This is a genomic window from Nocardioides sp. Kera G14 (assembly GCF_020715565.1).
In the GTDB taxonomy this organism is placed as follows: Bacteria; Actinomycetota; Actinomycetes; order Propionibacteriales; family Nocardioidaceae; genus Nocardioides.
In genome coordinates this window covers 3,344,663-3,458,867 of the sequence record NZ_CP085839.1, presented here as the reverse complement: position 1 = coordinate 3,458,867, position 114,205 = coordinate 3,344,663, and the positions used below count along the sequence as shown (strand labels likewise).

At 70.2% G+C, this 114,205-nt stretch carries 108 protein-coding genes and 1 tRNA gene (2 of these 109 cut by a window edge); 47 read left to right on the top strand and 62 right to left on the bottom strand.

Annotated features, from left to right (window positions below; translation table 11 throughout):
* Nucleotides 1–1,214 carry the 3' portion of a fatty acid desaturase gene (locus LH076_RS16865; protein WP_415753137.1) on the top strand. Its footprint begins 214 nt before the window's first position, so the window shows 1,214 of its 1,428 coding nt (coding positions 215–1,428); the start codon falls outside the window, past its left edge; its stop codon occupies nt 1,212–1,214.
* A gap of 54 nt (nt 1,215–1,268) precedes the next feature.
* Here the strand turns inward: LH076_RS16865 and LH076_RS16855 are convergent, their stop codons facing one another.
* The 5 genes from LH076_RS16855 to LH076_RS16835 are packed head-to-tail and all read right to left on the bottom strand — an operon-like array spanning nt 1,269 to nt 3,404.
* Entirely contained in the window at nt 1,269–2,108 is an 840-nt protein-coding gene (locus LH076_RS16855) for an EamA family transporter (RefSeq protein ID WP_227781915.1), read from the bottom strand.
* Between the two features lie 30 nt (nt 2,109–2,138).
* A complete protein-coding gene (locus LH076_RS16850; protein WP_227781914.1) occupies nt 2,139–2,321 on the bottom strand; it encodes a hypothetical protein in 183 nt (60 codons plus the stop codon).
* Nucleotides 2,318–2,809, bottom strand: a complete 492-nt coding sequence (locus LH076_RS16845; RefSeq protein ID WP_227781913.1) for a hypothetical protein — start codon at nt 2,807–2,809, stop codon at nt 2,318–2,320. Before LH076_RS16845 ends, LH076_RS16850 begins: the two co-directional genes overlap by 4 nt.
* Nucleotides 2,806–3,096 carry a WXG100 family type VII secretion target gene (locus LH076_RS16840; protein ID WP_227781912.1) on the bottom strand — a complete coding sequence of 97 codons (291 nt, stop codon included), beginning with the start codon at nt 3,094–3,096 and terminating at the stop codon, nt 2,806–2,808. Before LH076_RS16840 ends, LH076_RS16845 begins: the two co-directional genes overlap by 4 nt.
* Nucleotides 3,093–3,404 (bottom strand): WXG100 family type VII secretion target, encoded by a 312-nt coding sequence (locus LH076_RS16835; RefSeq protein ID WP_227781911.1) that lies wholly within the window; start codon nt 3,402–3,404, stop codon nt 3,093–3,095. The genes LH076_RS16840 and LH076_RS16835 overlap by 4 nt, the downstream gene beginning before the upstream one ends.
* A gap of 127 nt (nt 3,405–3,531) precedes the next feature.
* On the opposite strand from LH076_RS16835, the gene LH076_RS16830 reads away from it, so the two are divergent.
* Together LH076_RS16830 and LH076_RS16825 are read left to right on the top strand one after the other, a co-directional pair.
* Entirely contained in the window at nt 3,532–5,262 is a 1,731-nt protein-coding gene (locus tag LH076_RS16830) for an FtsK/SpoIIIE domain-containing protein (RefSeq protein WP_227781910.1), read from the top strand.
* A gap of 89 nt (nt 5,263–5,351) precedes the next feature.
* Nucleotides 5,352–5,537 carry a hypothetical protein gene (locus tag LH076_RS16825; RefSeq protein WP_227781909.1) on the top strand — a complete coding sequence of 62 codons (186 nt, stop codon included), beginning with the start codon at nt 5,352–5,354 and terminating at the stop codon, nt 5,535–5,537.
* Nucleotides 5,538–5,543: 6 nt separating this feature from the next.
* On the opposite strand, the gene LH076_RS16820 is transcribed toward LH076_RS16825, so the two are convergent.
* Nucleotides 5,544–7,112, bottom strand: a complete 1,569-nt coding sequence (locus LH076_RS16820) for a helicase HerA-like domain-containing protein (RefSeq protein ID WP_227781908.1) — start codon at nt 7,110–7,112, stop codon at nt 5,544–5,546.
* A 47-nt stretch (nt 7,113–7,159) separates the two neighbouring features.
* On the opposite strand from LH076_RS16820, the gene LH076_RS16815 reads away from it, so the two are divergent.
* Together LH076_RS16815 and LH076_RS16810 are read left to right on the top strand one after the other, a co-directional pair.
* Nucleotides 7,160–7,450: a type II toxin-antitoxin system VapB family antitoxin gene (locus LH076_RS16815; RefSeq protein WP_227781907.1), complete on the top strand. Its 291-nt coding sequence runs from the start codon at nt 7,160–7,162 to the stop codon at nt 7,448–7,450.
* Nucleotides 7,451–7,481: 31 nt separating this feature from the next.
* A complete protein-coding gene (locus LH076_RS16810) occupies nt 7,482–7,979 on the top strand; it encodes a LytR C-terminal domain-containing protein (RefSeq protein ID WP_227781906.1) in 498 nt (165 codons plus the stop codon).
* 18 nt (nt 7,980–7,997) lie between these two features.
* Here the strand turns inward: LH076_RS16810 and LH076_RS16805 are convergent, their stop codons facing one another.
* A complete protein-coding gene (locus tag LH076_RS16805) occupies nt 7,998–9,491 on the bottom strand; it encodes a potassium/proton antiporter (RefSeq protein WP_227781905.1) in 1,494 nt (497 codons plus the stop codon).
* Nucleotides 9,492–9,552: 61 nt separating this feature from the next.
* On the opposite strand from LH076_RS16805, the gene LH076_RS16800 reads away from it, so the two are divergent.
* The 3 genes from LH076_RS16800 (at nt 9,553) to LH076_RS16790 (ending at nt 12,199) form a co-directional block, all read left to right on the top strand.
* Nucleotides 9,553–10,725, top strand: coding sequence for an aminotransferase class I/II-fold pyridoxal phosphate-dependent enzyme (locus tag LH076_RS16800; protein ID WP_227781904.1), 1,173 nt, complete (start codon nt 9,553–9,555; stop codon nt 10,723–10,725).
* A gap of 65 nt (nt 10,726–10,790) precedes the next feature.
* Nucleotides 10,791–11,081 carry a hypothetical protein gene (locus LH076_RS16795; protein WP_227781903.1) on the top strand — a complete coding sequence of 97 codons (291 nt, stop codon included), beginning with the start codon at nt 10,791–10,793 and terminating at the stop codon, nt 11,079–11,081.
* Entirely contained in the window at nt 11,078–12,199 is a 1,122-nt protein-coding gene (locus LH076_RS16790) for a hypothetical protein (RefSeq protein WP_227781902.1), read from the top strand. The genes LH076_RS16795 and LH076_RS16790 overlap by 4 nt, the downstream gene beginning before the upstream one ends.
* Here the strand turns inward: LH076_RS16790 and LH076_RS16785 are convergent.
* From LH076_RS16785 to LH076_RS16750, 8 genes are all read right to left on the bottom strand, one after another.
* Nucleotides 12,180–12,479, bottom strand: a complete 300-nt coding sequence (locus tag LH076_RS16785) for an MTH1187 family thiamine-binding protein (protein WP_227781901.1) — start codon at nt 12,477–12,479, stop codon at nt 12,180–12,182. The genes LH076_RS16790 and LH076_RS16785 overlap by 20 nt on opposite strands.
* Nucleotides 12,480–12,490: 11 nt before the next feature.
* Nucleotides 12,491–13,879, bottom strand: a complete 1,389-nt coding sequence (locus tag LH076_RS16780; protein WP_227781900.1) for a vWA domain-containing protein — start codon at nt 13,877–13,879, stop codon at nt 12,491–12,493.
* Between the two features lie 3 nt (nt 13,880–13,882).
* Complete coding sequence (locus LH076_RS16775) at nt 13,883–14,773, bottom strand: AAA family ATPase (RefSeq protein WP_227781899.1); 891 nt, start codon at nt 14,771–14,773, stop codon at nt 13,883–13,885.
* A gap of 12 nt (nt 14,774–14,785) precedes the next feature.
* Nucleotides 14,786–16,189 carry a sensor histidine kinase gene (locus LH076_RS16770; protein WP_227781898.1) on the bottom strand — a complete coding sequence of 468 codons (1,404 nt, stop codon included), beginning with the start codon at nt 16,187–16,189 and terminating at the stop codon, nt 14,786–14,788.
* Complete coding sequence (locus tag LH076_RS16765; RefSeq protein ID WP_227781897.1) at nt 16,186–16,890, bottom strand: response regulator transcription factor; 705 nt, start codon at nt 16,888–16,890, stop codon at nt 16,186–16,188. Before LH076_RS16765 ends, LH076_RS16770 begins: the two co-directional genes overlap by 4 nt.
* A gap of 63 nt (nt 16,891–16,953) precedes the next feature.
* Complete coding sequence (zwf, locus tag LH076_RS16760) at nt 16,954–18,441, bottom strand: glucose-6-phosphate dehydrogenase (RefSeq protein WP_227781896.1); 1,488 nt, start codon at nt 18,439–18,441, stop codon at nt 16,954–16,956.
* A 72-nt stretch (nt 18,442–18,513) separates the two neighbouring features.
* On the bottom strand, nt 18,514–20,475 hold the full coding sequence (locus LH076_RS16755; protein WP_227781895.1) for an anthranilate synthase family protein: 1,962 nt from the start codon (nt 20,473–20,475) through the stop codon (nt 18,514–18,516).
* A 9-nt stretch (nt 20,476–20,484) separates the two neighbouring features.
* Nucleotides 20,485–22,599: an MMPL family transporter gene (locus LH076_RS16750; RefSeq protein WP_227781894.1), complete on the bottom strand. Its 2,115-nt coding sequence runs from the start codon at nt 22,597–22,599 to the stop codon at nt 20,485–20,487.
* 117 nt (nt 22,600–22,716) lie between these two features.
* Between LH076_RS16750 and LH076_RS16745 the strand changes: the two genes are divergently transcribed.
* Nucleotides 22,717–23,610 carry a DMT family transporter gene (locus LH076_RS16745; protein ID WP_227781893.1) on the top strand — a complete coding sequence of 298 codons (894 nt, stop codon included), beginning with the start codon at nt 22,717–22,719 and terminating at the stop codon, nt 23,608–23,610.
* Between the two features lie 32 nt (nt 23,611–23,642).
* Here the strand turns inward: LH076_RS16745 and LH076_RS16740 are convergent, their stop codons facing one another.
* Nucleotides 23,643–24,647 carry a LacI family DNA-binding transcriptional regulator gene (locus LH076_RS16740; RefSeq protein ID WP_227781892.1) on the bottom strand — a complete coding sequence of 335 codons (1,005 nt, stop codon included), beginning with the start codon at nt 24,645–24,647 and terminating at the stop codon, nt 23,643–23,645.
* A 53-nt stretch (nt 24,648–24,700) separates the two neighbouring features.
* A complete protein-coding gene (locus LH076_RS16735) occupies nt 24,701–26,899 on the bottom strand; it encodes a HelD family protein (RefSeq protein WP_227781891.1) in 2,199 nt (732 codons plus the stop codon).
* Nucleotides 26,900–27,514: 615 nt separating this feature from the next.
* On the opposite strand from LH076_RS16735, the gene LH076_RS16730 reads away from it, so the two are divergent.
* A complete protein-coding gene (locus LH076_RS16730; RefSeq protein ID WP_227781890.1) occupies nt 27,515–28,798 on the top strand; it encodes an HNH endonuclease in 1,284 nt (427 codons plus the stop codon).
* 16 nt (nt 28,799–28,814) lie between these two features.
* Here the strand turns inward: LH076_RS16730 and LH076_RS16725 are convergent, their stop codons facing one another.
* From LH076_RS16725 to LH076_RS16710, 4 genes are read right to left on the bottom strand one after another with little or no spacing between them, the layout of a single operon-like run.
* Nucleotides 28,815–29,978 carry a YihY/virulence factor BrkB family protein gene (locus LH076_RS16725; protein ID WP_227781889.1) on the bottom strand — a complete coding sequence of 388 codons (1,164 nt, stop codon included), beginning with the start codon at nt 29,976–29,978 and terminating at the stop codon, nt 28,815–28,817.
* A gap of 50 nt (nt 29,979–30,028) precedes the next feature.
* A complete protein-coding gene (dmpG, locus tag LH076_RS16720; protein ID WP_227781888.1) occupies nt 30,029–31,063 on the bottom strand; it encodes a 4-hydroxy-2-oxovalerate aldolase in 1,035 nt (344 codons plus the stop codon).
* Nucleotides 31,063–32,037, bottom strand: a complete 975-nt coding sequence (locus tag LH076_RS16715; protein WP_227781887.1) for an acetaldehyde dehydrogenase (acetylating) — start codon at nt 32,035–32,037, stop codon at nt 31,063–31,065. The genes dmpG and LH076_RS16715 overlap by 1 nt, the downstream gene beginning before the upstream one ends.
* Nucleotides 32,038–32,055: 18 nt before the next feature.
* Nucleotides 32,056–32,874: a 2-keto-4-pentenoate hydratase gene (locus LH076_RS16710; RefSeq protein WP_227781886.1), complete on the bottom strand. Its 819-nt coding sequence runs from the start codon at nt 32,872–32,874 to the stop codon at nt 32,056–32,058.
* A gap of 70 nt (nt 32,875–32,944) precedes the next feature.
* Here LH076_RS16710 and LH076_RS16705 point away from each other — a divergent pair, with 70 nt between their 5' ends.
* On the top strand, nt 32,945–33,709 hold the full coding sequence (locus tag LH076_RS16705) for an IclR family transcriptional regulator (protein WP_227781885.1): 765 nt from the start codon (nt 32,945–32,947) through the stop codon (nt 33,707–33,709).
* 109 nt (nt 33,710–33,818) lie between these two features.
* Here the strand turns inward: LH076_RS16705 and LH076_RS16700 are convergent, their stop codons facing one another.
* From LH076_RS16700 to LH076_RS16680, 5 genes are read right to left on the bottom strand one after another with little or no spacing between them, the layout of a single operon-like run.
* Nucleotides 33,819–35,081 (bottom strand): ABC transporter substrate-binding protein, encoded by a 1,263-nt coding sequence (locus tag LH076_RS16700; protein ID WP_227781884.1) that lies wholly within the window; start codon nt 35,079–35,081, stop codon nt 33,819–33,821.
* A 22-nt stretch (nt 35,082–35,103) separates the two neighbouring features.
* Nucleotides 35,104–36,183, bottom strand: coding sequence for a branched-chain amino acid ABC transporter permease (locus tag LH076_RS16695; RefSeq protein WP_227781883.1), 1,080 nt, complete (start codon nt 36,181–36,183; stop codon nt 35,104–35,106).
* Nucleotides 36,176–37,063, bottom strand: coding sequence for a branched-chain amino acid ABC transporter permease (locus LH076_RS16690; protein ID WP_227781882.1), 888 nt, complete (start codon nt 37,061–37,063; stop codon nt 36,176–36,178). Before LH076_RS16690 ends, LH076_RS16695 begins: the two co-directional genes overlap by 8 nt.
* Nucleotide 37,064: 1 nt before the next feature.
* Entirely contained in the window at nt 37,065–37,835 is a 771-nt protein-coding gene (locus LH076_RS16685; protein WP_227781881.1) for an ABC transporter ATP-binding protein, read from the bottom strand.
* Nucleotides 37,832–38,632 carry an ABC transporter ATP-binding protein gene (locus LH076_RS16680; protein ID WP_227781880.1) on the bottom strand — a complete coding sequence of 267 codons (801 nt, stop codon included), beginning with the start codon at nt 38,630–38,632 and terminating at the stop codon, nt 37,832–37,834. Before LH076_RS16680 ends, LH076_RS16685 begins: the two co-directional genes overlap by 4 nt.
* Before the next feature lie 174 nt (nt 38,633–38,806).
* Between LH076_RS16680 and LH076_RS16675 the strand changes: the two genes are divergently transcribed.
* From LH076_RS16675 to LH076_RS16655, 5 genes are all read left to right on the top strand, one after another.
* Nucleotides 38,807–39,490, top strand: coding sequence for an IclR family transcriptional regulator (locus LH076_RS16675; protein WP_227781879.1), 684 nt, complete (start codon nt 38,807–38,809; stop codon nt 39,488–39,490).
* Between the two features lie 118 nt (nt 39,491–39,608).
* Nucleotides 39,609–40,472 carry an alpha/beta fold hydrolase gene (locus LH076_RS16670; protein ID WP_227781878.1) on the top strand — a complete coding sequence of 288 codons (864 nt, stop codon included), beginning with the start codon at nt 39,609–39,611 and terminating at the stop codon, nt 40,470–40,472.
* A gap of 11 nt (nt 40,473–40,483) precedes the next feature.
* Nucleotides 40,484–42,184 (top strand): bifunctional 3-(3-hydroxy-phenyl)propionate/3-hydroxycinnamic acid hydroxylase, encoded by a 1,701-nt coding sequence (locus LH076_RS16665; RefSeq protein WP_227781877.1) that lies wholly within the window; start codon nt 40,484–40,486, stop codon nt 42,182–42,184.
* On the top strand, nt 42,181–43,122 hold the full coding sequence (locus LH076_RS16660) for a 3-carboxyethylcatechol 2,3-dioxygenase (RefSeq protein WP_227781876.1): 942 nt from the start codon (nt 42,181–42,183) through the stop codon (nt 43,120–43,122). Before LH076_RS16665 ends, LH076_RS16660 begins: the two co-directional genes overlap by 4 nt.
* Before the next feature lie 89 nt (nt 43,123–43,211).
* Nucleotides 43,212–46,607, top strand: a complete 3,396-nt coding sequence (locus tag LH076_RS16655) for a pyruvate carboxylase (RefSeq protein WP_227781875.1) — start codon at nt 43,212–43,214, stop codon at nt 46,605–46,607.
* On the opposite strand, the gene LH076_RS16650 is transcribed toward LH076_RS16655, so the two are convergent.
* From LH076_RS16650 to LH076_RS16620, 7 genes are all read right to left on the bottom strand, one after another.
* The gene (locus LH076_RS16650) at nt 46,608–46,931 is read right to left on the bottom strand and encodes a non-heme iron oxygenase ferredoxin subunit (protein ID WP_227781874.1); all 324 of its coding nucleotides are present in this window, start codon (nt 46,929–46,931) and stop codon (nt 46,608–46,610) included.
* 70 nt (nt 46,932–47,001) lie between these two features.
* Complete coding sequence (locus LH076_RS16645; protein ID WP_227781873.1) at nt 47,002–48,180, bottom strand: DUF3322 and DUF2220 domain-containing protein; 1,179 nt, start codon at nt 48,178–48,180, stop codon at nt 47,002–47,004.
* Between the two features lie 2 nt (nt 48,181–48,182).
* Nucleotides 48,183–51,635 (bottom strand): ATP-binding protein, encoded by a 3,453-nt coding sequence (locus tag LH076_RS16640; protein ID WP_227781872.1) that lies wholly within the window; start codon nt 51,633–51,635, stop codon nt 48,183–48,185.
* Nucleotides 51,632–52,405, bottom strand: coding sequence for a DUF4194 domain-containing protein (locus LH076_RS16635; RefSeq protein WP_227781871.1), 774 nt, complete (start codon nt 52,403–52,405; stop codon nt 51,632–51,634). Before LH076_RS16635 ends, LH076_RS16640 begins: the two co-directional genes overlap by 4 nt.
* Nucleotides 52,402–53,931, bottom strand: a complete 1,530-nt coding sequence (locus LH076_RS16630) for a DUF3375 domain-containing protein (RefSeq protein ID WP_227781870.1) — start codon at nt 53,929–53,931, stop codon at nt 52,402–52,404. Before LH076_RS16630 ends, LH076_RS16635 begins: the two co-directional genes overlap by 4 nt.
* 49 nt (nt 53,932–53,980) lie before the next feature.
* A complete protein-coding gene (locus LH076_RS16625; protein ID WP_227781869.1) occupies nt 53,981–54,373 on the bottom strand; it encodes a type II toxin-antitoxin system VapC family toxin in 393 nt (130 codons plus the stop codon).
* Nucleotides 54,370–54,597, bottom strand: a complete 228-nt coding sequence (locus tag LH076_RS16620; RefSeq protein ID WP_227781868.1) for a FitA-like ribbon-helix-helix domain-containing protein — start codon at nt 54,595–54,597, stop codon at nt 54,370–54,372. The genes LH076_RS16625 and LH076_RS16620 overlap by 4 nt, the downstream gene beginning before the upstream one ends.
* 130 nt (nt 54,598–54,727) lie before the next feature.
* On the opposite strand from LH076_RS16620, the gene LH076_RS16615 reads away from it, so the two are divergent.
* On the top strand, nt 54,728–56,080 hold the full coding sequence (locus tag LH076_RS16615) for an FAD-dependent oxidoreductase (RefSeq protein ID WP_227781867.1): 1,353 nt from the start codon (nt 54,728–54,730) through the stop codon (nt 56,078–56,080).
* On the opposite strand, the gene LH076_RS16610 is transcribed toward LH076_RS16615, so the two are convergent.
* Complete coding sequence (locus tag LH076_RS16610; protein WP_227781866.1) at nt 56,069–57,082, bottom strand: ABC transporter permease; 1,014 nt, start codon at nt 57,080–57,082, stop codon at nt 56,069–56,071. The genes LH076_RS16615 and LH076_RS16610 overlap by 12 nt on opposite strands.
* A gap of 27 nt (nt 57,083–57,109) precedes the next feature.
* Here LH076_RS16610 and LH076_RS16605 point away from each other — a divergent pair, with 27 nt between their 5' ends.
* Nucleotides 57,110–57,655 (top strand): TetR/AcrR family transcriptional regulator, encoded by a 546-nt coding sequence (locus LH076_RS16605; RefSeq protein WP_227781865.1) that lies wholly within the window; start codon nt 57,110–57,112, stop codon nt 57,653–57,655.
* 9 nt (nt 57,656–57,664) lie between these two features.
* Here LH076_RS16605 and LH076_RS16600 read toward each other — a convergent pair whose 3' ends face one another.
* From LH076_RS16600 to metX, 7 genes are all read right to left on the bottom strand, one after another.
* Nucleotides 57,665–58,306 carry a LysE family translocator gene (locus LH076_RS16600; protein WP_227781864.1) on the bottom strand — a complete coding sequence of 214 codons (642 nt, stop codon included), beginning with the start codon at nt 58,304–58,306 and terminating at the stop codon, nt 57,665–57,667.
* A gap of 20 nt (nt 58,307–58,326) precedes the next feature.
* Nucleotides 58,327–59,535: an NAD(P)-binding domain-containing protein gene (locus LH076_RS16595; RefSeq protein WP_227781863.1), complete on the bottom strand. Its 1,209-nt coding sequence runs from the start codon at nt 59,533–59,535 to the stop codon at nt 58,327–58,329.
* Entirely contained in the window at nt 59,532–60,092 is a 561-nt protein-coding gene (locus tag LH076_RS16590) for an OsmC family protein (RefSeq protein ID WP_227781862.1), read from the bottom strand. Before LH076_RS16590 ends, LH076_RS16595 begins: the two co-directional genes overlap by 4 nt.
* Before the next feature lie 45 nt (nt 60,093–60,137).
* The gene (locus LH076_RS16585; protein ID WP_227781861.1) at nt 60,138–60,659 is read right to left on the bottom strand and encodes an OsmC family protein; all 522 of its coding nucleotides are present in this window, start codon (nt 60,657–60,659) and stop codon (nt 60,138–60,140) included.
* A 74-nt stretch (nt 60,660–60,733) separates the two neighbouring features.
* Nucleotides 60,734–61,228, bottom strand: a complete 495-nt coding sequence (locus tag LH076_RS16580) for a CoA-binding protein (protein ID WP_227781860.1) — start codon at nt 61,226–61,228, stop codon at nt 60,734–60,736.
* Nucleotides 61,228–62,397, bottom strand: coding sequence for an O-acetylhomoserine aminocarboxypropyltransferase/cysteine synthase family protein (locus tag LH076_RS16575; RefSeq protein WP_227781859.1), 1,170 nt, complete (start codon nt 62,395–62,397; stop codon nt 61,228–61,230). Before LH076_RS16575 ends, LH076_RS16580 begins: the two co-directional genes overlap by 1 nt.
* A 137-nt stretch (nt 62,398–62,534) precedes the next feature.
* Nucleotides 62,535–63,569, bottom strand: a complete 1,035-nt coding sequence (gene metX / locus LH076_RS16570; RefSeq protein ID WP_227781858.1) for a homoserine O-acetyltransferase MetX — start codon at nt 63,567–63,569, stop codon at nt 62,535–62,537.
* A gap of 96 nt (nt 63,570–63,665) precedes the next feature.
* On the opposite strand from metX, the gene LH076_RS16565 reads away from it, so the two are divergent.
* The 8 genes from LH076_RS16565 to LH076_RS16530 all read left to right on the top strand — a co-directional run bounded on the left by LH076_RS16565 (nt 63,666) and on the right by LH076_RS16530 (nt 71,804).
* Nucleotides 63,666–64,295 carry a YitT family protein gene (locus LH076_RS16565; protein WP_227781857.1) on the top strand — a complete coding sequence of 210 codons (630 nt, stop codon included), beginning with the start codon at nt 63,666–63,668 and terminating at the stop codon, nt 64,293–64,295.
* A 64-nt stretch (nt 64,296–64,359) separates the two neighbouring features.
* Nucleotides 64,360–65,199 carry an STAS domain-containing protein gene (locus LH076_RS16560; RefSeq protein WP_227781856.1) on the top strand — a complete coding sequence of 280 codons (840 nt, stop codon included), beginning with the start codon at nt 64,360–64,362 and terminating at the stop codon, nt 65,197–65,199.
* Complete coding sequence (locus LH076_RS16555; RefSeq protein WP_227781855.1) at nt 65,199–65,603, top strand: STAS domain-containing protein; 405 nt, start codon at nt 65,199–65,201, stop codon at nt 65,601–65,603. Before LH076_RS16560 ends, LH076_RS16555 begins: the two co-directional genes overlap by 1 nt.
* Nucleotides 65,584–66,000: an anti-sigma regulatory factor gene (locus tag LH076_RS16550; protein WP_227781854.1), complete on the top strand. Its 417-nt coding sequence runs from the start codon at nt 65,584–65,586 to the stop codon at nt 65,998–66,000. The genes LH076_RS16555 and LH076_RS16550 overlap by 20 nt, the downstream gene beginning before the upstream one ends.
* The gene (locus tag LH076_RS16545; protein WP_227781853.1) at nt 65,997–67,031 is read left to right on the top strand and encodes an ATP-binding protein; all 1,035 of its coding nucleotides are present in this window, start codon (nt 65,997–65,999) and stop codon (nt 67,029–67,031) included. Before LH076_RS16550 ends, LH076_RS16545 begins: the two co-directional genes overlap by 4 nt.
* A complete protein-coding gene (locus tag LH076_RS16540; RefSeq protein WP_227781852.1) occupies nt 67,028–68,380 on the top strand; it encodes a sensor histidine kinase in 1,353 nt (450 codons plus the stop codon). The genes LH076_RS16545 and LH076_RS16540 overlap by 4 nt, the downstream gene beginning before the upstream one ends.
* Nucleotides 68,373–69,932, top strand: a complete 1,560-nt coding sequence (locus tag LH076_RS16535) for a fused response regulator/phosphatase (protein WP_227781851.1) — start codon at nt 68,373–68,375, stop codon at nt 69,930–69,932. The genes LH076_RS16540 and LH076_RS16535 overlap by 8 nt, the downstream gene beginning before the upstream one ends.
* Nucleotides 69,933–69,938: 6 nt before the next feature.
* A complete protein-coding gene (locus LH076_RS16530; protein WP_227781850.1) occupies nt 69,939–71,804 on the top strand; it encodes a Na+/H+ antiporter in 1,866 nt (621 codons plus the stop codon).
* Nucleotides 71,805–71,808: 4 nt separating this feature from the next.
* Here LH076_RS16530 and LH076_RS16525 read toward each other — a convergent pair whose 3' ends face one another.
* From LH076_RS16525 to LH076_RS16505, 5 genes are all read right to left on the bottom strand, one after another.
* The gene (locus LH076_RS16525; RefSeq protein ID WP_227781849.1) at nt 71,809–72,801 is read right to left on the bottom strand and encodes an aldo/keto reductase; all 993 of its coding nucleotides are present in this window, start codon (nt 72,799–72,801) and stop codon (nt 71,809–71,811) included.
* Between the two features lie 21 nt (nt 72,802–72,822).
* Complete coding sequence (locus LH076_RS16520) at nt 72,823–74,502, bottom strand: putative bifunctional diguanylate cyclase/phosphodiesterase (RefSeq protein WP_227781848.1); 1,680 nt, start codon at nt 74,500–74,502, stop codon at nt 72,823–72,825.
* A gap of 138 nt (nt 74,503–74,640) precedes the next feature.
* Nucleotides 74,641–75,327 (bottom strand): maleylpyruvate isomerase family mycothiol-dependent enzyme, encoded by a 687-nt coding sequence (locus LH076_RS16515; protein ID WP_227783659.1) that lies wholly within the window; start codon nt 75,325–75,327, stop codon nt 74,641–74,643.
* A 126-nt stretch (nt 75,328–75,453) separates the two neighbouring features.
* The gene (locus tag LH076_RS16510) at nt 75,454–75,615 is read right to left on the bottom strand and encodes a hypothetical protein (RefSeq protein WP_227781847.1); all 162 of its coding nucleotides are present in this window, start codon (nt 75,613–75,615) and stop codon (nt 75,454–75,456) included.
* A gap of 22 nt (nt 75,616–75,637) precedes the next feature.
* Nucleotides 75,638–76,210 (bottom strand): TetR/AcrR family transcriptional regulator, encoded by a 573-nt coding sequence (locus tag LH076_RS16505; protein ID WP_227781846.1) that lies wholly within the window; start codon nt 76,208–76,210, stop codon nt 75,638–75,640.
* A 91-nt stretch (nt 76,211–76,301) separates the two neighbouring features.
* Between LH076_RS16505 and LH076_RS16500 the strand changes: the two genes are divergently transcribed.
* A complete protein-coding gene (locus tag LH076_RS16500) occupies nt 76,302–77,183 on the top strand; it encodes an SDR family oxidoreductase (protein WP_227781845.1) in 882 nt (293 codons plus the stop codon).
* Nucleotides 77,184–77,235: 52 nt separating this feature from the next.
* Complete coding sequence (locus LH076_RS16495) at nt 77,236–77,742, top strand: DUF6328 family protein (RefSeq protein ID WP_227781844.1); 507 nt, start codon at nt 77,236–77,238, stop codon at nt 77,740–77,742.
* Between the two features lie 3 nt (nt 77,743–77,745).
* Here LH076_RS16495 and LH076_RS16490 read toward each other — a convergent pair whose 3' ends face one another.
* Entirely contained in the window at nt 77,746–78,210 is a 465-nt protein-coding gene (locus LH076_RS16490) for a MarR family winged helix-turn-helix transcriptional regulator (RefSeq protein WP_227781843.1), read from the bottom strand.
* A 59-nt stretch (nt 78,211–78,269) separates the two neighbouring features.
* On the opposite strand from LH076_RS16490, the gene LH076_RS16485 reads away from it, so the two are divergent.
* Nucleotides 78,270–78,644: a VOC family protein gene (locus LH076_RS16485; RefSeq protein ID WP_227781842.1), complete on the top strand. Its 375-nt coding sequence runs from the start codon at nt 78,270–78,272 to the stop codon at nt 78,642–78,644.
* 141 nt (nt 78,645–78,785) lie between these two features.
* Here LH076_RS16485 and LH076_RS16480 read toward each other — a convergent pair.
* Nucleotides 78,786–78,868 (bottom strand) — tRNA-Leu (locus LH076_RS16480).
* 180 nt (nt 78,869–79,048) lie between these two features.
* Here LH076_RS16480 and LH076_RS16475 point away from each other — a divergent pair.
* The 7 genes from LH076_RS16475 to pknB are packed head-to-tail and all read left to right on the top strand — an operon-like array spanning nt 79,049 to nt 87,796.
* Nucleotides 79,049–79,756: an FhaA domain-containing protein gene (locus LH076_RS16475; protein ID WP_227781841.1), complete on the top strand. Its 708-nt coding sequence runs from the start codon at nt 79,049–79,051 to the stop codon at nt 79,754–79,756.
* Nucleotides 79,753–80,220 carry an FHA domain-containing protein gene (locus LH076_RS16470; RefSeq protein ID WP_227781840.1) on the top strand — a complete coding sequence of 156 codons (468 nt, stop codon included), beginning with the start codon at nt 79,753–79,755 and terminating at the stop codon, nt 80,218–80,220. The genes LH076_RS16475 and LH076_RS16470 overlap by 4 nt, the downstream gene beginning before the upstream one ends.
* Nucleotides 80,217–81,491, top strand: a complete 1,275-nt coding sequence (locus LH076_RS16465; protein WP_227781839.1) for a PP2C family protein-serine/threonine phosphatase — start codon at nt 80,217–80,219, stop codon at nt 81,489–81,491. Before LH076_RS16470 ends, LH076_RS16465 begins: the two co-directional genes overlap by 4 nt.
* Nucleotides 81,491–82,915 carry an FtsW/RodA/SpoVE family cell cycle protein gene (locus LH076_RS16460; protein WP_227781838.1) on the top strand — a complete coding sequence of 475 codons (1,425 nt, stop codon included), beginning with the start codon at nt 81,491–81,493 and terminating at the stop codon, nt 82,913–82,915. The genes LH076_RS16465 and LH076_RS16460 overlap by 1 nt, the downstream gene beginning before the upstream one ends.
* Nucleotides 82,912–84,405, top strand: a complete 1,494-nt coding sequence (locus LH076_RS16455; protein WP_227781837.1) for a peptidoglycan D,D-transpeptidase FtsI family protein — start codon at nt 82,912–82,914, stop codon at nt 84,403–84,405. The genes LH076_RS16460 and LH076_RS16455 overlap by 4 nt, the downstream gene beginning before the upstream one ends.
* Nucleotides 84,402–85,973, top strand: a complete 1,572-nt coding sequence (locus LH076_RS16450; protein ID WP_227781836.1) for a serine/threonine-protein kinase — start codon at nt 84,402–84,404, stop codon at nt 85,971–85,973. The genes LH076_RS16455 and LH076_RS16450 overlap by 4 nt, the downstream gene beginning before the upstream one ends.
* Entirely contained in the window at nt 85,970–87,796 is a 1,827-nt protein-coding gene (pknB, locus tag LH076_RS16445) for a Stk1 family PASTA domain-containing Ser/Thr kinase (RefSeq protein ID WP_227781835.1), read from the top strand. Before LH076_RS16450 ends, pknB begins: the two co-directional genes overlap by 4 nt.
* Nucleotides 87,797–87,864: 68 nt before the next feature.
* Here pknB and LH076_RS16440 read toward each other — a convergent pair whose 3' ends face one another.
* Nucleotides 87,865–88,278, bottom strand: a complete 414-nt coding sequence (locus LH076_RS16440) for a cell division protein CrgA (protein WP_227781834.1) — start codon at nt 88,276–88,278, stop codon at nt 87,865–87,867.
* Between the two features lie 19 nt (nt 88,279–88,297).
* Here LH076_RS16440 and LH076_RS16435 point away from each other — a divergent pair, with 19 nt between their 5' ends.
* A complete protein-coding gene (locus tag LH076_RS16435) occupies nt 88,298–89,071 on the top strand; it encodes a DUF881 domain-containing protein (protein WP_227781833.1) in 774 nt (257 codons plus the stop codon).
* Between the two features lie 4 nt (nt 89,072–89,075).
* On the opposite strand, the gene LH076_RS16430 is transcribed toward LH076_RS16435, so the two are convergent.
* Genes LH076_RS16430 through LH076_RS16420 form a run of 3 tightly spaced genes read right to left on the bottom strand, consistent with a single transcriptional unit; the run spans nt 89,076 to nt 92,841 of the window.
* A complete protein-coding gene (locus LH076_RS16430; RefSeq protein WP_227781832.1) occupies nt 89,076–89,789 on the bottom strand; it encodes a TylF/MycF/NovP-related O-methyltransferase in 714 nt (237 codons plus the stop codon).
* Nucleotides 89,789–91,756 (bottom strand): glycosyltransferase, encoded by a 1,968-nt coding sequence (locus tag LH076_RS16425; RefSeq protein WP_227781831.1) that lies wholly within the window; start codon nt 91,754–91,756, stop codon nt 89,789–89,791. The genes LH076_RS16430 and LH076_RS16425 overlap by 1 nt, the downstream gene beginning before the upstream one ends.
* Nucleotides 91,757–91,782: 26 nt before the next feature.
* Complete coding sequence (locus LH076_RS16420) at nt 91,783–92,841, bottom strand: class I SAM-dependent methyltransferase (RefSeq protein ID WP_227781830.1); 1,059 nt, start codon at nt 92,839–92,841, stop codon at nt 91,783–91,785.
* Nucleotides 92,842–92,881: 40 nt separating this feature from the next.
* Here LH076_RS16420 and LH076_RS16415 point away from each other — a divergent pair, with 40 nt between their 5' ends.
* Nucleotides 92,882–93,775 (top strand): hypothetical protein, encoded by an 894-nt coding sequence (locus LH076_RS16415; protein WP_227781829.1) that lies wholly within the window; start codon nt 92,882–92,884, stop codon nt 93,773–93,775.
* Between the two features lie 34 nt (nt 93,776–93,809).
* On the opposite strand, the gene LH076_RS16410 is transcribed toward LH076_RS16415, so the two are convergent.
* Together LH076_RS16410 and LH076_RS16405 are read right to left on the bottom strand one after the other, a co-directional pair.
* Nucleotides 93,810–94,580 carry a class I SAM-dependent methyltransferase gene (locus LH076_RS16410; RefSeq protein ID WP_227781828.1) on the bottom strand — a complete coding sequence of 257 codons (771 nt, stop codon included), beginning with the start codon at nt 94,578–94,580 and terminating at the stop codon, nt 93,810–93,812.
* The gene (locus tag LH076_RS16405; protein ID WP_227781827.1) at nt 94,573–95,535 is read right to left on the bottom strand and encodes a hypothetical protein; all 963 of its coding nucleotides are present in this window, start codon (nt 95,533–95,535) and stop codon (nt 94,573–94,575) included. The genes LH076_RS16410 and LH076_RS16405 overlap by 8 nt, the downstream gene beginning before the upstream one ends.
* A gap of 86 nt (nt 95,536–95,621) precedes the next feature.
* On the opposite strand from LH076_RS16405, the gene LH076_RS16400 reads away from it, so the two are divergent.
* Nucleotides 95,622–96,563, top strand: coding sequence for a class I SAM-dependent methyltransferase (locus LH076_RS16400; RefSeq protein WP_227781826.1), 942 nt, complete (start codon nt 95,622–95,624; stop codon nt 96,561–96,563).
* Here LH076_RS16400 and LH076_RS16395 read toward each other — a convergent pair.
* The gene (locus LH076_RS16395) at nt 96,512–97,750 is read right to left on the bottom strand and encodes a glycosyltransferase (RefSeq protein WP_227781825.1); all 1,239 of its coding nucleotides are present in this window, start codon (nt 97,748–97,750) and stop codon (nt 96,512–96,514) included. The two genes, LH076_RS16400 and LH076_RS16395, sit on opposite strands and share 52 nt — an antisense overlap.
* Before the next feature lie 10 nt (nt 97,751–97,760).
* Complete coding sequence (locus LH076_RS16390) at nt 97,761–99,068, bottom strand: hypothetical protein (protein WP_227781824.1); 1,308 nt, start codon at nt 99,066–99,068, stop codon at nt 97,761–97,763.
* Between the two features lie 76 nt (nt 99,069–99,144).
* On the opposite strand from LH076_RS16390, the gene LH076_RS16385 reads away from it, so the two are divergent.
* Nucleotides 99,145–99,909 carry a methyltransferase domain-containing protein gene (locus LH076_RS16385; protein ID WP_227781823.1) on the top strand — a complete coding sequence of 255 codons (765 nt, stop codon included), beginning with the start codon at nt 99,145–99,147 and terminating at the stop codon, nt 99,907–99,909.
* Nucleotides 99,910–99,915: 6 nt separating this feature from the next.
* On the opposite strand, the gene LH076_RS16380 is transcribed toward LH076_RS16385, so the two are convergent.
* A complete protein-coding gene (locus tag LH076_RS16380; protein ID WP_227781822.1) occupies nt 99,916–100,986 on the bottom strand; it encodes a hypothetical protein in 1,071 nt (356 codons plus the stop codon).
* 116 nt (nt 100,987–101,102) lie between these two features.
* On the opposite strand from LH076_RS16380, the gene LH076_RS16375 reads away from it, so the two are divergent.
* Genes LH076_RS16375 through LH076_RS16360 form a run of 4 tightly spaced genes read left to right on the top strand, consistent with a single transcriptional unit; the run spans nt 101,103 to nt 105,786 of the window.
* A complete protein-coding gene (locus LH076_RS16375; RefSeq protein ID WP_227781821.1) occupies nt 101,103–102,122 on the top strand; it encodes a glycosyltransferase family A protein in 1,020 nt (339 codons plus the stop codon).
* Entirely contained in the window at nt 102,119–103,162 is a 1,044-nt protein-coding gene (locus LH076_RS16370; RefSeq protein WP_227781820.1) for a hypothetical protein, read from the top strand. The genes LH076_RS16375 and LH076_RS16370 overlap by 4 nt, the downstream gene beginning before the upstream one ends.
* A 6-nt stretch (nt 103,163–103,168) precedes the next feature.
* Nucleotides 103,169–104,368, top strand: coding sequence for a glycosyltransferase family 61 protein (locus LH076_RS16365; protein WP_227781819.1), 1,200 nt, complete (start codon nt 103,169–103,171; stop codon nt 104,366–104,368).
* A complete protein-coding gene (locus tag LH076_RS16360; RefSeq protein ID WP_227781818.1) occupies nt 104,365–105,786 on the top strand; it encodes an O-antigen ligase family protein in 1,422 nt (473 codons plus the stop codon). The genes LH076_RS16365 and LH076_RS16360 overlap by 4 nt, the downstream gene beginning before the upstream one ends.
* Here LH076_RS16360 and LH076_RS16355 read toward each other — a convergent pair.
* The 4 genes from LH076_RS16355 to LH076_RS16340 form a co-directional block, all read right to left on the bottom strand.
* Nucleotides 105,734–106,297 carry a hypothetical protein gene (locus LH076_RS16355; protein WP_227781817.1) on the bottom strand — a complete coding sequence of 188 codons (564 nt, stop codon included), beginning with the start codon at nt 106,295–106,297 and terminating at the stop codon, nt 105,734–105,736. The two genes, LH076_RS16360 and LH076_RS16355, sit on opposite strands and share 53 nt — an antisense overlap.
* Before the next feature lie 80 nt (nt 106,298–106,377).
* Entirely contained in the window at nt 106,378–107,013 is a 636-nt protein-coding gene (locus LH076_RS16350; protein WP_227781816.1) for a hypothetical protein, read from the bottom strand.
* Nucleotides 107,014–107,064: 51 nt separating this feature from the next.
* Complete coding sequence (locus LH076_RS16345) at nt 107,065–107,757, bottom strand: class E sortase (RefSeq protein WP_227781815.1); 693 nt, start codon at nt 107,755–107,757, stop codon at nt 107,065–107,067.
* A gap of 52 nt (nt 107,758–107,809) precedes the next feature.
* Complete coding sequence (locus LH076_RS16340; RefSeq protein ID WP_227781814.1) at nt 107,810–109,630, bottom strand: DUF4012 domain-containing protein; 1,821 nt, start codon at nt 109,628–109,630, stop codon at nt 107,810–107,812.
* Between the two features lie 73 nt (nt 109,631–109,703).
* Here LH076_RS16340 and LH076_RS16335 point away from each other — a divergent pair, with 73 nt between their 5' ends.
* Nucleotides 109,704–111,074: a polysaccharide biosynthesis tyrosine autokinase gene (locus tag LH076_RS16335; RefSeq protein ID WP_227781813.1), complete on the top strand. Its 1,371-nt coding sequence runs from the start codon at nt 109,704–109,706 to the stop codon at nt 111,072–111,074.
* A gap of 16 nt (nt 111,075–111,090) precedes the next feature.
* Here LH076_RS16335 and LH076_RS16330 read toward each other — a convergent pair whose 3' ends face one another.
* Nucleotides 111,091–111,864, bottom strand: coding sequence for a methyltransferase domain-containing protein (locus tag LH076_RS16330; RefSeq protein ID WP_227781812.1), 774 nt, complete (start codon nt 111,862–111,864; stop codon nt 111,091–111,093).
* A gap of 107 nt (nt 111,865–111,971) precedes the next feature.
* Here LH076_RS16330 and LH076_RS16325 point away from each other — a divergent pair, with 107 nt between their 5' ends.
* Complete coding sequence (locus tag LH076_RS16325) at nt 111,972–112,955, top strand: NAD-dependent epimerase/dehydratase family protein (RefSeq protein WP_227781811.1); 984 nt, start codon at nt 111,972–111,974, stop codon at nt 112,953–112,955.
* A 15-nt stretch (nt 112,956–112,970) separates the two neighbouring features.
* Nucleotides 112,971–114,205, top strand: the 5' portion of a protein-coding gene (locus LH076_RS16320; RefSeq protein WP_227781810.1) for a glycosyltransferase family 4 protein. It continues 49 nt past the right edge of the window; only the first 1,235 of its 1,284 coding nucleotides appear in the window; its start codon is at nt 112,971–112,973; its stop codon lies beyond the right edge, outside the window.

Genomic DNA, 114,205 nt, shown 5'->3' with positions numbered 1-114,205 from the left:
GCGACGGCTCCAACCCGCCCGACGACGTGATCGAGGCGCTCGAGAAGGACCGCTACTACCGCTACATCACCTTCGCGTTCCTCCCGATCCAGTACGCCGGCTTCCTGACGGCCATGTGGCTGATCGCCCGCGGCGACCTGTCAGTGGCCGACCGGATCGGGCTGGCGATCACGATCGGAACGGTCGGCGGAATCGGCATCAACACCGCCCACGAGCTCGGTCACAAGCGGGAGTCACACGAGCGGTGGCTGTCGAAGATCGCGCTGGCGCAGTCCTTCTACGGCCACTTCTACCTCGAGCACAACCGCGGCCACCACGTCCGGGTCGCGACGCCGGAGGACCCGGCCTCGTCGCGGTTGGGCGAGAACTTCTACACGTTCTGGCCGCGGACGGTCTCGGGATCACTGCGGTCGGCATGGAACCTCGAGAAGCGGCGCTACGCCCGGCGTGACCAGCACCCGTTCCGGATCGGCAACGACGTGATCAACGCCTGGTTGATGTCCCTGGTCCTCTGGGGCGCCGTCGTCGTCTGGCTCGGTGTCGGCGTCCTCCCCTATCTCCTCATCCAGGGCATCTTCGGCTTCTCCCTGCTGGAGGTCGTGAACTTCATGGAGCACTACGGGATGCTGCGGCAACGCGTCGGGGTGGGCGAGCGGCAGCGCTACGAGCGCGTCGACCCCTCGCACTCCTGGAACTCCAACAACATCGCGACCAACGTGCTGCTCTACCACCTCCAACGGCACAGCGACCACCACGCCAACCCCACCCGTCGCTACCAGTCACTGCGGGACTACGCCGAGTCGCCGGTCCTGCCGACCGGCTATGCCGGCATGATCGTGCTCGCACTCATCCCTCCGCTCTTCCGGCGGGCGATGGACCAGCGGGTGGTCGACCACTTCGACGGTGACATCCGGCTCGCGAACCTGCAGCCGGGGAAGCTCGAGAAGCTGCTGCGCCGGTATCCGACGCCCCTTGGCTCCGAGGCTGGCTCCGCTCGCACCTCAACCAGCGGCACGGCCGTCACGGTCACCGACGAGGTCATGGCGGCCCGCTGCCCGGGCTGCGGCTACGTCTACGAGGTGGCGGAGGGCAACGAGCTCGAGGGCTTCGCGGCTGGCACGGCGTGGCGCGACATCCCCGACGACTGGTGCTGCCCCGACTGTGGTGTGCGCGAGAAGGTCGACTTCGTGCCGCTCACCGAATCACTGCGATGAGCCGCGTCGTGGGGTGAATGGTTCCGGCGCCGATGGGTGCCGGAACCATTCACCTCAGACGGCCAGGAGGGCGATGCCGGCAACGACGACAGCAGCCGAGACCGCACGCCCCCAGCCGAGGCGCTCGCCGAAGAAGAGCGCCCCGATGAGGGCGCCGAAGACGATCGAGGTCTCGCGCAGTGCGGCGATGGGGGCGAGATGGTGGCCCTTGCTCTGCGCCCAGATCACGGTGCCGTAGGCGACCATCGAGACGACTCCCCCGAGGATGCCTGCCCACCACTGCTGGCGGATCTGCGTGATCGCCGCGCGTCGACGCGTGGCCAGCAGCCACCCCATCAGCCACGGGCCCTGGGCGAGGAAGGACCACGCCATGTAGGTCAGCGGCTCGGTCCGCTGGACCCCTTCGCCGTCGATGACGGTGTAGGTCGCGATCAGCAGTCCGGTGCCGACGGCCGCGGCGATCGCCGGCACGTGGTGGCGCGTGGGGACCCCGCCCAGCATGACCAGGAGGAGCAGGCCGGCCGAGACGACGATGACGCCGAGGACCTGCAGGGCGGGCAGGTGCTGGTGCAGGAGCGTGAGCGAGATGAGGGCGACCACCCACGGCGAGGTGCCGCGGGCGAGCGGATAGACCTGGCTGAACTCGCCCAGCCGGAAGCTCGTGAGGAGGGTCAGCATGTAGCAGGTGTGCGTGATTCCGCTCGCGATGATGAACGGCCACGCGTCGCTGTCCGGCAGGCCGGTGAGGCAGATCGCGATCGCCGGGATGACGACGAACGTCGACTCGACGAGTGCCATGTTGACCAGCCGGTCGCGGGAACCGTGGGCGATCGCGTTCCACGTCGCATGCAGGACCGCCGAGCCGAGCACCAGAAGGAGGATCGCCGGGCTCACGCCGGCGATCCTCCCCCAGGCCGTGGGGCGTCAGCGAATCAGGATCACGGCCACCACGACGGCCGCAGCAGCGAGGCCGCCGACGAGAGGTCGGGCGAAGGGCGGCAGCGGCCCGTCCGGGTCTCCGGTGAGCAACGCCGCGACCATGCGGCGCCGCTCCCACGCAGCCACGGTGAGCTGCTCCCGCGGTGAGAGCGACGTCTGCTCCGTCACTGCCACCAGCCCCGTGTCGCCATCGCCATGAGAGGCAGAATGCCCAGCAGGGCAAGGGATTCGGCCATTTCGGCACCGACGGCGAGCGTCGGTCTGGTGAAGGGTGGCCGGTGCTGCAGCAGGGTGAGCACCGCTGCAGTGAGCGACACGGCCAGCGCCCACGCGTCGTCACCCGTCCGTGCGAGAGCACCCGCGAGGAGCAGGCCGGCGACGACGTACGCCGTGAGGGAGCGCTCTCGCGCAGTGCGGATGTCAGCGCGACGACCGCCGTGGAGCGACTGCGCAGCCACGGCGGGGACGAGCCGCGACCCGAGCGCCAGCGCAGCGGCGACGACGGCGACTCCGACCGCGTCGAGGCGGCCGATGGCCAGCAGCAGCGGCAGGGCCGGGAGCGCTGCCCTGGTGACGATCCGCTGCCAGCCGGGCACCCACGCCGACTCGGCCGCAACCACCGCGGCGACCGCAGTCGGGCGGTCCAGCACGCTCACTGGAACGCCCGGGCGCCGGCCTGATCCGCTGCCTGGTACGCGGCCTGAGCAGCGGAGAGTCGGCTTCCCAGCTCGGCGAGTACGCCGTGCATCTCCTCCTCGGCCGCACGCCACTGCGCCTGGGCCGTGTGCCAGGCCACCTGTGCCTGGCCGTACCAGTCGGTGTGCAGCGGCGTGAGGTCATGGTCGAGCTGCGACAGCCGAGCCTCGGTGGCTGCGACGGCGCGACCGAGCGTCGCGACCGCCTCCTCGAGCGCCGCGTGGTTGACCAAGATCCGGTCACTCACTGTGCACCTCCCGACGTACCGAACGAGCCGGCCTGGCCGGCGTCCGTGGCGGCGTTGAGTGCCTCGATCGCGCGGAGCTGGTCGTGGAACCACTGCAGGCTCGCCAGGAGCCGGCGCTGTTGGGTGGCCCAGCCGTCGAAGGCGCACTGGAAGGCGTTCGCGCCCGCTCCCGACCAGGTGCCGGAGCCCATCGTGAGCTCCTGCCCGAGCCGGACGAGCTGGGCGTCGAGGTCGGCCTTGGCAGCCAGAGTGAGCGTCGCCGCCCGGTCGAGGGCACCGGTGACCTGCCCGGTGATGGTCGCTGACATGAGGGTCTCCTGTTCCGCGTCGTCCGCCGACGATGATGCGGCAGTGATCGGGTCGGTGCTGTCGGTTATCCACAGCGCCGGCTCCGTGGGCGTCACGGGCCGCGGTCTCGTGCCTAGGGTCTCGGCCATGCCGCTCCTGCCCAGCCCGCCGCCGCTGCCCGAGCGCGCGCACGGCTGGCTCGCGCAGACACTGCCGGTCGTCGCGAGTCTCGCCTCCGTGGGAGTGCTCACCGCGGCGAGTGGTCATCTGCTCGTCGCCCTCGTGATGATCGGCGCGACCCTGCTCGGCAGCGGCCTGCAACTCGACCATCAGCTCTCGTCGCGGCGCCGTCTCGTGGCCACCCGCCGCACGTCGTACGCCGACCTGCTGGCCGGACTCGCGCCCTCACCCGACTGGGAACCGCCGTCCGAGGCGGATGCCGACCCCGTCTGCCGGGTCCTGGCGGTGAGACACGCGGCGCGCCTTCGAGCACTGTCGTCCCGGACCGTCGTCCCGCGGGACCCGACACCGCACTGGGGATCCGGGACCCTGCGGGCAGAGCTCGCCGAGGGGATGTGGCTGGATCTGCGTGAGGCCGCCCTGGGCGGCGTCGGGCCGCACGGAGTGATCGTGGGCGCGACCGGGTCAGGGAAGTCCGAGCTCCTGCGGGCGCTCGTCCTCTCCCTCGCCCTGCAGCTGTCACCTGACGACGTGACGTTCCTGTTGGTGGACTTCAAGGGCGGCACCGGGCTGGGCGACCTCGCCGCCCTGCCGCACTGCGCGGGGCTCGTCACCAATCTGGCCGATTCGCCGGGCCTCGTGCCGCGGATGGTGCGGGCGCTCGACGCCGAGCTCGACCGCCGCCAGCGACTGGTCCGGGGCGGCGACGCGACAGTGCCGCTGGTGCTGGTCATCGACGAGTTCAGCGAGCTCCTCACGGCCCACCCGAGCGTGCTGGAGGTGCTCGTGCGCGTCGGGCGACTCGGCCGCTCGCTGGGCGTCCATCTGGTGCTCGCCTCGCAACGACTCGATGAGACCCGCCTACGTGAGCTCGATGCGCACCTCTCGTGGCGGCTCGCGCTGCGCACCTTCACGGACGCAGAATCCCGTGCAGTGCTGGGGATTGCCGACGCGGCGACCCTGCCGCGCGAGCCCGGCTGGGCGCTGCTCCGCGCGGGGCCGGAGACTCCGGTGCGGTTACGTGTGGCTGCTGCCGACGACGGCTTCTGTGCCCAGGCGATCGGCCAGGTCGTCGGTTCGGCCGAGCCGGTGGCGCCGATCTGGCTCCCGCCGCTCGAGGAGTCACCCCACCTGACGGACCTGCTGGCTCAGGAGGCTCCCGATTCGACGGCAGGAGAGCCAGGATCCGTGGTGGTGGGGGTGACCGATGACCCCGTCGCGCGGCGGGTCGTCACCCTCCCCTCCCGAGGCGGGCATGTGGCGGTGGTCGGCTGTCCGGGCAGTGGGAAGAGCAGCCTGCTGGCGACGATCGCGACCGGTCTCGAGGCCGCGGGGACCGGGCCGATCCTCGAGCTCGACCCCCGGGCGCCGCAGCTTCCCGCCTTGCTCGTGTCCGGCACGGTACTGCTTGTCGACGACTGGAGCGTCCTGCGACAGGAACACCCGCTGGTCGAGGACGCGCTCGTGCGCGCAGCCCTGTCGGTGTCGGGACTGAGGATCCTGCTGGCGGCACACCGGTGGGCCGACGTACGGCCGGCACTGCGGGACCTGCTGGAGACCCGCATCGAGCTGCGTCTGGCCGATCCGTTGGACTCCGTCTTCGACCGTCGGACGGCCGCGGAGGTGCCGAAGCGGCCCGGGTGGGGGCTCGTCGACGGTGAACTCTTCGTCGCGGCGAGGGTTTCAACATCGTCGTAACCTGCGATCAACCTTCCGGCGACGTTCGCATCCGACGATGACTCTTCAGCACCATCCGTCACAGTCACCGAATGTCAGAGGAGAGTGCCATGGGGAACGCACCGGCCACTCGGGGAAACGACATCGACGTCGAGCTCGAGCAGGAACAGCAGCGCACCGATCCCAGGATCCGCCACGCCAGCGCGGTGGCCCGGCTGATGGGTCAGCGCGAGGATCTCAACGGGGTCCACGCCCTCGCCGACATCGTCGCCGAGGGCCTGCGCTGGACCGCCTGAGGACAGTCAGCGCTTCTTGAAGATCTGCTGGACCGCAGTGCGGGCAGCCTGTCGCGCGACCTGACGGAAGGTCGTCGAGGTGACGATCTCCTCGACGATCGACTTCTCCTTCTTCGCGCGGCCCTTCGGCTTGGCCGCCGGGGCCTTGGCCTTCTTGGCGGCGACCTTGGCGTCAGCCTCCGCCTTGGCGGCCTCCGCAGAGGCCGTCATCTTCGCGCCCAGCTGGTCGGCGGCGGAGTCGACAGTCGCCACCGTGCCGTACTTGGCCTGCAGCGGTGAGGCCGCCACGGCGGCAGCGATCGACGCCGGATCGCTGGCCGCCATCAGGGATTCGGGTGCCCGAAGACGCGTCCAGGCCACGGGCGTCGGCGCACCGCGCTCGTTCATGACGGTGACGATCGCCTCGCCGATGCCCAGCGTGGTGATGACGGAGCCGAGGTCGGCGTACGACGACGTGGGGTAGGTGTTGACGGTGGACTTCAGCGCCTTGGCGTCGTTGGGCGTGTTGACCCGCAGCTGGTGCTGGACACGGGACCCGAGCTGCGCCAACACGTCCTCGTGGATGTCGGTCGGCGACTGGGAGATGAAGAAGACGCCGACACCCTTGGAGCGGATGAGCCGCACGGTCTGCGTGATCGTCGTGAGGAAGTCCTTGGACGCCTCGTTGAAGAGCAGGTGCGCCTCGTCGAAGAAAAAGACCAGCTTGGGTTTGTCGGGGTCCCCGACCTCGGGCAGCTTCCGGAAGAGGTCGGTGAGCAGCCACATCAGGAACGTCGAGAAGATCTGCGGCCGATCGGTGAGGTTCGGCAGCTCGAGCAGCGAGATCTGGCCCTTGCCGTCGGCCGTGGTGCTGAGCAGGTCGGAGGAGTCGAAGGTCGGCTCTCCGAAGAACTGGTCGGCGCCCTGGTCGGCGAAGGCGATCAGCTCGCGCAGGATCACGCCCACGGTCGCGGACGAGAGTCCGCCGAGCCCGGAGAGATCGGACTTCCCCTCGTCGGAGGTGAGGTACTGGAGGACGGCACGCAGGTCGGCGAGGTCCACAAGCTTGAGCGAGGCGTTCTTGGCGTAGTGGAAGACCAGTCCCAGCGAGGACTCCTGGGTGTCGTTGAGGCCCAGCACGCGGGAGAGCAGCGTCGCGCCGAAGGTCTCCACCGACACCCGGATCGGGACGCCGGAGCCCACACCACCCAGCGCGAAGTAGCCGACCGGGAAGCTCGTGGCCTCCCACGTCTGGCCGACCGTGGCGGCGCGGGCACTGACCTTGTCACTGGGCGCACCCGGGGTCGCGAGGCCCGACAGGTCCCCCTTGATGTCGGCGGCGAAGACCGGCACGCCTGCCTCGGAGAGCTGCTCCATCATGAGCTGGATCGTCTTGGTCTTGCCGGTGCCGGTCGCCCCCGCGACGAGGCCGTGCCGGTTGAGCATGCCGATCGGGATCTTCACGTGCACGTCGGTCAACGTCGACGCGTCGACCATGAGGCCCCCGAGCTCGAGCGCCGCACCCTCGAAGACGTAGCCGGGCTGGACGGCCTGGTAGATCGGGTTGTCCGGCAGAGACACGGGAGCATCGGTCATGGCCGCACTCTAAGGCGGACCAAGGGCCCGTTGTTAGAGTCACTGACGTGATCTTCAAGCGCGTCGGCGAGGGGCGTCCCTACCCCGATCACGGCCTCTCCACCAAGGAGTGGGCCGGCATTCCGCCGCGCCAGGTCCGCCTCGATGAGCTCGTCACCACCAAGGACACGCTTCACCTCTACGCGCTCCTGGACGACGACTCGACCTTCTTCGGCGACCTCTTCGCGCACGTCGTGGAGTGGGAGGGGGAGCTCTACCTCGAGGACGGTCTCCACCGCGCTCTGCGTGCGGCTCTGCAGCAGCGTCACGTCCTGCACGCCCGCGTGCATCACCTCTGACGTCCGCCCGGCTTCGATACGGTACGTCGGCATGAACCCCTTCCTGCGGACCGCACTGACCATCGGGGGACTCCTCGTCGTGCTCCTGCTGGCGGCGGCGTGGGGGTGGGGACAGGTGATGAAGCCGCTGCCGAGTGTCGTCACGGAGACGGCGGTCTGCACCGAGACGCCGGTCAAGGCGGGCGACTCCGTCACGCCCGACGAGGTGACCGTCAGCGTGCTCAACGCGGGGCGTCGCGCTGGGCTCGCGAGCCGCACCATGCAGCAGTTCACCGACCAGGGCTTCAACAAGGGCCAGTCCGCCAACGCGCCGGCCAAGTCGGGCGTCTCCAACGTCCAGATCTGGACCGACGACCCGGCCAGCCCGGCCGTCAAGCTCGTCGCCTCCCGGTTGCCCGACGCCAAGGTGGTCGAGAAGTCGGTGTCGCAGGTCGGGGTCGTCGTGGTCGTCGGCGACAGGTTCAAGGAGCCGGAGACCGGGGAGTCCTCGGTCAAGGCGTCCAAGGACACGACGATCTGCTCGCCGTAGCACCTCCGCCTCGCAGGGTCAGGAGGCGTTCCAACGCGCCAGCCGGCCGTGCCGGCTGACCTGACGGAGTCGGCGCTCGGTCGCCTCGCGGTCGGCGCGCGGCGTCACGACGAGTACGTCGTCGCCCCGGCGCAACACGGTGCGCCGCTCCGGCACGATCGCCTGACCGTCACGGACGATGAGCGAGACCGAGGCGCCGTGGGGCAGGCGGAGCTCGCTGACCTCGACACCGTGCATGCGTGAGCCCGGCGTGATCGCGATCTGCAGCAGGTCGGCCGCGAGCCGCTCCAGCGGCGCGGCCTCGAGGTCGAGCGCCCGCGGGTCGGTGGGGCGGGCGATGCCGAGCCAGCGTGCAAGCAGGGGCAGCGTCGGTGCGGTCAGCAGCGTGTAGACGACGACCATCACGAAGACGATGTCGAAGAGTCGCTCCGAGCCGGGCACGCCCTCGGCCAGCGGGATCGTCATCAGCACGACCGGCACCGCTCCGCGCAGCCCGGCCCAGGACAGGAAGGCCCGATCGCGCCAGCCCATCCGCTCGAACGCGGTCGAGGCGAGCACCGACAGTGGTCGGGCAACAAAGGTCAGCACGAGACCTGCGACGAGCGCCAGGCCCACGGTGTCCCACGTGATCCGGCCGGGTGAGAGCAGCAGCCCGAGCATCACGAAGAGGCCGATCTGTGCCAGCCAGGCGAGTCCCTCGGCGAAGGACCTCGTGGCTCCGCGGTGAGGCAGTTCGACGTTGCCGAGGACCAGGGCGGCGACGTACACGGCGGCGAAGCCACTGCCGTGCACGGCGGCGCCCAGGCCGTAGGCGAGGAAGGTCAGGGCGAGGACGGCCAACGGGTAGAGACCGGACGAGGGAAGGGCTGCCCGACGCATCACCCAGCCGCCGCCGAAGCCGATCACGAGCCCGATCACGGTGCCGGCGGCGAGCTCGTAGAGAACGATCCCGCCGACCATCCAGAGCGGATGCTCGTGGACCGCGCCGGTCGAGATGAGGGTGACGAGCACGACGGTCGGGGCGTCGTTGAGTCCGGACTCCGACTCGAGCGCACCGGTCAGCCGGCGTGGCAGGGGCACGACCCGGAGCACCGAGAAGACCGCAGCCGCGTCCGTCGGCGCCGTCACCGCACCGAGCAGCACGGCGAGCTGCCAGTCGAGGTCGAGGACGTAGTGGCCCGCCAGCGCCACGACGGCGACGGTGATCGCGACGCCGAGGATCGCCAGCGTCGCACCGAGCCGCATCGAGGACCGGACCTCATGCCAAGCGGTCGTCAGGCCACCTTCGGCGAGGATCAGCGCCAGCGCCGCGAAGCCGAGTGCGTGTGACACCGAGGCATCCTCGAACTGGATCCCGAAGCCCGACTCGCCCATGACGACACCCATGAGCAGATAGACGAGGAGCGTCGGCAGGCCCGTGCGGGAGGAGACGCGCACGGCGAGGATCGCGACCAGCGTGACGGCGGCGCCGATCAGCACGAACGTGTCGAGCTGGTCGGCGTCGAAGCTCATGCGGTCACCTCGTGTCTGGGGTGGCGGGGTTCAACCTTACCGACCGGCTTAGGGTCGGAGCATGGATCTGGGTGCCCGATGGACGGCCGCGCAACGGGCGAACGTGCCGCCCTTCCACGTGATGGACATGATCGACGCGGCCACCCGCCGTGCAGCGACGGGCGCCCCGGTCTATGCGCTGCACTCCGGCCAGCCGGCGACGGGCGCGCCCGAGGCCGTACGCGCCGAGGCGACGCGACTCCTGGCCTCCGGCGACCCCCTGGGCTACACGCCCGCGGTCGGGATCCCCGAGCTGCGTGCCGCGATCGCCTCCCACTATGGGGATTGGTATGACGTCGACGTCTCCCCCGACGACGTGGTCGTCACGACCGGTGCCTCGGGCGGCTTCCTGCTGGCCTTCCTCGCCGCCTTCGAGCCCGGCGACGTCGTCGCGATGGCACGGCCCAACTACGCCTGCTACCGCAATGTCCTTGCTGCACTGGGATGTCGGGTCGTCGAGCTCGAGACCGGGCCGGAGACGCGGTTCCAACCGACCGTCTCCCAACTCGCGGCCGTGCCCGGGCTCAAGGGCCTGCTGCTGGCCTCCGCGGCCAACCCGACCGGCACGATGCTGCTCCCCGACGAGCTCGTCGAGCTGACCGCGTGGTGCGAGGAGCAGGGCGTGCAGGTGATCAGCGATGAGATCTACCACGGCCTCGAGTACGGCGACACGCGACTGTCCCGCACCACGTGGGCGACCTCGCGACGTCCCGTGGTCTTCGGCTCCTTCTCCAAGTACTTCTCCATGACCGGCTGGCGCCTGGGGTGGATGCTCGCCCCCTCGCATCTGCGCAGAGCGGTCGAGGTGCTGACCGGCAACTTCACGATCTGCCCGCCGGCCCTCGGGCAGCGCGCGGTCGTGGAGGCCTTCTCCGAGGACGCCAAGGCGGAGCTCGACGGACACGTCGCGCGCTATGCCGCCAACCGTCGCGTGATGCTCGATCGCCTGACAGACATGGGGATCACGCGTCTTGCGCCGGCCGACGGAGCGTTCTACGTCTGGGCCGATGTGGGTCATCTGACGTCCGACACCATGGGCTGGGCGCATCAACTGCTGGCCGACACCGGGGTCGCCGTGGCACCCGGCGTGGACTTCGACACCGTGGACGGACATCGCTTCGTGCGGATGTCCTTCGCCGGGTCGGCCGAGGAGATCGCCGGCGGTCTCGACGCCCTGTCGGCGTACATCTCCTAGTCGGTTCTCCACAGGCGCGGAGAAGCCCCTGTCGCCGGACGGCGCTCTCGGGGACCCTGTCGGGCATGGATCACCACGTCTCCCACCTGCGCCGGCTTGCCGACGAGTGCCGGCAGGACGCCGAGCACCTGCAGCACCGCACCGCGCTGCTCAGCTGGCGCGGGCTGAGCGGCGCCGCCTTCCGCGAGGCTTCGGCCGAGCTCGTCCGCGAGCTCCACGCCATGGCGATCGCCCTCGACGTCGCGGCCGACGCCGTCCTCGTCCACAAGGTCGCCACCGCCGAGGTCAGCCTGGTCGCCGCGGTGGGCTCCTCGGTCGTCGACATCGCGGTGGGCGCGATCAGGAGCGCAGCATGACCGACGTCGGCCCCACTCCGACGCTGGAGATGGCGCACGCCGAGGCCATGAGCCTCGCGGGCGAGCTCGACGCCGTTGCCCTTCGGGCGGCGGGGCGGGCTGCTCGGGTCGGGTTGATCGTCGCCGAGGTCGCACCCACCCTGGCGGCCTCGCCGGCCACGGGTGCCGCCGCCGAAGCGGCGCTGGGTGTCGTCGGCGGCCTGGGCGTCACGAGCGGCCTCCATGCCGAGGCGGCGGCCCACGGCGTGCGCACGACGGTGCGCCTGATCAGCGGCGCCGACGTGGCGGCGGCCCGGTTGCACCCGCTGGTCGAGGCGGAGTTCGGGGTCGCAGGGACCGCGCTGGCGCTCACCCCGGCGGGAGCCGCAGCGCGCCTCCTGCTCACGGCTTACAGCGTCCGTCAACCCGGCTCCGCCGCGGTGCTCGCTCCGCCGACGCTGGCCACCACTGCTCCTCACAGTCTGGTCGACCTCCTCCGCACGCTCGACCAGGTCAACGAGGCGGGGCCGGTGATCGCGGTCCAGACGCTGACCGCACCTGACGGCCGCCGCAGGCACATCGTCTACCTCCGCGGGACCGACACGCTGTCGCCTCTGGACACCGCCAGCCAGCGGAACCTGCGCACCGACGCGTCGGTCCGGCTCGGCCGACCGACGAGCTACCAGGCCTCGATCGAGCGGGCCATGCGGGCGAGCGGCATCGCGGCCACGGAGCCGGTGCTGATCGTGGGCCACAGCCTCGGCGGCATGGAGGCCGCCGAGATCGCCCAGAGCCGGCGTTACCACGTGACCAACATCGTGACGGCAGGGTCGCCCGTGCAGGACCAGTCACTGCCGGCGTACACGCGCCTCATCTCGCTCGAGAACCACGGCGACGTGGTTCCGACGCTGGACGGTGACCCCGGCCGGGACCGACCGGGGAAGGTGACCGTGCGGTTCGACGACGGTCACGCCGCACCGTGGGCGGCGCACGGGCTCGACCACTACGTCCACGGTGCGCAGGCTGCCGAGGCCTCCCCGCAACCGGCCGTGAAGTCGGCCCTCGCCGACCTCGCCCCGTTCTACGGCGAGGCGGAGCTGGAGAGCCGGACCTGGACGCTCAGTCGAGCAGGCGAGTGACCCGCTCGACCTTCTCGGAGAGCTGGCCGGTGTAGCCGGGCCGGATGTCGGCCTTGAGCACCAGGCCGACGCGCGGGGAGACTGCCAGGACCGCGTCGGTCGCACGCCTCACCACGTCGAACACCTCGTCCCACTCGCCCTCGATCGTCGTGAACATCGAGGTGAGCTCCCATGGGAGCCCGGACTCCTTGACCACCCGTACGGCGGCCGCGACCGCTTCGGCGACGGAGCCGTCCTCGTCCGCGGCGGAGGTGGGCGAGACGGAGAAGGCGACGAGCATGGTGGTTCCTGTCAGGCGAGGTGGTGGACGAACTCGGTGAGCTGCTCGAGGTTGCGGCACTCGACCATCGGCACGATCCGGCCGTAGGGAGTCGCGGCGGAGTCCCCGACGTCCCACTGCATCTCGACCTCGGGGTTGAGCCACCAGCTGTGCCGGGCACGGTCGGCCAGCTCCCGCAGGGCGTCGAGGTGGAGGTCGGCGTAGTTGCTGCGGGCGTCGCCGAGGATGAGCAGCGCGCTCTTCGGGCCGACGGCGTCGGGGTACTTCTCGGCGAAGCGCTTGAAGGCCCGGCCGTAGTTGGTCCGCCCGACCGTCGCGGCGTAGTTGGCCTGCTTGGTGAGCTCCTCCATCGTGTCGACGAGGTCGGCGCCGGGCTGCATCGCGTCGGTCACCTCGACGATGTCGTCGACGAACATGAACGCCCGCACCTTGCTGAACTGCTCACGCAGCGCGATCACGAGCAGCAGCGTGAACGTGGCGAAGTGACTGACCGAGCCGGAGACGTCGCAGAGGACGACGAGCTCGTTGCGGTGCGGGCGCTTGGGCCGGTGACGCGTGTCGAGCGGCACGCCGCCGTACGACATCGACTCACGCATCGTGCGGCGGATGTCGAGCGGGCCGCGACGGCGGGCGTGCTTCTGCTTGGCCATCCGGGTCGCGAGCTTCCGAGCGAGCGGGTAGAGCTGGCGGCGCAGCTCCTCGACGTCGGCCTTGCGGGCGTGCAGGAAGTTGAGCTTCTCGATCGTCGGGCGGACGGTCACCTTGGCGATCTGGTCGGGGCCCTTCTCCTCGGCGATCCGCCGGCGGGCGTCGGCCTCGACCATCTGCTGGTACTCCCGGACGCGCCGACCTGCCGCCTCCCGCGCCTGCCCCTCGGGCCAGCCCTGCTGTTGCAGCGCCTCAGTGAGACGCCGCTCGATCTCCCCCGGGTCGAGCCGGCGAAGCGCGGTGTACGACGACCAGCTGGACATCCCGGGTCCGCGACCGGGCATCGAGCCGAACCGTCCGACGGCCTGCGTGGCGAGCTGGCGGTTCTGCTGGCGGTTCTCGGAGGCGAGGGAGTCGACGAGCTCCTGGCGGAACTGCTCCAGCGCCTCCTGGAGCTCCTCGGGCGCCAACGCCTCGGGAGGAACGCCGGATTCGGTGGTGAGCGACTGCCCGTTCGGCGGGGAGGAACCGACCATTCGGGGGAAGTAGAGCTCGAAGAGCTCCTCGAAGGTGGGCCGCTGGCTGGCGCGCTTGACCAGGGTGGCGGCGTACACGTCATGGACCTGGGAGCGCTCGCCCCAGCCGACGAGGCCGAGCGCCTGCACCGCGTCGAGGTCCTCGGAGAGGCTCACCGGCATCCCGGCGCCGCGGAGGGCCTCGAGGAAGGCGAGGTGCCTATCCAGAAGTGACATCGGTCAGTTCCACTGGGTGAGCTTGCGGTCGGGCTTGCCGAGCTTGAGCTCGCGGGCCGCGCGGGCGACGTCGGAGGAGTGCTTGAGCACCACGCCGAGGGTCTCGTCGATGACCTTGTCGTCGAGATTGGCGATGTGCAGCGCGATCAGCGTGCGCGCCCAGTCGATCGACTCTGCGATGCTCGGGGACTTCTTCAGCTCGAGGTCGCGGAGGCGCGCGACGACCTGCACCAGCTGGGTCGCGACCTTGTCCGGCAGGCCGGGAACGCGGGCGGTGATGATCGCCTTCTCCCGGTCGGCGTCGGGATAGTCGATGTGGAGGTAGAGGCATCGCCGCTTCACGGCCTCCGAGAGCTCGCGGGACGCGTTGGAGGTGAGGAGCACAAAGGGACGACGTACGGCGGCGATGGTGCCCAGCTCGGGGATGGTGACCTGGAAGTCGGAGAGGACTTCGAGGAGAAGCCCTTCGACCTCCACGTCGGTCTTGTCGACCTCGTCGATCAGCAGGACGGTGGGCTCCTCGCGCCGGATGGCGGTGAGGAGCGGGCGGGTGAGGAGGAACTCGTCGCTGAAGATGTTGTCGTGCGTCTCGTCCCATCCCTCGCCGTCGGCGGAGGCCTGGATGCGGAGGAGCTGCTTCTTGTAGTTCCACTCGTAGAGCGCGCGGGCCTCGTCGAGCCCCTCGTAGCACTGCAGTCGGACGAGCTCCGCACCCGTGGCCGTCGCGACGGCCTTGGCCAGCTCGGTCTTGCCGACACCGGCAGGGCCCTCGACGAGCACCGGCTTCTCCAGCGCACCGGCCAGATAGGCGATCAGGGCGATGGCGTCGCTCGCCAGGTAGCCCGTCGCGCGGAGGCGATCAGCTGCGTCGGTCGGGGAGGCGAACCACGTCATCCCCCCATCCTGTCAGGCTGGCGCACCTGCCGGAACCGGTGAGGGAGCACCGGGAATGCGCAGCGTCACCCGCGCGCCGCCCTCCGGGTTGCGACCGGCGGAGACCGTGCCGCTGTGCCGGTCGGCCGTCTGCTTGACGATCGAGAGGCCGAGGCCGGAGCCCGGCATCGCTCGGGACTCGGCGCTGCGGTAGAAGCGGTCGAAGACGTGCGGAAGGTCCTCGTCGGCGATGCCCGGGCCTTCGTCGTCGACCGTGACCGTGCCTCCGGAGAGGGTGACGTGGACGGTGCTGTCGGGCGGCGAGAACTTGGCCGCGTTGTCGAGCAGGTTGGTGATCGCGCGCTCCAGGCCGGCAGCCTCGCCGACGACCCACCACGGCTCGGCACGGACGTCGAAGAGGACGCTCGGCGCGCGCAGCCGGACCCGTGAGACGGCATGGTCGAGGAGCACATGCAGCTCGACCGGTCCGACCGCGGACTGCTGCTCCTCCTCACGGGCCAGCGCGACGAGGTCACCGATGAGGTTGGTGAGCTCCTCCATCTGCGCCCGTACGTCGCCCAGCAGCTCCTCTCGCTGCTGTGGGTCGAGCGCGAGGTCGGCCTGGGTGAGCAGGTCGATGTTGGTCCGCATGGAGGTGAGCGGTGTGCGCAGCTCGTGGCCGGCGTCGGCGATGAGCTGGCGCTGCCGGTCGCGGGAGGCGGCGAGCGCCACCAGGAGGCCGTTGAAGGCTGCGGCCAGTCGGGCGATCTCGTCGACGCCCTCGACCTCGAGAGGGGTGAGGTCCTCGGTCCGGGCGATCTCCTCGACGTCGGTCGTGAGCCTCCTGACGGGTCGCAGGCCGCCGCTCGCCACGGCCCATCCGGCCAGTCCGGCACCGACGATGCCGGCGATGCCGAGGAGGAGCATCAAGATGCCGAGCTTGTGCAGCACCCGCTCCTGGGGCGCCAGGGACTGCGCGATGACGAGTGCGGCACCCCGCTCGAGGGGGACGGCCACGACGCGGTACGCCGTGCCGTCGGCGGAGATGGTGCGCAGCGAGCGCTGCGACTGGCCCTGCGCGACGGCCCGCTCGGGCGCGCCGAGCTCGGGGTAGGCGCTGCTGTTGTCCATGTCGGGTCGTGAGAAGGTCCGGCCGTCGTTGCTCATGACACCGACCCGCACGTCGCCGGCGCCGATCACCCAGTTGGGGATCAGGAGCCGGCCAGCGGGGTCCACGTAACTCTGCGACGCGATCTGAGCCCGTTGCATCAGCGATTCGTCGGCGGCCGACCGGACCTGATCGCGGACCGCGAAGTAGCAGACCGCCGCGAAGACAGTCACGACCAAGGCGACCGCCATGGTCGTCAACAGAGTGACCCGGGAGGCCAGGGAACGACGATGGAGGCGCTCGGAGATGGCCGTCCCGAAGCCGCTCATGACTCCTTCAGGACGTAGCCCACGCCGCGAACGGTGTGGATCAGGCGCGTCTCGCCCTCGGCCTCGGTCTTGCGCCGGAGGTAGCCGACGTAGACCTCGAGGGAGTTCGCGGTGGTCGGGAAGTCATAGCCCCAGACCTCCTCGAGGATGAAGCTGCGGTCGAGGACGCGGCGCGGCCGGCGCAGGAACATCTCGAGCAGGGTGAACTCGGTCCGGGTCAGCTCGATCGCACGGCCCGCCCGGCGTACCTCGCGGGTCGTGGTGTTCATCGAGAGGTCCGCGAAGGCCAAGACCTCCTCCTCCTCGCCCTCCTCGACCGGCACGGCGCGACGGAGCAGGGCACGCAGGCGGGCGAGCAGCTCCGGCAGGGCGAACGGCTTCGTGAGGTAGTCGTCGGCGCCGGCGTCGAGGCCGTCGACCCGGTCGCCGACGGCGTCGAGGGCGGTGAGCACGATGATGGGTACGTCGTTGCCGGCTGCCCGGAGCGCCTTCGTCGCCTCGACTCCGTTGAGCCTCGGCATCATCACGTCCATCACGACGACGTCGGGCTTGGCGGCTCCGATGACGGCCAGGGCCTCCGCTCCGTCCTCGGCCAGCGCGACGTCGTACCCGTTGAACTCGAGGGAGCGACGGAGGGACTCACGCACGGCCTTGTCATCGTCGACGACGAGGGCGCGGGGCTTCGGGGCGGCTGAACTCACACTGAAAGACTGCCATGCACGACTGAATCGCGGCTGAAAGAGCGCTGGACGAACCCGAAGGGATCAGCGGGTGACCTTCGTGGTGCCCTTCTCACGCCATGCGCGCTCAAAGGGGAGCCGCCAGGTGTGGGGGGCGATGAGCTGGTGGATGGCGTTGGGCCCCCACGAGCCGGGGGCGTAGAGCCGCACGGGAGGGGGGTTGTCGAGCAGCGGCTGAGAGATCTCCCAGAGCGTCTCGATGCCGTCAGCCGTGGTGAAGAGGGTGTGGTCGCCACGCATGGCGTCGAAGATGAGCCGCTCATACGCCTCGAGCACGCCACTCGCCGAGGTGGTGTCCTCGGTGGCGAACTGCATCGAGAGCTTCTCGAGCTTCATGCCGGTGCCGGGTCGCTTGCCGTAGAACGACAGCGACAGCTTCGATTGGTCGGCCAGGTCGAAGGTGAGGTGGTCCGGGCCCGCCGTACCGGCGTTGGACCCGGCCGGAAACATGGTGAGCGGGGGCTCCTTGAACGCGATCGAGATGATGCGCGCACCCTCGGCCATCTTCTTGCCGGTGCGGAGGAAGAACGGCACGCCGCTCCAGCGCCAGTTGTCGATGATGACCTTGAGCGCGATGAAGGTCTCGGTGTCGGAGTCGTCCGCGACCTCCTCCTTGCCGCGGTAGCCGGTGTACTGGCCGCGCACGACGTTGTTCGTCGGGTCGAGCGGCTGGATCGAGCGGAAGACCTTGTTCTTCTCGTCCGAGATCGGGCCCGGAGCCAGCGACGTCGGCGGCTCCATCGCGACGAACGCGAGGATCTGCATCAGGTGCGTGACGACCATGTCGCGGTAGGCACCGGTCGACTCGTAGAACGCCGTGCGCCCCTCGAGACCGAGCGTCTCGGGCACGTCGATCTGAATGTGGTCGATGAAGTTGCGGTTCCAGATCGGCTCGAAGAGACCATTGGCGAAGCGGAAGGCGAGGATGTTCTGCGCCGCCTCCTTGCCGAGGAAGTGGTCGATGCGGAAGATCTGCTCCTCGTCGAAGACCTCGTGCACGGCCGCGTTGAGCGCCTTCGCACTCTTGAGGTCAGTGCCGAACGGCTTCTCCATGATGATGCGGGCCTTGGTGACGAGGCCTGCCTCCTGGAGCTCCTTGATCACGACCAGCGCCGCCTTGGGTGGCACGGAGAAGTAGTGCAGGAGGCGTACGCCGTCGATCTTGACACCCGAGGACGCCGCGAGCGCCTTGCGCTTCTGCTCGACGACCGTCTTGAGCGCCTTGGCACCCTGCGTCGTCGGGATGTAGGAGAGCATCGACTCGAAGGGCGCCCAGCGGGCGTCGGTGATCTCCCCCTTGCCGAACTCCTCGCACGCCTGACGGGCCAGCTTGAGGAACGCGTCGTTGTCCAGGTCGTCGAGCGAGGTGCCGATGATCTGGGCGCTGGTCAGGAGTCCCGCCTCGTGCAGGCGGAGGAGGCCGGGCAGCAGCTTGCGGCGGGCGAGATCACCCGTCGCGCCGAAGAGCACGATGACGTGGGGAGCCACAGATTCGTCAGGCGTCGTGACCATGCACACCACGCTACTGGATGGGTCTTGGATCGTTCCAGAGGACTGGGCGGTCGACTTGGTGGTCCGCGCCGTTCAGTCGAGGAGGAGGGTGCTGACGAGGTCGTGGAGGAGGTCGAAGCCGCGCTCGGTCAGGATCGACTCGGCGTGGAACTGGATGCCCTGGAAGTGCCGGCCGTGGATCGCGTGGATGTCGCCGGTCTCCGGGTCGGCGTCCACGGTGACGCCCTCGGGGAGCGTCGCGCCCTCGGGGCCGACGGTGACGCGGCCGACGAAAGTGTTGTAGAAGCCGACACGCTCGGTGCGGGTGCGGCCGTGATCGGTGAACGGCACGGCGGACTGGGTGCCCTGGAAGACGATGTCCTTGACGCCGAGCGAGAGCCCGAGGGTGTGGCAGAGGGCCTGGTGGCCGAGGCAGACGCTGAGGAACGGTCGCTCCTGCTCCATCAGGTAGGCCACGGCGGCACGGAGCTGGCCCATCTTCGGGTCGGCGTCGTCGCGCGGGTCGCCGGGGCCGGGCCCGACGATGACGAGGTCGGCTCCGTCGAACCGCTCCGGCGCGTAGTCCTCGTGGCGCACCACGGCCGACGTCATGCCGAAGACGCCGAGGATGTGGCGGATCATCTTCACGAAGTCGTCCTCGCCGTCAAGGATCACGACGTGCTTTCCGGCCAGGCGCGGGTCGGGGTCCTCGCCGGCCTGGTCGGTGAGCCAGAACTGGCTCAGGCGACGGTTCCGGCGGTTGAGCTCGAGCAGGACGTCCTCGTCGGCGACCACTTCCGCGACGCCCAGCTGGCTCGCGGGCGCCGCCGGGGCGACGAGACCGAAGGCGCCGAGGATGCCGGCGGCCTTGGCGTGCGTCTCTGCCACCTCGTACGCCGGATCGCTGTCCCTGACGAGGGTGGCGCCCGCACTGACCTTGAGGTGGCCGTCGATCGAGACGTCGGCGGTACGCAGGGTGATCGGGCTGTCCAGCACGGGCGCGCCGGACGTGTCGCGGCCGAAGATCGCCAGCGCGGCGGCGTAGTAGCCGCGACCCTCCGGCTCGTACTCCTTGATCAGGCGACAGGCGTTCTCGACGGGCGAACCGGTGACGGTGGCGGCGTACATCGTGTCGCGGAGGACCTCGCGCGGGTCCTTGCTGCTGCGACCGGCCAGCAGGTACTCGGTGTGGATCAGGCGCGACATCGGCTTGAGGAAGGGGCCGAGCACCTGGCCGCCCTCGTTGCAGATCTCGCACATCATCTTGAGCTCCTCGTCCACGACCATGTAGAGCTCGTAGATCTCCTTCTCGTCCTTGAGGAACTCGAGGAGCTGGGGCTTGAGCGCGGCCGCGGCCTCTTCCGCGGTCGTCGCGTCACCTCCGGAGGGGAGCCGGAAGGTGCCCGAGATCGGGTTCATCCGTACGTCGCCGCCGTACATGCTCACGTGCCGCTCGGGCGTGGCGCCGATGAGGTAGCGGTCACCGGTGAAGAAGCAGAACGTCCAGTAGGCGCCGCGCTCGCGCTCGAGCAGGCGGCGGAAGACGGTCAGCGCCTTGGCGGCGTCCCAGTCCGCGATCACGGCGCGGAAGTGGCGGCCGATGACAAGGTTGGCGCCCTCACCCTGGCCGATCTCGTCGTCGATGATCTGCTCGACGATCTTCTCGTAGGACGCGTCGTCGATGGTGAAGCCGCCGCGGTCGGCGAACTCGAAGTCGGTGTCGGGCAGGGCCTCGAGCACGTCGGCGACGGAGAGCTCGAACTCGGTCTCGATGTCGACGACGACCAACGGCGTGCCGTCGTCGTGGGCCTCGAAGCCGCGCTCGGTCACCTGCCGGAACGGCACCGCGACCAACCGGTCCGCGACGTGACCGTCGGCCGGTACTCCGGTCTCGAGCGGGATGTCCATGATCGACTCGACCACGGACCGGGTCCCGCCGAGGGCGCCGACGGTCTCCCGCTCCCCCGCCCGCGTCGAGCGCCGGATGAGGGCCCACGCCTCGTGCGCCTGGATCGCCTCGATGGCTTCCTGGGCGGAGACGGCGCTCTGGTTCATGGGAGAACCCTAACGAGGCGTCGCCACCGAGTTTCTGTCGAGGCGGGAGGGCCACCAGATCCGCGAGCCGAGGTCGAGGTTGAGCGCCGTGACCAACACCGAGCGCACCACCATCGTGTCGAGCATGACGCCCAGTGCGACTGCGATGCCCAGCTCCGCGAGGAAGACCAGCGGGATGCTGCCCAGGACGGCGAACGTCGCGGCGAGGACGAGCCCGGCCGAGGTGATCACCCCGCCGGTCGAGGAGAGCGCGACGAGAGCCGCCTCACGGGTGCCCCGTGCCGGGGTCTCCTCACGCACCCGCGTCATGAGGAAGATGTTGTAGTCGATCCCGAGCGCCACGAGGAAGACGAAGACGAAGAGCGGGAAGGAGTTGTCCGAGCCGGGGAACCCGAGCGCCTTGAAGATCAGCGCGGACAGTCCCAGGGCCGTGCCGTACGAGAGCACGACAGTGAGGATCAAGAGCAACGGCGCGAACAGGGCGCGCAGCAGCACTATCAGGATGACCATGACGACCAGCAGGACCACGGGGATGATCACGGCGTTGTCGTGACTGGAGGCCTCCGCCGTGTCGAGGTAGAGCGCCGCCGATCCACCGACCAGCGCCTCCGCACCAGTGACGTGGTGCACCGCGGTCCGGACCGCGCGGACCTGGTCCGCCGCCTTGTCCCCCGCGGGGTCGATGCCTTGGGCGATCTCGAGGTACTTCACACCACCCTGGGCTGGAACCTGGTCGTTCACCGCGCCGATGCCGGGAACGGTCCTGATCGCGTCGACCACCGCGGCCGAGCCCGAGTCGTCGGCGACGACCTGGATCGGCGTCGAGGTGTCGGCGAGACCGTGGTCGACCAGCGCCCGTGTGCCGAGCACGGAGTCGAAGTCCTTCGTGTACTGCTCCTCGCTGGGGATGTTGCCGGTCGACAGGGCGAAGAGGCCGAGGCAGCAGGCGGCAAGGACCAGGCTCGTGCCGATCCAGACCGCGCGCGGGCGCGGCCTGATCCTCATCCCCACCCGGGCCCACAGCCCGCGGGCCGTCGTCTCCTCGGAGCCGAAGGTCGGGCGCGCCGGCCAGAAGACCCAGCGACCACAGATCACCAGCAGCGCCGGCAGCAGCGTGAGCATGACGACGAGGGTCGTCGCCACGCCGACGGCAGCGACCGGACCGAGACCAGCGGTCGAGTTCATCTCGGCGAAGAGCAGGCAGAGCATGCCGATAGCCACGGTCGCGGCACTGGCCACGATGGCGGGAGCCGCCCGGTGCAGGGCGAAGGCCATCGCCTCGTGACGGTCCTCGTGCCGTCGCAGCTCCTCGCGATAGCGGGCAACGAGGAGGAGCGCATAGTCGGTGCCGGCCCCGATGACGAGGACCGACAGGATCGCCTGCGACTGGCCGTTGACCGTGAGGTCGGCGTACTTGGCCAGCAGGTAGACGATGGCCTCCGCGGTGAAGAGGGCGAAGACCGCGGACAGGATCGGCAGCACCCAGAGGACCGGGCTGCGATAGGTGAAGAGCAGGATCACGATCACCACACCGAGCGTCGCGAACAGCAGCGCGCCGTCGATCCCCGCGAACGCGTCGGCGGCGTCCGCGGCCTGCCCACCGGCGCCAGCGAGGTAGGTGTGGCCGCCGTCGGGGAGGGTCGCGATCCGGTTGAGCTTGTCGGTGATCGGCGGCAGTGCGTTCCAGCCGTCGCTGCCCACGTTGAAGGTGACGATCGACTGGGCCACCTCGCCGTCGGCCGACACCAGGCCGAGCTTCTGGCCCGTGGCAAGGTCCGGCGCGGTGATGACAGCGGGGCCACTCGACGGCACCACGACACCCGTGAGCTTCGCGATCTCCGTCGCCTGCTCGGCCATCGCGGCGAAGTCCGCCGGAGTCAGGCCGCCCTTGCGCTCGTAGACCACGATCGTCGGGATGTCGTCGACGTCCTGGAACGGCGCCAGCTTGGCGAGCGCCTTGGTCGACTCGGCGGAGGACGGCAGCCAGCTCGACGCCTCGTTGTTCTGGACGTCGGCCAGCTTCCCGGCGAGACCGGAGGCGCCGACGATGACGAGGATCCACAACACCAGGACGACCCACTTCGAGATCCGCCCGGTGAGCCTCCCGGCGATGGCGATGTGCATGGGCCTACCTCACCACGGCCGCTGAGGCTGCGCATCGGGGTTCGCCTCGGGGTGATCCCCGAGTGCCAAAATTTTTACCAGCGCTGTGTCGGCCGGCCGCCACTAGAGTCACCGCCCGTGCGGATCGGACTCCTGCAGGTCGCCCTCGCCGGGGTCCTGTGGGGCACCGGCGGGCTGGTCGTGCAGCTCATCCGACGTGACGACCCCATCTCGCCTTTGGTGCTGTCGTCGGAGCGGATGCTGATCGGCACGGTGGCGATGCTGGTCGTGCTGGCGCTGGGTCGAACGCTCGGCGATCTCCGTGAGCTGTGGCGTCGGCATCCCGTCGCGGTCTGGGTCGTCGGTGGCTCGACCGGCGCCTATCAGGCGCTCTACTTCGTCGCCGTCACGCAGGTCGGCGTCGCCGTCTCCACGATGGTGTCGCTCGGCATCGCGCCTGTCCTGCTCGCCTCCCTCGAGTCCGTACGCCGACGGGCGCTCCCGTCGCGCCCGATGCTCGTCACGCTCGTCGTCGCCCTGGCTGGCCTCGCGCTCGTGTGTCTGACCGGTAGCGACTCAGCTGGGCCGCACCCCGTGCTGGGTGTCGTGCTGTCGATCGTGTCGGGGACGACGTACGCCATCACAACGGCGGTCGGGCAGAGGATCGCCGGCGGCGTCAGACCGACCGTGCTGGCGACCGGATCGACGCTCGCCGGGGCGGTCGTGCTCGCGCCCCTGCTCCTCGTCGGACTCGGCGACAGTCCGGTCTGGCCCACGTCGGCGGGTGTGGCCGCGTGGCTGCTCTATCTCGGTGTCGCGACGATGGGGCTGGCCTATCTGGCGCTCTACGCCGGCCTGCGCACCGTGCCGGCGGCCATCGCCACGCTCGCGAGCCTGCTCGAGCCTGTCACCGCCGCGTTCCTCGCCGCGCTCGTGCTCGACGAGCGCCTCACCGCCCTCGGCATCGTCGGCTGTGTCCTCGTCCTCGCCGCCGTCGCCGGTCTGGCCGTCGAGGAGCCTCCGGGGTTGTGAACGCCCAGCCACGCCAGAGCGTGGCGAGACACTCACAACCCTGCCGTGGAGGCGCGGAGGTGCAGGCCGCCGTCGATCAGGGTGAGGTCGGGAAGAGGGGCGCCGGCCTCGAGGTGGTCGATGAGAGCACTCGCGCAGGCGGCGCCGAGCTCGCGGGGGTTGAGATCGATCGCGGTGACCGCGGTCGACAGGTGCGAGAGCAGCTCGGCTTCGATCAGGCAGGCGACCTGGACGTCGCTGCCGAGGGCGACGCCCCGCTCCCGCAGGGAGGACACCACGGCGAGCGCAGCGTGCTCGGTCGGCACGATCACGAGATCGGCGTCGGGGCGGACCGTCATGAGCTGGGACATGAGCTCGCGCTCGTCCTCCTCGAAGCCGGTGAGGAAGGCGATCGGCACGTGGACAGGCTCGATGTCGTGGGAGAGACACCAGTCGACGTACGCACTCCGGACGATCGCGCCCCAACCGGAGTTGGCGTCGGGCACGACGAGCAGCGGGCGCCGCACGCCCGTCGTGAAGCAGTGGTCCAGGAGCCGGTGGAGCACCGCCACGTGGTCGATCCGGATCACCGGCGCGCTGGCCATGCCCTCGGGGAACTGCTCGGCGGCGACGATCGGGACGCCGGAGTCGAGCAGCTCGCGGGCACGGATGTCATCGGCGATCGGGTCGGCGATGAGGATGCCGTCGACCTGCGGCTGGCTGGGGCGCGGCTTGTCGGGATGGGCCGAGAGGAACATCAGGTCGTAGTCGCGCTCCTTCGCCACGAGCATCACGCCGCCGACGAAGTCCCTCACGTACTGCGTGGCGAACGAGTCCGCCCCGGCGAGCTGATGCAGCCCGATGGAGTAGGTGCGTCCGGTGCGCAGCCCGCGCGCCAGCGCGTTGGGGCGATAGCCCAGCTGCGCCGCCGCCTCCCGTACGCCGGCACGCGTCTGCTCCGCCATCCGTCCGCGTCCCGAGAGCGCCTCGGAGGCCGTCGAGCGGGAGACTCCCGCCGCCTTCGCGACGTCCGCAAGGGTCACCCGTCGCGTCGTCATGCGCGTCACCGTACGCCGAGAGCGTTTCGCTCAGGTCACAATCACGCGTTGGATCAGCTGATGGTCGTCAGCAGCTGCGTCGCACGGGTGAGGACGACGTAGAGCGTCGCGCGACCGGTGGCGGACTCGTCCTCGATCTCCTGTGGGCGTACGACGACGATGGCATCGAACTCGAGGCCCTTGGTGTCGAGGCCGGTCAGCACGACCACCCGGTCGTCACCCGACGGCGTCGCCGAGGCATCCGCAGCCGACGCACGGGCACTCGGCGCATCCGGAGCCAGCTCGGGCCAGGAGGCCAGCCAGTTGTTGACCTCCGAGCGACGCGCGACCGGCACGACGATGCCGACCGTGCCTGCGACCTCGCCGGCAAGCCGCACGACCTCGGCCCGCGTGGCGGCCTCGAGATCGGCCACCTCCTCGAGCACACGGGGAGCGACACCGGTCGAGCGAACGGCGGTCGGGAGATCGGCGTCGAGGCCCACGCGCTGGGCGTAGGCGGCGGCGAACTCGTAGATCTCCGAGCTGTTGCGGTAGTTCGTGTCGAGGTGGAAGGAGTGGATCTCCTTGCCCTCCAGCGCCTCGGCCCGTGCGGCCTCGGCCTCGGCGGGAACCGGCCACGAGGACTGCGCCGGGTCGCCGACGATCGTCCACGACGCCGTCCGGCCCCGGCGGCCGACCATGCGCCACTGCATCGGCGTGAGGTCCTGCGCCTCGTCGATCAGGACGTGGGCGTAGGGATCGTCCTCGATCCGGTTGGTCGGTGCCTTCCACGCACGCGTCGTCGAGAAGTCCCGGTCGGACGCGGTGAGGAGCTCCTGCACGTTGATGCCCAGCTCGGGGTCGATGTCGCGCTCGTCCTCCGGCCGCTCGGGCACGTCGCCGAGCGAGTAACGCAGCTCGTCGAGCAGCGGGACGTCCTGCACGCTGAGCGACGCGCCGTCGCCCCACGACTTGAGCAGCAGCCGCTGGTCCTCGGCCGACAGCACGCCGTCGGAGACCCGGGTGAGGAAGTCGGGCTCGCGCAGCCAGCCGAGCACGGTCACCGCGTCGAGCGGCGGCCACCAGGCGTTGGCGAAGTCCAGGAAGCGGTCGTCGCCGACCAGGTCGTCCTCGAACGCCTCGCGCCCGCGCTCACGGCCACGCTCGGAGCGGACCTGCCGCCAGAGCGCGTCGAGGAGAGTCTGTGCGACGCGCGGTAGCTGCCGGTTGCGGCGGCCCTGACCCATCAGCTGACGGCGCAGCTCGCTGAGCCGGCGCGCGTCGAGGGTGAGTACGTCGTCGCGGTAGAAGATCCGGAACTCGCGCGGCGCACCCGGCACGGCCTGACGGGCGGTTCGTCGCAGGACCTCCGCCATCCGGGCCGCACCCTTCACCGCGGCCACGGACGGGTCGTCGTGGCGGGACGCCTTGATCCCGTCGACGACCTCGCCGAGGCTGCGGAGCGCCACGGCGGTCTCGCCGAGGGAGGGAAGCACGCGGGCGATGTAGTTCATGAAGACGCCGGACGGGCCGACGATCAGGACGCCGCCGGACTCGTAGCGACGGCGGTCGGTGTAGAGCAGGTAGGCGGCGCGGTGCAGCGCGACGACGGTCTTGCCGACGCCGGGACCGCCGGAGATCGAGACGACGCCCTTGCCAGGTGCGCGGATCGCCTTGTCCTGCTCGGCCTGGATGGTCGCGACGATGGAGTGCATGGTGCGGTCGCGGGCGCGGGAGAGCTGGGCGATCAGGGCGCCCTCACCCATGATCGGGAGCTCCTCCTCGCGCCCGACGTAGGCCTCGGCATCGAGGAGCTCGTCCTCGACGCCGATGACGTCGCGCCCCTTCGAGCGGAGCACCCGTCGGCGTACGACGCCGTGGGGCTCGGCCGCGGTGGCCTGGTAGAAGACGGCGGCGGCGGGGGCACGCCAGTCGATCAGCAGGGAGTCGCGGTTGTCGTCACGCAGGCCGATCCGGCCGATGTAGCGCGGCTGGTCGTCGAGCTCCTTGTCGAGGTCGAGACGGCCGAAGACGAGCCCTTCGTGAGCGGCATCGAGCTGGGCGATCCGCTTGGCCGCCTGGAAGAGCATCGCGTCGCGCTCGACGAGGCCACCCTCGTGGCCGAGGCCGCCGCGGGCGTGGCCCTCCTTGGCGATCTCCTGGGCGTTGCGAGCCGAGGTCTCGAGCTGCACGTAGACCCGGTCGACGAAGGCCTGCTCGGTCGCCACCTCGCGTGCCGCAACGTCGGTGTTGGTGTTGTCCTGGTCGTTCAAGACGGCTCTCTCGTCCCCACATCCTCACGCCGGAAGGGTCACCGACGAGCGATCAACTCTACCTCCCGGGAGGGGTCGATGTGGTGAGGCGTCGGTCACCGGTCGAGACGGTAGGTCAAGATCGTGACACGGCTACCTTTGCCCTTCGCCATGACGGTCACGGTCTCAGGAGCGTCGTGCGGCATGACCACCCGGCGAAGTTCGACTGTGCGCCTTCGGTGCCGTTCTCGAAGTCACTGCCGAGCGGGCCTTCTGTTGTCGCCACGGCGATGCTCGTGGTGTGGCGGTCGCCGACCAGCCCACGAGCATGGGAACGTCGCTGGCCGGCAGCGTGGTCGTGAAGGAGTTGTCGCTCCCGTCGGATTCGGACTCTGCCCGCTCCACGAGCGCCCACTCCTGGCGTCGAAGTCGACGCTCCCCTCGCGTCCAGCGCCCTGCGCGGCCCCGGCCATGGTGGTCATGCTGCCTCAGACGCGCTGGGCTCCGCAGATGGCTGCCCGGAGATGCGCCCAGCAGCTTCTTTCACGACTGGGGCGATCGGGTACTTGCGCCTTCTTGGTCTTGCTGATAGGATCGGCGAAATCACTAGCAACCACGCCGACCTCGGGAGAAGCGATGGCAGACACCCCCACCACGGACGACATCCGCGGCTTCGTGATGTCCATCGCCGGCCCGATCGACGGCGACCTGGACAGCATCTGCGCCGAGCTCGGTGAGCTTGAAACGTTGAAGCACCAGATCGAAGCCCGACAGGCCCGCCTCGCCCTCCAGGTCGACCGCCTCCTGCGTGAGCGGGCCGCCGTGCAGGGTGTCCCGGCCTCACGGCAGGGCAAAGGTGTCGCTGAGCTGGTGGCTCGGTCCCGTCGGATCTCCCCGGCCCGCGGCCGCACTGTCGTCGCCCTGGCGAAGCAACTCCGGTCCCTGCCACAGACCTTTCAGTCGTTCTGTGCCGGGGATTTCTCCGAGCACCAAGCCCTCGTGGTCGCCCACGAGGCTGCGATCCTCGAAGGCCACGACGTCTCGGCGTTCGACCAACGGTTCGCCGCCACACCGGGGTTGAAGGAGCTGGGCACCCGGAAGATCGCCCACCGCGCCCAGACCATCGCGCTCGCCCTCGACGAGGAGGCCGTCGTGCGTCGACGGGACAAGGCTGTCGAGAACCGACACATCACCGCCATCCCCACCGACCGGGGCGACGGGATGGGGTGGCTCAAAGCACTCATGCCCATCGAGCAGCTCGCGGCTGTCAAGGACAGTCTTGGTGCTGCTGCGGACACCGCGATCGCGCTCGGGGTCGACGCCACCCGGAGCCAGGTCATGGTCGACACCCTCGTCGCCCGCCTCACCGGCGCCGGCAGCGGAGCGGAGACGGTCGCCCTCGAGCAGCCGGCCCACCCCGTCACGATCAACCTCCTCATGACCGCCGAAGCCCTCCTCGACAACGACCACACCCAGCCCGCCCTGCTCGCCGGACACGAGCCGATCCCCACCGCGCTGGCGAAGCGACTGATCCAGACCGCGGTCCTCGATGTGCAGAAGGTCGAGCTCCGTCGCCTCTTCACCGCCCCCGAGACCGGTGAGCTCGTCGGGATGGAGTCCAAGACGCGTCTCTTCCCCCAAGCCCTGGCCCAGTTCATCCGACTCCGCGACCAGCTCTGCCGCACACCCGGCTGCGGCGCAAGGATCGGCCACATCGACCACATCACCGACTGGGCCTCAGGCGGTCAGACCTCAGCAGCCAATGCCCAGGGCTACTGCCGCCAATGCAACTGGGCCAAACAGGTCATCGGCAACCAGCACAGTGACCCACCGCCCCTGCGAACACAGCCAGAGCCCGACGTACGACCACGCCACCACCTCGTCGTGGCCTACGACACCGACCTCACCCTCGCCGCCTGAACCCGCCTGACGCGCCTCAGAACTCGTCGTCGTCGACCTGCGGCTGCTCGTGCGGCCCGACCGGAGGCGGCGAGCTCGGTGGCCGGAGCCGCGGGAGTGCGCGGGTGCCCTCGGGACCGACGATGAACGGGTCGGCGCGCTCGGCCCGACGGCGACGACCGGGCTTCCGCGCCCAACTTGGGTCCATCACGATCTCGTGGGTGTCGCCGTCGCGGCCGTCGAAGCTCACCGCGACGGTCTGGAATCCCTTGTGCCGGTTCATCAGGGCGTACGACGCGTAGGCCCGTCGGTCGGCATCGGTGAGGTCCACCGCGTCGGTGAAGGGCGTCAGCAGCGCGCGCGGCCACAGGTGCCGGACGATCACGACGTTGACCTCGATCGACAGCACGCCCATGACGGCCGCGATGTAGATGAAGCCGATCAGCCCGAGAACCGTCGCGAACGTCTGGTTCATGCCCGAGGCGCTCTTGATGACGTTGTTGACGTAGAAGGCGCCGCCCCACTGCAGCATCTGCCAGAGCACAGCCATGGTGAAGGCACCGGGCGCGGCGCTGCGGAGCGGGTGGTCGCGGGCGGTGCCGAGGCGGAAGAGGATCGTCAGCATCGTGCCGACCAGCAGCGTCGTGGCGATGACGATCAGCCAGCGCAGTCCGCTGTCGATCTGGTCACCGAAGACCTGGGTGTTGGCGCCGATCGTCGAGAACACCGAGATCGCCACGACGGCGAGGCCCGCGGTCGCCAGGAAGATCAGGCTCCGCAGTCGGAGGAGGAAGGGGTTCGGTCGGCTGTTACGGGGCACCGACCACGCCGTGTTGAGCGTGTTCTGGATGGCCTGACCCAGGCCCATCGCGCCGTAGACCGCGGCGAGCGAACCCGCGACCACACCGCCCGTGGAGCCCTGGATCGACTCGGGCCGGCCGAGCTGGTCGCCGATGATCGGGAACTGCGAGAGCGCCGAATTGAGCAGCTCCTTCTGCAGCTCAGGGTTGCCCTGCAGGAAGAAGCCGAGGATCGAGGTGCCGAGCAGCATCAGCGGGAAGATCGCGATGAAGGCGTAGTAGGTGACGACCGCCGCGAGGTAGTTGCCCTGGTCGTCGAAGAACTTGTAGATCACGCCGAGCGGAAAGCCCACGGGCGGGAACCGCCTCTGCCCCCGATCGAGTGACCCCACGACGCCCACGGGCGCAACCCTAATGGGGTTGCGCCCGTGGACCGCGTTACGCGGAGTGTTCAGGCCGGCTGGGGCTCGGAGGCCTCGCGCTCGGCGATGATGTTGAGGGCGATGTCGATGATCATGTCCTCCTGGCCACCGACGAGGCGGCGACGGCCACACTCCATGAGGATGTCGCGTACGTCGACGCCGTACTGCTCCGAGGCACGCTCGGCGTGACGCAGGAAGCTCGAGTAGACACCGCCGTAGCCGAGCGTGAGGGTTTCGCGGTCGACCCGGACGGGACGGTCCTGGAGCGGGCGGACGATGTCGTCGGCGGCGTCCTGCAGCTTGAAGAGGTCGCAGCCGTGCTTGAAGTCGCTGAGGTTGGCGACGGCGATGAACGGCTCGATCGGGCAGTTGCCCGCACCGGCACCGTGACCCGCGAGCGAGGCGTCGACACGGTAGACGCCGTTCTCGACGGCGACGACGGAGTTGGCCACCGAGAGCGAGAGGTTCTCGTGGGCGTGGATGCCGATCTCGGTCTGCGGGTCGAGGACCTCGCGGTAGGCCCGCACGCGGGCGGCGACGTCGTTCATCGTGAGGCGGCCGCCGGAGTCGGTGACGTAGACACAGTGGGCGCCGTAGGACTCCATCAGCTTCGCCTGCTGCGCGAGCTTCTCGGGCTCGTTCATGTGGCTGAGCATCAGGAAGCCGGAGACGTCCATGCCGAGCTCCCGCGCGGCCTGGATGTGCTGCGCCGACACGTCGGCCTCGGTGCAGTGCGTCGCGATGCGGACGCTGCGGACGCCGAGGTCGTAGGCATGCTTGAGCTCGTGGATGGTGCCGACACCGGGAAGGAGGAGCGTGGTGAGGCGTGCGGTCTTGATGACGCTCGCCGCCGCCTCGATCCACTCCCAGTCGGTGTTGGAGCCGGGGCCGTAGTTGACCGAGCCGCCGGCGAGGCCGTCACCGTGCGCGACCTCGATCGCGTCGACACCGGCGTCGTCGAGGGCGGCGACGATGCGCTTCACGTCCCCGGGCGTGATGCGGTGACGGACGGCGTGCATGCCGTCGCGGAGGGTGACGTCCTGGACGAAGATCGGGGTGGACATCAGAGGCCTGCCTTCTCGGTTGCGTTCTTTGCTGCGATGCGCTCGGCGACCTGCAGGCCGGCCGAGGTCATGATGTCGAGGTTGCCGGCGTACGCCGGGAGGTAGTGCGCGGCGCCCTCGACCTCGAGGAAGACCGACACCTGGTGGGTGGGGCGCCCGGACGACGCAGAGCCGTCGGCCAGAAGAGTTTCAACCGGCTGGTCCTCCGGGATCGGGAAGATCTGGACCTGCTGCTTGAGCCGGTAGCCGGGGACGTACGCCGACACGTCGGCGACCATCTTGTCGACGCTCGCACGGATCTGGGCCTGCGTGTCCTCGTCAGGCGCGGTGACCAGCGCGAAGACGGTGTCGCGCATGATCAGCGGCGGCTCGGCCGGGTTGAGGATGATGATCGCCTTGCCGCGCTTGGCGCCGCCGACCTCGACGATGGCCGAGCTCGTGGTCTCGGTGAACTCGTCGATGTTGGCGCGGGTGCCGGGGCCGGCGGACTTCGAGGCGATGGAGGCGACGATCTCGGCGTACTCGACCGGGACGACACGGCTGATCGCGGCGACGATCGGGATGGTGGCCTGGCCGCCGCACGTGACCATGTTGACGTTCTGCGCATCCAGGTGGTCGTCGATGTTGACCGCCGGGATGACGTACGGGCCGATGGCCGCAGGCGTCAGGTCGATCATGATCTTGCCGAGCGGCTGGAGCTTGGCGGCGTTGGCCTTGTGTGCGCCGGCGCTGGTGGCGTCGAAGACGATCTCGATCTCGTCGAAGTTCGGGAGGTTGATCAGGCCGTCGACGCCCTCGTGGGTCGTCGCGAAGCCGAAGCGGGCGGCGCGGGCGAGGCCGTCGGACTCGGGGTCGATGCCGACCATGGCTCCCATCTCGAGGTTCTGGCTGGTGCGCATCACCTTGATCATCAGGTCGGTGCCGATGTTGCCCGACCCGATGATGGCGACCTTGGTCTTTCCACTGTCAGTCATGGGGTTTCCTTACCTGCGTTATTCGCTGAAGACGGCCGAGACGGTGCCCAGGCCGGAGATGGTGACGTCCACGCGGGCGCCGGGGGTGATGGGGGCCATCGGACCGAGGGCGCCGGAGAGGAGCACCTGCCCTGCCCGGAGCGGCTCGCCGAAGTCGCGGGCGTAGCGGGCGAGCCAGGCGACCGCGTTGACCGGGTCGCCGAGGCAGGCAGCGCCGCTGCCGGTCGAGACCTGGACTCCGTCGATCTCCATGGACATGGAGACGTCGACGGGGGTGAACTCCTCGAGCGTCTTCCGCTCGGTGCCGAGGACGTAGACGCCGGATGAGGCGTTGTCGGCGACGGTGTCGCCGAAGCTGATGTCCCAGTCGGCGACGCGGCTGCCGCAGACCTCGATGGCGGCCACGCCGTAGTCGATCGCGCCCTTCACCTGGTCGTAGTCCAGCTCGCCGTCGGCGAGGTCGGCCCTCAGCACGAACGCGACCTCGGCCTCGGCCTTGGGCTGGAGCACCTTGGCGAACGGGATGGTGTCGCCGTCGGTGAAGGCCATGTCGTCGGTGAGCCAGCCGAAGTCGGGGGTGTCGACGCCGATCTGCTTCTGCACCGCCTCGGAGGTGAGGCCGATCTTGCGACCGACCACCACCCGGCCGGTGGCGACCGCGAGCTCGAGGTTGAGGTTCTGGACGGCGTACGCCGCCTGGATGTCGTCACGGCCGATCAGGTCGCGCACGGGGCCGGTGGCCACGCCGGTCTCGGCAGCGGTGCGGAGTCGCTCAGCGGCCGTGGCGATGACGTCGGCGCTGACGCCGGTCGCAGTGGTCGCGGTGTCGTTGGTCATGGCACCACTGTGCGCCTCGCTCTGTGGCGTGGGCCACGCGAGCGTTCCACTGAGCGGTACGCTGTTTCTCGTGACCCTGGACTCGACCGGCGCCCTGGACACGGTGCTCGGCAAGGCGGTCGCCCTCCTGCGCGCCTTCACCGCCGATGACCGGGTGCTGCCGCTCGCCGAGCTCGTCCGGCGCACCGGCCTGCCCAAGGGCACCGTCCACCGCGTCGCCGGTGACCTCGTCGAACACCGACTGCTCGACCGGACCGACCGCGGTTACCGGCTCTCGGGCGGTCTCTTCGAGCTCGGCCTGCGGGCCTCCTCCGAGCGGACGCTGCTCGAGCTGGCGATGCCCTTCCTCCAGGACCTCTACGAGCGCACCCACGAGACCGTCCATCTCGGCATCCGGGAGGGCACCGAGGTCGTCTACGTCGCCAAGATCGGCGGCCACCGTCAGGCGAAGACGCCCTCACGGACCGGTGGTCGGATGCCCATGCACTGCACGGCGATCGGCAAGGTGCTGCTCGCCCACGCCGACCCCGAGCTGCAGGCCGACGTGCTCGCCGGCCCCCTGGAGAGGCGTACGCCGCGCACGATCGTCGCGCCGGGCGTGCTCCGTCGGCAGCTCACCCGGATCGTCGAGACCGGCGTCTCCTACGAGCGCGAGGAATCCACCCCCGGACTGCTCTGCGTCGCCGCCCCGGTCTTCGAGACCGACGGGCGGACTCCTCTGGCGGCGATCTCGGTCACGGGGCCGGTCGGGCGGTTCCGGCCCGAAGCGCATGAGACGGCCGTGCGGGCAGCGGCGACGGCGCTTGCCTCCACCCTGGGCCGTCGACGGCGCTGACTACGCCCCGACCGTCATGGGCGCCAAGCAGCAGCGGACGCCGCCGGGCCGGAAATGACGGTGGCCACGGCACGCGCGTCGCGTGCCGTGGCCACCAGCCGTGGAGGGATCAGGGCTTGTAACCCTGCTGGAGGTCGGAGGCGAAGAAGTCCTTGACCTGCTCAAGGCCGCCGTCCTCCTTGGAGGGCTTGAGGATCAGGCTCTGCGTGGAGGCCGGCTTGCTCGGGTCGGTGAGGTCGAGCGTGGGGGTGACCTCCGTGTCGACGCCGCTGAGCTTGCGCAGGTGCTCGGTGACCGATTGGCGGGTCAGGTCGCCGTCGGCGCAGGCGGCCTTGATCGCCTCGCCAAGGACCTGACCGTTGGCGTAGCCGATGAGGGCGTGCTGGGTCGGGGAGCTGCCCTCGGCGACACCCGCAAAGGCCGAGTCGACCGTCTTCTGCACGTCGGTGTCACCCACGAACGGGCGCAGTGAGGTGACGACGAGGAGGTTCTTCATGACCTCGTCGGCGGCCGGGCTGGAGAGGAGCGACGGGTCGTACGACGGCGCGTTGACCAGCACCGGCAGCTCGCCGAGGCCGAGGCTCGGCGCCTGGGTTGCCACCATCGCGGTCTGCTTGGGGCCGGTGGAGACGAGGATCGCCTTGACGTGGGCTGCCTTGAGGGCAGCCATCTCGGCGCTGATGTCGGTGGCCGTCGAGGCGACCTTCTTCCCGACGTACTTCAGGCCGAGCTGGCTCGCGGCGTACTCTGCGCCGGCGGCGGCGTTCTCGCCGAAGTCGCCGGCCATGTAGATCTGGCCGATCGTGTCGCCGGACGTGAGCTTGCCCTGGCCGACGAGGTACTGCAGGCCGTTGATCTCGTCGAGGTCGTAGGGCGTGCCCGCGACGGCGACCTCGGGCGTGCCGAGATAACCGCGGCTCCAGCCGTTGGCCATCACCGGCATGTGGTCGGCCTCGATCTGCGGCAGCAGCGACGAGATGACGGGCGAGCCGAGCAGCTGGACGATGCCCAGAACGTTGCTCTTCATCGAGGCGTACTCGGTGTTGGCCAGCTGGGTGTCCATCTTCTGGTCCTGGGCGACGAGCTTGATCTGGCGCCCACAGATCCCGCCTGACTTGTTGACCTGGTCGGCCCAGATCTGGTTGCCGGCGTACACCGTCTTGGCCAGTGGGCCGTAGACGACGCTGAAGTCGCTCAGCACGCCGAGGGTGATCGTGTCCTTCGTGACGCCGAAGTCCGTCTTGACCGAGTCAGCGCCGGAGCCGGACGCGGAGCCCGAGTCCGAGTCCGACGCGCGGGTGCCACACGCCGAGAGCGACGCGAGGCCGACGACCGCCATCGAGGCTGCGGCGATTCGGAGGGTGTGCTTCATTGCTACCTCTTCTTGTTGGGGATTAGACCGCGACGCGGGAACGTGCACGGAAGAAGCTGGCCACGCCGTCCGGGCGGCCGATGATGACCGCCACGACGACGACGCCATAGACGATCTGGGCGACGACGCCCGGGGTGTAGCCGTTCGAGCCGGGCGAGGCGAGGAACGGCAGTTGGTCACTGAACTTGTTGAGCAGCAACGGCAGTGAGGTGACGAACGCGGCGCCGAAGACCGCGCCGCCCACCGAGCCCAGGCCACCGATGACCACCATCGCGAGGTAGGACATCGAGACGACGAGGTCGAAGTTGCCCGAGCCGATGAAGTTCGACGCGAGGGCGAACAGGACCCCACCGAGGCCGGCGAAGGCCGAGGACAGGATGAACGCGGTGGCCTTGGCGTGCTGGACGCTGATGCCCATCGCGGCCGCTGCGGCCTCGTTGTCGCGCACCAGTTTGAGCGCGCGGCCGGGGCGCGAGCGCAGGATGCGGGCGGCGGCCACGATGGTGAGGACGAGGAGCAGCAGCGAGACGTACCACAGCCGCTCGGTGCCGCCGAAGGGCACGCCGAGCACGGTAAGGGAGTGGCGGGGGTTCGACCCGCTGAGCTCGAAGCCGCCGACCGTGAGCGGCTCGACCGAGCGGCCGTTGACGCCGCCGGTGAACTTCGTGGCGTCCTGCATGACCCACTGGGCGAGGAACACCAGGCCGATCGTGCACACGCCGAGGTAGAAGCCGCGCAGTCGCGCGGCGACCGGCGAGAATGCGAGGCCCGCGAGGCCCGCGACAATCACGGCGAGTACGGCGGCGAGCAGCGGCGACAGGCCGACGCCGGTGTAGCCCTTGCCGCCTGTGGGGCCCGAAAGGAAGGCGTAGGCGTAGGCGCCGACCGCCATGAACGCGGCGTGGGCCAATGAGAGCTGACCGGCCGACCCGCTCAGCACGGTGAGGCCGATCGCGGCGACGGCCGCCGCCATCGAGAAGATCCCGATGATCGTCCAGGACTGGTCGAAGTAGAGCGGGATCGCGGCCATGACGACGATCACGACAACGGCCGCGACCGGCTTCGCGAAGCGGAACGCAGTGAGGCTCGTGCGCTCAGACACGGGCGACCTCCTTGGAGCCGAAGAGACCGTAGGGCTTCACGAGGAGCACGACGACCATGAGGATGTAGGGCGTCACCGAGCCGATGTCGGAGCCGAGGAACGCGTAGTGGCTCTCGTAGCCGGTGACGAGCCCCTGGACGAGGCCGACGATGAGGCCGCCGAGAACGGCACCCTCGGAGGAGTCGAGGCCGCCGATGACGACCGCCGGGATGGCGCTGAACGCCGCGAGGTGGGAGGTGTAGTCGAGCCCTGGGTTGGGCGAGGCGGCGAGAAAGACACCGGCCACGACGGCGAGTGCCCCACCGATCACCCAAGCGGCCGAGGCGACCCGGCGCTCGCTGATGCCGAGCAGCTCCGCGGTCACAGGGTCGGCCGAGGCGGCCCGCATGGCCGCGCCCCAAGGGGTCGCCCGGAAGGCCCAGAAGAAGATGCCGACGAGGACGAGCGTGACGATGATCGCCCAGCCGCGGGCCTCGGGAATCCCCACGCCGCCGAGGTGCCAGACGCGGTCGCCCCACGGGTCGCGCGTGGTCAGGAAGTCAGAGCCGATCCGCCGGGTGAGCTCGCTGATGAGGATCACCTGCACGCCCATCGTGAGGATCGTCATCGTCAGATGGCTGCTTCCCCGGGCGGCCAGAGTGAGCAGCCAGATCACGACGGCGGCGACAGCGCCGACAACGAGACCGACGACGACGGCGAGCAAGAAACCGACGTGCGGCGCACCCTTCGCGGCGACGTAGATACCCAGCAGCATCACGGTGCCCTGGGCGAGGTTGAAGACCTTCGTGCCCTGGAAGATCGTGACGATTCCCAGCGCGATGAGGGCGTAGACCGCGCCGAGCGAGACGCCGAGCAGGAGCTGTTGTGCGAAGAGCTGCATTTCAGGCCTCCTTTCCGAGGTAGGCCGCGATGACCGCGGGGTCGTTCTGGATCTCCGCGGGGGTGCCGTCGGCGATGAGCCGACCGAAGTCGAGGACGCTGATGTGGTGCGCGACGCCCATGACGAGAGGCATGTCGTGCTCGACGATGAGGATCGAAGCGTCGAGCCCCGTGTTGATCGCCTTGACCAGCTCTGCCATCTCGGCCTTCTCGTGGGTCGGAAGGCCGGCGGCCGGCTCGTCGAGCAGGAGCAGGTCGGGCTCGGTCGCGAGCGCCCGGGCCAGCTCCACCTTCTTCCGCTGGCCGTACGACAGGGTGCCGGCCGGCCGCGCGAGCAAGGGCCCGATGCCGACGAACTCGGCGATCTCGACGACCCGGGCGCGATGCAGCCGCTCCTCGCGGCGCGCCTTCGGCAGGCCGAGCGCCGAAGAGAAGTAACCCGTGGTCGTGAGCCGGTAGCGCGCAACCATAAGGTTCTCGAGCACGGTGTCCGATGCCGTGAGCGCGATGTTCTGGAAGGTCCGGCCGATGCCGAGGCGGGCGATGGCATTGGGCCGCTGCGTCGACAGCACGTGGTCGCCGTACCTCACCGAGCCGGAGGTCGCGCGGTAGAGCCCGGAGATGACGTTGAAAGTCGACGACTTGCCGGCGCCGTTGGGGCCGATCACTGCATGGACCGTGCCGGCCTCGACCGTGAACGAGACGTCGCTGAGGGCCTTGACCCCGCCGAACCGGAGGGTGACGCGGTCGACCACGAGGGGAAGCGCGCTCACGCGGACCATCTCGCGAGCGCTGGACGCTGTGCGGCGGCGACGCTGCCGGGAACCGGCTCGGCGGTCTCGTGCAAGTCGGCGCCGAGGTAGAGCTTGCGTACGTCGTCGCTCTCGGCGAGCTCGGCGGCCGGCCCCTCAAGCACGACCCGGCCGCTCTCGAGGACGTAGGCGTGCTCGACGGCGCCGAGCGCGACGGCCGCGTTCTGCTCGACGAGGAGCACCGCGGTGCCGGTCGCGTGGATCTCCTTCACGGACTCGGCGATCTGCGTGACGATGAGCGGTGCGAGGCCGAGCGTCGGCTCGTCGAGGATCAGCAGGCGGGGCTTGCTCATCAGACCGCGGCAGATGGCAAGCATCTGCTGCTCGCCGCCGGAGAGGAGCCCGGCCGGCTGGGTGCGGCGCTCGCCGAGGACCGGAAAGCGCTCGTAGGACTCGGCCACGAGGCGGCGGCGCTCGGGCCGGTCACGCAGCACGAGTCCGGCCGCCTCAAGGTTCTCCTCGACGGTGAGGCCGCCGAAGACCCGGCGTCCTTCGGGCACATGAGCGATGCCCTCACGGACGATCGCTGAGGCACGGCGGCTGTCGATCCGCGCGGCGTCCCAGGTGATCCGGCCCGACGCGATCCGGCCGCCGGCAGCGCGCAGGATGCCTGAGGCGGCCCGCAGCAGCGTCGATTTGCCGGCGCCGTTGCCTCCGATGATCGTCGCGGCTCGGCCGTCGCCGACGGCCAGCGAAATCCCGTCGGCGGCGATCACCCCGGCCCCGTAGGTGATTCGCACGTCGTTGAACTCGAGCATTCCCCGCTCTCCCCTTGGTCGGACCACATCACCGATCGTGTAGATAATGCACATTGTGATGCAGATAACGACGATCGTGATGGCGGTCACAGCAATTGTCAAGACTTCGCGTCCGACCCCTGACCCCTGGCCTTCGTCCCGGAGTCGGGTTGACGACCCCTACGCTGCGTCGTCATGAGCGAGACACGATCCGTCCCCGGCACGCAGACCCTGGCGCGGGGACTGAGTTCGCTCGAGCTGGTCGCGCAGGCGCCCGACGGCGTCGCCATCCAGGACATCGCTGACCAGCTCGGCGTGCACCGCTCGATCGCCTCGCGGCTGCTTGCGACCCTCGCCGACTTCAAGCTCGTGGTCCGCGGCGCCGACGGGCGCTACCGCGTCGGCAGCGGCCTTGCCGCGCTCGCCTCAGGGATCCACACCACGTTGCGGGTTGCGGCCGAGCCCATCCTGCGCGAGCTCGCCGAGAGGCTCGGCGCCACCGTCACGCTGCTCGTAGCCGAGGGCGACGAGGCGGTCGGCCTCTCGGTCGTCTCGCCGGCCCGCTCGCAGTACCACCTCGCCTTCCAGACCGGTGGCCGCCACCCGCTCGGCGTCGCCGCCGGGGGCGTGGCCCTCCTCGCCGGCATGCCGCCGCGGCCCGGGGAGAGCGCCCGGGTCGCCGAAGCCCGCGAACAGGGCTACGCCCAGACCTTCGGCGAGGTGGAGCCCGGGGCGTACGGCGTCGCAGTTGCCCTTCCGCAGATCGCCGGTGTCCCTGCGGCCTGTCTCAACCTGATCACCCACCGCGCGGAGATCGCGGCCGAGGCCCCGGCGGCGCTCATCGACGCCGCCAAGCGGCTCGCCGCCAGCCTCGGCTGAACCGTCCCTCGCCCGCCTTGACACCACCGCCTCCGGGTGGTGATATGGCCTGCGTCACATCGTGTAACTATCGACTGAGAACGTGCAAATAACGCTCTCGTGCGTCAAAGGAGCCTCCATGACCCCCACGAAGGATGCAGCCGCGCGGGACCTCACGTTGCGCTCGAACAAGCAGATCCGCTACTACGAGGTCGGCGATCCCACGGCCACGCCCGTCGTGCTGCTCCACGGCTCGGGTCCCGGCGCCACCGGCTGGTCGAACTTCTCCGGCAACCTCGCGGCGATCGCGGAGGCCGGCTTCCACGTCCTGGCGCCCGACATGCCCGGCTGGGGTGACTCCGCCGCCGTGAAAACCACCGAGATGGACCACGACGTCGACCTTGTGGACTTCCTCGACGCCGTGGGCCTCGAGAAGGTGGCCCTCGTCGGCAACTCGATGGGCGCCCACACCGCCGTCCGGTTCGCCACCCTCCACCCCGAGCGAATCACACACCTCGTCACCATGGGCGCAAGCCTCGGCAAGGGCTTCCCCTCCAGCCTCTTCGGCCCGCAGGACGGCCCGAGCGAGGGGCTGAAGGTGCTGGTGCGGGCCTACAAGGATCCGAGCCCGGAGAACATGAAGGCGCTCGTCGAGATCATGACCTTCGACAAGGCCCGCTTCGCCACGCCCGAGCTGACGGCGGCGCGCTCGGAGGCGGCCTCGGCCCGCCCCGACCACCTCCAGAACTACGTCGAGGGCCTTCCCGACGGTGCCCCGATCCCGTTCAAGGTCGATCGCTCACTGATCCCGAACATCGCCGTGCCGACCCTGCTGATCCACGGCCGCGACGACCGCGTGCTCCACTTCGAGACCTCGCTGTGGCTCAACGCGCACATCAAGAACTCGCGGCTCGTGCTGCTCAACCAGTGCGGCCACTGGGCGATGATCGAGCACGCCGACGAGTTCAACCGGCTCGTGATCGACTTCCTCGCGAACAACTGAGGACTGCCGCGATGACAACGAACCTCGATACCGACGTCCTCCTCATCGGGGCTGGCCCGGTCGGCCTCACACTCGCCAACCTCGTCGCCGTCCGCGGCCACCGCGTGACGGTCCTCGAAGCGCGCTCTGAGCTGATCGCCTATCCGCGTGCCGTCGGCCTGGACGACGAGTCGATCCGAACCCTGGTCGCCGCGGACCTCTGGGATGCGGTCGAGCAGTTCACCGTGCCGCACCACGTCGCCCGGTTGGTCAACGGACAGGGCCAGGTCCTGGCGACGAACGACCCCCAGACGACCGAGTTCGGCTATCCGCGCAAGCACGGCTTCAACCAGCCGGTCGTCGACGCCGAGCTCGCACGAGGCCTGGACCGCTTCGCCCAGGCCGAGCTGCGCTTCAACCACCGCGTCATCGACCTCGTCGACCACGAGACGCACGTAGCGGTCACGGCAGAGGTGCTCGAGGCCGACGGGACGGTGAGTGGGACGACGACCGTCACCGCGCGGTACGTCGTCGGCTGCGAGGGCGGCTCGTCGCCGACCCGCAAGCGCCTGGGGATCGAGTTCGAGGGAAAGTCTCCCTCCACCCGCTGGGTCGTCGTCGACATCGAGAACGACCCGATCGGCGCGCCCAACGTCTACCTCGGCGCCGACCCGAAGCGCCCCTACGTATCGATCGGTCTCCCCCAGGGCGTGCGCCGCTTCGAGTTCATGCTCCACGACGACGAGGACACCGCACTCGTCGACGACCGCGACTTCATGAACGGGCTGCTGGCGAAGTTCGTGCCCGACCCGGCCAACCTCACGATCATCAACCAGCGCACCTTCACCCACCACGGCCGGATCGCCACGACCTTCCGCCAGGGCAACGTGTTCCTTGCCGGCGACGCCGCCCACCTGATGCCGGTCTGGCTCGGTCAGGGCTGGAACTCCGGCATGCGCGACGCGACGAACCTGGCCTGGAAGCTCACCTCCGTCCTGTCGGGGAAGGCCGATGACGCACTGCTCGACACCTACACCGTCGAGCGGCACAAGCATGCGGCCGACATGATCGACGTCAACATGGCCGCCGGCACCGTCATGAAGATGAAGCCCTTCGGCGGGTGGGTCCGCGACCGGGCTGCGTCCGCCCTCAACCTCGTGCCGACGTGGAAGTCCTACTTCACCGAGCTCCGGTTCAAGCCGATGCCGCGGTACGCCGCCGGCGTGGTCGTCGACCAGGTCACCCTCACACCCGGAAAGGCCGAGGCGACCTTCAAAAGCGGCAAGGGCTCCTCGCTGCTGCCCTACGTCGACTCCCCCGGCTCTGCCTCCCCCGTGGGCTTGCAGTTCATCCAGCCGAGGGTCAACACCTCCGAGGTGACGGACAAGCTGCTCGACCTTGTCACCGGCGACTGGTGGGCCCTCGCAACGTGGGGCACCAACCCGACGACGTACCTCACGGCCGACGACCTCGAGTTCTGCGCCAAGCACGACGTCCGGCTCTTCTCCTTCATCCCGGAGACCCAGCGGCAGTGGGCCGAGAAGCAGTACGCCGACAGCCCGGCGCCCGTCACCGTCGTCGGCGACACCTCAGGCGCGCTCAAGCGCTGGTTCGACGCCCGCGCCTGCGGTGCCGTCATCCTCCGTCCCGACCACTTCGTCGGCGCCGCCTGCTTCAACCAGCAGGTCTCCCAGGCGCTGGCCGCAATCAAGAAGGCAGGTTCCCTCGCATGACCCTGGCACTCGTGACGATGTCGCACTCCCCGCTGCTGGAGTACAACGACCCGGCGGCTGACGTGAAGGCGGAGGTCGACGGGGCGTTCGCGACCGCCCGCGCCTTCGTCGAGGAGTTCGACCCGACGCTGGTCGTCTCCTTCGCACCCGACCACTACAACGGCTTCTTCTACGACATCATGCCGCCGTTCTGCATCGGATACGAGGCGCTCGGCGTCGGCGACTACGGCACCGCCGAGGGGCCACTCGACGTCCCGACCGCCGTCTCCGAGCAGCTCGCGCAGTGGGTCGCCGACCGCGATCTCGACGTCGCGATCTCACGGAAGATGGAAGTCGACCACGGCGCGATCCAGCCCCTCGAGATCCTCTTCGACGGTATCGACACCGTGCCGACCATCCCCGTCTTCGTCAACAGCGTCGCCACGCCGTTCGTGAAGATGTCGCGGGTCCGCCGCCTCGGTGAGGCGATCGGCTCCTTCCTCGCCACCCTCACCGACGAGCGCGTGCTCCTGATCGGCTCCGGCGGCCTCTCCCACGACCCGCCCGTGCCCCAGTGGGCCACCGCGACCGAGGAACAGCGCGCCCTGCTGCTCAACGGCCGGCACCCCACCGCCGCCGCGCGCGACGCGCGACAGCAGCGGGTGATCGACACCGGCCGGGCCTTTGCCGCCGGCACCGCCACGATCCAGGACCTCAATCCTGAGTGGGACAAGGCTTTCATGGACGTGCTCGCTTCGGGCGACCTCTCCCCCATCGACGCGATGGTCCCTGCCGAGATGGCAGCGGCCGCCGGCAACTCGGCGCATGAGGTTCGCACGTGGGTCGCCGCCTTCGCCGCGCTCAGTTCCTCCGGCCCGTACTCCGTCGAGTCGACGTACTACCGGCCGATCCGCGAATACATCGCGGGCTTCGGCGTGATGACGGCCGTCACCGCCTGAGCGCTGGGCCGTCGGCGTACGTTCTGAAAGTTCCGGCCACCGGAACCCGAGGCTGGTTGAGTCGCACCTCGTGAGGGAACTATTCCTCCATGTTCTCCAAAGTGCTCGTGGCCAACCGTGGCGAGATCGCCGTCCGTGCCTTCCGCGCCGCCTTCGAGCTTGGGGCACGCACCGTCGCGGTCTTCCCCTATGAGGATCGCGGCTCCGAGCACCGGCTGAAGGCCGACGAGGCCTACGAGATCGGGGAGCTGGGCCACCCGGTCCGGGCCTATCTCGATCCGGAGGCGATCGTCGAGGTCGCGGTCTCCTCGGGGGCTGATGCGGTCTATCCGGGCTACGGGTTCCTGTCCGAGAACCCCGCGCTGGCCGAGGCGTGTGCCGCCGCCGGCGTGACGTTCGTCGGGCCGTCGGTCGAGGTCCTCGAGCTGACGGGCAACAAGGCGCGCGCGATCGCCGCGGCCAAGGCCGCCGGCGTCCCGACGCTCAAGTCGGTGGACCCGTCCGACGACGTCGACGTGCTCCTGGCCGAGGTGGAGACGGCAGCGATCCCCTACCCGCTCTTCGTCAAGGCCGTCGCCGGTGGCGGTGGGCGCGGCATGCGACGGGTCGACTCCGCTGGCGAGGAGGGGGCCGAGCTCCGCGCGGCGATCGAGACCTGCATGCGCGAGGCCGAAGCGGCGTTCGGCGACGGGACGGTCTTCATCGAGCAGGCGGTGATCGAGCCGCGCCACATCGAGGTGCAGATCCTCGCCGACCAGGTCGGGAACGTCATCCACCTGTATGAACGTGACTGCTCGGTGCAGCGCCGTCACCAGAAGGTCGTCGAGATCGCGCCCGCCCCGCACCTCCCGACGGAGCTGCGGGACCGGATGTGCGCCGACGCGGTGCGGTTCGCGCAGTCGATCGGCTACTCGTGTGCCGGCACCGTCGAGTTCCTGCTCGACCCTGCGGGGAACTACGTCTTCATCGAGATGAACCCCCGCATCCAGGTCGAGCACACGGTCACCGAGGAGGTCACCGACGTCGACCTCGTCCAGGCGCAGCTGCGGATCGCCTCGGGAGAGACGCTGGCCGACCTCGGGCTCTCCCAGGACGCGATCGTGCTGCGAGGTGCCGCGCTGCAGTGCCGGATCACGACCGAGGACCCGGCCAACAACTTCCGGCCCGACACGGGCGTCATCACCACCTACCGCTCCCCGGGCGGCGCGGGGGTGCGCGTCGACGGCGGCACCACCTACACCGGCGCGGAGGTCTCGGCGCACTTCGACTCGATGCTGTCGAAGCTCACCTGCCGTGGTCGGACCTTCGAGGACGCTGTACGTCGTGCCCGACGGGCCGTCGCCGAGTTCCGCATCCGTGGCGTGGCCACGAACATCGCGTTCCTCCAGGCCCTGCTCGCCGATCCCGACTTCGCCTCGGGTCGCGTCACGACGTCGTTCATCGAGACCCACCCGCAGCTCCTCACGGCACGCTCCAGCGGCGACCGTGGGACGAAGCTGCTCACCTGGCTCGCCGACGTCACCGTCAACAAGCCCTACGGCGAGGCGCCGGTCACCCTCGACCCGCGGGAGAAGCTTCCTGCGCTCGACCTTGATCTCGCGCCGCCCTCGGGGACGCGGCAGCAACTGCTCGAGCTCGGTCCTGAGGGCTTTGCCGCCGCGCTGCGGGCGCAGAGCAACGTCGCCGTCACCGACACGACCTTCCGTGACGCGCACCAGTCCCTGCTCGCCACCCGCGTCCGCACCCGCGACCTCGTCGGCGTCGCCGGACACGTGGCACGACTCACCCCGGAGCTGTGGTCGCTCGAGGCCTGGGGCGGGGCGACGTACGACGTCGCGCTGCGCTTCCTCGGTGAGGACCCGTGGGACCGGCTGGCCCAGCTGCGCGAGGTGGTGCCGAACATCAACCTGCAGATGCTGCTGCGCGGGCGGAACACCGTGGGCTACACGCCCTATCCGGTCGCTGTCACCGACGCCTTCGTCGAGGAGGCTGCCGCGACCGGGATCGACGTCTTCCGGATCTTCGACGCCCTCAACGACGTCTCCCAGATGCGACCCGCGATCGACGCCGTGCGCGCCACCGGCACCGCCGTCGCAGAGGTCGCGCTCTGCTACACCGGCGACCTCTCCTCGCCGAGCGAGTTGCTCTACACGCTCGACTACTACCTGCGGCTCGCCGCCGAGATCGTCGAGGCCGGCGCGCACGTCCTGGCGATCAAGGACATGGCCGGGCTGCTGCGCGCTCCGGCCGCGCGTCGGCTCGTCACGGCGCTCCGGTCGGAGTTCGACCTGCCGGTGCACCTGCACACGCACGACACCCCGGGTGGTCAACTGGCGACGCTGACCGCGGCGATCGAGGCAGGTGTGGACGCGGTCGATGCCGCCTGCGCCGCAGTCGCGGGCACGACGTCGCAGCCCGCGCTCTCAGCTCTCGTTGCCGCCACCGACTTCTCGGAGCGTCCGACGGGGCTGTCGCTCGCGGGGGTGAACGCTCTCGAGCCCTACTGGGAGGCGACTCGTCGCGTCTATGCGCCGTTCGAGTCCGGTCTGCCCGCACCGACCGGCCGCGTCTACCGCCACGAGATCCCCGGAGGCCAACTCTCCAACCTGCGCCAGCAGGCGATCGCGCTCGGCCTCGGCGAGAAGTTCGAGCAGATCGAGGACATGTACGCCGCCGCCAACGACATCCTCGGCCGGGTCCCCAAGGTCACGCCGTCCTCGAAGGTGATCGGCGACCTGGCGCTCTCGTTGGTTGCGGCGGGAGCCGATCCGGCGGAGTTTGCGGCCGCCCCGTCGGCGTACGACGTGCCGGAGTCGGTCATCGGGTTCCTCCACGGCGAGCTCGGCGACCCGCCCGGAGGCTGGCCCGAGCCGTTCCGCTCGAAGGCGATCGAGGGACGGACGTGGAAGGAGCCTCAGGCCGAGCTCTCTGCAGCTGATGAGAAGGCGCTCGCCGAGGACCGTCGAGGGACCCTCAACCGGCTCCTCTTTCCCGGACCGACGAAGGAGTACCTCGAGTCAAGGGCGACGTGGGGCAACGTGTCGCTGCTTTCGACGCTGGACTACCTCTACGGCCTACGGGTCGGCGAGGAGCACGTCGTCACGCTCGAGGAGGGCAAGCAGGTCTACTTCGGCCTCGAGGCGATCGGCGAGCCCGACGAGCGCGGCATCCGCAGCGTGCACTGCACGATCAACGGCCAGATGCGCGCCATCCCGGTCCGGGACCGCTCGGTCGTGCCGACCACCGCGGCTGCGGAGAAGGCCAACCCCTCGGTCCCAGGTCAGGTCGCGGCGCCGTTCCAGGGTGCCGTCACCGTCTCGGTCTCCGAGGGCGACCGAGTCTCGGCCGGCGACTCGGTCGCCACGATCGAGGCGATGAAGATGGAGGCCGCCATCACCGCCCCCATCTCCGGTACGGTCAAGCGCCTCGCCGTGAGCGGCACCGCCTCCGTCGACGCCGGTGACCTCGTCGTGGTGATCGGCTGATCAGTCCTCGACGAGGAAGACCTCACCGTCGCGGACCTCGACCTTGTGGGTGGCGACGTCGATGGTGGCCGGCAGGCTGAGGGCCTTGCCGTCGCGGAGGCAGAACTCGGCGGCGTGGAGCGGGCACTCGACCTTGCCGTCGGAGACGAACCCCTCGGCGAGTGACGCGAGCGAGTGCGTGCACGTGTCGTCGAGGGCGAAGACCTCGTCTCCGTCGCGGAAGAGGGCGAGGTCATCGCTCGTGCCGCTGACCGAGGAGTCGACCAGGAGGCCGGTGTCGGTCGGGATGTCATCGACGGCGGCGAGACGGATCGGCTCGGTCACGAGGCCACCCGTGACGAAACGAACGTCAGCGAGGCCCGGAGCGGGGCGGCGAGTGGCCGCAACAAGTCGGTCATGGCTTCACCTTCTCAGAAAGGGCCAACCGGGCGACGTCCAGCGGGATCCGCTCCTGCTCGATCCGCCGGTGTCGACGCCAGTCCGGGCTGCAGAGCAGCAAGTAGAGCTCCCGCTCCGAGGGCGTCAGCAGGCTGACCTCCCGGGGTGTCCGCGGCCCCAGCGGCCGCCCACCGTGGTCGCGGTCGACGCCATACTTCTCCCAGAGTTCGTAGGTCGGCACGTCCATGAACAGTGACTCGACGGCCAGGCCCGCGACGCGGAAGCCGTGCAGTATCTCCAGCCCGTCGGCGTCCATGTCACCCCAGTAGAAGCGGTGCTCCGCCGCATGCACCCACTCAAGCGAGGCGACGGCGCGGGCGCCCCGACCGTCGCCCTCAATCGCGATCACACCGGCGAGGGGTGGGAACTGTTGAGCGGTATCGCGGTTCTCGCAGATCAGCACGATGCGCGGCCGGTAGGCGACCGTGTCGACGTCCCCCACGGTCGCGACGTCATGACGCCGGCCGCCCCTCGCGAGGTGGGCGGGATCGAGATAGGTGACGTGCACCCGCGACGGCCGGCCGGGGAGCAGACCGAGGTCGTCGAGACCGGCAAGACGTCGTACGACGCCGGCGTGCTCGTCCAGCCACTTCGATCCCATGCCCTCCACCGGTACCTGTCGCGCGGTGAGGCCGGCCGGATGGGGCGCGGCGAACCAGGCTGCGGCGCGGCAGGTGATCTCGAAGTCGACGTCGCTGGATCCGTCCACCGCCCGCAACAGTCCGGCGACGTCGTCCAGCTCCGGAAAGGCCGCGGCGACGGTCGCCCTGCGGCGAGCGGTCCGCGCGAGGCGATCAACCCACGCCGCGCCGAGCAGGCGGGCGGCGACCTCGATGTCGGCGACGGTCACCGCAGCCGGGATCTCCTGATCCATACCTCGTGCGTAGGAGACGGTGCGCGGCACCAGCTCGACGCCGGCGCCCGCAGCACTCACCCAGTCCCGCCACTCCAGCGTGTCGAGATGGAGGCCGGACCACACCGCCCGCAGCCGAACGCCGGTGAACTGCGAGGTGCCGAGATCAAAGCGCGGGCTCCACATGGCGCGCCCGCAGACCACCTCGGCCCAGCACGTCCGGAGCCGCTTCTCGCATTGGGCCAGAAGCCACTCGGGCGAGCGCAGACCATCGGTGCGCATGTCTATCCGGCGGCCTCGGTGTCGACGGCCGCGTCCGTGATGGGGGTGATCCAGGACTGATGGGTCTGGCTGTTCTTGGTGATGGCCAGGAGCTCGTCCATGTGCGGCTCGAGGCCGGTGACCTTGTCGAGCGGGACGCCGATGATCAGCTGGAAGCCGAGCCCCTTCCACGCCGAGACGGCGCGCCCGGCGAACTCCGAGTCGGCCTTGACGAATCCCTCGTCGAGGAACACCGGAGCGAACCGCGGCCGCGAACGCATCTCGTCGCCCAGCCGGAAGCGCAGCGCCGAGCCGACGATGAAGGCCACCAGCTCCTGCGACTCACCACCCGACTTCTCCCCCAGGGTGCGGTAGGTGGCGCGGAGCTCGCCGGTCAGCGTGTCATAGCGCTCGGCGCTGATCTCCACGTGTCGGCGTACGTCGAGGAGCCGGTCACGATCGCTTGTGCCGGTGGCGGCGTCGATCCCGGGACGCAACTGCACCATGAAGCGGCTGAGCTCGGTGAACCGCTTCTCGAGCTCCGTGTCGGCGAGGTCGGCCGTCGACCCGCGGGAGAGCTCGCGGAGCTCCCGCATGAAGACCTGGACGTGCGCAGGCGCCAGGCGCCGCAGCCGGATCCGCAGCCGGTCCCGGGTCGCGCCGAACTCGAGCCGCTGCAGGATCGCGTTGATCGGCGCGAGCCGGTCCTCGATCTCCTCGATCGAGGCAGCCATCGCGCCGACCAGCGGCACCAGGTCCTGACCGCTCCACTCGGTGAGCCGGCGCCGCCACTCGGAGCGGCGGCCGGCGAGGCCGGTGCCGCGGATCTCGTCGAGAATGCGGGCGTAGTCGGCGTAGGAGTCCGGGGTGGCACCGAGGTTGGGCGAGTCCCACTGGGCCTTGTAGAGCCGGAAGATCTCGCCGAGACGCTCGTCGACCCGCGTGATCTCGGCTTCCGTCTCGGCGACGGCGCTTCGAAGTCGCTCGGAGAGTCGTTGGGAGTTCACGAGGAAGCGGTCGAGCTCCTCGGGGTCCTCGGGTGCGGCGGCAAGCGCGAAGTCATGGGCGAGCGCCACCGACTGCTCCTCGGTGAGCACGACCCGGCCGGAGCGCTCCATCGCCTCGAGCTGGTCCTTGAGCACATCCTCGTCGTCGACGAGCCTGCCCTGCTCGGCAGCGAGCTCATCACGCCGACCCTCGAGCGCGAAGCGCGATCGCCGAGCGTCCTCGATCCGGAGACTGAGCTCCTCGATCTGGGCCTCCAGCGCCTTGAGCTGGTCGTCGGAGTCGAGGATCTCGCTCCGCCGGCGCTCGAGGTCGGCGATACGCGCGTCGGCCCCGTCGACGTCGATGTCGTCGAAGCGGGCCGTCGCCACGGCGTCGTACGCCGACTGCGAGCGCTCGAGGACGCTGGCGCGCCGGTCGAGCTCGGTGATCTCGGCGTTGATCCGGTCGAGCCCGGTCTCCAGGTCGGCGAGCTCGGCGTCGATCTCCGCGAGCGCCTCCTCGTTGGAGAAGCCGATGATGTTGCGCTCGCTGCCCCGGCCATGGGCACCGCGGCGCCCGCTGCGGGTCTGGCCGGCAAGCGTCACCCGGAGACCGCCCCCGGGCAGGCCGGAGGTGTCCTCCACGCAGAGCGCGTTGCGTGCCGGCTCGGAGACATGTGCCTGTACCCAGCCGGAGAAGGGTGAGTCCTTGAAGAGCAGCTTCCCGGCGACCCGCTCGGGATCCTGCGCGGGAACGGCAGGCAGGTGCAGCTCGACACCCTCGAAGGTCAGGCGCCCGCGCAGTCGAAGGCCGTCGATCGCGGCAGAGAACTCCTCGAGCCGGTCCAGCGGAACGAGCATCGTCCGAGCCGAAGCGCCCAGCACGGTCTCGATCGCCGTGCGCCAGCGTGACTCCTCGGGCGCCACGTCGATCAGCTCGGCGAGGAAGGGCAGCTCGTCGACCGACATGCCCGACGCCTCCGCGACCGCGGAGCGCAGCTCATGCAGCATCGCGGGCACGCGGCCTGCATGGGACTCGGTCGCGGCCCGCTCGCGGGTCAGCTCGGTGCGGCGCTGCATCAGCGGATACTGCCGCTGCAGGGCCCCGTCGCGTTCGCGCCGGAGCTTGACGCGATGGGCGTCGAATCCGGCCAGCCAGTTGACGGCGTGGGTGGCGAGGATCGTGAAGGACTCCGCGGACATCAATGCCGAGTCGACGTCGGGGGCGTCGGAGTCGGTGACGTCGATCAGCGGCAGCAGCCGCTCCTGCAGGTGCACGCGGCGGCGGAGCCGGTCCTCACGGGTGATCTGCTCGGCCTCGAGGCTCTGCGCGAGCGCCTGGAGGGTGGAGCCACCAGCGGCGCGGTGTGCCTCCTTGGCCGACTCGAGGTCGGCGAGCAGCGACCGCTCGGCGGCGACGGTGGAGTCGAGCTCCTGGGACGTCGACGTGCGCGCGGCCCGGTTGGCCGTCGCGGCTGCCTCGATGAGGCGGAGGTGGGTGCGCAGCAGCCAGAGCTGGAGCGGCGTCTCCGACCCGCGCAGGGTCACGCCGAACGAGTCGAGCTCGGCGAGGCGCCGGGCGGCCAGCTCGCGACGGGCGTGGAGGTCGGTGATCGGCTCAAGCAGCTCGAGCTTGGCGGCCTCGGTGCGCATGGCCGCATAGGACGCGTCGAGGAGGTCGAAGTGCTCGATGGCACGGTCGGCGGCGGCGTACGTCGCGGGCCGCTCCAGCACCATGTCCTTGTAGAGCTCGTCGACGCTGCGCACCTGGTTGCCGGCCTGGATGCGGGCGAGTAGCCGCAGCGCCTTGGCACCGTCGCCGTTGGCCCCGATGCCGAGCCGGGCGTGCAGGACGGCGGAGAACTCCGCGTAGGTCGGATGGACGCGGACGCCGGGGTAGAGCTTCTTCAGGGTGAGCGCGTCGAAGCGATCCGGTACGGCGGCCTCGAGGGTCTCCAGGCTCAGGGCGCCCTCGTGGGTGAGGAGCTTCATCGCGACCTCCCCGGAGCGGGTCGCGCGGCGCGGGACGTAGTAGGTGCGCAGCGCGGTGAAGCGGCCGCCCTGGTCGTTGACGAACGTCATCGCAACCGCGCCCCAGGTGTCGGAGCCCTTGCCACGCAGGAGCTTCTCGACCGGGCGGCCGGTCTTCGGGTCGTCGATCACGTCGACGGCACCGCGCAGGTAGGAAAGCAGGTTGCGCTGCCCGAGGCCCCGCGCCCGGCCGGCGACGGCGTCGTTGGAAGCGCCGTTGAACTTCGTGTCAGACGGCATCATCAGCGCGGTATAGGCATCGAGGATCGTCGACTTCCCCACGCCCGAGGCGCCGGAGATCATCGTCGCGTCACCGCCGAGCGGGACTGCTGTGAGGCCCCCGAAGCCGCCCCAGTTGATCAGCTGCAGCAGGGAGGCGCGCCACTGGACGGTGTCGTCAGACGGCGTGGCCACCGTCGACTCGGCGAAGAGGCCGGTCTGCGTCTCGTCGATGCTCATGGCGCCTCCTCCGGTGACTCGTCGAACAGGTCGGGCTCGCCGAGCGTGGTCCGGTCGTCGCCCACGGTCTCGCCGGCCGCCACGTCGCCGCCGTTGGCAGCCTGCAGCGCGGCCAGGAGCTCCTGGAGCAGCTCCAGCGGCAGCAGCGGCTCGACCGCGCCGCTGATCTCGAAGCGCTCCTCGCCCGTCGTCGGGATCAGGAGGCCTGCCTTCATCACGCTGGCCACCGCGTTGCGGGCGCGCTTCTCGTCGCCTGACTCGTCGGTCGCGTGACCGGGACGGAAGCTCGCGATGTGGTCGAGCAGGTCCTCCCGGTCGACGAAGACACGCGTGTCGCCGCTGGCCAGTCCGGCCCGCAGTCGGTCCCGCAGGTGGACCAGCACGAGCGTCTCCTCGCGCGTCCAGGCGGTGTCGTGGAGAAGCGTCGGGAAGCGACCTCCGGACTCGGGGCTCGCCTGCCGCTTCCATGCGACCTCTCGGTCACGGTCGATCGCCAGGTCGAGGAAGAGATCGTTGAGCCGCCCGCGCATGATCCGCTCGTGCTCGAGCAGGACGGGCCAGTCGCGCGGGTGCGTGCGCGCGCTGATGAACCTCTGCTTGAGGAGAGCGACGAGGGTCCGCCGCTGGGCGAAGTCGAGGCCGCCCTCGTCGCCCTCGAAGAGCGACACGGAGGCATCGTCGACCGGGGCGAAGGCGTCGAGGTCGTCACGCTCCGGCTCGGGCTCGTCCAAGGTCGACTCGTCGACCTCCACATCAGCCAGTTCGCTCACTGAGCGGCCTCCTCGGCAGTGGTGTCATGTGTCGGGTCGAAGCTGGGGTCGAGATCGGGATCCGGGAGGAGGAGTCGCGGCACGGCGAAGGTACGCGTGCTCCCATCCGGGCGTACGGCGGCGAAGGACTCGGTCTCCTCGACCGTCTGCTGCGCCTGCCAGCCCTCGTCGGCCGCGAGATGGAGGAGGCCGAAGATCTCGACGGGTCTGCGCAACGACGGCTCGAGCCGGTCGAAGAGCTCCCCGAGCGACCCCGGCGGCTGCAACCCCGCACGCGCGTCCTCGAGCCGCCCGCGCAGCGACCGGAGCTGTGGCCCACCCTGGGCCATCAGAGCGGCCAGACTCACTGCTGGCGCCTGGCCCGCGTCGACCGCCGTGAGCCGTTCGGGCAGTCGGTCGTCGGCCGGGTCGTAGAACCGCTCGCGCAGATGCTCGACGCTCGCCCGTGAGGGCAGCAGGTCCACCTCGTGCGAGGCCCGGGGACCGGTCGACGCGATCCATGTCATCAGCTCGGACTCGACCTGCCGCAGCGTCAGCTCGAGCTCGCGGTCGCGGACGGCGTCGTGGGAGACGATGTACTCCTTGAGCGTCGCCGTCACACGAGAGCGCTGCGACAGCACGCGGTCCAGGCCGTCGCGGACCAGGCGCACGGTCCCGCGCAGCTCAGCACGGTCGGCCTCGCCGAGGAGGCCATCGGCCAGCGGATGGTCCAGGAGATCGGTGAGGTCCTCGCGCAGCTGGCTGACGAGCCCGTCGTCACGCAGCAGCGCGAAGGCGCCCTCGAAGGCACGCCCTTCGTGGGTCGCCGTCATGAGCGCGTCGGCCCGGGCGAGATAGTCGTCGATCACGTCACCGGCTGGGCGGTCCTCGGCGCGGAAGGCCGCCAGGATCTCCCCGCGGATGGTCGCGAACCGCTCCTCGACCCGCGCGAAGTCCGACGGCAGCGCGGAGATCAACGACAGCAGCTCGGTGAAGCCCTCGAGCATGTAGTCCTCGGTGGCGCCCACGAGGTCGGCGCCGTCAACGAGCCGGTCACGCTCGGCGCTCAGCCGGGCGATCTCGTCGTTGAGGATCGTCACCCGGGCTCCACGGTCGGGGTTGGCCTCGGCGTTGAACCGACGCACCGTGCTGAGGATGGTGGCGATCCGGTGCTCCGACAGCGTTGCGCGCTCGCGCGTGAGGTTCTTCACCAGCTCCAGTGCCTGCTGGGCATGCGACGTCAGGGAGTAGACCTCGTCGCCCTGCTCGTCGAGTGAGCGGACCAACCACTGACCGCGCATCCAGCGCTGGCAGATGTCGCGACCGGAGCCCGCCGGCACGTCCACCTCGCCCGACGTACGGATCTCGGCGAGGTGCTCCTCGACCTGGGCGTGCAGTCGCGCGGTCGGGATCGGCTTGTTGTTTCGCCCGAACGCCGCGCGGAAGATCGTGATGACGACCGGCGCCTGACGCTGGTGGAGCAGCGTCAGCGTGGGCTGGGCGAAGGCGCCCTTCACACGCTGCAGCTCGCCGACCGTCTCGCTCACGGGCCGCAGTGTTCCAGAGAGCTCCGACACATTCGCAGCCGACGCAGCGTCACGCCGAGCGCCCGAAGACGCGCACGGCGGCTCCGTGTGCGTCCGACACGAGCTTGCGGTCACACGTGAAGAGCGGCGCATCCAACACCTCCGCGAGGGCGAGATAGGAGGCGGCGTACGTCGTGAACTGCCCTCGCAGCTCCCAGATCCGCTCTGCCAGGCCGCCGAACTCGTGCCGTGCAATGGTGAAGCTGACGTAGTCGAGCCGTGCCTGGTCCGCGGCCTCGGGAGCGAGCTTCCGGCTCAACGAGAGCCCGCGCAGCACGGACAGCACCTCGACGTCCAAGAGGTGCGGGGCGTCGATGTCGCCAGCCAGCCCGTCGATGAGGTCGCCGTCCGGCCAGGCGCCGACGAGCGCCTCCACCATCGCGGAGGCATCGACGACGATCACCGGCGGCTCTGCGCGAGCTCATCAACGATGTCGGCCGTCGAGGGCGCATCACCGCGGTCCTTCGCCCTGAGCCGCTCGGCAACCTCCGCGTTCGTCGGCCGCGCGGCGAGCCTGGCCAGCTCGGAGCCGACGTAGGCCGACAACGACAACCCCGCCTCCGCGGCGCGGCGCTTGAGTGTCTGGGTCACCTCGACCGGCACGTCCCGGACATACAGCGTCGCCATGCCGAAATGCTAGCACTCTGCAAGCAGCGCGAGTGGCGAACAGAGTCTCATGAATCGGCGAGGAATCTCATCTGTCAGGCGGGCCTCCTATCCTTGATGGGTACTTCTTCCCCCGGAAAGGCTTGTTGTGGTGCGTCCTATCCGTGTTGCCGTCGTCGGTGGCGGTCCCGCCGGCATCTACGCCGCTGACATCCTCACGCGTGAGCACGAGGGTGCGACGGTCGATGTCATCGAGCGCCTGCCCGCGCCCTACGGCCTGGTCCGCTATGGCGTCGCGCCGGACCACCCGCGGATCAAGGAGATCATCAAGGCGCTGCGCCGGGTGCTCGACAACGACCGCATCCGTTTCTTCGGCAACGTCGACTACGGCAACGACCTCAAGCTCGACGACCTCAAGCGCTTCTACGACGCGGTCATCTTCGCCACCGGCGCGATGGCCGACCGTGAGCTCACCATCCCGGGCGCGGACCTCGAGGGCAACTTCGGTGCCGCCGACTTCGTGAGTTGGTACGCCGGCCACCCGGACGTCCCGCGCGAGTGGCCGCTCACCGCGCAGTCCGTGGCGGTGCTCGGCGCCGGCAACGTTGGCCTCGACGTCGCCCGCATGCTGGCCAAGCCGGCCGACGAGCAGCTCGTCACCGAGATCGCCGACAACGTCTACCAGGGCCTCAAGGCCAACCCGGCGACGGAAGTCCACGTCTTCGCCCGTCGCGGCCCGGCCCACATCAAGTTCTCCCCGATGGAGCTGCGCGAGCTGTCGCACAGCCCGTCCGTCGACGTGGTCGTCGAGGAGGAGGGCTTCCAGATCGACGACGCCGGCCAGGCCGAGATCAGCAAGCACAAGGCCACCCGTCTCGTCGTCGACACGCTGCTCAAGTACCTCGAGGCCGAGCCCACCGGCGCGCCGCACAAGATCGTCATCCACATGATGCAGAACCCGGTCGAGCTGCTCGGCGAGGACGGCAAGGTCGTCGCCATCCGCACCGAGAAGACCGAGTACGACGGCACCGGCAACGTCCACGGCACCGGCGAGTTCGTCGACACGCCCGTCCAGGCGGTCTACCGCGCGATCGGCTACCTCTCCTCCCCGCTCGCCGACGTCCCCTTCGACGACGGTGCGGGCGTGATCCCCAACGACGGCGGCCGTGTGCTGACCGAGGTCGACGGTGAACAGATCGACGGCCTCTACGTCACCGGCTGGATCAAGCGCGGTCCGGTCGGCCTGATCGGCCACACCAAGTCCGACGCCAAGGAGACGATCGACCACCTCCTCACCGACCTCGAGGCCGGCCGCGTCGCCGAGCCGGAGGCCGCTGACCCGGCCGCGGTCGTCGAGCACCTCACCGCCCGCGGCGTGGAGTTCACCACCGAGGAGGGCTGGGGCAAGCTCGAGACCCACGAGCTCTCCCTGGGTGAGGCCGCCGGCCGCGAGCGGATCAAGGTCGTCCCGCGCGAGGAGATGCTCCGCATCTCACGCAGCTGATCGGCGCATCCCCGACGCAACCAGCGTGATCGCCGCACCCACGACCGCCCAGGCCGCGATCAGCCAGACGTGACCAGCGGCGCCGTGACCGTCGAAGTAGACGATCTCGCGCAGCGCCGTCGTGCCCGCACCGTTGGGCAGCCACTGCCCGACCGTCCGCCACAGCGCCGGGAGCAGCTCGAACTGGTAGGCACCGCCCGCACTCGGGTTGCCGAGCACCACGAAGAGCAGCACGGTCAGGCCGATCCCGATCGTGCCGGCGAGCACCTGGAGCGCCATCGTGACGGTGGCCGAGGAGAGCACGAGCAGCGTGCCGACCGCGGCGAGTGCCCAGAAGTGGCCGGTGAGGGCGCCGAGGAGCTGGTCGACGACGAGTGCTCCTGTCAGTCCCGAGAGCACCGCGTAGGGCAGCATCGCGCCCAGGCGGATGACCGCGCGCCGCAGGTTGGCGGGGCGAGCGCCCTTGGCCACACCGAGGAGCGAGGCGACGAGGTAGCCGCCCACGAGCCAGCCGATGACGAGGTAGAAGCCGCTCAGCCCGCGCGCGTCACCACTCTGGAGCGGGACCACGTCCGTCGTCGTGAAGGACCGGCCCTGCTTCGACTCCGCGGCCGTGGCCAGCTGTTCGACGGCCGTCTGCAGGGAGGTGCCCCGGGCACTCGCGACCAGCAGGGTGTCCCGGGTGCTGGCGGGATCCGCCACCAGGACGGCGACGAGGTCGCCCCGCCGGATCTGTTTGCGGGCGCTGGCCTCGTCGGCGACCACCCGGGCCGACAGCGGGGTGCCGTCGGCGGCGTTGAGCTGGTCGCGCACCGCGCCTGCCTGGGCGGTCGGTGCGACGACACCGACCTCGATCCGGTGTGGTGACGGGTGGTGGAAGGCGCCCACATACGAGGCGATGAAGGCGATCTGCACCAGGAGCACGCCTGCGACCAGCAGGACGGTGCGCAGCGAGATCGCATCCTTGAGCTCATCGAGGAATCGGCGGTCGTCGGTGGTCATGTCAATAACGCTACTCTTGGTTTCGTTATGAAGCACCTCCGACCGGGCAGGCCACGGCGTGACGTCGACGACGTCGTGCGCGCCGCGCTCGTCGACCTCGTCCGTCGCCAGGGATACGCCGGCACCACCATCGATCAGGTCGCCCGGGCTGCGGGCGTCGCCAAGACCACGGTCTACCGCCGCTGGGAGTCCAAGACCGCATTGGCGCTCGACGCCCTCATCGATGTGCTCGGCGAGCCCCCTGTCGCTGACGGTCCGCGTGAGACCGGCCTGGGGGTCGCCATCGGCTGGCTCGCCGGGAGGATCAGCGATCCCGACGTCCACCACCTGCTCACCGCCCTCATCGGCGAGGCGGCACGCGATGCCGAGATCCGACTCCGGTTGCGCGGCGCCATCCGGACGCCGTTCGAGCGCCGGACCGCCGAGGCGTGGGCGCTCGACCCGGCCTCGGTCGACCTGGCCTTCGACGTCGCCGTCGGGGCGCTACTCCACCACGCTGCCATGACCGGCCGGGTCGAGGCCGCCACCGTCGCGCTGATCAGCGATCTCGCCGTGCGGATCGCCTCCGCCTGACTTCCGTGGTCATTCCGTCGCGAGCCGCACGCCGAACCCGATCAGCACCACGCCCGTGACGGCATCGAGACGGCGGCGGATGTGCGGCGTCTGCATCCAGGTCGCGATGGTGCCCGAGACGGCGATGAGGCCGACGAAGTAGAGCGCAGTGAGCAGCACGAAGATCGCGCCGAAGGCGATGCTCGTCCACCCCACGGAGGCACCGTCAGGCACGAAGCCGGGCAGGAAGCTGACGAAGAAGACACCGACCTTCGGGTTGAGGATGTCGGTGAGGAAGCCGCCGGCGAAGCCCGAGCGGCCCTTCGTCTCGATGACGTCGGCGGGTGCGGTCGGCCCGTCCCCGTGCGCCGCGACCTCGCCGGTCGACTTCCGGATCGAGCGCAGCGACTGCACGCCGATCCAGATCAGGTACGCCGCCCCCGCGATCTTGAGCGCCTCGTAGCCGACTTCGCTCGCCTTCAACAGGGCCGCGAGTCCGAGCGCCGCAGCCGCGACCCAGCAGCACAACCCGCTCAGCACCCCGAGGGCGGTCAACGCCGCGCCGCGCCGTCCGCCACGGACCATGCCGCGTACGACGACCAGCGTGTCCGGCCCGGGCAGCAGCACGATGAGGATCGCGGCGATCGTGAAGGTGCCGAAGGCGAGCAACATGGCCTGAGTCTAAGGAGCCGTCAGAGTGCGGCGGCGAGGTGTTTCGTCAGTTCCTCGGCATCCGCGTTGGCGCCGTCGATGTACGTCGACCGCCGCCGTCGTAGGACGGGCAGCCCGGTCACATAGAGACCGGGAAGATCCGTGACGCCGCCGTCGTGCCGGATCGCGCCCTTGGCATCGAAGACCGGCGCGTCGACGAAGCCGTGGTCAGGCTTGATCCCGGTGGCCCACAGGACGGTGCGGATCTCACCCGAGGCGAGGTCGAGGCCGAGCTGCGGCGCGGGGATCCGCGTCGGATCCAGTCGCTCGCCCTCCCCGCCCGCCACCACGTCGATGGAGGTGAGCAGGCGGTTGAGCTTGAGGTCGGCCAGCGAGGCCACGTTGGCGAGGGAGCCGGAGAAGAGCGCCTGCCCGTCGCGGATCCCGGCGAGCTTGCCCACGAGGCGGACGCCCAAGGACTGCAGGGCGTTGAGGTCCAGGTCGCCCGAGCCTCCGACCAGCTGGAAGGACGGCAGCCTGCGGGCACGGACGACGTCGTCGACCTCGTCCCAGCGTTCGTCGAGGAGTCCGATCTCGTCGATCCACGCGAAGAGGTCGCGGTCGCGATAGCGGCGGACGGCGCGCACATGCTCACCGACCGCGAGGGTCACCTGGCGGCCGGAGCGCTGCAGTTCGGCGGCGATCTGCACGCCGCTGGCCGCCGCGCCCACGACGAGCACACCGCCTTCGGGCAGCTGCGACGGGTTGCGGTAGTCGACGGCGTGCAACGAGACCACGCCCTCGGGCAGCCCGTCGGCCACCGCGGGGACCACACCACGCACGGAGCCGGAGGCGAGGACGACCGTCCGTGCCGACCATGGGCCCTGGGAGGTCTCGACGGCGAAACCGCCAGACACGGGCGCGACCCGGCGTACGGCGGTCTCCGCCTGCACCGGCGCGCCGGAGACGCTGGCGTAGTCACAGACGAAGTCGGCCACCTCGGCAGCGGTCATGAAGCCGTCGCGATCCGGCCCCACATAAGCGTGGCCGGGGAGGCGGGTCATCCAGTTGGGCGTGAGCAGTCGGAGCGAGTCCCACCGCTGGGTGCGCCACGAGTGGGCCACCTGACCGCGCTCGAGGACGACGTGGTCTATCCCCTGCGCGGTCAGGTGGTGGCTGACGGCCAGCCCGCTGTGACCCCCACCGACGACCATCGTGGTGGTCCGGCGGCTCGCCGTCGGCGCGGTCACGACACCGAGACGGTGACCGCAGTCGGGTTGGTCAGTGCGTCGAAGACGGCCGACCGCTTCTGCGACTGGGCGACGAGCGCCTGGATGTCCTCGGGGCTCGCGTCGGCGTCGATGGAGTAGTTGACCCGGATCTCGTTGAAGCCGTTGCGGACGTCGGGGTCGGCCCCGAGGATGCCGCGGATGTCGTGGTCGCCCTCGATCGTCGCCGTCACCGAGTTGAGCTGGATGCCGCGCTGCTGCGCCACCGCGGCGACACCGGCCGTGAGGCAGCCCCCGAGGGCGACGAGGAGCGTCTCGACCGGCGTGGCGCCGTTGTTCTCGGCGGCGAACTGGGGCGGGTGATCGCCGTCGTACTCGAAGGAGCGCTCTGCCTCCTGCTCCTCGCCGAGGCCGAAGAAGCCCTCGACCTTGCTCTTCGAGTGGGTGCCCTTCACCCACGTGTTGGTGGCGCGCCAGGTGAACTGAGCGGCGGCCGGGGTCTCCTGCAGGGCGGCGCGGGCGCCGAGCAGCGCCTCGACGTTGACGCCGTTGTCGACGGGTGTGGCGGTCTGGGTCATGGTGATCTCTCTCGTTTTCGGTGGGGTGGTCGGGTGGATCGCGGATCAGGCCAACGAGATGTTGACCGGGACGGCGCTCTGCAGGGTGTGGCCGACGGGCGAGCTCGCGAGCACCTTGGCGTGAAGCGCCTCGAGCTCCTCGCGCGGAGCGTCGGAGACGAGGGTCACCTGGGCGTCGATGGCGTCGAAACCGGCGTGGCCCTCACCGAGCCCGAGGAAGACGGTGAGGTCGACGTCGCCCTTGAGGTCGATGCGGACGTCGTCCAGCTTGAGGCCCGCGACGGTCGCGTTGGCGGCGTAGCCGACGGCGAGGCAGTTGCCGAGAGCGCCCAGCAGTTGCTCCACCGGGTTGGGGGCCGTGTCACCGCCACCCAGCCCTGCCGGCTCGTCGGACTGCGTGGGCTCGAAGGAGCGGATCTTCGCCTCGGAGGCGAACCCGCCCTTCCAGTTCACGTGGGCGGCCCACGTGGTGTGGGCCTTCGCGGGATCGGCCTGGATGGCCTCGACGAGGCCGCCGACTGCGGCGAGGTCGACATCGTTGAGCTGCGTCGTTGCATCGATGCTCATGGAGCACTCCTGAGGTCAGGGGGTTCGCGGATAATCGAGATAGTAGACCGATTAACTAGACTAGAACCAGTGTCTCAACGAGCGGCCTTGCGGGACGTGATCCGCCCGGTGTCGAAGCCGGCAAGATGGAGCCCTCCGTGGAACCTCGCGTGCTCGATCTTGAGACAACGGTTCTGCACGACGGTGATCCCGGCGGCACGGGCCGTGGCGGCGGCCTCGTCGTGGACGAGCCCGAGCTGGAACCACACGACCGGACTGCCCAGTGCGATCACCTCGTCCACGACGCCCGGCAGGTCCGAGGTCCGGCGGAAGACGTCGACCACGTCGGGCACCTCGGGCAGGTCCTGCAGCGAGGCGTAGACGGGCAGGCCGAGCACCGACTGCCCGGCGGCGTTGGGATTGATGAAGTAGAGCGTGTAGTCGGTGTCCTGCACGAGGTACGTCGCCACGTAGTAACTCGACCGCGCGGTGTTCGGCGAGAAGCCCACGATGGCGATCGATTGGGCGGCGCGCAGGAGGCCCAGCCGCTCCTTGGCGGTCGGCTCGTGCTCGATCTGCGGGATGCCCATCAGCCCTCCTTGGTCGCGGCGGCCAGCGCCTGGTCCAGGTCGAAGAGGAGGTCATCAGCGTCCTCGATGCCGACGCTGATCCGCACCAGCCCGGCTCCGACGCCCGCCTCGGCCAGACGCGACTCGCTGAGCTGGCGGTGCGTGGTCGACGCGGGATGGATGACCAGAGTCTTGGCGTCACCGATGTTGGCCAGATGACTGGCGAGCTCCACCGACTCGATGAACCGCTCACCCGCGGCACGACCACCACGGATCCCGAAGCTGAAGACCGAGCCGGGGCCCTTCGGCAGGTATTTGAGAGCACGCGAGTGGTGCGGATGCGAGGAAAGCCCGGCCCAGTTGACGAACTCGATCCGGTCGTCGGCAGCGAGCCACTCGGCGACGACACGCGCGTTCTCCACATGACGCTGCACGCGCAGGGGCAGGGTCTCGACACCGAGGGCCAGCTGCCACGCGCTCTGCGGTGAGAGGGTCGCGCCCACGTTGCGCAGGTGCTCGGCACGCAGCCGGGTGAGGAACGCGTACTCGCCGAAGTTGCCCCACCACGAGAGACCGCCGTAGTGCTCGACCGGCTCGTGGAAGAGCGGGAAGCGCTCCGGCGCATAGGTGAACCGCCCCGACTCGACCACGACACCGCCCAGCGTCGTGCCGTGCCCACCGAGGAACTTCGTGGCGGAGTGGACGACGATGTCGGCGCCCCACTCGATCGGGCGGTTGAGGTACGGCGTCGGGATGGTCGAGTCGATGACCAGCGGCACTCCGTGGGCATGGGCGACCTCCGCCAGCCCCTCGATGTCGGCGATCTCTCCGGACGGGTTCGCGACCGTCTCGGCGAAGAGCAGCTTCGTGTTCGGGCGGATCGCGGCGGCGTAGCCCTCCGGATCGGTCGAGGAGACGAAGGTCGTCTCCACCCCGAAGCGCCGCAGTGTCACGTCGAGCTGGGTGACGGTGCCGCCGTACAGCTGTGCGGAGGCGACGATGTGGTCGCCCGCGCCGGCGAGCGAGGCGAAGGTGACGAACTCGGCGCCCAGCCCCGAGGCCGTGGCGACGGCGCCGATGCCGCCCTCGAGCGAGGCGATCCGCTCCTCGAAGGAGGCGACGGTCGGGTTGCCGACGCGGGAGTAGAAAGATGTTGCCGTACTTCTGCAGCGCGAACCGCGCGGCCGCATCCGCGGTGTCGTCGAAGACGAAGGCCGCCGACTGGTAGATCGGCAGTGCCCGCGCACCGCTCACGGCGTCCGGGATGTTGCCCGCGTGGATGGCGCGGGTGTGGAAGCCGTAGACGTGGTCGGAGGGGACGGACGGGTCAGACAACGGGTTCTCCCAGGAACGTGCGGACGAGGTCGAGGTAGCCGGGCGGGTCGAGCAGGAACGAGTCGTGTCCCCAGGTCGAGTGCACCTCGTGCCGCTCCACGTCGACACCGGCGGAGCGGAGCTGCTTCTCGATCAGCTCAGAGTGGGCGGTCGGGAAGCGCCAGTCGGAGTCGAAGGAGATCAGCTGGAACCGCGTCGGCGACGCGGCGGCGAGGATGCGGGCGGCGAAGCCCGGGTCGGCGAACGGGTCGAAGTGGTCGAGCAGCCGGGTGAGGTAGAGGTAGGAGAGGCGGTCGAAGCGGTCGATGAAGGTCGACCCTTGGTGGTCGAGGTAGCTCTCGACCTCGAACTCGACGCCCAGCCCGGGGGACGATCCCGGACGGCGGGAGCGGCCGAACTTCTCCTCGAGCCCCTGCTCGGAGACGTAGGTGATGTGAGCGAGCATCCGGGCGACGGCTAGCCCGTTGACCGGGTCGCGCAGGATCGCCTGCCGGGCGACGTGGGAGAGCGCGATGTTCTGGGCGCTGAGCCGCGCGCTGGCCGCGACCAGCACGGCCCGGCCGATCTGACCCGGAGCATCCGACGCCCACTGCAGGAGCTGCATCCCACCGAGCGAGCCGCCGACCGCCCCGTGCAGCCGCTCGACGCCCAGATGCTCGAGGAGCGCGCGGTGGACCATGACCACATCACGCATGGAGATGAGCGGGAAGTCGAGTCCCCACGGAAGGCCCGTCGAGGGGTTGGTCGAGGAGGGCCCGGTCGTGCCGCGGCAGCCGCCGAGCAGGTTGGGGCAGATGACGAAGAAGCGGTCGGTGTCAACGGGCCGTCCGGGCCCGACCATGGTCGGCCACCACTCCTCGGCGTGGGCGTCGCCCGTCAGGGCGTGGGCGATGAAGACGGCGTTGTCGCGGGCCTCGGTGAGCGTCCCGTACGTCGCGTAGGACACCTCGACGGGTGCCAGGTCGGTCCCATGGGACAGGCGCAGCGGCGCGTCGGAGGAGAAGAGGGCAACGCTCGTGGCGGCCACGTTGCCACCTCCCACCATGTAATAGTCCAGTGAGTCAGTGGGCAATCTACTGTCTGGGATTCGCGAAGGAAACACACTGCTGGAACCATCGTGGGTATGGCGATGGACGAGGGCGTCGACCTGCGCGCGGAGCCGCCGCCGCACGGGGTCCTCGAGGACCTGCTCGGCCTCGCGATCGGCATCTTCCTGACCAGCCTCGGCCTCTACCTGATCCACGTCACCGGGGCGGTGACCGGTGGCACCGCGGGCCTGAGCCTGCTCATCTCGTACGCGGCGAACTGGAACTTCCAGCTCGTGTTCGCGCTGATCAACCTGCCGTTCGTCGTGGTCGCCTTCCTCCAGAAGGGCGCCGACTTCGCGATCCGCTCGGCACTGAGCGTGGTCGCCGTCTCGCTGGCCACGGGATGGCAGGGCGACGTACTCGGCCTGGACCACCTCGACCGGAGCTACGGCGTCCTCGCCGGGGCGATCCTCACGGGCATGGGCGTGCTCGCGCTGGTCCGGCACAACTCGAGCATCGGTGGCTTCAGCGTGGTGGCGGTGATCCTGCAGGAGAAGGCCGGGATGCGGGCGGGCTACGTGATGATGTCGCTCGACGCCCTGGTCCTGCTCGCGTCCTTCCTGGTCCTGGAACCGGGGGTGGTGCTGTGGTCGGCGCTCGGGGCGGCGCTGCTCAACATCGTGCTGGCGTTCAACCACCGCCCGGGCCGCTACATGGGCCTATGACGGTCTGCCATGATGACGAGCGGCCGACGCACGGCCGGGCACACGCACTGAGGGACGGAGCACCGTGGCAACAGAGAGCAACACCTGGGTCCGCCTGCTGGTCGACAACCGTGAGGAACTGCTGCAGTCCTGGGCAGCCGTCGTCGAGCGCAATCTGACCGGTCGGATGACCGTATCCGAATCGGCCCACGACATCCGTGAGATCTTCGACGGCCTCGTCGCCGGAGGGTCCGACCAGTCGGCCGCCGGCGTACGCGGCGAGAGCTTCGACAGCCTGCGCGCGCTGCTCGCCGACCTGGGCCGCACCCGTGGTCGTCAGGGCTTCTCCCCCACGGAGGCCGTGACCAGCATCTTCGCGCTCAAGACCGCCGTGCTCGAGCTGCTCGAGCGCACCGGTGACGCCGAGGGCTACCGCGCCTTCGCCCAGCTGTCGCTGGTGATGGACGACCTCGGGCTCTACATGCTCGAGACCTACGCGTCCGCCCGTGAGACCGTCATCGCGCAGCAGACCGAGACGCTCCTGGAGCTCTCCACCCCCGTCGTGAAGCTGTGGGACGGCATCGTCGCCCTGCCGCTCGTCGGCACCCTCGACTCCGCGCGCACGCAGGTCGTCATGGAGGCGCTCCTCCAGGCACTCGTCGAGACCGGCTCCGAGCACGCGATCATCGACATCACCGGTGTCGCCGCCGTCGACACGCAGGTCGCCCAGCACCTGCTCAAGACCGTGCAGGCCGCCCGCCTCCTCGGTGCCGAGTGCATCGTCTCGGGCATCCGCCCGCAGATCGCCCAGACCGTCGTCGCGCTCGGCATCGAGTTCGGTGACATCCACACCAAGGCGAGCCTCGCGGACGCCATGCTCCTCGCCATGCGTCGGTCGGGCCTCGACGTCGTCAGCAGGGCCTGATGGACCGCATCCCGGTCCTCCGCATCGGCGACGTCCTTCTGGTCTCGATCCAGGTCGATCTCCAGGACCACATCGCCCTCACGCTGCAGGACGACCTCAGCCAGAAGATCGTCGACACGGGCGCGAAGGGCGTCCTCATCGACATCTCCGCACTCGAGATCGTCGACAGCTTCATCGGCCGGATGATCTCGACCACGGCCGCCGTCTCCCGGGTCCTCGACGCCGAGACGGTGGTGGTCGGCATGCAGCCGGCTGTCGCGATCACGCTCGTCGAGCTCGGCCTCACCCTCAGCGGGGTGCGGACGGCCCTCGACGTCGACCGCGGCCTGCGACTCCTCCGGAGCCGCCTGGACGAGGCGGATGACACCGGCACGGTCGAGTCGGATGACAACGCCGGCGACTGACGGCGTCAACGTCGTCGACATCGGGGCCGACTCCGACGTGGTCCGGGTGCGACAGCTCGTCCGAGACCTGTCGCTGGCGGCCAAGCTGTCCCTCGTCGACCAGACGAAGCTGGTGACCGCCACGAGCGAGCTCGCCCGCAACACCTTGGTCTACGGCGGTGGCGGCGAGGCCACCGTTCAGATCGTCGAGCGGGGCGACCTCACCGGTGTCGAGGTCATCTTCGCCGACAAGGGCCCGGGCATCGACGACGTCGACCTGGCCCTCACCGACGGCTGGACGAGCGGCAGCGGGATGGGCCTCGGCCTCTCCGGCGCCAAACGGCTCGTCGACGAGTTCGAGCTCGACACGGCGCCCGGTGAGGGCACCCGTGTCCGGGTCATCAAATGGCGGCGATGAGGGTGTTCCCTCCCGCGCGCGTCGCCGACGACGTGTGGTGGCGTGTCGAGGACGACGCGGCCGTGGCCTCCGTACGCCGGGCCGCGACCGCCCTTGCCAACCAGCTCCGCTTCGACGAGTCGCGGGTCGGCGAGGTCGGGATCGTGGTGACCGAGCTGGCCACCAACCTGAGGAAGCACGCCGGCGGCGGCGAGCTCGTGCTCCGCAGCCCGCACGGCACCACCGAGGGCCTACGTATCCTCGCGATCGACTCGGGGCCCGGGAGCCGCAACATCGACGCCCTCATCTCCGACGGCGCCTCCACGCGCGGGACCCTCGGCATCGGGCTGGGAGCGTGCGTGCGGCTCTCGAACCGCTTCGACGTCTTCTCCGTGCCCGCGGTCGGCACGATCGCGGAGGCCGTCCTGGCGGGCACCGCACCGCCGACGTCTCCGGTCGCGGGAACGGTCGCCGTCAGGGCGGACACCCTCACCCGCCCCCTGGGCGGCGAGGGCGCGTGCGGCGACATCGCCGTCTACCGGGACTTCCCGGGCGGCCTGATCGGCATGCTCTCCGACGGCCTGGGCCACGGGCCACTGGCGGCGGACGCGTCACGACGGGCCGCGGAGCTGATGCTCGAGTCCGAGCTCACGTCACCGGGAGCACTGCTCGAGCGGATGCATGCCGCCCTCGGCAGCACGCGCGGTGCGGCGATCTCCCTCCTGCGGTACGACGACGCCACTCGCACCGTCACCCACGCAGGCGTCGGCAACGTGGTCACCAGGCTCTTCGGTGCAGACTCCCGCACGCTGCCGTCCCAGCCCGGCATCGTCGGCCACCGGATGCCACGCCTGCGCGAGCTGGCCGTCCCCCTCACGGGCCGTTCGACCGCAGTCCTGCACAGCGACGGCATCCGCCAGCAGTGGAGCTTCGACGACCTCCCCGGCGCGCTTGGCCACGAACCGGGCGTCCTGTGTGCCACCGTGATGCGTGCCGCGGCCACCCGCCGTGACGACGCCAGCGTGCTGGTCGTGGAGATGGGTCGATCATGAACTCAACCATCCTGGCGGAGCTCACGCTCGCCACCGAGGAGGACCTCTTCCTCGCCCGCGCCCTCGGCCGCGACTGCGGCGAGGGGCTCGGCATGGACCGCCTCGACGCACTCCGCGTGGCGACCGCCATCAGCGAGCTCGGCCGCGAGGTGGTCGCGACCGGGCAGGGTCAGCTCTGCCTGACCGTCGAAGGCACCGGAATCCTCGTCATTGCGATCAGTGCCCCGGCCGTCCCGCCGCAGTGGGAGGCCGCACTGAGGGCCGCCGCCCGTCTCGTCGACGGGGTCGAGGAGGTGCGCAGTCCCCTGCGCGGAGGAGAGGGTGTCGACGTACGACTGGAGAAGGGGTTGGGGCGGATGAAGCCGACGGAGAGCGAGTTGGGCGAACTCGCCGACAAGCTGCTCGTGCGGCACGCCTCGACCGCCTCCGACGAGCTCCGCCAGCAGAACCGCGACCTGATCGCCACTCTCGAGGAGGTACGCCGACAGGCCGATGCCCTGGCGTCGGTCAACCGTGAGCTCGAGGAGACCAACCGCGGCGTGATGGCGCTCTACACCGAGCTCTCCGAGGAGATGGAGCGGACCAACCAGGGCGTCGTGGCGCTCTACGCCGAGATCGACGACAAGAACCTCCAGCTGCGCGAGGCGAGCGAGGCCAAGAGCCGCTTCCTGCGCAGCATCAGCCACGAGCTCCGCACGCCGGTCAACTCGATCCTCGGGCTGACCGGGCTGCTCCTCGACCCGCACCAGGTGCACCCGCTGCCCGACGAGCACACCGAGCCGGTGCGCTACATCCGGGCGAGCGCCAACGACCTGCTGCGCCTGGTCGAGGAGTTGCTCGACCTCGCGAAGGCCGAGTCCGGCCGGCTCGTGCCCACCTTGGGTGAGGTGGAGCTCGAACCGCTCTTCGACGAGCTTCGCGGCGTGATCGAGCCGATCCTCCGGCCCGGCGTGACGATGTCGACGGAGATCGACGGCGTCGATCTCCTGACCACCGACCAGGAACTGCTCCGCCACATCCTGCGCAACCTGCTGAGCAACGCCGCGAAGTTCACCGACAGCGGCTCGATCACGCTGACCGCGGCTCGTGACGGGGAGTACGTGGAGCTGAGCGTCTCCGACACCGGCGTCGGCATCGCCCCCGAAGAGCGGGACCGGATCTTCGAGGAGTTCTACCAGGCGGCCTCCCCACTGCACGCGACCGCGCGCGGCACCGGCCTCGGGCTGCCCTTCGCGCAGCTCGTCGCGACGACCCTGGGCGGGAGGATCGAGCTCGAGAGCTCCGTGGGCGTCGGCAGCCGCTTCCGGCTCCGGCTGCCGATCGCGGGGGTGGGAGGCGACGGTGCCTGACCGGCTCCCCCTGGTCCTCGTCTGCGATGACACCCCCGCCAAGCGCTACGTGCTCGGGAGCTGGCTCCGGCGCTCGGGCTACCGGGTGATCGAGGCCGACACCGTCGCGGGTGCGCTGCGCGTGCTCTCGGAGCAGCCGGTCGACCTCGCCGTGCTCGACGTGCACCTGCCCGACGGCAGCGGGCTCGACATCACGCGGACGCTGCGGGCTGACCCGAGCCGGGCGTCGCTGCCCGTCGTCCACGTGTCGGCCGTGGCGATGGAGACCCTCGACCGGGTGGCCGGCCTCGACGTCGGCGCCGACGCCTACCTCGTCGACCCCGTCGACCCGCAGGAGCTGCTCTCGACGATCCGGACCCTGCTCCGGTCCTCAGGAGCACGCCGCGATGCCGAGGAGCTCGCCGGCCGGCTGAGCGCCCTCAACCGCGCCGCGGTCCGGCTCAGTGTCGCCGCCACGGTCGCGCGCCTGACCGAGGCGGTCGCCCGGGCAGCGGGTGAGGTCTTCGACGGGCCCGCCGTCGCCGTACTCGCGGACGAGCAGAGCGCGATGCGCTCCGCCGCCTCCCCCGGCGGCGGCGACGTGACGACCACGCCTCTCGACGAGCGCGACTTCGGCCTGCTGGACCTGCTGACCAGCGAGGGGACCGTGCGCCTCGACGACGACAGCTGGCGTCGGGTGCTGCCGGGGCCGAGCACCGCCCAGTGGCGCGTCTGGCCGATGCAGCGCGCGGGCAGCCGGTGCGGCTTCGTGGCGGTGCCCGTCTCGGAGATGCAGGCCAACGACGACTTCCTGCTCGAGCGCCTCTCGCAGTTCACCGTCGTGGCCCTGGAGAACCTCGAGACCCTGGCGCGTGAGCACCAGACGGCGATGATGCTCCAGCGCAGCCTGCTGCCGATCGTCCTCCCCCGCCCGGACGGCCTGGAGATCGCCGCCCGCTATCGCGCCTCCCAGCAGCATGCCGAGGTCGGCGGCGACTTCTTCGACGCGTTCGAGGTCGAGGACGGCCTCATGGTCGTCATCGGCGACGTGCAGGGCCACTCGCTCGAAGCGGCGGTCGTGATGGCCGAGCTGCGCTACTCGCTGCGCGCCTACGCCTACGACGGCTACGGGCCGGCGGCCCTCGCGGACCGGCTCAACCGGGTCCTGCTGCGCAACGACCCCGAGGTGATCGCCACCTCCTGCATCGGGTTGATCGCACCGGACCGCAGCAGCATCCGGATCGTCAACGCCGGTCACCCCACGCCGATCCTGGTGCGTCGTGGCGCCGCCTCGTTCGTCGGGGGCCACGGCCGCCTGCTCGGCTTCCTCAGCGAGCCGCCGTACGCCGACCAAGTGGTGCCCCTCGAGCCCGGAGACCGCCTGCTGCTGATGACGGACGGCCTGATCGAGCGTCGCGAGGAGGACCTCGACGTGAGCTTCGGGCGGGTCGCCGAGGCAGCCGCGTCAGCCGCCGATCTCCCGGTCGAGGCCGCGGCCGACGACCTGCTGCGCGGCTTCGGTACCAGCGACGACGATGTCGCACTCGTGGTCGTGGACGTGCTGGGGAGCTGACCGACGGTGCACATCACCCTGATGCTCGTCGCGCTCGCGGTGGCGGTCCTGGCGGTCACGGCGATCGCCGACCGCTTCAAGGCACCGGCACCGCTCGTGCTGATCGTCGGCGGTGTCGCGGTCTCCTACATCCCCGCCTTCCCGGAGGTCCAGCTCGAGCCCGACGTCGTCCTCTTCGGCCTGCTGCCGCCGCTGCTCTATGCCACCGCCATCTCGACCTCGCTCGTGGACTTCAACGCCAACCGGCGCGTCATCCTGCTCCTCTCCGTGGGCCTGGTGGTGGCGACGGTCGGCGGGGTCGGCGTCGTGGTGCATGCGCTCCTGCCCGGCGCCACCTGGGCCGCCTCCTTCGCCATCGGGGCGGTCGTGGCGCCACCGGACGCCGTGGCGGCGACTGCGGTGGCGAGGACCATCGGGTTGCCGCGCCGGATCGTCACGATCCTCGAGGGTGAGTCGCTGCTCAACGACGCGACCGCCCTGGTTTCGCTGCGGACCGCGATTCTCGCCCTCGCCGGCGGCGTCGAGGCCTGGCACGTCGGCCTCGACTTCCTCCGCGCGGCCGGTGGCGGGGTCCTGATCGGCATTGCCGGTTACCTCCTCGTCGGCTACGTCCGCAAGCACGTGACCGACCCGGTCTTCGACACCGGCCTCTCGCTGATCGTCCCGTTCGCGGCCTACGTCGCGGCCGAGAAGGTCGAGGCCTCCGGTGTCCTCGCCGTGGTCATCGCCGGGCTCCTCCTGGGCCACCGGGCGCCCGTGCTGCAGTCGGCGCAGTCGCGGATCGCCGAGCGGATGAACTGGCGCACGATCGCGTTCCTGCTGGAGAACGCCGTCTTCCTGCTCATCGGCCTCCAGGCCCGGCAGCTCATCGCCGCGGTCGGCAAGAGCGAGCTCGCCTGGAGCCGCATCGTCCTCATCTGCGGCGCGACGCTCGTGACGGTCATCGTCGTGCGGATGGTCTGGGTCTTCGTCACGCGCTACCTACTGATCCGGCCCACACCCGATCCCGACCTCGGACGCACTCCGCCGTGGACCTACACGTTCATCCTCGGCTGGTCGGGCATGCGGGGCGTGGTGACCCTGGCGGCGGCGTACCTCCTTCCGCTCGACACCACACACCGCGAGATCCTGCTGCTCGTCGCGTTCAGCGTGGTGGCCGGCACGCTCTTCGTGCAGGGCATGACGCTGCCGCTGGTGGCCCGTTGGCTCAAGGTGCCGTCACCGGATCCGCTCGACGACGCCCTCGCGCGCGCGACCCTGCTGCAGCAGGCGAGCAAGGCCGGCTTCGCCGCTCTCGAGAAGCTCGAGTACGACGACCCCCACGGCATCATCGAGACGGTGCGTGAGCGCGTCGACCAACGGAACTTCTCCGCCTGGGAGCGGCTCAGCACCAACATCGGCGACGAGGCGCCGAGCGAGCTCTACTCGCGGGCGCGTTTTGCGATGATCGAGGCCGAGCGCGCCCGGGTGCTGGAGATCCGCTCGGGCGGCACCGTGCCGGCCGACGTGGTCGCCGACGTGCTGCAGATGCTGGACGTCGAGGAGTCGATGCTCGACGTGGTCGAGGAGGACAGGGTGCGGATCGGTGCGGTCAACCAGCAGCGGCGCCCGGCCGGTGAGCTCTGCGCGGACCTCGAGCGCTACGACGCCGTCGACACCTCAGGCAGGACCGAGTGCCCCGACTGCGTCCGCGAGGGGACGCGTTGGGTCGCGCTGCGGCAGTGCCTCGCGTGCGGCCACGTCGGCTGCTGCGACTCCTCACCCGCCCAGCACGCCACCCGACACTTCCACGAGACCGGTCACCCGGTCATGGAATCCGCCGAGCCGGGCGAGGACTGGCGCTGGTGCTACGTCCACCACCTGACGGCGTGACCGCCTACCAGCGTGGGTGGACCGACGCGCGGAGATGGGTGTCGTAGAGACGCCGCACGGCGGCGTCGAAGTCGGCCGGAAGCACGACCTCGCTCGCGGCGGCGTTGGCGCGGGCCTGCTCCGGGTTGCGGGCGCCGGGGATGACGGTCGAGACCTCGGGCAGCGAGGCGATCCACGCGAGCGCGGCCTGCGCGGGGGTCGCGTCAGGGACCGTCTCCTTGACCAGCGCCGTGAACTCGCCGGCCGCCTGGACACCGGTCGCGTAGTCAACGCCGGAGAAGGTCTCGCCGACATCGAAGGCCTCGCCGTGGCGGTTGTAGGTGCGGTGGTCGTTCTCGGGGAACTCGGTGTCCAGGCTGTAGCGGCCCGACAGCAGGCCGCTCGCCAGCGGGACGCGCGCGATGATGCCCACACCCGCCTGGGCGGCCGCCGGCAGGACCTCGTCGAGCGGCTTGAGGCGGAAGGCGTTGAGGATGATCTGGACGGTCGCCACGCCGGGCCGCTTGATCGCGGTGAGCGCCTCGTCCACCGTCTCCACCGAGACGCCATAGGCAGCGATCCGCCCCTCGTCGACGAGGGTGTCGAGCGCGTCGAAGACCTCGTCGTCGCCATAGACGGCCGAAGGCGGGCAGTGCAGCTGGACGAGGTCGAGGGTGTCGACACCGAGGTTGCGACGCGAGCGGTCGTTCCACTCGCGGAAGTTGTCGAGCACGTAGTTGGCCGGGATCTGCTCGACGCGACGGCCCATCTTGGTGGCAACGGTGACCCCCGACTCGGGGTTGTGGCGCAGCCACGTGCCGACGAGGGACTCCGAGCGGCCGTCCCCGTAGACGTCGGCGGTGTCGAAGAAGGTGACGCCGGCGTCGTACGACGCCTGCAACAGCGCCAGCGCGTCCTTCTCGTCCACGTCGCCCCAGTCGGAGCCGCTGAGCTGCCAGGTTCCGAGGCCGATGACCGAGACCGGACGGCCGGTCCTGCCGAGAGTGCGCGTCTGCATGACCTCGAGGCTAGCGAGTGCCTAGCGAGCACCCACCAGCGCGGCGACGAAGGCATCGGCCGGCACGGGGTGACCGATCAGGTAGCCCTGCACGTGGTCGCACTGGAGGAGCCGCAGCAGCTCGAGCTCCTCCGCCGTCTCGACACCCTCGGCGACGACCCGGAGGCCGAGCGCATGACCGACTGCGACAGCAGCGCGGACGATGGCGGCGTCGCCGGCCTCGTGCAGCATCCCGTTGATGAACGAGCGGTCGATCTTGAGCGCGGTGATGTCGAAGCGGCGCAGGTAGTCGAGGCTGGAGTAGCCGGTGCCGAAGTCGTCGATCGACACCGTGACGCCGAGCTTCCGGATCTCGCCGACCACCGCGATCGTGGTCTCGATGTCCTGGGCGAGCTCGGTCTCGGTGAGCTCGAGCTCGAGGAGCTCGGCCGGGAAGCCGGTGCGCTCGAGGGTCGAGGAGACCCACGCCAGCGGATCCGGCTGGAGCAGCTGGGCGGCCGAGACGTTGACCGCCATCGTCAGCTCGGGCAGTCCGGCATCGAGCCATGCGCGGCCCTGACGGCAGGCCTCCTCCAGCACCCACTCGCCGATCGGCACGATCAGACCGGAGTCCTCGGCGATCGGGATGAAGTCGACCGGCCCGATCCGCCCGAGCTGGGGGCTGTCCCAGCGCAGGAGGGCCTCGCAGCCGATGACCCGGTCGCTGCGGAGATCGAGCTTGGGCTGGTAGGCGAGGGAGAGCTCCCCCGCCTCGGCGGCGCCACGCAGCAGCGTCTCGATCTCGATCCGGAGCTGTGTCTCCTCGGCCATCTGGGGCGTGAAGCTCCGGAAGGCACTGCGGCCGGCGGCTTTGGCGTAGTACATCGCGACGTCTGCGTTGTCGATCAGTGCCGGCCCGGTGTTCCCGTGCTCGGGATAGAGCGCGACACCGATACTGCCGGTGAGGTGGATCCGGCGGCCCTCGACGACGAACGGCTCGGTGAAGGAGTCGACGAGTCGCTGCGCCATCTCCTCGATGTCGCTGGCCGAACTCACGAATGGAACGAGGATGACGAACTCGTCGCCGCCGAGGCGCGCCACGACGTCGTCGGCGCAGACCAGCGCCCGGAGCCTTGCCGCGACGGACTGCAGCACCTGGTCGCCGTACGGATGCCCGAAGCCGTCATTGACGATCTTGAAGCGGTCCAGGTCGAGGTGGAGTACGGCGACCTGCCGGCCGTCCTGCGCCGCCGCGGTGATCGCGACCTCGATCTCGGAGTAGAACAGGGTGCGGTTGGAGAGGCCGGTGAGCGCGTCATGCGAGGCGGCGTGACGCAGCCGCTCCTCGACGGCGCGCTCCTCGCTGACGTCGCGGATGGTCCCGACCATCCGGACCGGCCTGCCGTCCTGGCCCATCAGCACCGTCGCCCGGTCGGCGACGACGGCGTAGGTGCCGTCGTCCCGCTGCAGGCGGTACTCCTCGGCCCAGCTGGTGCTCGTGCCGACACAGGCCTCGTCGAGGCTCGTCACGACACGGTCGCGGTCCTCAGGGTGGAGACGCCGGGCCCAGAGGTCGGTGTCGGTGGAGCTCATCAGCTCGTCGATGCCGAGGGTCGAGCTGTAGGCGGAGTTGTACCAGGCGAGATGCCCGCTGGCGACGTCGAGGTCCCAGACAGCCTCACCTGTCGCCTGGATGAGGGCGTCGAAAAGGTCCTGCACCACAACGCACCTCCCTCCGAGACGAGAAGCTCCCGATCCACTCGCCAGCGCGGAAAGATTACAGCGGACCGAGCCCGTTGGGCAGGCTTCGTCGAACCCGGGCAGGCGGCCGGACCGGCCGACCACCCGGTGTGGGACTCCTCAGAAGCCGGGGAAGGTCTTCCGGAGGTCGTCGAGGGTGGTCGCCCCGGCGACGGCGACGCCGTCGACGTACGGCTCCTTGAGGCGGCCGTTGAGCAGACGGACGAAGGCGCCGGCCGGTCCCTCGAGCGTCGCCCGCGGAGCCGGTACGTCGTCCCCGACCGAGACCTCGTCGCCGACCGTCAGCGTCGCCCCGATGGCGGGCACCGCGAGGATGAGCTCCGTCGTGGGGCGCTCCTGCGCGAGCCGGCCGAGCAGGAAGGCGATCGGACCCTGGAAGAGCTCGGCCACGACCTGCGCCGACTCCTCGCTGACCTCGGCGGCCGGGTCGAGGGCGACGCGGACGTCCCACGAGTGGTTGGCGACCTCGTTGAGCCGCAGGCCCACCGCGCTCACGAGCGGGACCGGCTCCGGAAGGAAGCCGAGGTCGATGACCAGGTCGCTGCGCTGGTCGGCGCTCAGGCCCTCGACGGTGGCCAGCCAGCGGGCGTTGGAGTCGACGAATCCGGTCGCCTGGTCCCCCGGGCTCGCAGCATCCCAGCGGGCCCAGATCGCCTGATTGTCCTCCGCCTCGACCTCCTCACCGGCCGCGCGGGCGATGGGCGCGCGTCCGATCTCGGCACCGCTGCCGAGGTGCGAGAGGACCTGGGCGACGGTCCACTCCGAGGCGCCGCTCGGGCGGGTCAGCTGGTCGGGTCGAGCTCCGCCACGAGCGCGGCGAGGGTGTCGTGCTCGGCACGGAGGGCAGTGATAACGCGGTCGACGAGTTCGCTCATGCCTCCACGGTAGCCATCACCGCGCGCAGGAAGCCGGTCACCAGTTGGCGACGATCACCGCGATCGGCGGGATCACCGCCGCGACGACCGACATGATCACCGCCGCCTCGGGCGACCACAGCCTCACGAAGATCCAGGCGACCGCGATCAGGGTGAGGCAGCAGCCCATCAGGACGAAGTACCAGCGGCGCTGGGTCATTCCTCCACGGTAGCGGCGCGGTTCAGCCCAGCGCGGCGCTCGCGGCGCGGAGCTCCTCCAGCGCGGCGAAGGCGTAGGTCGCAAGCGGCTCGTCGGCCGTGCTCTCCGACCACTCGGCATAACCGCGCTTGAAGGCGAGCAGGCCGAGCTCGGCGGCCACCTGCGCGGTCGCCTCGGCGATCCCCCGCTCGCGGAGCGCCGACGTCATCGCCAGGGAGAGGCCGACGCTCTTGAGCGCCTCCCGCTCACGCAGTTCTGCATTGGCCGCGATGGCGGCCTTCATCCGCGGGCCGAGGTCTCGGTTCATCTCCCCGAACGCCTCGGAGACCGAACGCAGCGCGGCTGCGACGCACTCCAGCGGCGTCGCCCCGGACGGCGCCGAGGCGATCCCGTCGGCGAGCAGCCGGCTCAGCGTCTCCTGACCCGCTGCCAGGACCTCGCGCTTGTCGGGGAAGTGCCGGAAGAACGTGCTCTTGGTGACACCGGCGCGCTCTGCGATCTGGGCGACCGTCGTGTCGTCGTACCCCTGCTCGGTGAAGAGGTCGACGGCAGCGACGACGAGGCGTTCCCGCGCACCCGGCTCCCAGCGACCCATGTGTTCATCCTACGTGATGGGACTGTTGTCCCATCACTCTGCTACGGTGATGGGACAACAGTCCCATCACCAGTCGACAGGGAGAACAACCATGCAGGTCTTCATCACCGGCGGTACCGGCCTGATCGGCTCCGCCGTCGTCGCCGAGCTCCTCAGCCACGGCCACACCATCCTCGCCCTGGCCCGCTCCGACGCCTCGGCCACCGCGCTGGAGGAGGTCGGGGCCGAGCCGCTCCGCGGAGCACTCTCGGACCTCAAGGCGATCCGCGAGGGAGCGCGACGCGCCGACGGCGTCATCCACCTCGCCTTCGCCAACGACTTCAGCAGCCCCGCAGCACTCGACACCGCGATCGCCGAGGAGACTGCCGCGCTGCTCGCCTTGGGTGAGGAGCTGACCGGGACCGGGAAGCCGCTCGTGGTCTGCTCCGGAACTCCGTGGATCCCGGGCCGGCCCTCGACCGAGGCCGACCCGGTCTCGACCGACGGCCCGGTCGGGGGCCGCGGTCGCACCGTGCAGGCGATCCTCGACCTCGCCGAGCAGGGCGTGCGCTCCAGCGCCGTGCGCCTTCCGCGCACCGTCCACCACCACGGCGAGGGCGGCTTCGCCGGGCTCCTCACCGAGATCGCACGGCAGAGCGGCGTCTCCGGCTATCCCGGCGACGGGTCCCAGCGCTGGCCCGCCGTCCACGCCGCGGACGCGGCCAGCCTCTTCCGCCTGGCGCTCGAGAAGGCCGAGCCCGGCACCTCGTGGCAGGCCGTCGACGACGAGGGCGACAGCGTCCTCGACATCGCGGCGGTCATCGGTCGCCGGCTGGGCGTGCCGGTGCAGGGCCTTCCGACGGAGTCCTTCGGCCCGCTCGGCGTCATCTTCGCCACCGATCAGCCCGCCACCAGCACCCGTACCCGCGAGGTGCTCGGTTGGGCACCCACCCACCCCAAACTGCTCGCCGACCTGGAGAACATCCAGCCCTGACGCCCATCGGGCGCGGCTGCCCGGAGTTGGGCGGCGCTGCCACAGTGGGGCCATGAACGCGGAGGAACGGCCGGCCGATCCGGACACCCTCACCCGCAACTGGAACGAGCTGCTCCAGGAGATCAGGGTGATCGAGACCGGAGTCCAGATCCTCACCGGCTTCCTGTTGACGCTGCCGTTCAGCCAGCGGTTCGAGGACCTGACCGATTTCCAGCGCGGCCTCTATCTCACGGTGCTGTCGGGCTCGATCGCCACGACGGCACTCGTCGTCGCACCGGCCGCCTTCCACCGGGTGCTCTTCCGACACCGGGCGCGCTACTGGCTGGTCGAGGCCGCCAACCAGTGCGCGCGGGCGGGGCTCGTCCTCACGGCCGTCACCAGCGCGGGCGTGCTGTTCCTCGTCTTCGACGTCGTCGTCGGTACGACGGCAGGCGTCACCGCCTTCGCAGGAGCGCTGGCGTTCTTCGCGCTCCTGTGGGGCGGGTCACCGCTGCTGTCCAACCGATGGCACCGTCACGGGCCGCCGGCAGACGAGGACGCACCGCAGCGCACTGCGTGAGCGTCACAGCCCGCCCAACGGCTGCAGGCCGCCGAGGGCGGTGATGATCGATCGCAGCCCGGGAAGCAGCTGGTCATGCTCGGGCGCCGCGGCGATCTGGTCCATGGTGTGCTCGATCGATCGCAACGATTCGTGTGCCTCGCGGAGCACCCCCTCTCCCTGCCGGGTCAGGTGGGCTGGGCGCGACCGCCCACTCACCGCGTTCGCCGGGCGCTCGACCAGGCCACGTTCCTGGAGACCGCGCAGCACCTCGTTCATCGACTGGGCCGTGACGAAGGCCCCGCGCGCGAGCTGGGCGTTGCTCTGTCCCGGGGCGCGACTGAGCAGCTCCAGCACCGAGTACTGCGACAGCGTCAGTCCCACGGGGCGCAGCGCCGCATCCATCGCGGCATGGAGCGCCATCTGGGCCTGCTTCAGCACGTAACCCAGGCTCTCGTTGAGAGGCCGGGCCTCCGGGTCTTGCGTCATGTCAGGATCCTGACACAGACTAGCGATGTCAGGATCCTTATATCAGCAACGGAGACACCATGAACGCCCACGGACCCTCCTTCCTCGCCCTCCAGGTCAGCGACCTCGAGCGGTCAGCCAGCTTCTATGAGACCCACCTCGGCCTCACGCGGTCGCAGGCCGCTCCGCCCCACGCCGTCGTCTTCGAGACCTCGCCCATCCCGTTCGCCGTCCGAGAGCCGCTGCCCGGTTTCGACCCGCGCTCGGCCCAGCCCTTCGCCGGTGCCGGCGTGGTGCTCTGGCTGGCGGTCGATGACGCCGAGCAGGCCCACGAGGCGCTCGCTCGGGCCGGCGTCGACATCGTCGCACCGCCGTCGCCGAGCCCCTTCGGACCGATGTTCACCTTCCGTGATCCCGACGGTTATGCGGTCACCCTGCACAGCCAGGCCTCGTAGTCGCCGATCCGCGTCACAGGTCGCCAGCCTGAGACGAGGTGCGCAGCGCCCGCCAGCGCCGACCACCCTCCTCGTCGAGCGCCTGACTCGCTTCAACGAAGAAGGCCCCGGATCTCTCCGGGGCCTTCGACCCAGCTGCAGTGCGCGAGGGGGGATTTGAACCCCCACGCCCTTTCGGACACTGGCACCTGAAGCCAGCGCGTCTGCCGTTCCGCCACTCGCGCGAGCGCAAGGCAGCTGGGCGAAAGAAGAGTAGCGGAGCGCACAGCAGCGCCCCAAACCGGCGAGGGTCCCGGGTGCCCTCACGCGATCCCGTTACGATCGAGCGCAGCCCGGGGCCCCCACGCCGGGCTTCTGGCGCGTCCACGCGGCAGGGCAGGACGAGAGCAGTAGAGAGGAGGGGCATGAGCGCACTGCAGCGGTTCGAGCAGCGACTGGAGACCCTGATCTCCGGCGTCTTCGCGCGCGCCTTCCGGAGCGCCGTGCAGCCCGTCGAGATCGCCGCGGCCCTGCAGCGCGAGTGCGACAACAACGCCCAGGTCCTCTCCCGCCAGCGCAAGCTCGTGCCCAACGAGTTCCACGTCGAGCTCTCCACCACCGACCTGGACCGGCTCCAGCCCTTCGACACCGCGCTCGAGTCGGAGCTCACGACGCAGCTCCACGAACACGCCGAGGCCCAGGGCTACGTCTTCCCCGGCCCGGTCGCGATCCACTTCAGCGACGCCGGCGACCTCACCACCGGCCGATTCCGGATCCGGTCCACCGCCAAGGCCCAAGTCACGGGGGACGCCAGCCACACGCGTCTCACCCGCGCCCATGCCGTCCTCGAGGTGAACGGCACCCGCCACCCGCTGGACAGCACGATCGTCGTGGGCCGCGGCTCCGAGGCCGACCTGCGGATCAACGACCCGGGCGTGAGCCGGCGCCACGTCGAGTTCCGCGTGAGCGGCACCGGCCCGATCCCGCGCATCGAGATCCACGACCTCGGCTCGACCAACGGCATGCTGGTCGACGGACAGCGGATGCAGAGCTCGCTGGCGAAGGACGGCACCGAGGTGAAGATCGGCCGGACCGCGTTGGTCGTCCGGGTGATCGAGGAGCCGCAGCCGTGAGTGAACTGACCCTCTTCCTCATCCGGATCGCGTTCCTCGCGATCCTCTGGATCTTCGTGCTCAGCACCGTGAGCGTGTTGCGCTCCGATCTCTTCGGCGCCCGGGTCGACGCCCGCAACGGCCGGGCTGCGGCGCCGCGCAAGCAGCCCAAGCAGCGCACGCCCAAGCGCGGTGTGCCGACGTACGTCCTCGTCACCGAGGGCAGCAACAAGGGCGAGCGCGTCGACCTCTCCGAGGCCCCGATCCTCATCGGCCGCGGCACGGACGCCGCGATCCGGCTGGACGACGACTACGTCTCCACTCGCCACGCCCGCATCGCGACCAACGGCGACACGTGGTTCGTCGAGGACCTCGGCTCCACCAACGGCACCTACATCGGCACGGTCCGGCTCACGCAGCCGACCACCTTGACCATCGGCACTCCGGTGAGGATCGGCAAGACCATGCTGGAGCTCAGGAGATGACCCTCCATCTGAGGTTCGCCGCCATCAGTGACGTCGGCCGGATCCGCAAGGACAACCAGGACAGCGGGTACGCCGGCCCCTGGCTGCTCGCCATCTGCGACGGTGTCGGCGGCGCCGCCCGCGGCGACCTCGCCAGCAGCACCGCGCTGGGCCAGATCCGCAACCTCGACTCACCGCCGTCGCCCGACCACACCGACGAGGACCTCATCGCCCTGGTCGCCGGGTCCATCCACCGTGCCCATGACCGGATCTCGGAGCTGATCGAGACCGACCCGGCGCTCTCCAGCACCAGCACCACCGCGACCGTCGGTCTCTTCGACGGCGAGCACCTCGCGATCGGGCACGTCGGTGACTCCCGCGCCTACCTGCTGCGCGGCACCGAGCTCAGCCAGCTGAGCCACGACCACACCTTCGTCCAGACACTCGTCGACGAAGGCCGGATCACCGACGACGAGGCGCGCTACCACCCCAATCGGAACCTCATCCTCCGCGCGATCGACGGCCAGCGGGAGGCGGAGCCCGACCTCTTCGTCGTACCCCTGCAGCCCGGCGACCGCCTGATGTTCTGCAGCGACGGCGTCTGCGGCTCACTCGCCGATCCGCGCATCGCCGACATCCTCGGCACCGGCACGCCCGACTACGCGGCCGTCGAGCTCGTCCGCGCGAGCCTCGATGCCGGCAGCTCGGACAACGTCACCTGCGTCGTGGCTGACGTCACCGAGGAGAAGCCGGACGACGACATCCCGCAGCTGGTCGGCGCTGCCGCCGAGCTGCGCCGCCGCAAGATCTTCAAGGGCCACCGCAACGGTGACACCGGCGAGCTCGAGGCCCTCGCCGTGATCGACGGTGACGACGAGATCCCCCCCGGGGCCCGCGCCGACGACCCGATCGACCCGGAGGCCGCCCGCTACGCCCCGCGTCCGCCGCGCGGCAACGTCTGGCTCCGCCGCATCCTCATCGTCGTGCTGGTCGTCGGCCTGCTCTGGGCCGCCGCCGGCATCGCGCTGGCCTGGTCGCAGCGGCAGTTCTTCGTCGGCGTCCAGGACGGCGAGGTGATGATCTACCGCGGCCTGCCGACCACGATCGTCGGCATCGACCTGGCCAAGCCCTACGAGTCCACGGGCATCGAGGTCGACCAGCTCTCCGACTTCGACGCCGACGCCGTCGCCGACGGAGTGACGCAGAGCAGCCGCGCCGACGCGGAGAAGTACGTCAACACGCTCGCCACCCGCGTCCAGAGCGACACAGACAGCACGACCGGAACGTCCTGATGGTCTCGCTCGCCGTCCCGCCGGTCGCCCCCGGTTTCGTGCACCGCAGCCGACGCAACGCCGAGCTCGTGCTCGTCGTGCTCGCACTCGTCGTCGGCATCGGCGCCTACGCCGCCGTCGGCCTGGGCGTCGACCACCGGGTGCCTGCCGACATCTACCGCTACGGCGGCTGGCTCGTCGCCCTCATCCTCGCGGCCCACGTGGCGATCCGCATGGTCGCGCCGTACGCCGACCCGGTGCTGCTCCCCATCGTCGCAGCGCTCAACGGCCTCGGCCTGGCGGTCATCCACCGGATCGATCTCGCCCACGTCGAGGCCGGCACGCACACCGACTTCGCCGCCAAGCAGCTCTTCTGGATGACCCTCGGCGTCGCCCTCTTCGTCGCGACCCTCTTCTTCCTGACCGACCACCGCAACCTGCAGCGCTTCACCTACACGAGCGGGCTGGCGGCCGTCGTACTGCTGCTGCTGCCGATGGCGCCGGGCATCGGCCGCAACGTCAACGGCGCCCGGATCTGGATCCACCTCGGGAGCCTGAGCTTCCAGCCCGGTGAGGTCGCGAAGGTGCTGCTCGTCATCTCCTTCGCCGGCTACCTCGTCCTGCACCGCGACGCGCTCGCGCTCGCCGGCAGGCGGGTCGCCGGCATCGACCTGCCCCGGGGCCGCGACCTCGGCCCGATCCTCGGCATGTGGCTGGTCAGCCTCGTCGTCCTGATGGCGCAGCGGGACCTGGGCTCCGGTCTCCTCTTCTTCGGCCTCTTCATCGTGATGCTCTACATCGCCACCGAGCGCTCCGGCTGGCTCGCGGTGGGTGGGGCCCTCTTCGTCGTCGGCGTCGGCGCGATCTGGCTCTTCTCGGGCTCGATCGGCTTCCTCGCGCACGTGCGCAACCGCTTCGACATCTGGCTCCACCCGATGGAGTACTACGACCGCTCGCCCGGGTCCTTCCAGCTCGTCGAGGGACTCTTCGGCCAGAGCTGGGGTGGGCTGATCGGGCGCGGCTTCGGCGAGGGCCGCCCCACGCGCGTCCCGTATGCGGAGTCGGACTTCATCATCGCGTCGATCGGTGAGGAGCTGGGCCTGGCGGCCGTCATGGCCGTCATCGTGCTCTACGCCCTCATCGTCGAGCGTGGCCTGCGCACCGCGCTGATCAGCCGCGACAACGTCGGCAAGCTGATCGCCGCCGGCCTCGCGGTGAGCGTCGGCCTGCAGGTCTTCACGGTCATCGGCGGCGTCACGCGCCTCATCCCGCTGACCGGCCTGACGACGCCCTTCCTCTCCTACGGCGGCTCCTCCCTCGTGGCGAACTGGGTGATCGTCGCGCTGCTGCTGCGCATCTCCGACCATGCGCGCCGACCGCTGCCCGACCTCAAGGTCGTGCAGGACGACACCGCCACCCAAGTCATCCGGGGGGTTCAGGGATGAACAAGCCGATCCGCACCATCTCGATCCTGATCGGCGTCCTCTTCGCCGCGCTGCTGATCAACCAGACCTACCTGCAGTACTGGGCCGCCGGCTCCTACGACAAGGACAACCGCAACCGCCGCGTCGTCGACGCGGAGTTCTCCCGCGAGCGCGGCGCGCTGCTCGTCGGTCGCGACCCGATCGCGGAGTCCAAGAAGGTCGACGACCTCTACAAGTACCAGCGCACCTATCCCAAGCCGCTGCTCTATGCCGGGCTCACCGGCTACTTCGCCTACGGCGGCGCGGTCACCGGTCTGGAGAAGTCGCAGAACGACGTGCTGTCGGGCGAGGACGACCGGCTCTTCGTCAACCGGATGATCGACCTGCTCGGCGACAACGGCCCCAAGGGCGGCAACATCGAGCTGACGATCAACGCCAAGGCGCAGAAGGCCGCCTACGACGGACTCACCTCCCTGCCCGGCAACGTCAAGGGCGCCGTCGTCGCGCTCGAGCCCAGCACAGGCAAGATCCTGGCGATGGTGACGACGCCGACCTTCGACCCGAACAAGGTCGCCACGCACGACTTCGGCGACAACCAGAAGGCCTACGAGAAGCTCGACAAGGACCCCGACAAGCCGCTGCTCAACAGGGCGGTCCAGATGACGCTGCCGCCGGGGTCGACCTTCAAGATCCTCACCGCCGCGGCCGCCATCGACTCGGGGAAGTACAACGCCGACTCCACGGTGCCGGGCGGGTCGACGTACCAGCTGCCGCTGACGCACGGCGAGAGCGGCCTGGTCGACAACGAGGGCCGTGACTGCGGCACGAGCGAGGGCGGCGTGCCGTTCCGGCAGGCGATGGAGAACTCCTGCAACACCGCCTTCGCTCAGCTCGCCATCGGCGTCGGCGCCGCCGGGATGCAGAAGACGGCGGAGAAGTTCGGCTTCAACTCCACCTACTTCGACCAACTCCAGGGCACCAACGGCAAGAGCCTCACGGCCACCTCGACCTTCCCGACCGACATGGACAAGGCGCAGACCGGCCAGGCCGGCTTCGGCCAGTTCGACGTCCGTGCCACGCCGCTGCAGATGGCCATGGTCGCCGCCGGCATCGCCAACCACGGCGCCGTGATGAAGCCGTACGTCGTCGACGAGATCCAGTCGGCCGACTCCGACACGGTCTCCAAGGCCCAGCCGGAGCAGTTCTCCCAGGCGATCAAGGCCTCCACGGCGACCGAGGTCACCAAGCTGATGGTCTCCACCGTCGACGACGGCACCGCCTCGCCCGCGGCGATCCCGGGCGTCAAGGTCGCCGGCAAGACCGGCACCGCCCAGTCGGGGCAGGACAACGTCGCGCCCTACGCGTGGTTCACCTCCTTCGCCCCCGCCGACAACGCCAAGGTCGCCGTCGCCGTCATGATCGAGTCCGCCGACATCCCGCGCGACGACGTCGCCGGCGGCAAGTGGGGTGGCCCGATCGCGAAGGCGGTCATGGAGGCGGTGCTCGGATGAGCCTCCCGACGAATGCGCACTTCATCGACGACGCAGAGCGCTACCGGGCCGACTCCCTGATCGCGACCGGCGGCATGGGCGAGGTCTGGCGTGGGCTCGACACCGTCCTCGACCGCCCGATCGCGATCAAGGTCCTCAAGCGCGAGTACGCCGGCGACTCCATCTTCCGCGCCCGGTTCGAGGCGGAGGCCCGGCATGCGGCGAGCATCTCCGACCCCGGCATCGCCGCGGTCTGGGACGTGGGGCAGTCGCTCGACGAGCTCGGCGTCCTCCGACCGTTCCTCGTCATGGAGCTGGTCGACGGCCAGCCGCTCTCGGCCCTGATCCAGCGCGGCCAGGGCATGGACCCCGAGGTCGTCCGGGACCTGATGGCGCAGGTCGGCGATGCCCTCGCCGCCGCGCACCGCGCCGGGATCGTGCACCGCGACGTGAAGCCGGCCAACGTGCTCGTGACGCCGTCGCGCAAGGTGAAGATCACCGATTTCGGCATCGCCCGCGCCCTTTCGGCCATGTCGCTGACCGGCACCGGGGCCGTGATGGGCACACCGCAGTATCTCAGTCCCGAGCAGGCCCGCGGCGAGGCCGCCACCCCTGCCTCGGACGTCTACGGGCTCGGCGTGATGAGCTACGAGTGCCTGACCGGCACGCGCCCCTTCGACAAGGAGACGGCCGTCGCGACAGCGCTGGCCCACCTCAACGACGAGATCCCGCCGCTGCCGGCCACCGTGCCCGCCGACATCGCCGCCGTCGTGATGCAGGCCCTCAGCAAGAAGCCCGCCGCCCGGTACGCGGACGGCGCCGCCTTCGCCGCCGCGCTCCGTGGCCACGCCCGGGTCACCCCTGCGACGGGCGCGACCGCCACGGCCGCCACCGCCGTGGTCCCGCCGGTCGTGGCAGGCGCAGCCGCGGCAGCTCCCGACTCCCCCGCCACCCAGATCCTCTCCCCGGTCGGCGCGGCTGCCGCCACCGGCCCGACGCCGGCGGCCGCTGCTGCCGCGGCCGAGGAGGACGAGGAGAGCCGCTCCACGTGGGCCATCGTCCTCACGGTCCTGGCGGTCCTGCTGATCGCGCTGGTCGGCTGGTTGTTGCTGCGCGGCAACGACGACGACACTCCCGACCTCCCGACCTCGTCCACACCGGCGACGTCGGCGAGCGCCCCCACCACGGGGGCCTCGTCGACCACGCCGAGCGCCAGCCCCTCGACCTTCGACCTCGACCCGTCGACGTACGTCGGGCAGAACGTGGACAGTGTGATGGCCGACCTGCGCTCGCTGGGTCTCAAGCCGACGAGCCACCGGATCGCCAACCCCGGTGACGAGGTGGAGAACACGGTCGCGGCCATCGATCCCAGCACCGACCTGACCGAGGGTGACGCGGTGTCGGTGGCCTACTACGGCCCGGTCCCGACCACCCCGACGCCGACGCCGACGCCGACGCAGGCGACGACCTCGTCCGCCCCCCAGACCAGCAGCGCACCGACGGAGCAGCCCAGCACCACGGCGCCGAGCGACAGCAGCACCCCCAGCGCGGAGACCTCGTCTCCCGCGGCCCGGAAGGAAACGCGATGAACCCCGAAAGCCCCGGGAACAGCAAGCAGCAGCCGGTCGTCGTCGGCGGCCGCTACGAGCTCGGCGAGCTCCTCGGCCGTGGCGGTATGGCCGAGGTGCGCAAGGGCACCGACACCCGCCTCGGCCGCGTCGTCGCGGTCAAGCGGCTGCGCACCGACCTCGCCTCCGACGCCACCTTCCAGGCCCGCTTCCGCCGCGAGGCGCAGAGCTCGGCCAGCCTCAACCACCCGGCGATCGTCGCGGTCTACGACACCGGCGAGGAGGTCATCCGCGACGGCGAGGGCCACGAGGTGCGCCAGCCCTACATCGTGATGGAGTACGTCGCCGGCCGGACGCTGCGCGACATCCTCCGTGAGGGTCGCAAGATCCTGCCCGAGCGCGCCCTCGAGATCACCTCCGGCGTCCTGTCGGCGCTCGACTACTCCCACCGCGCAGGGATCATCCACCGCGACATCAAGCCCGGCAACGTCATGCTCACCCCGAGCGGTGACGTGAAGGTGATGGACTTCGGGATCGCGCGCGCCATCTCCGACGCCCAGTCGACGATGACGCAGACCGCTGCGGTCGTCGGCACGGCCCAGTACCTCAGCCCGGAGCAGGCGCGCGGCGAGCAGGTCGACTCCCGCTCCGACGTCTACTCCGCCGGCTGCCTCTTCTACGAGCTCCTCACCGGGCGGCCGCCGTTCGTCGGTGACTCCCCCGTCGCCGTGGCGTACCAGCATGTCCGCGAGCAGCCGCAGCCGCCGAGCCAGCACGACTCGACGCTGCCCGCCGCGCTCGACGCGATCGCGCTCAAGGCCCTCGCGAAGCGGGTCGAGGACCGCTACCAGTCCGCGGCGGAGATGCGGGCCGACATCGAGCGCTACCTCGACGGCCAGCCGATCACGACCGTCGCGCCGCCGGTCGTCGCCGGACCCGCCACCGCGGCGACCCAGGTCGTCGCCCCGATCGCCGCGACGTCGGTCACCTCGAGCGGGCCGATCCCGTTCGCCGCCGAGGACGACTACGACGAGTCCCGCGGCCGCACCGGCCTGCTGATCGGCCTCGCCGTCCTCGTGGTCGCGCTGGTCATCGGCGGGATCCTGCTCTGGCCCAAGCTCTTCCCCGGCGCCCCCGAGCAGGTCCAGGTGCCGCAGCTCGTCGGCCTCACCGAGAACCAGGCGCGGGCTGCGATCGGCGACGCGGGCCTCTCAGTCAACGTGGACTCCTACGAGAACTCCGACACGGTGCCGACCAACTCGGTCATCCGTCAGGACCCCGTCCAAGGCTCCTACGTCGACCCCCACTCCTCCGTGTCGATCATCCTGTCCAAGGGGAAGCCCCAGGTGACCGTGCCGTCGGTGGTCGGTCAGGACGTCGACGAGGCCACGAGCAATCTGGAGGCGCTCGGGCTGACGGTGAAGACCCAGGAGGTCGACTCCGACGACCCGAAGGGCCAGGTCACCGAGGCGGCTCCCGCCGCGGGCCAGATGGTCAACGACGGCACCGAGATCACCCTCAGCGTCTCCAAGGGTCCGAAGCGGATTCCCAACGTCGTGGGGATGACCCAGGCGGAGGCGGAGCAGGCGATCCGCGACCAGGGCTTCGTGCCCCAGGTGCAGACCGAGTCCACCTCGCAGAAGCCCGCCGGCACCGTGAGCTACCAGTTCCCGGCGGCCGGCAAGGGCAAGACCGCCAAGCAGGGCGAGCAGATCCTGATCCAGGTGTCGACGTACACGCCGACACCGACGACCCAGGAGACCTTCCCGACCCCGAGCGGCTGCATCACGCCGACACCCGGCGTGGAGCTGCAGCCCGGCGACCCGCCCGCCTGCTCCCAGTAGCCCCGGAATGAGTTATCCCCACCTGTGCATACAGGTGGGGATAACTACAGGCGTGTAATTAGTGCCGCTCACTCCCAGCGGGTGGCGAAGGCGAAGCCCGTCGCCATGAACGCGATGCCGACGAAGAGGTTCTTCTGGCCGAGGTCGTTCATCACCCAGATGGGGGTGAGGTCGTCGCTGAAGATGTAGAAGACGCAGATCCACGCCAGTCCGAGCAGGAAGCAGCCGAGCATGCCGACGACCACGCCGCGACCACGGCCGAGCGGCGTGGCGGGGTGCGCGGAGATGAAGAGACCGAGGAAGAAGAGCACGAAGCCGATCAGGTAGTTCCACCCGTGCCAGTCCTGGATGAACTGGGGCCCATGCGGGTGCAGGCGCTCGGGGCGGGCGACGAAGTAGTAGAAGGCGATCCAGGCGACCCCGACCACGATGAGCAGGAGGGAGATCAGGAACCGGATCGGAAGGCGCTTCAGTGCGGACACGCGCCGTAGCCTAGGCCATGTGATTGAGCCCTCCACCACTCACGCGCAGGCGCATGCGCAGCGCATGGCGTCGCGCCGTTGGCGGATCGGCACGCCCCTCGTCGTCGCTACGAGCGCGGTGTTGGTGGTGGTCAGCGCGCTCAACGCACACGGCACCGACCTGCGGCCGGGGCGGTACACGGACCTGGCCCAGCTGACCGCGAGTGAGTCGCAGCGCTACCAGCGGCTGGAGGACCAGGTCCACGAGCTCGACGGCGAGGTCGCCTCGCTCACCGCCCAGGTCGGCGACACCAGCGTCCGGACCTACCGCCAACAGGCCGCCGAGCTCCGGACTCCCGCCGGCTTCACCCGCGTGACCGGCTCCGGCCTCTCGATCACGCTCACCAACGCACCCGACGACCTGATCGAGCAGACCGATCCCGACGACCGGCCGGCGATGGTGGTCCACCAGCAGGACATCCAGGCCGTCGTCAACGCGCTCTGGCGCGGCGGGGCGAGCGCGATCACCGTCGCCGGCCAGCGGATCATCTCCACGACCGGCATCAAGTGCACCGGTAGCACGGTGACCCTGCAGGGCGTCCCCTACCCCGAGCCGTTCGTGATCGAGGCGGTCGGCGACGTCGAGGACCTCACCACGGCGATCGACGCCGACGCCTACGTGCAGCTCTACCGGGACGCCGCCGAGAACCCGACTGTCGACGTCGGCTGGGAGATGGAGTCGTCCGACAACGTCGTCGCCCCCGCCTACACCGGCCTGAGCGACCTCTCCTACGCGCGGCCGCTCGACAACTGATTCCTCAGCGCATCCGGATGGCCAGGTGGCCGAAGTAGTGCCACGCCGAGGCGAGGACGTCGTACTCGCGCTGGTAGGCACCGCAGTAGTCGCCGAGTGCGGCGAACTCGTTGAGCACCGAGGAGAACTCGTCGAAGATCACGATCGTGCCGGGCACGAGCAGCTTGTCCAGCCGGGTCAGGACGTACAGCGCGGAGGAGTAGAGGTCGGAGTCGACGTGGACGACGAGCTTCGGCTTCGGCTCGAAGTCGGTGAGGAAGTCGTCGAGGGTCTTCTGGAACCACCCCGCGATGAACTCCACGCGGTCGTCGTCGATGTCCGGCACCGAGCCGCCGACGTCGAAGTGCGCCCGGACCATCTGGCCGTCGAAGCGCTGCCAGTCCTCCGGCAGGCCCTCGAAGGAGTCGAAGCCGTAGAAGCGGGAGTCGGGGTGCGTGTCGAGACCGGCCCAGTGCCGCATCGAGCTGCCCTCGAAGACGCCGAACTCGAGATAGTCGATCGGCCCCTCGCCGACGTACTTCCCATAGACGTGGTCGTACATGTCGGTCCGCTCGGCGAACGCGGGCGTCCCTGCGGGCACGTGCTCGCGCCGCCAGGTCTCGATCTTCGGGAGGCTGACCAGGGTGTCCAGTTTCCGCGAGTCGAAGCCGAGGCGGGCGATCGCCTCCTTCGCCCTGATCCTCAGGCCGGCCCTGCTCATGGGTGTCTCCGTCGACATCAGTGCTTCTCTCCCCTCCGTCGCGCCCGTACGTCGAGCACGATCGCCGGTGCCAGCCGACTGCTGATCACGCGGTCCATCAGCCAGCCCAACGGACGAACCGTCCATTCGGGTACGCGGAGGGAGCGAAGATAGGAGCTGGACTGCAGTGAGTAGCGCCGCACCGGGGTGGCGACGACGTCGGTGAAGCCGGCTGCCTCGAGCGCGAGCGTGATGCTGCGCCGGGTGTGCAAGATCCGGTGGTGCTGGGCGAGGCGGCGGTCGGCGATCCGGGTGATCCGGCCGCCCGTGATCCGCTTGACGAAGGCGGCGGCGACGTCGGCCCGGGTCCGATGCGGCGTCTGCATGACGAGCAGACCGCCGGGGCGGAGCATCTGCGCGACGTCGTGGAGGAGCTGGGCGCCGTCGGGCACGTGCGCCAGGACGCACCACATCGTGACCGCGTCCTGGTCGGCGTGATGGCCGAGTTCGGCCAGGTCGCCGAAGTCCAGCGAGAGGTCGTAGCGCTCCTCGGCCAACCGGACCGCGGCCTCGACGATGTCGTTGCCGGTGACCTCGAAGCCGAACCGGTCGCGTGCGACCGCGAGGAACTCACCGTCGCCGGCACCCACGTCGTAGAGCCGCACGGTGTCACCGTCGACCTCGTCCCGGATCCGCTGGAGCTCCCCGAGCCAGGCGTCGCCGTTGGTCTCACGCTTGCTCGAGACCCAGTCGGAGAAGTACTCGAGCGGGACCTCGTCGACGGACCGGTTGTCGGTCGTGCTCTCCTCGACGGGAGGGTTCGACCAGTACTGGGCGCCGCATGCCGCACACAGCCCGGTCCGGCGGCCGGTCTCGGCCGAGGCCGGTCCGATCCGGACCTTCGAGGAGTGGCACGCCGGGCACACACGCAGCTCGGGCATCGACGGGGCCTCCGTATCGGCGGTGGCGGTGGCAAGCGCCGCGCGCAGCGTCGCCGCCGCCCGGGTCCACCGGAATTCCTGAGCGTAGTGCCTTCCCTCGTCGAGCTCCTGGGGCGTGAGCAGGCCCGCCCTCGCCATCGCCTCGGCGAGGTCACCAGGGCTGGAGGAGGCCGCGGTGACGGCGTACCCACCGGTGACCTCGGCCAGCGCCGGGTCGGTCGAGACGACGACCGGGATCCCCAATCGCAGCGCCTCCGCAGCCGGGAGCCCGAAGCCCTCGAAGTCCGATGGGAAGAGGATCATGCCGGCCGAGGCGAAGACCTCCTGGAATGCGGTGTCGTCGAGCCACTCCGAGAGCACGACCCGCTCGGAGATGCCGAGCTCCGCAAGCCGGAGCCGTACCTGCGCGCGCGCCGAGCCGCCGAGCCCCACCACGCGAAGCGTCCACGCAGGTTCCTGCGCGCAGAAGCGCGCCCATCCCTCGAGCACGGCGTCGACGTTCTTGTGGGAGAAGTGGCCGAAGGCCAGCGCGTACGGCGCCTCCGTCGCGTTCCGCGGCCAGGACTCGACGTGGTCGGAGCCGAGGACCATCGCCACGGCTCGTGGGGCGAGCTCGGGGTGCAGGCGGGTGAGATCGGCTCGGGTCCGCTCGGAGATGCAGGCGATGACGTCGGCCCGGCTCAGGCTCGGCAGCCAGGTGAGCCGCCGCAACAGTCGCTGGCGACGGCTGAACTGGTGCGGGCGCAGCTCGTGCCGCAGGTCGTAGAGGATCACCGCGCGTGGGACCGCGACCGGGCCGAGCCCGCTCGCGGGTGCGGCAGCGAGGACGGCATCGGCGCGGACCGTACCGACGGCCTGAGTGAGAGCGCGGGTCCGCAACCATGCCGTGCCGAGCGGCCCACCGACTGGTGGCCTCGCGCGGACCACGTCGACGGAACCCGGCAGTGGGAAGGCCGGGCCCTCGGGACCGGTGAGCACGGTGACCCGGTCGCCCGGTTCATTGTCGAGCCATGCGGGGATCAGGTGCGCGACAACGATCGCCACGCTGCCGGGGCGCGCGGTCACAGCGTCGACAAGGAGGTGCAACGCCCTTACCCCTGTGCGGCCGGAGCGGCCTTGCGCGCCAGCACGCGATAGGCGTGGTAGCTGTGGAGGACGCGCGGGAGCAGCACCCGGTCGATCAGGCGGGTGAGCGGCACGAACGGCGCGGCCAGCACCTTCCCGATCAGCCGGCGGGCGTGGGCGAAGCGCGGCACCCCGCCGGCACGCCACGGGACCTCGCCCGCGGGGGCGAACCGGTTGAGCAGCGTGGCGAGGACGATGAACGCCTCGAGCGGGATGTGGGCCTCCCGGCGTACGACGGTGACCACCTCGAGCCCGCGGTCCTCCAGCGCGGCGCGGAGGTTGCCGAGCGTGATCATGTTGAGGTGCTCGGGCTGGTTCCAGCCCGCCCACCACGACCCGAAGAGCCGCGCCGACGGCGCCTCGGGGTCGGGCTGTTCGATCAGCAGCCAGCCGTCGTCACTCAGCACCCGGACCGCGGCGTCCAGGTCGGCGAACGGATCGCGGGTGTGCTCCAGGTAGTGGAACATGCTGACCTGGTCGTACTGGCCGACGAGCCCGCCGCTGAGTTCGGGGAACTGACCCTGGTGCGCCGTCTGGATCCGGCCGGCGCGTTGCGCCGACAGCACGCCGTCGGACATGTCGAGCCCGTCGAAGACGGTGCCCGGGAAGAGCGTGGCAGCTGCGGCGGGGAAGTGACCCGAGGCGGTGCCGACGTCGAGCCAGCGGCGGGGGGCGTCGTGGCGGTGGCCCGCGACCGTGCCGGCGCGGTTGAGGTAGACCTCCGACATCGAGCCCAGGTTGGCCTCGGCCCGCTCGGCGTTGAGCCCGTCGTAGGTGTCGCGGTAGTAGAAGCCCAGGCCCTCGTCGCTCAGCGGCGGGTTCTGGAAGACATGCCCACACGCACGGCACTCGTCGAGGCGGAAGCGGCCGGGCTTGAACTGTCTCAGGTCACGCGTCGTGGTGCGCCTGCGCAACGACGTGCTGCCGCACCACGGGCAGCAGTCCATCCGCTCCAGGAAGAGCCGGTCGACCCCCTGCTCCAGGACCCGCGCGTAATAGGTACGGGAGTCGCTGGCCACAGACATGGCCGACAGCCTAGAACGTGTTGCCGCTACGATCCGGCACATGACACGTTGGGCCGCGCTGGCGTCCACCGCCCGTCGCCGGGTGAGCTGGCTGGTCCGGGATCGACTGCCCGAGCGGCGAGTCGTCCGCGAGGTGCAGGGAGTGCGACTCGCCCTCCCGTGGTCGCACCGGCTTCCGGACTATGCGGCTGCCAACCCGGCGTACGGCCAGAACCTCGTCGAGCTGGCCGCCCTGCTGGCCAAGGAGGAGCCGCTCACCCTGCTCGACATCGGTGCCAACGTCGGGGACTCCACGCTCCAGATCCTGCACGCGGCGGGTGGCCGGGCGCTCTGCGTCGAGGGCGACCCGGGCTACCTCACCTATCTCCACCTCAACGTCGACGGTGACGACCGGGTCGACGTCGTCGAGGCCCTCCTCACCGTCGACGAGATCGGCGAGGCGACCACCGCGGTCCGCAGCGGGGGCACGACCCGTTTCGTCCGCGGGGAGACCGCCGGCGACGCGATGCCCTCGGTCTCGGCGACGGAGCTCCGCGGCGCCTTCCCGGCCTTCGACCGGCTGCGGCTGGTGAAGTCCGACACCGATGGCTACGACGTCCTGTTGGTGCCGGCCGTGGCCGAGGCGTGGAGCGACTCCCCGCCCGTCCTCTTCTTCGAGTACGACCCCTATCTCATCCGTCTCGCCGGCCTCGATCCCGCCGCAGTCTGGCCCACGCTCGAGCAGCTCGGGTACGTCGACGTGGCGGTCTGGGACCACGGCGGGACCCCCATGGGACGATTCCAGCCCGGCGAGCTCGGCGCCCGCAGCGCCGAGCTCGATCAGATTCCCGGCGACCGCCCGGCGGCGCGCTCCTACTGGGACGTCGCCCTGGCCCACCGGGACGATGCTGCCGGTCGCGCCGCGCTGGCGTCGCTCATCCCGACCACTCGCTGACGGTCCTGTCGGCCCTGACGGCGCTGTCGGCTCCTCAGCGACCGGCGCGGGCCAGGAGCTCGCGACGCAGCTCGCGCAGCCGTCGTGCCGAGCCGATCCCGGCCGGCGACAGCAGCGTCCGCATGCCCAGGCTCGCCGGGCCGCGGTGGAAGAAGTGCCAGTTCGCCCCGTTCGACGTCAGTCGGTAGCCGAGCTGTTCGGCCACGCGGCGCAGTGACTCCTCGGTGTGGAAGGTGATGTGCTGGCCGACGCCCGGGAGGTAGTACCACCAGGCGTCCGCGCGGGGCGCAGGATCGGGCAGCAGCTCGGTGGTGAAGAGCATCCGATCTGTGCGTGCGGCGAGCTCGGCGAGGGCGCTGACCGGGTCGGCAAGGTGCTCGAGCACCTCGAAGGCCGTGATCAGCTGATAGCTGCGGACACCGTCGTCGGGGTAGGCCGACGCGAAGACGGGGGTCGCGTAGTCGTCGTGCTGGTAGCAGTCATAGCCGCGGTCGCGCAGCAGCTGGGCAAAGACGCCGTAGCCACCGGCCCAGTCGAGGAAGGGGCCGGAGCGGATGCCCTCGAACCGGATCGCGGCCGAGACCACTCTGCTGTTGGTCTGCGCCCGGCGCAGCAGTCCGGAGTCCCAGCTGTGGATCGCCGAGGAGTACGCCTCCTCGAGCCACGGCGTGTCGTGGATGGTGACGAGGCCGCAGACGCGACAGCGCGAGTACTCCGCGCGGTGACCCAGGATGGTGTTGGTGTCGAACGGCTCGGTCGGCGCGCTGCACACGGGACACACCGGTGTGGTGGGCATGTCAGGCATTCCCGGCTCCTCCGATCCGGCCGAGCTCAGCGGCGACGGCGCGAGCGAGGAGGCGGCGGCCCTCGCTGTTGTAGTGCTCGATGCCGTCGTCCCACGCGAGGTAGGTGGACTCGCCCAGGCCGATCTCGAGCAAACGGATCTGGGGATCGTCGACGGGGAAGGCCGCGGACACGACCTCGAAGTGGCCGCGCACCTGCGACTCGAACTCTCCCGGGAAGAGCCGCTCCCCGACCTCGAGGGCGGGCGGTGCCCAGTAGGAGACGGCGGGGCGGCCGAAGGCACGGAGCGCGGCGATCAACCGGGGTGTGTCGGTGAAGCCGGGCTCCTCGCCGGTCAGCACCTGTCCGTGGAAGTAGTCCCAGAGGATCGGCGCATCCTCGGGCGCGATCGGTGAGGCCGCCTTGCCGTGCAGCCGGCGACGGAAGGTGCCGAGCGTCGAGCGGCCGCCCCAGCGGGTCTCGACCTCGAGGGCGTCGAACGCGGCATAGGCCTCGCGCGACGGCGCCCTGCCCTGTCCGAGCCAGCGCACCCGCGACCGGCGCTCGGTCGCGCGACGGAGCTCGGCCCGCACGTGGTCGTAGCGATAGATCGGGTGGTGGCTGACGTGGGCCGACAGTGCGGGGCGCAGCGAGGTCGGGAAGACCACCGCCGAGGGCCTGCCCGTCAGCGTGGCGAAGTAGGCCAGCAGGTCGACGTACATGCCGTAGGCGAAGCCGGGACCGACGACGGTCGCGATCCGGGCATCGCCCAGCTCCTGGCTGATCATCTCCGGCAGGGTGGTCCGATCCGCGCCGGGGGGATCGAAGGAGAGACAGGTACTGTCGCCCAGGATGAGGACGTCGACCTCGCCCGCCTCGATCCTGCGCGCCGCCGTCGCGACCTGTCGCAGATGGGTGTCGAGGGTCCGCGAGCGCACGTAGCGAGCGGCCGTCCGGAGCTGGGGGGCGAGCGGCACAGCCGGATGCTACCGCCGCGGAAGGTGCGGCCCGCCAGACCTTCGCGGCACTACTGTGCGTGACTATGCCTGTGTCGACATGCCGAGTGTGCGGCGCCCCCGGTCCCTTCACCGCCTACCGCGCCCGCGAGATGCTCTTCGGGACCCGCGAGGAGTTCGACTACGTCGAGTGCGCCTCGTGCGGGACGCTCCAGATCGAGACGATCCCGGAGGCCGACGTCCTCGCCCGGCACTATCCGGCGGCGTACTACTCCTTCGCGACCGGCAGCGGCGGTCTCCGCCGGTGGTTGGAGGTACGCCGTGACCGCGACATCGCCGGCCGGTTCTCGCCCGCTGGCAAGCTCTTCCGCCGGCTGCGGCCCGACCCGACCCTGCCGCTCCTCCTCGACGCGGGTCTCCGGGCCGACCAGCGCATCCTCGACGTCGGGTGTGGCGGAGGGACGCTCCTCGACCGTCTCGCCCGACTGGGATTCAGCAGGGTGGAGGGCGTCGACCCCTTCATCGACGCGGACCTCACGACCGAGGAGGGTGTCTCGGTCCGGAAGCTCACGATCGGCGAGGTCGAGGGTGTCTACGACGTCGTCATGTTCCACCACTCACTGGAGCACGTCGTCGACCCGGCCGCCGACCTGGCCGCGGCGAGGCGCCTCCTCGCGCCCGGCGGCCTCTGCCTCGTCCGCCTGCCCACGACCGACAGCGTCGGGTGGCGCGAGTACCGCCAGCACTGGTCGTCCCTCGATCCGCCGCGCCATCTCGTCCTGCCGTCCCGCAAGGGATTGATCGGGATCGCCGAGGCCGCCGGCCTGGAGCATGTCGAGACGGTCGACGACTCCTACGACGGCCAGTACCGGTTGAGCGAGCTCTACAGCCGCAACATCTCCGCCTCCGACCCCGAGGCCCTCGGCGGCCCCCAGGGTGAGGAGCGCGACCGGTTCCGCGCGAAGGCGGAGCAGGCGAACCGCGAGGGCCTGGGCGATCAGGCGATGTTCATCTTCCGCGCCCCTGCGGCCATCGCCGCGGCTCGGTAGCGCGCGGTCGCCGCTCCGAGCTCCCCCTCCTCGATCCGTACGTCGACACGCCGGTCGACCAGCGTCGCGAGGATGCGGCTCGCCGGAGTGTCCGACGGTCGCGACGAGCTGACCACGCGCGCGCCGTGCCACGGGCCGAGCAGGCAGGCGGCTGACGTCGCGGCGAGGCCATGGGCGTGCACCACGTCGACCAGCGGTGCCCGTCGGACAGCCCCCCGCAGAGCACCTACCGTGCCCGACCACGAGGGTGCTGCAATCACCGTGACGTCGTGCCCGGCTTCTCGCTGTGCGCTGACGAGCTCGCTCAGCTCAGCCGACTCGGCGGACCCGCTGAGGACATGCAGGATCGCGAGCGGACGCGGCTCCGGCGGCAGCGGAGCAGCCCGGCGCGGACCGAGCCGGAAGCTCCGGGCGCGGGTGGCGTCCATCGCGCGGTCACCGGGCCGTGCGGCGTTGAGGACCGACCAGACCCACCCCGCCATGCGATAGCTGGTCCAGCCGCCGACGCCGTACCACCGGCGGACGTAGGTCTCCTGTCCGGCCGCGACGCGGGCCTGCCGGACGTGGTCGTCGTCGCTGCTCATCCCACCGTGATGCGTGCCCGTGGCCGCCGGGACGAGGTCGAGCCGCCACCCCCGGTCCAGGGCCCGGCGCTGCCAGTCGGCCTCCTCGCCGTAGAGGAAGTAGTGCTCGTCCAGACCACCGATGTCGGCCAGCGCCTCGGCCCGCAGCAGGAGCACGGCGCCGATGAGGAAGTGCCGTGCCCCTCGAGCGACGGGAAGTCCGAGCGCCGCGCGCCACAGTTGGCCCGGTGACATGAGGGGGAACCACGACAGGTGCGTCTCACCGTCCGCCGTCACGAGTCGCGGGGCGACCGCCGCCACATCGTCCTCCGCCAGGAGCCTCGCCTGCAGAAGGTCGATGTCGTGGGACTCGATGCGGGCATCGGGATTGAGCAACAGGACGTCGCCGGTGAGGCCGAGCTCGTCGGCGGACCGCAACCCGGCGTTGACCCCACCGGCGAAGCCGAGGTTGGACCGGGCGTCGACGTAGTGATGCCCGAGGCCGCGGACGAGCTCGCGCGTCGTCGGTGAGGACGAGTTGTCGACGACGACGACGGACTCGGCCCCGAGCGGCTCCAGCGCCTGCCGGAGGTAGTCGGGGGCGCCGTACGCGACCAGGACCACCAGCCGTGCTCTAGGCGACATCGGCCACCGCACGTTCGGTGTCAGGCCGGACTGGAGTCGCTGCCGAGCGACTCAGGTGACGCAGGTAGATCACGACCCAGATGGCCGAGACCATGCCCTGCCCGACCACGGTCCCCCACACGGCGCCTGAGGCCTGGCCGAGACGCGCGCCGCCCACGAGGCAGGCGACGCCGATCATCGCCCCCAGGATGTCCACACGCATCACCGTCGCCATCTGCCGCCGCCCGATCAGGACCGCGCTGATGCTGGTCTGGGCAGCTTGGACGAGGCCGAAGAGGCCGGCCGGGAGCACCAGCGGCTCCATGATCGGCCAGACCTGCCCGAGCAGTGCTCGGCCGAGGAAGTCCGGGAGGACCAGGAGGATGCCGAGGTTGAGCGTGGCCACGGCGGCGGCAATGCCGAGCGCCCGCCGCTGGTGCCGGCGCAGGCCCTCGTCGTCGGCCTCCTCACGGGCCACGTCGGCCGCGGTCGAGGTCGCCACCCCGAGCTGCACGGTGGCGCTGGGCCGGCCGAGGAGCAGTGAGGCCCGGACGGCGGCGACGACACTGGCCGTGCTCACCGCTGCGGCGGCGATCGCACCCAGCAGTCCCACGGACTGAGCGAAGAAGTTGCCGACCAGGCTGCGCCAGGAGAAGTCCCACCGGCGGCGGATCCAGTCGAGCGAGAGGTCCCGGCCCGTGGGAACCCCGTACCGCACGAAGACCCACAATCCGGAGACCGCACCGCTCGCCGCCCAGGCGATCACCAGCCGATCGAGGGTGACCAGGTCGAACCGCTCCTCCACGGCGAAGCCGGCGATCAACAGCACCAGCCAGGCGGTGTCGAGCACGATCGCCTGCTGCGGCTCGCCGCGACCGAACGCCACGTAGCGGCCGACGTCCTGCAGCAGGAGCGGAGCGAGGCAGACGCCCAAGGTGAGGACCGCCGAACCGATGGACTGCCCGGCCAGCATCATCACGGCGCCGAGGCTGATGCAGACCAGGCTGATCGCGCCGCCGAGCAGGACCGCGGCGCCGAGTGCCACCTGCGGACGGTGCCGGCTGTCCTCCGGGTGGACCATCGCCGGCATCGAGACCAGCGAGCGCACCGCTGCCTGGGCGAGGGTGTAACCGACGAAGAGCAGACTGAACCGGCCGAAGTCCTCCGGAGCCAGGGCGTGTGCGACGAGGACCAGGGCGAGCAGGTTCGAGATGCTCGACAGCACCTGGTCGAACGTGACCAGGGAGATCCGACGACCGGCCGATGCGCCGTCCGGCTCCTTGCGGTGCCGCCCCGGGCGCGCGTGGGCTCGGCTCATTCGGCGATTGTGGCAGAGTCGCGCCGCCCTGACAGCGATCCACTAGCATCCGCTCCATGCCCATGAGGACGGACCGATGACCGAGCCCGGGGCGACCACCTTCGCCCACCTGCTGCGCGGCCACCTCGAGAGCGGGACGATCGGCCGCGACGACTCCGTCCTCGTGCAGTTCGCCGGCATCTTCGACGAGCAGGTCTGCGCGGCGGTCGGCCTGCGCAACTGCGAGTTCGTCAACATCGCCCCCGACAGCCCGAGCAGCGACATCGGCGGCACGGCCGTCGATGCGCACAAGATGCCCTACGCCTCGGGCAGTTACGACCACGTGATCGGACACTCCGGCCTGCACCACTGCTCGCGTCCGCACGAGGCGCTGCACGAGATGTACCGGATCGCCTCGAAGACGGTGCTCTTCGTGGAGAACCAGGACTCCGTGGCCATGCGCTGGGCGACCAGGGCCGGCGTCGTCTCGTGGCACGAGCTGCCCGCCGTCGAGGCCGCGGACTTCGAGTCCGGCGGCGTCGACGGCACCGGCGTGCCGAACTTCGTCTACCGCTGGACCCGCCGCGACCTGCAGAAGGCGGTCGCCTCCTTCGACCCCGCCTACGACGTCCCGATCGAGATCCACACCGAATGGAACCTCGGCCGCGAGCGGATCGCCTCCCGCGTACTGCAGCAACGGCTCGGGATGAGCGACGAGAAGGCCACCCGTCTCTTCGAGCGCGGCCAGAAGGTGCTCAACGCGGTGGCCGGACGGCAGGGCAACATCTTCGCCGCGACCATCCGCAAGGACCTCGCCCGGCTCCACCCGTGGATGGCGACTCCGACCGAGATGCGGCGCTGAGGGCTCTCAGCGGGCGGTGCGCCGGAAGAGGTAGAACCGGTCGTGCAGGTCCATGAGCTCGCGCAGCTCGTCGGACTGGTGGACCGGCCGGCTGTCGACCAGCTCGTAGCCGCGGGCGAGGACGTCCTCCCGGAACGGTTCCATCGAGCCGTCGAGCTCGGTGCTGCGCAGCTCGTCGGGCGTGTTCGGGACGATCAGCAGCCACTCGATGTCGCGCTCGGCGATGCGGTCGAGCCACCACCGGATCGCCTCGAGTGAGCACTCCGAGAAGCTGTGGATGTTGACGGCGATGTCGTACGAGTCACCGAGCTTCTCGTGCTCGTGCAGCGGCACGACCCGGACCGACTCCGGCATCTTCCGGAAGTCGCGGTAGTACTCGCACAGGAACGTCGAGGTCGCGACCCCGTCGGTGCAGTCGTAGACCTCGAGGTTGGGTAGTGCCGCCGACATCCGATGGGCGAGGCGGCCGTAGCCGGCACCGATGTCGAGCACCTTCAGGTTCGGCTTGTCGATGATGCCCGTCTGCGCGGCGAGGTAGTTGATCTCGTTGACGCTGTCGAGGAGATCTCGGCCGACCGGCTTCCGGTCGCCGTACTCGAAGGTCCAGGCACCGAAGAGCCCGTCCTCCTCCAGGGTCTTCAGCAGGCCCAGCTGGTCGCGGGACTCGACGTCGAGGAGGCCGACGTACGTCCGGATCTCGGCTGACGCGCCGAGGTGGCGCAACTGCCACAGGTAGGCGTTGTCGCCGCGGAACCACGCCAGCGACAGGCTCTTCTTCAGGAAGCCGGAGTGCCACTGCGTCGGAACCGCCGCCGGCACCGTCGCCGCGAGGGCGTCGTAGGCCGCCTGGAGCTCGACCAGCCGTGGGTGGTCGAGTCGCAGCGCCTCCTCGGCACCCGCGGGCAGGGGAACCCGGTCGTTGTGGGAGGAGACGAGGTACCTGCCGGCCTCGGCCTCGTCCATGCGTGTCACCAGATATCCGCGGCGGGCGATCGCGACCTTGACCCGGTGCTTGGCGGTGCGAGCCAGCGTTCCGTTCCGTGCCGATCGCGCCAGCACTGCGAGTCGGTCCTTCATGCAACACGCCCTTCTCATGGGTTCGGTCGGCGTCCATCCGCGCGACGAGATCGGCCAGCGCACTCCATCTCGATGGCTACGATGCAGGCGCCGTACTCCTCCAACGAAGGAAGCTCGTGACCGTCACACCTGTGGTGCTGATTGCTTTCAATCGGCCCGAGGTGACGCGGCGGACGCTGGGGGCGATCGCGGCGTCCCGGCCCACACGTCTCTTCCTGATCTGTGACGGCCCACGCGCGACCGTTCCCGGCGACGCCGAGCGGTGTGCGGGAGTCCGGGCCGTGCTGGACGAGATCGACTGGCCGTGTGAGGTCACCCGGCTGTTCAGCGACGTCAACCTCGGTGTCGAGGCCAACGTCGAGCTCGGCCTCGACCAGGTCTTCGCCGCCGTCGATCGGGCGATCGTCCTGGAGGACGACTGCTTCCCCGACCCCACCTTCTTCACGTACGCCGACGAGCTGCTCGACCGCTACGCCGGCGATCCCCGGGTCTGGCAGATCGCCGGCAACGGGCTCAACCTGCCGGCTGCACTCTTCTGCGACCACTCCTATGCCTTCTCCGCCTGGGCGAGCGTCTGGGGGTGGGCGACCTGGGCGGACCGGTGGCAGGCCCACCGTGCAGCCTTTCCCCGCACCCATGTCGGCCCGGACGGCGATCGGCCCGTCCGGATGACGCCGCCGACGCCCCACCCGGGTCAGCTCGTCACGGCCAGCGCGCGGCGACACTTCGCCGAGGCGGCGGTCTCCGAGGACGTCGTGACGCACGGCTGGGACAAGCACTGGTGGCTGACCGTCATGGCCGCCGGCGGCCTCTGCGCGACCCCGTCGCACAGCATGGTCGAGAACGTCGGCTTCGGCGCAGACGCCACCCACACGGTCGGCTCCGGGGCCGACTACGGGCGCGCCCGTCCGATGGCGTTCCCGCTCGTCCACCCGGACACCGTCGTCCTGGACGTCGAGGTCGAGCGCGAGCTGGAGCTGATCCTCAACCGCGTCGGCGGTCGCACCGCGACCCTGGCACGTCGACTGGTCCGCTCCCCGACGATGCGCCGGGTGCTCCGCTCCGCCGCCGACTCGGCCCCCGCCACCGCGACGGCGCGTGCACTGTCCCGCCTCACCACCAGGAGAGCACGTTGACCGACCCGGCCACCGCGCTCAGGACCCCGGTGGTCCTGATCGCCTTCCGCCGCCCCGGCGTCACCCGTCGCAACCTCGACGTCCTGCGCCAGGTCCGGCCGGAGCGCCTCTTCGTCGTCGTCGACGGGCCCCGCCCCGGCCGCCCGGAGGAGGCCGCGCAGGTCGAGCAGGTCCGCGCCCTGATCGACGCGTCGGTCGACTGGCCCTGCACCGTCGAGCGGAGGTACGTCGACCGCAACCTCGGCCTCGAGGCCAACGTCGAGCTCGGCCTGGACTGGGTCTTCTCCCAGGTGGACCGGGCGATCGTGCTCGAGGACGACTGCATCCCGGACCCCACGTTCTTCCCTTTCTGCGAGGAACTGCTCGACCGCTACGCCGACGAGAAGCGGGTCTGGCAGATCGCCGGCGACCCGCACCACGTCCCGGCCGCGCTCTACCGCGGTGCCAGCTACGACTTCTCGACCTGGGCCAGCGTCTGGGGGTGGGCGACCTGGGCCGATCGCTGGCACGCGCACCGGGTCGAGTTCGACCGCGACCACGCCGGGGCCGAGGAGCGGGTCGACGCCACCCCGCGCACCGCTCCGGCGCTGCGGCGAACGCCCGTCGTGCCGGCGCCCGGCAGCCTCGTCACCGAGGGCGCGGTCCGCCACTTCACCCACGTCGCCGGAGAGACGAACGGTGACCTCCGCGGCTGGGACCACCACTGGTGGGTCACGATCATGTCCCGCGGCGGCCTCTCGGTCATGCCCGCCGTCACGCTCGTCGAGAACGACGGATACGGCGACGGTGCCACGCACACCCGCTCGGCGAAGGAGCCCACACCGGCCGAGCCGATGCCGTTCCCCCTGCGCCACCCGGACCGGATCGAGCTCAACCGCGACATCGAGCGCGAGCTCGAGCTGGTCCTGCTCCGCACGGACGGGCAGCTCTCCCGGCTCGCGCGACGCCTGATCCAGCCGCTCTGGCTGCGGGCGATCGCCCGACGGGTGATCACGTTCCCGCCGATCTGGGCGCTGCTCCGCCGCATCGTGGCACGCTGAGCGCCGATGACTCTACCGACCTGGCTGCGGCGCTGGTGGCCGCTCTTCAAGCGCCTCCACCGAGCCCTGACCCGGCTCGCGGGTCACGCCTTCCGCCTGCTCTCGCCGCTGTACGGCGGCCGCGGAGTCCCGCGCTCGGCGACCGCTCGCAGTGTGGAGACCGCCTACCTGGAGCCGCAGTCGGTCACGGTCCATCCGGGCCGCGCCGGCGTGCGTGTCCCCCGCCGGCCGGTCTCCGGTGAGCCGGCCGACCACGAGCTCTTCGCCTCCGAGATCGCTGCGTCGGTGCCGGCCACGTTCACCCTCGAGATCACCGGCGGCAGACTGACGGGCGAGTTCGCGGCGGCCCTCACGCCGGGCAAGATCCTCGATCTCGAGACGAGCAGCTACTTCGGGGTCTGGGACTGGCGCGAGCATCCCGTCTTCCTGCGCCCGACCCTCGGCGAGGTCGAGCACATCTCCGGCACCGTGCTGAGCCTCGCCACCCGCGGGACGACGCAGAACTACTACCACTTCCTCTACGACGCGATCGGCCGGCTCGGCGTGCTCGAGGAGTCACTCGGTGAGACGCGGTTCGACGCCGTCGTCGTACCGCACGGGACGCGCTACCAGCGCCAACTCCTCGACCTCGTCGGCCTCACCGAGCGCACGGACCGGCTGGTCCAACCCCTGCCCGGGCACACCGTCAGCGCCGACCGGCTCCTCGTGCCGAGCAACCCCAACTGGGCACTCGACGCCCCGCCCGCCATCGTCAGTTGGCTGCGGGAGCACCTGCGGCCCTCGAACCCCGAGACCGGTCACTGCGAGCGGCTCTACCTCACCCGCGGGCAGCAGCCGAAGACGCGGCGCTACGTCCAGGAGGCCGAGCTCTGGCCGCTACTGGAGAGTCGCGGGTTCCGGATGGTCGACCCCGGGACACTCAGCGTGCAGGAGCAGATCGACCTCTTCAGCACCGCCGAGGCGATCGTGGCCCCGCACGGCGCCGCGCTCACCAACGTCACCTTCAGCGCACCGGGTGTCCGGGTGCTGGAGCTCTTCGCGTCGACGTACGTCCATCGCGGGCTATGGGCGATCTGCCAAGCCGTCGGAGCCGAGTACCGGTACGTCGTCGCCGACGGCCCGCGCGGCTCCGGCACCGGGGCGTACGACGACATCTCGATCCCTCCGAAGCGTGTCCTCGCCGCACTCGACACCCTCCTCCCATGAGCGTCCACGCGCATAGACTCGCCGCCGTGACGCGACGCGAGCCCCGCAGTTCGCCGAGCGGCGGCGCGGCGAGGGCGCTGGCGACGCTCGCCGTGATCGCGTTGACCGCGCTCCTGGTGGTCGTGACACTGGCCGGCCTGTGGTGGTTGGCGCTCGCCGCGGCAGGTTTCGTGCTGGCGCTGGCGGCGCTCGGCCGCACCCGGATGATCACCGTGGCCATGATGCTCGTCTTCGCCACGTCGCCCGTGTGGAAGGGCATCGCCTCGAGTCCCTCTGCGCCGATCACACCGACGGACGTGCTCCTCATCCTGGCGATCCTGCTGCTGGTGCCCGACCTTCTCCAGCGGCGGCTTCCGCTCCCGGCGCTCTACGTCGCCGGCGTCCTCGTCCTGCTGGTGACAGGCGTCGTGTCGTCGACGCTCTCCGAGGTGCCCTCGCAGGCGCTCATCAACGTGGTGCAGTGGATGTTCGCTCTCGTGGTGGTGCCGTGCGCCATCGTGATCTGGTCGCCGTCCCTGCGGATGATCGACGTGCTGCTGTGGTGCTTCGTGGGCGGGCAGATGATCAGCCTCGGCTACGGACTCGTCTCCGGACCGACCGCGGGAACCAACCGCTATCAGGGTCTCTCCCACCACCCCAACGCCTTCGCCGAAGCGGCTCTCGTCTCGGTCGCGATGCTGCTGTACCTCTGGTTCCGGCACCGCTCCCTCGTCGCGCGGCTCGTCATCGTGGCCTGCGGGCTGGCCGGCGCTGAGGCGATCGCCCTCAGCGGCTCGCGCTCGGCGGCCGTCGTGCTCGCCGCCCTCATCGTGATGGTGCCCTTCGTCGAACGCTCCGCCGTCTCGGGCTTCGCCGTGGCGATCGGCGGCTCGCTCGCCGTGCTCGGGCTCATGCAGGTCGTCGGCACGGATGTCGCCGGCAGTGGCAACGTCATCGCGCGGCTCGCGGGCCAGGGCGACGCAGCCGCTGCCAACGAGGCGAGGTCGTCAGCGCTCGCCGACTCCTTCGAGTTCATCCGCGCCCATCCCCTGCTCGGCAACGGCTACACCGACACGATCCTCGTGCTCCACGACAACTTCACCGAGGTCTTCGCGGCCGCCGGCCTGATCGGCTTCCTGGGCTATGTGGCGGCGATGTACCCGCTCGCCCGGCCGCTCTTCGGGACGGGCCCGCATCGCCGGTTGAGCTACGTGGTGTGGGTCTACCTCGGCCTCGGCGTGGCGATCCCGAGCCTCTGGGACCGGACGCTCTGGGTGCCCATCGGCCTCGCGATGATGGCGGCCGTCGGGTCCGTGCGATCCACCGTGCCGAAACGCGTTCCTGTCGGTACCGTCCTGGACAGCGGTGACCACCGGGGCGCTCGGGTCAGCTCTCGGAACCCCACTTCTCGGCGTGACGCCGCTCGAGGTCTGCGATGAGCGACTCGATCCGGCTCCGTGCGGCGTTGGCCGCCTCCGCGATCGCCATCTCCGCCTCGTCATAGGGCTCGGCCGGCTCCCGGTGCCGCGGTTCAGGCTCCGGCAGTACGTCGTCGACCGGCTCCGACTCTGTCGCGGGCGACTCCTCGAACACGACCTCGGGCTCCACCTCCGGCTCCGGCTCCGGTACGATCGCCAACTCCGGCTCCGGCTCGGCCACCACCACCGGCTCGTCGACCACGACCGGCGCGAAGGCGCGGCGCGGCGAGACAGGTCCCCGGTCCCCCTCGAGCCGCACGGCGAGGACGGGGTCGTCGGACGCGATCTCGATGTGTGGGATCTCCGCGGCGGGGAGGTCACCACCGCGACCGAGCCTCAACAGCGCCTCGGCATCGGTTGAGCCGACGTTCCCGACGGTCGGCTCATCGTCGACGGTGCGCCGGAAGAGCCCGCGACGACGTCGCGGGTCACCGTGCCGTGCCGCATGCGCGGGTGCGTCTTCTGCGCCCATCGCTGGCACCCTATCCACAGGAACTCCGGTGCGGTGGGAAAGGCGACGACGAGTCTGACGATGGGACGACGGGGTCCGGGTCAGTGGCGGACGCGGCGGCGGCCGACGTACATCCCTACGGATCCCACGCCGAGGAGGGCCAGCGCAAGGATGAGCCAGACCCGGTCCGGTCCGCCTGTGTTCACCAACCCGGCAACGGCGTTCGACAGGGCGTCGGTGTCGGTGTCATCTGCCGTGGCGGTGGCCTGCAGCGCGCTGGCGCCGACCCGGAAGGTGTTCTGGCCCGTCGACGGGAGGAAGCGATCGGCGTTGTCGGGTGTGAAGCTCGCCGAGGCGACGTACGTGCCCTTCTTGAGACCAGAGAGCTTGACCGTGATGGGTGACCCGTCGAACCGGTAGGTGCCGGAACGAACCACGGTGCCACTCGCACGGCCGGCGACGCCGGTCCGCAGGGAGACGGCCGGAGCAATCGCGGTCCGCGCGGAGGCGCTGGCCGTCGTGATCTCGACGACCAGCGTGCCCGTCGGCGCGGAGCTGTCGGAGGTGTTGGCGCTGGCCCAGAAGTGGACGGTGACGGTCTGCCCCTCGACCGAGACGCTGACCTGCGTCTCCGTCGGCAGCGGGCCGCCGTAGTCGGCTGCCTGGGCAGGACTCACCGCGCCGATGGCCAGAGCAGCGGCCATCAGTGTGAGCAGTCCGAGAAGCTTCCTGATCACGCCGACCCCCATGACAGACGTGTGACCGGGCCCACATCAGGCCTTGGCTTGTCAGTGTGCCACAGCATGGGAAGTCCCGACCAGATGTCCGAAGACGACGCTCCGGTTGTCGGTGTGGAAGAGCTCGGAGCAGGTGAACAGGGTGAGAAGCCTGTCGCCCACCCCGGTCGGCTGCATCCCACCGCTGGGATTCACCGGCGAGGGATCAGCAACCCAGGTCGCGGTGAACGGCACCACGAGCGACCTGCCGGAGTTCTCGAGCTCGTAGATGTACGTCGTCGTGCGGGTCTCGACGTAGACCTTGTCGTGCGCCCGCAGGTCGGGGAAGTCGGCGAACGGCTCGCCGTGCGTGACGCGGTGGCCGGCGACGACGAAGTTGCCGACGGCACCCGGGAGTGCCGTGCCGGGCAGGTGACCCGTGCCGGCCGCGAGCACCCCCGCGCTGTCACCCTCGAGGACGGGAACGGCGAAGTCGTCGCCGAACCGCGGAATGTGCAGGATCGCGATGGCGGTGCCGAAGTCGGTGTGTACGCGGTCCGAGCCACCCTGCCAGCCACGGTGGAGTTCGGAGGTCACCTCCTGTTGGCGGTGGTGGGAGAGCCAGTTCGTCACCCAGAACTGCCAGGCGAGCCACACCATGATGCCGACGCCCGCGGCGACCAGGATCGCGCCCGGCCAGAAGAGCGGGCCGCGTCGAGCGCGACGCGGCGACCTCCTCCGCACCCTCGCCGGTTGTGTGGTCATGCTCATACCACTGTGAACGCAGGGGTCGGCAGCGCGCTACGGGCGAGGGCGATCAGCACAGGGACGGCACCGTGGCGCTGTCGGTGCCGGGGAGGGCGCCCGGTGTCACGTCCAGGTGAGTGGCTCCGACCTGGCCGCGGCCGGAGCGCACGGTGAAGGTGATCGTGTGAGTCGCCTCGGGATCGAGGCGCACCTCGACGGGGACGACCCGACGCCTTCCGAACGGGACGGTCGTGACGGTGGGATAGCGCCTGCCGTCGTACGCGAGCGCGGTGACCTGACCGCCGACCGGTGCCCAGACATAGACGATGAGCAGCTGCTGGCCCGGAGTGAGGTAGTCGCCCGCCGCGGGCGCGCCGGTCACGCTCCACGGAAGGTCGGCGAGATCCGTCGGGGTGTCGTTGGTCAGCTCGATCCGACCCGCCAGCTCCTGCACTCCTCCGATGCATGAGCTGGCGAGGAGCGTGGTGTCGTTGCGGAGGTAGTAGGACATCTTCGCCTGCGTCGAGTCGTTGAGATAGACGCCCACGTCCGGATGCTCGTCGGCCTGCTGCGGCAGCTCCCCGGCGATCGTGGTGCCGGCGATCAGGCGCTGGTCGTCCCGGTCGAAGAAGTGCGCGCGGATCCGTCCTTCGCTGACGCCGGTCACGAGCCCCTGGATCGAGGCGACCGAGTCACCCCGTCCCTCCACGAACGCGTTGAAGACGGCCTTGGCGACGGCGTTCTGGTAGTCGCTCTGCGCCCCGGCGTCGTTCGGGTGGACGCGATAGATGGTGTTCTCGACGGCCGCCACCACACTCGCGGCGGTGACGTCGACGTAGTCCGGCACCGGCACGGGTCCGACGCCCACCAGGAGTTGGGCGATCGCGACCGGGTCCACGAAGAGAACGCCGTCGATCTGCCGATGGCCGGTCTGCTCCCACCTCGCCCGGATCAGCTCCGCGGCCCGCGGGATGTCCGGGGTGAGGGAGGCGTCCTGGCCGACGCGGCCGAGGCCGGTGCCGAAGAGGCCCGCCTCATCAGCCGTGAGCGGCAGGATCGGGCGGTCGCTCTGGCCCAGGTCGTTCATGTCCATCTGCTCGACGATCGTGACCCGTCCGCGCTCGGCATGGATCAGCGAGAGTGAGCCCGGCAGCCCGCCGGCCGCGCGTACCTCGGCGTTGTTCTGCAGGACCAGCAGATAGTCGCGCGGGCCGTCGGCACCGACGAGGGTGGGCAGCAGCCGCGAGGCGGTGTAGGCCGGGGTGAGGGCCGCCCGGGCTGCCCCGACGAGCTCCCGCAGCTCCGCGACCCGGCGCGCCACCGGGCCGAGGAGGCCGGCGGTCCGGATCCCGTCCAGTACGCCGTCGGCCCGGTCGAACGCAGCACGGCTCATGCCGGCGGGCCTGCGCACCGCCACGATGCGCGCGAGCGGGAAGACGTGATCCTTCGGCTGGAAGGTGTTGGCCGAGACGTCGCGGGCGGCGTCCACGAGAGGGGCCAGGCCCTCGCGCCCGAGCTCGGCGAGCACGCCGCTCGCCGTCTCGACGCTGGAGGCATCGTCGCCCAGGACCGGCAGGAGTTCGGCGACCTGCCAGGTGATGCCGCCGGTCCACGACCGGGCGCGGTCCGCGGCCCGCTGGTAGTCGTCGAGCGCGACCCGCGACCCGGCCGGATCACCCCGGACGAGAGCGGCCTTGAGGATCTGGCCCTCCTCGGCGACCTGCTGCAACTCGTGGGCGACCAGCACCGCCCGCGCCACCGCCCAGACACCGAGGAGGAGCACGACCACGGAGACCCCCGCGAGCACCGTGAAGGCCCGATGGTCGCGTGCCCAGCGCCGCAAACGGCGGGCCCACCGGCCGCGCCGACTCCGGCGAACCACGGGGGACATGTCGGGCAGGTTAGCCCTCAGGTCCCCTAGGATCGCGACGACTGACCACCCGGATCGACCGAAAGCAGTGACCGTGGACGCCAAACAGTTTGTCGGGATCCTGCGTCGTCGTTGGCGCAGCATCGCCGCCGTGGTCGGCGTCGCGCTGGTCCTGACGGGACTGCTGACGTTCGTCGTCGCGAAGCCGCAGTACCAGTCCACGGCACGCGTCTTCCTCTCAGTCAACGTCCAGAACGCCACCGACGCCTACTCGGCCGTCTATTTCGCCAACACCCGCGCGGCGTCCTACGCCGACGTCGCACAGAGCACCGAGCTCGCCGCGCGCGTGGTCAGCACCCTCGGCCTCAACATGACCGCCAAGGAGCTGTCCGACCACATCTCCGCGGTGGTGGTGGCCAACACGTCGCTGATCGAGCTCACAGTGAAGGACACCAACGCGAAGCGGGCCCAGAGCATCTGCAACGCTGCGACCACCGCCTTCACGGCGTACGTCAAGGAGCTCGAGAATACGAGCACCGACGCCAAGAAGCCGACCTCGCCGATCGCGGCCTCGGTCACCGACAAGGCGACGTACGAGCCGAACGCGGTGTCGCCCCGGTCCGGGCTCAACCTCGCCGTCGCGCTGATCCTCGGCCTCATGCTCGGCATCGCGCTCGCCCTGGTCCGCGACCTGCTCGACCGGACCGTCCACGCCTCGGGGGACGTCTCGGACATCACCGACGCGCCGGTCCTGGCCACGATCAACTACGACGACCGGATGCACGACGCCCCGGTGCTCACCGATGTCGGTGGTTTCGCGCCCCGCACCGAGGCGTTCCGCCTGCTGCGCACCAACCTGCAGTTCGTCGACCTCGACCGCGACGCCAAGTGCCTCCTGATCACGTCCTCGGTCAAGGGCGAGGGCAAGACGACCACGGCGATGAACCTCGCGGTCGCGATGGCGCAGGCCGGCCGCCGCACCCTCCTCATCGACGCCGACCTCCGTCGCCCACGTGCCGCCGCCACCCTCGGCCTCGATCCGGCGGTCGGCCTCACCACCGTGCTGGTCGGTCGCACCGAGGTGCACGAGGCGATCCAGATCCACGAGCCCAGCGGGCTCCACGTGCTGGCCAGCGGCGCGAAGCCGCCGAACCCCACCGAGATCCTCCAGTCCCACGTCACCCATGACCTGATCCGAGAGCTCACCGAGCGCTACGACACCGTGATCATCGACGCGCCGCCGATGCTGCCGGTCGCGGACTCCTCGGTGCTCGCCACGCTCGCGGACGGCGTCATCCTCGTGATCCGCCACGCGCACACGACGAAGGACGAGGCACATGAGGCGGCCGGGCGGATCGCCCAGGTCGACGGCCGGCTCTACGGCGTGGTCGTCAACATGGTCGCCAGCAGGGCTGCGGGCTCGTACTACTACTACTACGAGGACGCCCCCGCGAAGCGAGGCTGAGGCCGTCGGTCCCCGCTCAGGGGGCCCGGCGGACGAAGACCATCAGCGTCGGCAGCAGCGCCGGCGGGGTGAGCGCGTCGATGAACTGCGCCGCACGCCAGGCGGCGCGGTTGTCCCGTCCGAAGTAGACCGGCTCCGAGGCGTGGCCGTAGACCACGACCTCGTGCGGCTCGGGGAAGAGACGCTTCAGATCGCGCTTCGTGTTCATGCTGTAGCGGACCGGGAAGACGTCCTGCGCCTGGCGCTCGGGCTGGAGTCTCGTGAGGACGCGGACGTGCCACTCGTTGGGCACCGCCCGTGCGCCGATCCCGATCATTCCCCACTTGTTGGGTGTCCGGGCCGCGAGCCAGCCGCCGGGCTTCACGACGCGCATCAGCTCCGCGGCGACCGTCTCCGCGTCGGCGGCATCGACATGCTCGAGCACATAGTCGGCGAGGGCGAGGTCGAAGCTGGCGTCGGCGTACGGGATGCGGCCGGCGGGCTCGATCACGTGCGCCTCGGCCAAGGCGCGGTTATCGAGGACGACCGGGTCCACATCGACGCCGACCACCCGGGCGACGCGCTCGTGGAAGGCCCGCAACCTGCGGTGGTACGGCGCCAGCGGCTCGAACTGCCACGAGCCTCGTCCCGCGCCGAAGTCGAGCACCTGGCTGTCGGCATCCAGCAACGCGTTGACCCGCTGGTAGAAGTCGACGAACCCGTCGTGGCGGGTGTAGCCGCCGGCACGGACCTCCGGATAGAGCGCTGCGCGCAGGTCGTCGTCGGGCAGGTCCCGGGCCACGTCATCCACGCTGAGCACCCTAGCCCCGGCAAGCAGGGACGTGACGTTGTTCACTTCCGGTCGTTAGCAGCCACAAGAAGGTCCAAATTCCTGTAACGAGATGCTTGGGGGCTGATGTGACTACGACGTACGTCGACGCCTTGGTCGCTGGTGGCGGCGGCTTCATCGGCGGCCACCTGGTGGCCGACCTCCTCAAGGCGGGCAAGTCCGTCCGTGTGGTCGACATCAAGCCCCAGTCCGAGTGGTACCAGGTCCACCCCGACGCGGAGAACCTGCAGGGTGACCTCTCCCTCCTGGCCGACGCCGAGTCGGCGACGCAGGGGGCGCGTGAGGTCTACATGCTCGCCGCCGACATGGGCGGCATGGGCTTCATCGAGAACAACAAGGCGCTCTGCATGCTCTCGGTGCTGACCAGCACGCACATGCTGCAGGCGGCCCAGAAGTTCGATGTCGAGCGGTACTTCTACTCCTCCTCGGCCTGCGTGTACGCCGCCGAGCACCAGACCGACCCGAACGTCACCGCCCTGGCCGAGGCGCACGCCTACCCCGCCATGCCGGAGGACGGCTACGGGTGGGAGAAGCTCTTCACCGAGCGGATGGCGCGCCACTTCCGGGAGGACTTCGGCCTGCAGACCCGGATCGCCCGTTTCCACAACGTGTACGGCCCGGAGGGCACGTGGACCGGTGGTCGCGAGAAGGCGCCGGCGGCCGTGTGCCGCAAGGTGGCCGAGGCCGCCATCTCGGGCGACCACCGCCTCCAGATCTGGGGCGACGGCGAGCAGACCCGCAGCTTCATGTACATCGACGACTGCGTGCGGGGCATCCAGATGATCACGGACTCCGACTACGTCGACCCGATCAACCTCGGCTCCTCCGAGCTCGTCACGATCAACCAGCTCTACTCGATCGCGGAGGAGATCGCGGGCATCACCTGCGAACGGACCTACCAGCTCGACGCCCCCCAAGGCGTGCGCGGCCGCAACTCCGACAACACCGAGATCCTGCGGGCCTTCGACTGGGAGCCCTCGACGCCCCTCATCGAGGGCATGGCGCGCACCTACGCGTGGATCTTCGACAAGGTCAAGCGGGCGCAGGGCTGAGAGGGGTCTCTCGGGATGCGCATCCTCGTCCACGATCACAGCGGCCACCCCTTCCAGGCCGAGCTCAGTCGGGAACTCGCCCGCAGGGGCCACTCGGTCACGCACTCCTATGTCGCCGGCTACGTCTGCGGCAAGGGCCGGCTCAAGGCGCAGCCCGATGAGTCGATCACCTTCGAGGCGATCGGCAGCGACAAGCCGATCCAGAACCTCAAGATCGTCGAGCGGCTCGGCCGCGAGATCCGCCGCGGCGTCGAGCTGATCCAGCACGTCCGCCGGGTCGACGCCGACATCGTGATGGTCTCCAACGTGCAGATCCCGACGCTCGTGATCTTCGCCTTCGCGATGGCGGTCATGCGCCGCCCGTGGGTCCTGTGGCACCAGGACGTCTACGCCGTCGCGCTCCGTTCCTTCGTCGGCACGAAGCTCTCCCCGGTGTTCCGCCTCGCCGCGGTCGTCTTCGAGGTCGCCGAGCGCTGGTGCTCCTGCCGTGCCGCGGCGATCGTCGCGATCTCACCCGCCTTCGTGCCCGTCCACGAAAGGTGGGGGACGGCCGGGAAGACGTCGGTCATCCCCAACTGGGCGCCCGTCGACGAGATCGTGCCGGTCGAGCGCGACAACGCCTGGGCGAAGGAGCACTCCCTCGACGGCACGAAGACCCTGTTGTACGCCGGCACCCTCGGTCTCAAGCACGACCACGCCCTCCTCACCGAGCTCGCGAAGGCGGTCCACGACCTGGGTGAGCCGGTCCGCCTGGTGGTGGTCAACGAGGGTCACGCGGTTCCCGCGATCGAGGCGTCCGCCGAGCGGCTCGACGTGCCCCTCACCCGGCTGCCGTTCCAGCCCTACGAGCAGCTGCCCCAGGTGCTCGGCTCGGGCGACATCCTCGTGGTCGTGCTCGACCGGGAGGCCGGTGCCTTCTCGGTGCCGTCGAAGACACTCTCCTACCTCTGTGCGGGCCGACCCGTGCTGGGCATCATGCCCCCGGAGAACCTCGCGTCCGAGCTGATCTCGCGCACCGGTGGTGGCGTGGTCGCGCCCGGTCCAGATGCGCTTCACGAGGCCGCCGAGTGGTGCGTCGCGATGCTCCGTGACGCCGACGCGCGGGCGGAGGTCGGCCGAGCGTCACGTCAGCTCGCCGAGTCGGAGTTCGCGCTCTCCGGATGTGCGAACCGGTTCGAGACACTCCTGCACGAGGCGGCCGGCATCCCCCAGCCGACCGCGATCCGGGTGCCGAAGCCGCGGCGCGGATG

Coding starts and splice junctions, on each gene's coding strand:
- LH076_RS16835 (WP_227781911.1), bottom strand. CDS start 3,404: ATGTCAGCGACCATCACCGGGCAGGTCACCGGTGCCCTCGACCGGGCG.
- LH076_RS16830 (WP_227781910.1), top strand. CDS start 3,532: ATGCCGCTCCTGCCCAGCCCGCCGCCGCTGCCCGAGCGCGCGCACGGC.
- LH076_RS16825 (WP_227781909.1), top strand. CDS start 5,352: ATGGGGAACGCACCGGCCACTCGGGGAAACGACATCGACGTCGAGCTC.
- LH076_RS16820 (WP_227781908.1), bottom strand. CDS start 7,112: ATGACCGATGCTCCCGTGTCTCTGCCGGACAACCCGATCTACCAGGCC.
- LH076_RS16810 (WP_227781906.1), top strand. CDS start 7,482: ATGAACCCCTTCCTGCGGACCGCACTGACCATCGGGGGACTCCTCGTC.
- LH076_RS16805 (WP_227781905.1), bottom strand. CDS start 9,491: ATGAGCTTCGACGCCGACCAGCTCGACACGTTCGTGCTGATCGGCGCC.
- LH076_RS16800 (WP_227781904.1), top strand. CDS start 9,553: ATGGATCTGGGTGCCCGATGGACGGCCGCGCAACGGGCGAACGTGCCG.
- LH076_RS16795 (WP_227781903.1), top strand. CDS start 10,791: ATGGATCACCACGTCTCCCACCTGCGCCGGCTTGCCGACGAGTGCCGG.
- LH076_RS16790 (WP_227781902.1), top strand. CDS start 11,078: ATGACCGACGTCGGCCCCACTCCGACGCTGGAGATGGCGCACGCCGAG.
- LH076_RS16785 (WP_227781901.1), bottom strand. CDS start 12,479: ATGCTCGTCGCCTTCTCCGTCTCGCCCACCTCCGCCGCGGACGAGGAC.
- LH076_RS16780 (WP_227781900.1), bottom strand. CDS start 13,879: ATGTCACTTCTGGATAGGCACCTCGCCTTCCTCGAGGCCCTCCGCGGC.
- LH076_RS16775 (WP_227781899.1), bottom strand. CDS start 14,773: ATGACGTGGTTCGCCTCCCCGACCGACGCAGCTGATCGCCTCCGCGCG.
- LH076_RS16770 (WP_227781898.1), bottom strand. CDS start 16,189: ATGAGCGGCTTCGGGACGGCCATCTCCGAGCGCCTCCATCGTCGTTCC.
- zwf (WP_227781896.1), bottom strand. CDS start 18,441: ATGGTCACGACGCCTGACGAATCTGTGGCTCCCCACGTCATCGTGCTC.
- LH076_RS16755 (WP_227781895.1), bottom strand. CDS start 20,475: ATGAACCAGAGCGCCGTCTCCGCCCAGGAAGCCATCGAGGCGATCCAG.
- LH076_RS16750 (WP_227781894.1), bottom strand. CDS start 22,599: ATGCACATCGCCATCGCCGGGAGGCTCACCGGGCGGATCTCGAAGTGG.
- LH076_RS16740 (WP_227781892.1), bottom strand. CDS start 24,647: ATGACGACGCGACGGGTGACCCTTGCGGACGTCGCGAAGGCGGCGGGA.
- LH076_RS16730 (WP_227781890.1), top strand. CDS start 27,515: ATGGCAGACACCCCCACCACGGACGACATCCGCGGCTTCGTGATGTCC.
- dmpG (WP_227781888.1), bottom strand. CDS start 31,063: ATGTCCACCCCGATCTTCGTCCAGGACGTCACCCTCCGCGACGGCATG.
- LH076_RS16715 (WP_227781887.1), bottom strand. CDS start 32,037: ATGACTGACAGTGGAAAGACCAAGGTCGCCATCATCGGGTCGGGCAAC.
- LH076_RS16710 (WP_227781886.1), bottom strand. CDS start 32,874: ATGACCAACGACACCGCGACCACTGCGACCGGCGTCAGCGCCGACGTC.
- LH076_RS16700 (WP_227781884.1), bottom strand. CDS start 35,081: ATGAAGCACACCCTCCGAATCGCCGCAGCCTCGATGGCGGTCGTCGGC.
- LH076_RS16690 (WP_227781882.1), bottom strand. CDS start 37,063: ATGCAGCTCTTCGCACAACAGCTCCTGCTCGGCGTCTCGCTCGGCGCG.
- LH076_RS16680 (WP_227781880.1), bottom strand. CDS start 38,632: ATGCTCGAGTTCAACGACGTGCGAATCACCTACGGGGCCGGGGTGATC.
- LH076_RS16675 (WP_227781879.1), top strand. CDS start 38,807: ATGAGCGAGACACGATCCGTCCCCGGCACGCAGACCCTGGCGCGGGGA.
- LH076_RS16670 (WP_227781878.1), top strand. CDS start 39,609: ATGACCCCCACGAAGGATGCAGCCGCGCGGGACCTCACGTTGCGCTCG.
- LH076_RS16665 (WP_227781877.1), top strand. CDS start 40,484: ATGACAACGAACCTCGATACCGACGTCCTCCTCATCGGGGCTGGCCCG.
- LH076_RS16660 (WP_227781876.1), top strand. CDS start 42,181: ATGACCCTGGCACTCGTGACGATGTCGCACTCCCCGCTGCTGGAGTAC.
- LH076_RS16655 (WP_227781875.1), top strand. CDS start 43,212: ATGTTCTCCAAAGTGCTCGTGGCCAACCGTGGCGAGATCGCCGTCCGT.
- LH076_RS16645 (WP_227781873.1), bottom strand. CDS start 48,180: ATGCGCACCGATGGTCTGCGCTCGCCCGAGTGGCTTCTGGCCCAATGC.
- LH076_RS16640 (WP_227781872.1), bottom strand. CDS start 51,635: ATGAGCATCGACGAGACGCAGACCGGCCTCTTCGCCGAGTCGACGGTG.
- LH076_RS16620 (WP_227781868.1), bottom strand. CDS start 54,597: ATGGCGACGCTGTATGTCCGGGACGTGCCGGTCGAGGTGACCCAGACA.
- LH076_RS16610 (WP_227781866.1), bottom strand. CDS start 57,082: ATGACCACCGACGACCGCCGATTCCTCGATGAGCTCAAGGATGCGATC.
- LH076_RS16605 (WP_227781865.1), top strand. CDS start 57,110: ATGAAGCACCTCCGACCGGGCAGGCCACGGCGTGACGTCGACGACGTC.
- LH076_RS16600 (WP_227781864.1), bottom strand. CDS start 58,306: ATGTTGCTCGCCTTCGGCACCTTCACGATCGCCGCGATCCTCATCGTG.
- LH076_RS16590 (WP_227781862.1), bottom strand. CDS start 60,092: ATGACCCAGACCGCCACACCCGTCGACAACGGCGTCAACGTCGAGGCG.
- LH076_RS16585 (WP_227781861.1), bottom strand. CDS start 60,659: ATGAGCATCGATGCAACGACGCAGCTCAACGATGTCGACCTCGCCGCA.
- LH076_RS16580 (WP_227781860.1), bottom strand. CDS start 61,228: ATGGGCATCCCGCAGATCGAGCACGAGCCGACCGCCAAGGAGCGGCTG.
- LH076_RS16575 (WP_227781859.1), bottom strand. CDS start 62,397: ATGCGGCCGCGCGGTTCGCGCTGCAGAAGTACGGCAACATCTTTCTAC.
- LH076_RS16565 (WP_227781857.1), top strand. CDS start 63,666: ATGGCGATGGACGAGGGCGTCGACCTGCGCGCGGAGCCGCCGCCGCAC.
- LH076_RS16555 (WP_227781855.1), top strand. CDS start 65,199: ATGGACCGCATCCCGGTCCTCCGCATCGGCGACGTCCTTCTGGTCTCG.
- LH076_RS16550 (WP_227781854.1), top strand. CDS start 65,584: ATGACAACGCCGGCGACTGACGGCGTCAACGTCGTCGACATCGGGGCC.
- LH076_RS16545 (WP_227781853.1), top strand. CDS start 65,997: ATGAGGGTGTTCCCTCCCGCGCGCGTCGCCGACGACGTGTGGTGGCGT.
- LH076_RS16540 (WP_227781852.1), top strand. CDS start 67,028: ATGAACTCAACCATCCTGGCGGAGCTCACGCTCGCCACCGAGGAGGAC.
- LH076_RS16525 (WP_227781849.1), bottom strand. CDS start 72,801: ATGCAGACGCGCACTCTCGGCAGGACCGGCCGTCCGGTCTCGGTCATC.
- LH076_RS16510 (WP_227781847.1), bottom strand. CDS start 75,615: ATGACCCAGCGCCGCTGGTACTTCGTCCTGATGGGCTGCTGCCTCACC.
- LH076_RS16505 (WP_227781846.1), bottom strand. CDS start 76,210: ATGGGTCGCTGGGAGCCGGGTGCGCGGGAACGCCTCGTCGTCGCTGCC.
- LH076_RS16500 (WP_227781845.1), top strand. CDS start 76,302: ATGCAGGTCTTCATCACCGGCGGTACCGGCCTGATCGGCTCCGCCGTC.
- LH076_RS16495 (WP_227781844.1), top strand. CDS start 77,236: ATGAACGCGGAGGAACGGCCGGCCGATCCGGACACCCTCACCCGCAAC.
- LH076_RS16490 (WP_227781843.1), bottom strand. CDS start 78,210: ATGACGCAAGACCCGGAGGCCCGGCCTCTCAACGAGAGCCTGGGTTAC.
- LH076_RS16485 (WP_227781842.1), top strand. CDS start 78,270: ATGAACGCCCACGGACCCTCCTTCCTCGCCCTCCAGGTCAGCGACCTC.
- LH076_RS16475 (WP_227781841.1), top strand. CDS start 79,049: ATGAGCGCACTGCAGCGGTTCGAGCAGCGACTGGAGACCCTGATCTCC.
- LH076_RS16465 (WP_227781839.1), top strand. CDS start 80,217: ATGACCCTCCATCTGAGGTTCGCCGCCATCAGTGACGTCGGCCGGATC.
- LH076_RS16460 (WP_227781838.1), top strand. CDS start 81,491: ATGGTCTCGCTCGCCGTCCCGCCGGTCGCCCCCGGTTTCGTGCACCGC.
- LH076_RS16455 (WP_227781837.1), top strand. CDS start 82,912: ATGAACAAGCCGATCCGCACCATCTCGATCCTGATCGGCGTCCTCTTC.
- LH076_RS16450 (WP_227781836.1), top strand. CDS start 84,402: ATGAGCCTCCCGACGAATGCGCACTTCATCGACGACGCAGAGCGCTAC.
- pknB (WP_227781835.1), top strand. CDS start 85,970: ATGAACCCCGAAAGCCCCGGGAACAGCAAGCAGCAGCCGGTCGTCGTC.
- LH076_RS16430 (WP_227781832.1), bottom strand. CDS start 89,789: ATGTCGACGGAGACACCCATGAGCAGGGCCGGCCTGAGGATCAGGGCG.
- LH076_RS16420 (WP_227781830.1), bottom strand. CDS start 92,841: ATGTCTGTGGCCAGCGACTCCCGTACCTATTACGCGCGGGTCCTGGAG.
- LH076_RS16415 (WP_227781829.1), top strand. CDS start 92,882: ATGACACGTTGGGCCGCGCTGGCGTCCACCGCCCGTCGCCGGGTGAGC.
- LH076_RS16410 (WP_227781828.1), bottom strand. CDS start 94,580: ATGCCTGACATGCCCACCACACCGGTGTGTCCCGTGTGCAGCGCGCCG.
- LH076_RS16390 (WP_227781824.1), bottom strand. CDS start 99,068: ATGAGCCGAGCCCACGCGCGCCCGGGGCGGCACCGCAAGGAGCCGGAC.
- LH076_RS16385 (WP_227781823.1), top strand. CDS start 99,145: ATGACCGAGCCCGGGGCGACCACCTTCGCCCACCTGCTGCGCGGCCAC.
- LH076_RS16380 (WP_227781822.1), bottom strand. CDS start 100,986: ATGAAGGACCGACTCGCAGTGCTGGCGCGATCGGCACGGAACGGAACG.
- LH076_RS16365 (WP_227781819.1), top strand. CDS start 103,169: ATGACTCTACCGACCTGGCTGCGGCGCTGGTGGCCGCTCTTCAAGCGC.
- LH076_RS16360 (WP_227781818.1), top strand. CDS start 104,365: ATGAGCGTCCACGCGCATAGACTCGCCGCCGTGACGCGACGCGAGCCC.
- LH076_RS16355 (WP_227781817.1), bottom strand. CDS start 106,297: ATGGGCGCAGAAGACGCACCCGCGCATGCGGCACGGCACGGTGACCCG.
- LH076_RS16345 (WP_227781815.1), bottom strand. CDS start 107,757: ATGACCACACAACCGGCGAGGGTGCGGAGGAGGTCGCCGCGTCGCGCT.
- LH076_RS16340 (WP_227781814.1), bottom strand. CDS start 109,630: ATGTCCCCCGTGGTTCGCCGGAGTCGGCGCGGCCGGTGGGCCCGCCGT.